A 115,343-nucleotide genomic window follows, 5' to 3' on the forward strand; every position below is an offset into this window, starting at 1 on the left:
CGCCGTTGGTCTTGTTCTGGAACTTCTCCGGGAACATCTCGCCGAAGTCGGCCAGCGTGTACTCGCGCAGCAGCCGCGATTGCAGCTCGGCGACGCCGTTGATGGCGAAGCTGCCCACGCTGGCAAGGTTGGCCATGCGCACCTGGCGGCCATCGTTTTCATCGATCAACGACATGCGCGCCACGCGAGCGTTGTCGCCGGGGAAGCGGGCGCGCACCTGCGCCAGGAAACGATGGTTGATCTCGTAGATGATCTCCAGGTGCCGCGGCAACAGATACTCGAACAGGCTCACCGGCCAGCGCTCCAGCGCCTCCGGCAGCAACGTGTGGCAAGTGTAGGCGAAGGTGCGCTGGGTGATGCTCCACGCCTGATCCCATCCCAGGCCCCCTTCGTCGACGAGGATGCGCATCAATTCGGGGATGGCGATCACCGGGTGCGTGTCGTTGAGCTGAATCGCCACCTTGTCTGGGAAAGCGTTCCAGTCCTGGTTGCGCAGCCGGAAGCGGCGGATGATGTCTCGCAGCGAACAGGCCACGAAGAAGTATTGCTGACGCAGGCGCAACTCGCGGCCCTGAGGCGTGCCGTCGTTTGGGTAGAGCACCTTGCTGATGTTCTCCGAGAAAATTTTCTGTTGCACCGCCTGCACGTAGTTGCCGGTGTCGAACATCTGGAAGTCGAACTCTTCAGCCGCGCGCGCCCGCCACAGCCGCAGAATATTGACCGTATTGGTGCCGTAGCCCGGGGCAAGCATGGTGCAAGGTTCGCCCAACACCTTCTGGCCGGGAACCCAGCGTGTGCGCAGTCGGCCGCTGCTGTCCGGCGCGTGTTCGGTGTAGCCGCCGAAGCCGACCTCGATCATGTCGTCGGAGTGAATGAACTCCCAGGGGTTGCCATGGAGCAGCCAGGCGTCGGGTTGCTCCACCTGCCAGCCGTCGACGAAGGTCTGGCGGAAAATGCCGAACTCGTACCGGATGCCATAGCCGACCGCCGGCAGATCGAGCGTCGCCAGCGAGTCCATGAAGCAGGCCGCCAGGCGGCCGAGGCCGCCGTTGCCGAGCCCCGGCTCCGGCTCCAGCTCTAGAAATTCCTCCAGGGTGACGCCAAAGCTCATCGCCACCTGCGCGGCCACGTCGGTTAAGCCGGTGTACGCAAGATTCTGGCCGAGCTGTTTGCCGAGCATGTACTCGGCGGAGAGATAGTAGGTGAACTTGGGATTGGCTTCGTAGTGCGCTTCGGTCGTTTTGCGCCAACGCTCTGTCAGGAGATCGCGGATGGCGAGCGAGAGCGCGCAATACAGGTCATGTTTGGTGGCGGATTGAATCGCTTTGCCCACCGAATTATACAGGCGCTGCATCACCGCCCGTCGCAACTCTTCAGCGCCGACCGGCGCTTGTAGAGCGGAAGGCGCCGCGGTTGTCGTTGTTTGAGACATGGTTCATCACTTTCATTTCAATAATTCCAGCTTGTCGCGTGACCGACAGGTATTTTTACCACGAATTCATAGAGACGCGAAGTCTGGCTTCCTTGTGATTTTGCATCAAGACGCGAAATCATCCCACAATCCCCGTAGCTACGGCTACGAGCCGCAGCACACAGCCCACCAAAGGCTGCGTGAACGCCTCTCACGACGCCAGAACAATGGGAATCCCGCCAGACTGCGAGTCAATAGTATATCATTTGTCCATTTGCCGGAATAATGCAATGATTGAATATGCCTTGTGACAGGTTTTGTCAAGAAAGGGGGACGCGTTGAACGGGGTGTTGCGCATCTTGCTAATTTTGGCCATCGCCTACGTTCTGTTCGTCTTGCTCGCCTATGGGATGCAACGCCGCCTGTTGTATTTTCCGTTGCAGACGCTTCCCTCCGATGCACAGCTGGAAAGAATAGGCTTGCGCTTCTGGCCGGCGGATGGCGGTGAACACCGAGGGTTCATCTCCGATGCGTTGGCGCCGGCGAGCAACGGCGTTGTGATCGTGTTTCATGGCAACGCCGGCGCGGCCTGGCAACGCAGCTATTACATCGAGGCGCTGGAGCCGTTGGGCTATCGCGTGCTCCTTGCCGAATATCCGGGGTACGGCGGCCGGGCGGGCGAGCCAAGCGAAGATGCGCTCGTCGCCGATGCGCGGGAGACGCTGCGTCGCGCCTACGAAGAGTTTGGCGGGCCGATTTACCTGTGGGGCGAGTCTCTGGGCGCCGCCGTTGTCGCAGCGGCGGCGGCCCAACCCTCGGCGCCGCTCGCCGGCCTGGTGCTGTTGACGCCCTGGGACAGCCTGACCGCGCTGGCGCAGCGCCTCTATCCCTTTCTGCCCGTGCGCTGGCTTCTGCTCGACCGCTACGACAGCCTGCGCAACCTCGAAGGCGCCTCTATCCCGATCGCGGTCGTGATTGCGGAGCGGGACGAGATCATTCCACGAGAGCATTCGGAGCGCCTCTATGCTTCGCTCACAGGCCCCAAACGCCGTTGGGTGCTTCCTGACGCCGGCCACAACAGCTGGCCAGTCGAGCCATGGCATAGCTGGTGGGGCGAGGTGATGGCCTTCGTCGGCGGCGCTCCGTGAGTGCGCAGGAGAGAATCGACGCCCGGAGAGGCGGCCAGATGAAATTTGAATTCTGACGCCTCGTAGGTGCAGTTCGTCGCCGCGCGTGCTCGAACCATTCAAAATCTTAGGGTCTGTCAAGAATGTGCGGCTGGGAGCCGCACCTACGATGATTGTTGGGTGGATTATTGGGTGGATTGCCGGGTGATTTTGTGAAAAAACGGCTCTACGTCATGCGCTGCAGAATCGAGGGCAAGTGGCGAAAATCGCGACAGACGGCGTGGGCGCGCGTGCAGTGGCTGCCGCGGTCGACGATGCCGGTGTACAGAATGGCGCGCATCCCCACCGAGAGCGGCCCGAGCACATCGTTCTGCTCGCGATCCCCGATATGCGCGATCATGGCAGGCGGCAATCCCAGCTCCAGCGCTGCGCGGCGAAAAATTTGCGCCGAAGGTTTGGAGACGCCCACTTCATCGGAGAAGAGAAAGAATCGGAAATAGTGCAACAGCCCTTGCTGGTAAAGCAAATGGCGGATGCCGCGGCCGTTGGTGTGAATCGTGTCCGAAACGATGCCGAGCGCATAGTGTCGAGAAAGCTCGGCGAGGACGGCGTGGATATGCGGCGCAAAATCGGGGGCGATGCGCACCTCCATCGTCTCGATCGCACGCGCCAGCTCGTTAACTTCGCGCACGAACGCGGCGTAACGCCCCGGCGCAGGCCGCAACCCTAGAAATTCATACGCATAGCTTAAACGGCGGTGGACGCCCGGCGTTCGCTGATGCTCGCGCCATTCCGTCTGGAAGCGGGCATTGGCCTGGCGATACGCCTCCTCCGCCTGCTTCCGCTCGATGTGCGGGTAGCGCCGCACGATGTGGTCGACGAAAAGTTGCATGCGTTCGGCGGACTTCGTGGGCAGCCCCAGCCGCGCTCGCTTGCGCTCGTCGGAATCATCGACCGCAATGGTGTCCCAGAAGTCAAAGGTCACGGCCTGAATCATGAAAACCGATCATACCACAGAAGAGGCGACGCAGGGCCGCCTGAGAACTCAGATCATCATTTTGATGGGTTGGCTTTGCGTTTCATGGCGGGCGACTCTGTAGTATAATGGTCAAGCGCTATACGGCGCCGATTCGTAGAGAATCGGTCCGAAAAGGAGCGTGAAGAAACGCATGCAGAGAGGCGGTCTCCTTCAGCGAACAGCGGCATGGCTTGCCGAGCGACGTCTTTGGCTCTTTTGGCTGTCCTTGGCGATTTTCGGGATCGGCGCCTGGCGGGTTGGGCCATGGCTCTGGTCGCTGTTGCAAGACGAAGCTGCGTTGGAGGCGTTCATTGCCCAACTTGGCCTATGGGGGCCGTTGGCGCTGATTGCGCTCAACGCGTTGCAGATCGTCGTGGCGCCCCTGCCCGGCTATGTGATGCAAGCCGCCGCCGGCTATCTGTTCGGCCCGCTTTGGGGAGGCGTGTTCGGCGTGCTGGGCGTGTTGATCGGTTCGATGGCCGCCATGGCGCTGGCGCGCCTCTTCGGTCGCCCTCTGGTCGAGCGGCTGGTGGGGGCGGAGCGCCTCAGCCGCTGGGAGCGCATGACCTTCAGCACGAGCACTGCAGTGTGGTTTGCAATTCTTTTGGCGCCGACCGGCGACCTGCCCTATTTTATGGCAGGGCTGTCGCAGGTCTCGTTCACGAAGATTTTTCTGTTGACGCTGGCAATTCGCGCACCCTCGACCATGGTGGTGGCGGCCGCCGGCGCGGGCGTCTGGTGGCTTTCAGGCTGGCAGCTGGCTGCGCTGCTCCTGGCGCTAGGCCTGCTGACCGTCCTCTTTTTGCGCCATCAGGAGCGGCTGCAGACGTTGATCGATCGACGGGTGCAGAGGCGATTCTCAGGGGAGGAGTCGTCATGAGTGAGATGCCGATGACGCTGGTGGAACGCATCGACGCCGACCTGAAGCGCGCCATGCGCGAGCGCAATGAACCGGCAAAACTTGCTTTGCGCAGCTTGAAGACCGCCCTGATGCAGGCGCGCACCAGCGGAGAGCAGGCGCATGATCTGAGCGAAGCAGAAGTGATCGAGGTCGTGCGCCGCGAGGCGAAGCGCCGCAAAGAGGCGGCTGAAGAGTTTGAGCGGCTCGGCGCACCGGATCGCGCCGCCGCCGAAATGCTGGAATATCAGGTGTTGCAACAATATCTACCGCAGCAGCTCACGGAGGCCGAAATCGAGGAGATTGCACGCGCCGTGATCGCCGAGCTGGGCGCTGACTCGCCTAAACAGATGGGACAGGTCATGCCGGCCGTGTTGGCGAAGACGGGCGCACGCGCAGATGGGAGAACGGTGAATCAGGTGGTGCGGCGCCTGCTTGCCCGCTAACTCTACACGCATGGACATTCAACGGTTCTGGGGGGCGGTTCGTCGCACATTGCGCAGCGACCGTCTCCACCAATGGATTCTTTCGCTGCTGATGTTGGCCTCTCTGGCCATCACGATGGTTGCGCTGCTGGCCTGGCAGCTCCCCTACGGCAGTCGCCTGTTGCTCCAGCCGGGCGAGATCGCACCGTTCACGGTCGTTGCGCCGCAGCCGATCACCTTCGAGAGCGAAGTTCTGACCGAACGCGCGCGCGAGCGCGCAGCGCAACAGGTTCCGGATCAATACGACTTCGAGGAAGCGTCGATTCGGCGACAGCGCATCGAGGCTGCCCGTCAGGCATTGGCGCAGGCGACCGCCATTCGTCGGCAAGAGGAGAAGACGCTGGCGCAAAAGACCAACGAGCTGCTGGCGATCGAGGAGTTGGGGCTGGACGCCGAGACGGCTGTGCAGATCCTGTCGCTTTCGGATGAGCAGTGGGCGCAGGTCGAGCATGAGGTGATCGCCGTGCTCGACCGCGTCATGCGCCTCGAAATCCGGGAATCGACGATCAACCAGGCGCGCAACAGTGTGCCCGCCCTCGTCAGTCGGAGCCTGGATGAAGACGCCAGCGACGTGGCGATTCAGCTGGTGAAAAATCTGATCCGTCCCAACAGCTTCTACAACGCCGAACGCACCGCCGCCTTGCGCGCCGAGGCGCGCGCCGGCGTTCCCCCACAAACCATCACGCTCGTCAGGGGCGAAACGGTCATCCGCAGCGGCGATCGCGCCACGCCCGAACAGGTCGAAAAACTCGCCGCCCTGAGCAAATTGCAGTCCGAATGGGATTTCTGGACGGTGACGCGCAACGCCGTCTTTGTCCTGCTGTGGCTCACCGTGACGCTCAGCGCGCTGGCGAAAGTGCGGCGTCCCCTGCTCCAGAATTTGCGCGAACAGGCCCTCCTGCTCGTCATCACCGTGATCTGGCTGCTGGCCGCAAAGGCGATGATCGTGAATCATCCGCTGTTGCCGTTCATCTACCCGCTGGCAGCCTACGCCATTCTGGTCTCGGTCTTCTGCAAAATGCGCGTGGCGCAGGTATTGATCACGATGTTCGCCTTGCTGTTGCTTTATATGCTGCCGACAAACGCGACCATGGTGATCTATCAGACCACCGGCGCCATGCTGGCCGTGTTGCTCGTGGGTCGCGCCGAACGGCTGAACTCCTTTATCTGGGCGGGCGTCGTCGTCGGCCTTTCCAATCTCGCCGTGCTGATCGCCATATCGGCGCCGTTTAGCACCTACAGTTCGACCATGCTCGTCGAACTCCTGCTTGCAACGGTCGTCAACGGCGCCCTGACCGCCGCCATCGCGCTCATCGGTTATTTTGTTTTGGGCAACCTTTTCGACATTGTGACGCCGCTGCAGTTGAACGAGCTGAGCCGTCCGACGCATCCTCTGCTGCGCCAGGTGTTGTTGAAAGCGTCCGGCACCTATCATCACACCATCCTTGTCAGCAACCTGGCCGAACGCGCCGCCGCCGCCATCGGCGCCGACGCCCTGCTCGTACGCGTCGGCGCCTACTATCACGACATCGGCAAGACCGTGCGGCCCTATTTCTTCGCCGAAAACATCATGGACGGCTCCTCGCCCCACGACAAGCTCGACCCCTTGACCAGCGCGCAGATCATCATCAGCCATGTCAAAGACGGCGTCGATCTCGCGCAGAAATACAAGCTGCCCGAACGCATTCAAGATTTCATCCGCGAACACCATGGCCGCTCCCTGGTGAAATATTTCTACCTGATGGCTCAGCAACAGAGCCAGGATGGCGCCACGGTCAACGAAGAGGATTTCCGCTACCCTGGCCCCAATCCGCGTTCGCGCGAGACCGCCATCGTGATGTTGGCGGACACCTGCGAAGCAGCGGTGCGGGCGATGCGGCCGTCCTCTCGAGAAGAGCTGGAACTGCTGGTCAATCGCCTCATCGACGAGCGGGTGGCCAGCGGCGAGTTGAACGATTCTGACCTCACGTTTCGAGACCTGCAGACCATCAAAGAAGTCTTTCTGCAGGTGCTCCAGGGCGTCCATCATCCTCGCATCAAATATCCGGAAAGCGCGTCCGTGCAACCACAGGAGCAGCCCGCTCGGGCTCCTGAGGGCAATGGAGCGGGCCGTAAGACGACGCAACGCGCAGGCTGGGAGGTGGAGGGCTTGGAGGAGCGTGCCCCGTCGTCGGATGTGCAACGGACGCCTGCCATGGAAGGATAAAATGGATACGCCGTCCCTTGGATACGACATTGCCGTCGAAATCGATGAAGCGCTCACCGATTCCATCGACGTGGCCGCAATTCGTGCTGCGGCGGAGGCGACGCTGCGCCGACTTAACGTCGAACGAGCCGGGCTGACCGTTGCGCTCACGACGGACGAGTATGTCCGCAGCCTGAACGCACAATATCGAGGCATCGACGAGCCGACCGACGTGCTCACTTTTGCTGCGCAGGAAAGCCTTCCTGGCGCGCCGTCGCTTGCGTTGCCTGCAGAGGCGCTGGAGGAAATGCAACACTATCTCGGCGACCTGGTGATTGCATACCCCTACAGTGCGCGCCAGGCCGCGCGCTACCAAAACAGCGTCACCGCCGAGCTGCAATTGCTGGTTGTTCACGGCGTGCTGCACCTGCTCGGCTACGATCACGACGATGAGACTTCTGAGCGCGCCATGGGGTCGCTGCAAGAGGAGATTCTGGCGCAGTTCGGTCATGCAGCGCTGGCGCGACGCATCTACGAATAACCGGACGGGGAAAGGGATTCAAGACGGATGATTATGCAATCTTCGCATTCGGCGCAAGGCGCCATCAACGGTCGCGATCGAGGCTTCTGGCCCGGCCGCTGGTTCAGCCTGAAGGCGGCCATCCACGGCGCGCTGCACACCATCCGCACGCAACCCAACGTGCGCATCAAGCTGGCGGCGCTCCTGGTGGTGACCGTGGCGGCTTTCTATTTTCAGGTTTCGGCGCTGGAGTGGGGGCTGCTGGGGCTGACCATTTTTCTGGTGCTGGCGCTGGAATGCATCAACACAGCGATCGAGACAGTCGTCGACCTGGTCTCGCCCCACTACCATCCGATGGCCGGACTCGCCAAAGACGTAGCCGCCGGCGGAATGGTCTTCATGGTGATCGGCAGTCTGTGCGTCGCAGCGGCGATCTTCGGCCCGCGTCTCTGGGCGCTCCTCGTCTGAATAAGAATTCGCGCAACCTTCGGGGGCGACCACGTTTTTAACCGGCGACGCCTCTGGCGCGCAGCGCCTCCAATGCGGCGATGGCGGACTCCAGACGAATGGACTGCACATAGTCGTAGACGGAGTCGATCAGCGCATTCATAGGCGCGCCTGCAGCATTCATCTGCGCCAGCTCGACCAACACCAGGATATACTCCTCTAACAGGCTGCGCTCGCCTGCGAAGCGCAGCGCCTTGCGCAGCCAACGATCGCGCACCTCAATTGCGCCGCGCAGATGCTCGATGCGCGCCAGACCCACCAGCGCCTGGACGTAGGTGTACGGATAGAAGTTGGACCGATCCGCCTGCGCGGCCATGAGCAGACGCTGCGCTGCCTCGATCTGGCCGCGCGCCAGCGCCACCAGGCCCAAACCGATCTCTGCGCTGTTGCGATAGACGCGAAAGAGGGCGGCGTCCACCGGCATCTCCACGATGCGGCGGAAGCGGCGCTCCGCCTCGTCGAGCCGACCGGCCTGCAGCGCCAGAAAACCGCTCGAGATGCGCGGCCACATGCTGCCTAGCTCGCCTGCAGCGCCCGCCACGGCGCGGTTGATGGCGATGCTCTCCTCATTGAGCGCCTGGCTCTGCTCGGCGTCGCCTAGGATGCGCGCGGTCAGCGCCAACTGATGATAGGCGGCGCTGGCGATCGACGGCTGATTGGTCTCGGTCGCCAGGTCAACCACGGTTTCAAGCACGCGCGTCGCCTCGCCCACCTGACCCTGAACCAGCAACACCCAGCCGTATTCAAAAAGCGGCACAACGGCGTGCACTGGCTCCAGGAAGAGCAGGAGGTCCTGCTCCGGATTCGGAATTGGAGGGGGCGCCGGCTGATAGCGCGTCCACTCTCCGTCGACCTCTTCCACGGGCGCGTAGATGCGGCTGCGCCGCTTCAGCAGGTCCAACAGGACGCGCGGGATCGGCGCATCGGTGTCGGCGCTCAGGATGGCGTCGAGAAACTCGTCCAGCACCTGATTGCTCTCCGCCTGCTGTCCGAGCAGGCCGAGCATCGTGGTCAGGCGGCTGTAGGTGGCCAGCATGAGCGTGCGATCCCCGTGTTTTCGCGCCCAATTTTGCAGCCGCCGATAGGTTTCCGTCACTCCCTCCGGATCGAACAGCCCTTCAAAGGCCATGCCTCGCCCCTGGAGCGCCTGTCGGGTGAGCTCCGGGGAGGCTTCGGGGAGAGATTCGAGCAGCTGCAGGCTGCGGTCGAACGCCTCCACCGCCTGACGAAAGCCGTATGTGTGCAAGAGCTTTTCGCCCGCCTTGATGCTGTAATGCGCCGCCTGCAGGCGATGGCTGCCGCCCGCGCAGCTGTAGTGAAAAGCGATCTCGCCCGGGTTCGTGGTCTCTTGACCGAGGTCCACCAGCGCCTCCGCCACGGCGAGATGAAGCCTGCGCCGTTGCAGCAGGCTCAAGCGGTCGTAGACGGTTTGGCGCACCAGATGATGAGCAAAATCGATGCGTTCGTCAGGCCGTTCGATCAGGAATTTGCGCTCCAGCAGCGTCTCCAGCCCACCCAGCGGATCGAAGGTTGCGGCGCTTTCCAACAGGTCCAGGCTGAAGTCGCGACCGATCACTGCGCACAGGTTGAGCACGGCGCGCGCCTCGGTGGGCAGCCGCTCGACGCGTTCCATGATCAGCTCCTGGATGCGCTGGCTGCGCAATTTGGGCGGAGCGGCGGGCGCATGCTCCTCGGTCAGCTCATCGAGCAGCGCGTGCAGCGCGTGATTCACGTCCCCCAGCGACAGGCGCTCGTCCAGGTCGTGGAGCGCTTCCGCCACAAACAGGGCGTTGCCTTGCGTCGTTTCGTAGAGCAGTTCGCCCAATCTGGCCGTCTGCGCCGCATCGACGCCTGGCGTTTGTCCGTCCGCTCTGCCCAGATGCAGCTGCACGAGCGTCTGTACATGCTGGCGGGTGAAACGAGGGACAGGCACCTGAGCATCGCGCTGCAGACGATGAACTGCGTGAACAAAGGCCGCCAGCGCCTCATTCTCCGTCAACTCTTCACTACGATAAGCCATCAATAAGAGCAACGGCAGATCGGAGATGCGTTGCACAAGGCGATTCAGCGTCGTGAGCGTATCCGCATCCGCCCATTGCAGGTCGTCAATAAAAAGCGCCATCGGCCGCAGGGTCGCCAGCGCGATCACGGTCGTCACGAGGCCGTCGATGAGGCGCTGGCGGTTTTCTTCGCCAACGGCCGGCGAGTCGATCACCGCAACGGGAAGATGAGAAAGTCGATCTTGCAGGCTGGGGATGATCTGCGCCAGCGCCGTCAACGCGCCGGCCGGAAGCGCCTGAATGTTTGCATCCGGCAGCGCATAGAAGTATCTGGCGAACGCATCGGCCAGGGGGCCAAAGGGAAGGTCGCGCTCGAGGAACTGACAGCCTGCGCTGATGACGGTCATCGAGCGGTTGGCCGCCTCGGCGAGCAACTGATGGGCCAGGCGCGTCTTGCCTGCGCCGGCTTCGCCGTAAAGCATCACCCACTCCCCGCGTCCGCTCAGCGCGCGCTCCAGTCGCTCCCGCAGGATCGTCATTTCGCGTTCGCGCCCGACGAAAGCCGAGGGAAAGCCGGCGTCGAAGGCGGTCAACAGGGTGCGGGGAGGCAGCTCGAGCGAGCGCTGTTCACTGACAGACGGAGGTAAAATCGCCTCCAACGGGGGGCGCATCACCAGCGGAGGGGTGACGAAGGGCCGCGTCTCGATTTCTCCCTTAAGAATTTGTTGGTGCAGGTGCTGGGTCAACGGGCTGGGATCTGCGCCCAGTTCTTCGCTCAGGATGGTGCGGCAACGTTCATAGGTGAGCAGGGCGCCTGCGCTGTCGCCCGACTCGGCCTGAAAGCGCATCAAGGCTTGATAGGCGTTTTCGCGCACTTCATCCCGCGCCAGAAGGCGGCGACAGAGGGAGATCGCCTCCGGGTAGCGCCCGGCCTCTGCATGCAGCTCCGCCGCCTGCAGCAAAGCGCCAAAATAGCGCTCGCGCAGCCGATCTCGCTCCACCTGTAGCCAGTCGGCGTATAGATCGGTGACGAGATAATCATCCTGGTAAAGGTCAATGGCGCGTTGCAGCAACTGGAGACGCAGCGCAGGATCGGCGCTGTGGTGTGCGCGGTTGAGCAGATGCTCGAACTCCTCGACGTCGAGCCAGATTTCCGGCGCCAAATGAAACGCATAGCCGGGCGTCTGCGTGACGATGTAGCGCGAAGGCGCGCGACTGGGGCGATCCGGCTCGAGCACATTGCGCAACGCATTGACCGCGCTGCGCAACGTCGTGGCGGCGGCGTTCGGCGCGCTGCTCGGCCACAGAATCTCGATAAGCACATCGGTGGAAACGGCGCGCGGGCGCTCTGTGATCAAAATTTTGAGCAGCTGTCGCGCCTGGCGCGTGTGCCAGTCGCCTTCCGTGACCGCAACGCCATCGCGCACGACCTGCAACGCGCCGAAGGTGTAGATGCGAATCCTGGGCTGAGGTGCGCCTGCCTGGCGTTCATCGATTGTTTTGATCTGACTCATGGACGAAGGTGGAAAATCCCCACGCACAGCAACCGATCGGTGTGTTATCGTTCCGATCGCCGCTTGACTACGCTTTTCAGAAATTGCATCTTCCATTGTACCTTACGTCGCGTTACGCAGGCAAGAAAGTCATGACGCAGTGCGTAATTGCGCTTCATCCTATCGCTCTTCCACCTCTTTGCCTGTTTCACAATTGCGCCGTCATTTTGTATTCATGGTACAATTTCGCGCCATGGCGAAACAGTATTACGGCGGACAAGCCGTCATCGAGGGCGTGATGATGCGGGGGCGCAAAAGCATGGCGGTCGCCGTGCGCGACCCGCATGGGCGGATTATGGTTCACAAAGAGCCGTTGACGGCGAAGATTTACACCAGCGCCTGGGGGCAATGGCCCTTTGTGCGCGGTCTCGCCATGCTGTGGGATGCGTTAGGATTGGGTATTCGCGCCCTGTTTTGGAGCGCCGAGGTCGCTGCGCGCGAAGAGAAGGACGCACAGGTGGAGTTCACCGGCCCGGTGGCCTGGACCACGATCGCCGTCAGCCTTTCGTTCGCTGTGGCGCTCTTTTTCCTGTTGCCCACCTTCGCCGCACGTCTGCTCGCCGTTTATGTGAACGACGATCCACTCGTCGACGCCCTGTTCGAGGGCGTCATTCGGCTGCTGCTGTTTATCGCCTATCTCTGGGTGATCGGGCGGTTCAACGACATTCGTCGGGTGTTCGGCTATCACGGCGCCGAGCACAAGACCATCAACGCCTATGAGGCGGGCGCGCCGTTGACTGTGGCCGAGGTGCAAAAGTTCAGCGTGCAGCACACGCGCTGCGGAACCAGTTTTCTGCTCTATGTGTTGGTGATCAGCATCCTGCTCTTCGCCCCGCTGACCTTTTCCGACGTGGAGCCGGGCTGGCTGGCGCTGCTGCTCCGTTTTGTCACGCGGCTGGCTTTGGTGCCGGTGGTCGCCTCGATCGCCTACGAGATCATTCGCTTTAGCGCTGCGCATGACCGCAACCCCTTCATGCGCATGTTGATCGCTCCGGGCCTCTGGCTACAAAAGATGACCACGCGCGAACCGGATGACGGCATGGTGGAATGCGCCATCGCCGCCTTGCAGCCCGTCCTGATCGCCGACGGCAAACTGCCCGTTCCAGGGGGCGAATCGACGCTTCCGGCGGAGCCTTCCACCAATCTGGAGTCCCCAGCTCCGGCCGATTAGCATCTTTTCAAGGAAGGGTGCGGGCGATGCGCAGAATGTCCTCGGCGTAGCGCCGGTGCAGCTCCGGCAGCGTCTGCCAGTCGCCTCCTTCGGCCAGAAAAGCGCTGAGCCTGTCGATGCCCCAGTGGTAAGCCACCAACATCCATTCTTTCTCCGGTCGGCCCTGGCGAGCAAGCTGCGTGCGCAGATAATCGAGATAGATGGCCGCCACCTGGACGTTGCTGTAGCTGTCGAAGGGATCGTTGACGCCGACGACCGGCGCCCATTCTCGCCACGTCGTCGGCAACACCTGCATCAGCCCCATGGCGCCGGCGCTGCTCAGCGCCAGCGAATCGAACCCGCTCTCAACATAGGCCTGCGCCGCCAGTATGCGCCAATCGAGGTCGTACTGCGCCGCAATGGTTTGAAACATCTGCGCGTAGGTCATCGGCCCGCCCGGCGGTGGAGCGCTGACGTCGGTGGAGGGCGCTGCAAGAGCGCGGACCGGCCCACCGCTGCCCGGCGCCGTCACCTGGTCGGGCAGGACGAGGGGGGCTGAAGAGTCCGGTTGCAAACGGGGAGCGTCGGCCGACTGCGCCGGAGCGGAAGATGAAGCGGCCGCAGAAGCGAGGGGCTGATTGAGCGCCACAACGATCACGGCGGGCGCCGGCTCCCCTGCAACGGCAGGCGGCGGAGTCGCTGCGTAGCGCATCAGCAGGACGCTCACGACGACGAGCAACAGCGCGCTGGCCGCCGCCACCGTCCCCAGCGCACCGATGGCGGCGAGCTGCCACAGTCCCAGGATGGGATGCACTTCAACGCTCCTGCGCACCTGCGCCAGCGTCTCTCCTTCGTCAGAGCATGCGCGCACGGTGAAAAGCAATTCTTGACTGTGCAAACCGATCCAGGGCAGGCGGTGAACTGTCAGGCGCAACGGCGCATGGAGGCGTCTTCCCGGCGGCAGAATAAACGTCTCGCCGCCGGGAAGGTGAAGCGAAGCGGCCGGCGTCGTCGTCCACCCTTCCAAATGCACGGTGAGCGGGCAGTTGCCCTGATTGCTCAGGCGCACGGAAACGTCGAGCGCGCGTCGCCACCACGCCGCCGGCCCGGGCATTCCTCTCACCTCGAGCGCCAACCGCTTGAACGGAAGCACGCGCAGCGTGAAGCCCAACCTGACCATGCGCAACGGCTCTTCCGGCGAGCGAACCACGACGGCCAGCGGGTGGTCGCCGGCTTCTGTGCCGACGTGGCGGGGCGGAGAGAGATTCAGCTCCAGGGTGATGCGCTCGCCCGGCTCCAGGGTGGCCTGCACATAGGGCTCCACCATCCAGCGCTCGTCGAGCCAGCCTTCCACGTACACGTGCGCAGAGAGCTTGCGACGGCTGTTGTTGAACACAGTCACCGGCAGCGCAACTACATCGCCGGGCTCCACCTCCCAGCGACGCGCGGGAAGCGTGACAATCAGAACCTCGTCGAGGCGGTCGGGGATTTCCCACGCATGCGGGGCGTTTTCCGACGAGACCGCATCCACGTCCGACAGATCATCGAACTCCTGCACCGGCGGCTCACCGCGCTCGAGGGATAGGGAATCGGGCGGCGCCACCGGCATGTTCAGCGTCTTTCGGCTGGTCGGGTGGGTCTCGTCGCCGGGAAAGGTTGCGTCGTCCGTTTGCATGCAAGGTAGTATGGAGGGTGCGATGGCGGCTGTCAAGTTCGGGAACTGCAGCTTTCCTTGCGCCGTTGAACAGAGCGAAACAGATCACGACAAGAACGTCAACACGATCACTGAACAAAGTATGGAGCTGGAGAATAATCAGGGATATGAAATTCGGCGTTCGAGTCTGGCTCTTGATGGCGGCGATTGTGCTGTTGATTGCGTTGACGTTTCCATTCGCCTGGCGCGCCTGGGTGGAACGCACTTACGCCGCTGCAATTTACACCTTGGAAGAAGCCCCCTCCGCGCGCGTGGCGCTTGTGCTGGGGGCGCGCGTCTACCCCGATGGTCGATTAAGCCCGATGCTGGCGGATCGCGTGGACACAGCCGTTGCTTTGTACAAGGCGGGAAAGGTTGAAAAGTTGTTGATGAGCGGCGACAATAGCCTGGAGGACTACAACGAGCCTGGCGCCATGATGGCGTACGCGATTCGGCAAGGGGTGCCGGCGGAGGACATCCAACCCGACTACGGAGGGCGGCGCACCTACGACTCCTGTTATCGCGCCCGCTATATCTTTCAAGTCGAAGAGGCGATCATCGTCACGCAAGAATTCCACCTGCCGCGCGCGCTCTTTCTGTGCAAGAGCCTTGGCATCGCCGCCACCGGCGTCGTCGCCGATCGTCGCCAGTACCATCCGCGCAGCATCGCATGGTCAGAGGCCCGCGAAACGCCCGCCACCTTTGCTGCGCTCCTGGACATCCTCCGTCGTTCACCGCCGCCCGTCCTGGGCGATCCGATCCCCATCCGGTAAAGTTCGCCTATTCAATCTCGATCGTTTGCTCCGAATGTCCCTTGCGCCAGTTGCCATTGGCGTCCCCCACCACCCAGGAGGTGGTGATGCGGATCGTCATACGGCTTTGGGAACGCACCGGCGCATCGGCGCGCACCTGAATCGGTGGAGCGGACGGTTTGGCGGGTCGGCTCAGAAGCGTCTGCAAAAGTCGCCAGCCGACGCTGGCGGCCAGACTGGCGGCGCCCACCAACAGGGGGGCTGCGGCTTTGCCAACCAGGGCAGGCAGCGTGCTTTGCGGCGCCGGCAACGCCGCCTCCATATCGTAGCCGCAGTGGCTGCAGTGACGCGCCTCCAGCGCAAAATGGTTGCCGCATTGCGGACAGATGCGTGAGACTTCGGTCATCTTGTTTCGCTCATTTCATTCAAACAGCGCCCAAACAGCGCTTCCGGCGCATTCCTGAGAGCTGTGGGCTGTCCTTCAGGTGGTTTCTTTGTAGACAGTCTATCATTACAGCTTGCCTGCGTCAACGCACTCAACACACTGCTTCTTCGCACCTGTGTCGTATGAGATGGTTTCGCAACCCTTCACAAAGACAACTCGATTTTTTCAGAACGATTTGCACGAAACTTCACCGTCGCATACAATACCTTGCCGTCCAAGTGTAATTCCAACCCGCCAAATCTGACCAAGTGTACGGAGGACGAACATGCAACCGAAAACGATCCCGCTCGCGGCGAAACGCACCTCGACCTGGATGGCGCTCTTTTTGATCGTAGCGCTTTTGTTGCAGGCGTGTGCGCCGGCTGCTCCTGGCGGCGTTGAGAGCGCTGCGCCGGAAGCCGCCCCAGCCGGTCCGGTCGTCAATGCGCTCGGCAAAGAGCTGCCGCCTGACGCCGCGCCCCTCGATCAGCAGGTGTTGATCTATCCCTACAGCGGCTGGCGCACTTTCACCACCATCGACTTTTTCCAGGCCGTCTATGAGCGCGCCGACGCCCTGACCGATCTGTTGTCAGATTCGCTCGTGCGTCTTGACAAAAATTTCCAGGTCAACCCCGGCGCAGCCACGGAGTGGTCGGTCGATGAAAGCGGGCTGGTCTGGACCTTCAAACTCGACCCCAACCTGATGTGGAACGACGGCACGCCGGTCACCGCCGACGATTACGTCGCCACCTTCCGCTACGGCGCCGACCCAACGCACGCCTGGGACTTCTCCTGGTACTATCAGGGCGTGATCAAGAACTGGACGCAAGCGGTCAACGGCGAAGTTCCGGTCGAAGAGATCGGCGTGCGCGCCGTAGATGCGCATACGCTGGAGTTCACCACCGAGATGCCGGCGCCCTATCTGCCCGCCATGCTGCTCTACTCCGCCCCGCTGCAGAAGAAAGCGCTTGAGACGCACGGTGGCCTGTACAATTCCAACCCGGCCACGTCGGTTTCGTCCGGCCCCTACAAGTTGGTCGAATGGACCAAGGATCAACGGTTGGTGTATGAGATCAACCCGGACTACAAAGGCACGAACATTCCGTACATTCAGCGCCTGGTCGTCGTTGCGATCGGCCAGCCCTCGCAGCTCCTCCCCGCCTATGAAGCCAACGAAATCGACTTCGTCTGGGGCAGCGGCACGCTTTCACCGGCCGACCTGGAGCTGATTGAAAACGACCCAGAGCTAAGCGCGCAATATCATCCGCACTACGGCGACTTCCGCACCTACTACTTTGCGTTCGACGTCTCCAAGCCGCCGTTCGACAATCTGCTGGTGCGCCAGGCCTTCGCCCATGTGCTCGACCGCGACACCATCCTTCCCAACATCGTCAAGCGGCAGGGCATCCCGGCTTACTCTTTCCTGATGCCCGGCTTCCCGGCCTCCAATTCTGAGGCGTTCAAGGACACCTACCCCTATGATGTGGAGAAAGCCAAACAACTGCTGGCCGAAGCCGGCTATCCGAACGGCGAAGGCTTCCCCAAGCTGGTGATGAAGCTGCGCGCCGAAGGGCCGACGCCGGTTGCGGTGGCGCAGGCCTACGCTGCGGCCCTCAAGGAACACTTGGGCGTCGAAGTGGAAGTCTCCAACATGGATTTCAAATCCTACATGGACGAACTGAACGCCAAGCCGACCCAGGTGCAGTTCACGCTGATCTCCTACGGCATGGACTATCTCGACCCGAGCAACATGCTGGGCGTCTTCCTCAGCGGCGGTCGCCATCCGTGGAGCAACGCCGAATATGATCGCCTGGTCAAGGAGGCCTCCAGCTTCACCGGCGACCCGGCGGAGCGCACCCGCATGTTCCAGGAGGCGGAGAAAATTCTGGTGGAAGACGCTGCGTTCGTCTTTGTCTATCACCAGACGCCGGGCGATCTGATCAAGCCCTTCATCAAAGGGCCGGCGCTGGAGCCGGACAACAACGGCGTCGCCGCCTGGCACTGGCCCGGCTTCTCCACCTTCAGCGACCTGCTGTCGGGCGTCTACATCACCAAGGATGTAGCCAACTATCGCCAGCCGCCGCAGTAAACCCGATCGTGGATTCGTTCCCTTCCCTCAGTGCGTCAATTGACGCGCTGAGGAAGGGGCGATGGGAGATGCTCCGATGGCTCGCTATCTGTTTGGCCGACTGGTGGGCGTGCTGGTCGTCTTCTTCATTGTCAGCGTCGTCATCTTTCTGCTGATGCACGCCATTCCCGGCGGCCCCTACAACGAGGACAAGGTGCCGCTTTCGGCGGAGGCCAAGGCCAACTACATGCGCAAATATGGCCTGGATCGCCCGCTGGTGGAGCAATATTTGCTCTACATGGGCAACGCGTTGCGCGGCGATTTCGGCGTTCCCTTTCAAAGCCCGACCGAAACGGTGTCGGGGTTGATCGCGCGCACATGGCCGGTCAGCGCTTCGATCGGCGGCCTAGCGTTGTTGGTGGCGCTGCCGCTCGGCCTGCTGCTGGGAACGCTGGCCGCCGCCCGCCAGAACACCTGGGTGGACTACCTGACCTCGGCGACGGCGACGTTGGGGATCACGGTGCCCAACTTCGTCATTGCGGTGTGGCTGGTCCTGCTCTTCGCCGTGCAACTGAAGTGGCTGCCGACCGGCGGCTGGGGTCAATGGCAGCATTATGTCATGCCGGTGGCGGCGCTGGCGCTGGCCCCCATGGCGCTGACCGCCCGCTACACGCGCACCAGCATCCTCGAAGTCTCGCGCTCCGATTACGTCCGCACCGCACGCGCCAAAGGACTCTCAGACCGGCAGATCATGGTGCGCCATGTGCTGCGCAACGCCATGATCCCCCTCTTGACCATCCTGGCGCCGCAAATTCCCAATTTGATCACCGGCACCATCTTTATCGAGAGCATCTTCCGCGTGCCGGGGCTGGGCAAATTCTTTGTCACGAGCATTCTGGCGCGCGACTACCCGATGATCATGGCGCTGATGCTGCTGGTGGCGGTCGTCTGGTCGCTGGTCTATCTGGTGACGGACATCCTCTACACCGTCGTCGATCCGCGCGTGCGTCTGGAGAAGAGCCGAACATGAGCACCTCAACGCTGGCCTCCGTGCAAAGTCGGCAGCTTCAGGATCTGCCCAAACAGCGCACCTTGCTGGGAGACGCCGCGCGGCGCTTCGCCCGCAACAAGCTGGCGCTCCTCGGCTTGGCGATGGTCTCCATACTCCTGCTGACGGCGATTTTCGCCGATTTCATCGCTCCCTATCCGTACGACGCCGCCAACCCGGCCAAGGCGTTGCAATTTCCCAGCCGGGAGCACTGGATGGGCACAGATGAGGTGGGGCGCGACGTCTACTCGCGCATCATCTACGGCACGCGCATCTCGCTGACGGTCGGCGTGGGCGTGATGGCGATGGCGCTGCTCATCGGCATTCCCCTGGGGCTGCTGGCGGGGCTGGCGGGAGGCGCCGTCGATTACTTCATCATGCGCCTGGTCGAAGTCTTTACGGCGGTGCCGGCGCTGATGCTGGCGCTGTTGCTGCTTTCGGTTTTTGGCGGCGGCCTGTTCAATGTGATCCTGGCCTTGGGCGTGGTGGCGTGGCTGGACGCCTGTCGCCTGTTGCGCGCACAATTGCTTTCCCTGCGCGAACGCGACTTTGTGTTGGCGGCGCGCATGCTGGGTGCGACGAGCACGCGCATCGCCGTTCGCCATCTGCTTCCCAACACCGTGGCGCCCTTGATCGTCGCCGCCACCATCGGCATCCCAACCGCGATCTTCGCCGAGGCGGGGCTTTCTTTCCTGGGGTTGGGCATCAACGATCCGATTCCGAGCTGGGGCAAGATGGTGGGCAATGCGCTTTCCTACATGCGCGTTTACTGGCATCTCGGCGTCTTCCCGACGCTGGCGATCGCCATCACGATGCTGGGATTCACATTCTTCGGAGATGGGCTGCGCGACGCCTTCGACGCCTCCATGAACCGATGATCCGGGACTTGAACGCTCAATGCCTTTGACGCTGCGCCTGCTCAACGGCGACTATATGCGCCGCTATGACGTTGAAAATCTCCTGCGGCAACTCTACGCCATGCAGTGCGTGGAGATCGTCGGCATGAGCAACATCGGCAAGTCGGCGCTGCTGCGGCTGCTTGCGCAGCCAGATGTGTGGCTCAAAGAGCTGGGAGAGGCGGCGCAGGAGTTTCTGCCCGTCTACATCGACTGCAACCGCATCCTCGACCTGACCGAACAGGGCTTCTCCGAGCTGGTGCTGCGCTGCTTGCAGGAGGCCAACCCCGGCTTCTCGATGTTGCCGGAGCTGGTCAACGCCTACGACACGTTGGTGGCGCCCCAGAGCGACTTTCAAATTCCACTCAGTTTCAGCCGCGGCCTCACCGCTGCGTTGGAGTCCACCACCAAGCGGCTGGTGTTGCTCTTCGACGAGTTCGACGATCCCTTCATCCACATCGAGGCGCGCGTATTTCTCAACCTGCGTGCGGTGCAAGATCGCCACAGTCGCCAGATCGTCTATGTCACCGCCACCGGTCGCCCGTTGCCCGTCCTCAACCCGGATCGTCGTCACGGCGAGTTCGCCGAGCTGTTCGGTCATCGCATTTGGTGGCTGGCGCCGCTCACCCGCTCCGACACGGAGCAGCAGATCCGCCGGTACATGACCGCCTACGAGGCGAATTTCACCAACGCCGACATCGACTTCATCTATCAGTGGAGCGGCGGTCACCCGCGCATGGTGGAAGGCGTCTGCCGTCTCTTGCATCAAGCCTTGGAGAGCGCCCACCCGCCGCCCACCGATCCGCTGGAGCGCTGGCGCTTTCATCGACGTCTGGCGGGCGCCTTGCTGGAGGATGACTACCTGAGGCGGGAGTGCACCAAAATTTGGGAAGAGTGCACGCCGGAGGAGAAAGCGGAGCTCGCCGCCTTGAACGTCACCGACCACACGCCCGACCCGGCAGTCATCGATCAATTGCTGCGTCGCCACCTGCTCAATCGGGTGGAGGGGCGTCTTCAAATGTTCAGCCGTCTGCTCGCCGACTATGTGCAACGACAGAGCCTGCCCCCGCGCCCAGAGGCGGCCACGCTGTGGGTGGACTCGGCCAGCGGCGAGGTTTTCGTCAACGGCGCACCCGTCGAAACGTTGACTGCGCTGGAATACAAATTGATCCAACTGCTCTTCCAAAATCAAAACAAAATCATCGACAAGTATCAGATCGTCACCCACGTCTGGGGGGAGAGCTACATCGACGAGGTCGACGACGCCCGCATCGAGAAGCTGGTGAGCCGGCTGCGCCAAAAGATCGAACCCGATCCGGCTTCTCCTCGCTTTTTGACCACCGTGCGCGGGCGCGGGTATCGCCTGGTCGTCGAGTAGGATTGTGCGCAAAATCACGAAAAAAATTTGTCGGCTGGTCATCCTTCCCGCTATACTTAAGCGCATTGACTGACAATTTATCTTATCGAAACAAAACAACTACGTCTTCTGACCATCTTGCTTGTCTGAGGAGAGAACATCCATGGCCGACGCGACCGAGATGACCATGAGTCAGGCTGAAGAGACTGCTCCCCCCAAAGCCGCCATTGTCTTCGGCGGCGAAAGTCGCAACATGGCGATCGGCTTCGCCATGCTCGCAGCAGGCATTGCAGCGTTTGTGGCAGACCTGACCCATACTTTTTTTGCCGAAGCGATCGCCTGGGTGTTCATCATTTGGGGCCTGCTCTTTCTGTACGGCGACCTGCTCCTGATGACGCGCAAGTTCATCGTCACCGAGGAGGGGCTGGAAATTTATATCCCCTTCCGCTTCTGGAGCCGTCGCAAAGTGTGGGCGTGGAAGAACATCTACCGCATGGACATCGTCATCGACCGCCGCGATACGCATCCGAAGCATTGCAAGATTCAGATTTACCATCAGTATCCGGGTGAGATTTCGATCGATCGCGAGGATCGCGACTTCGATCCGGAGCTGGTGGCGCTGATCATCGAGCGGGCAAAGCTCAAGCCCGACGGCGACGCCGCCAACATCGATCTGGATAATCTGCCCTTCGGCAGGTCGGCCGTCTACACCTGGAAGAAGTAAAGAACAAGGAAAAACAGAAGCTTATCGCCTCACCTTATACAATCGGCTTTGTTTTCCAAAAAACTCTAGATTTTTAACAAACTGGTTTCCTTGCAGGTGCGGCTCGCAGCCGCAGACCCTCGGTGGACTCAAAAGCTGTGGGGAAGGCCCTCCCCCTGACCCCCTCTCCCAAGGCTGGGAGAGGGGGTCAGGGGAACGCCGGCGGTGCGGCTTCCAGCCGCACGTGCTCAATGCACCGCAAGGTCTTGGGGAATTCAAAGAAGCGCAGCGGGTAGCTGCGCTTCTTCGTCGTCAGAATCTCCTGTGAAATTCCATCCAGCTTCCGGAAAGGTTGCCTTCTACGCAAGGGCGTCACCGAACTGCACACCATGCATTCCTGAAAACCAATTTTCCGCAAAGTTTGATGGCGGTTCATCCATCATATTCGCGAATAAAAGCCTCCGCCTTTTCCACAAGCAGTCGATTGCCGATGAAAAGCGGCGTGCGTTGGTGTAGTTTCTCCGGTTGAATATCCAGAATAGCGCGTCTGCCGTCCGAAGCGCACCCGCCTGCCTGCTCGATCAGGAACGCAAGCGGCGCCGCCTCATACAACAAGCGCAATTTACCGCCCGGTTTCTTGGGGTCCTTGCGGTCGGCCGGATAGTAAAAGACGCCGCCGGCGAGGAGATTGCGGTGAAAATCGGCCACCAGCGAGCCGATGTAACGCAGCGACAGCGCCTTCTTTTCTGCAGTGTCCTGTTGCAGCCACTCCGTATACGCCTGCACGCCACGCGACCAGTAGGGTTGATAGCCCTGGTTGGCGCTGTAATACTTCGGCTTCTCCGGCAGCCTGATATTGGGGTGAGAGAGCAAGAACTCGCCGATCGCAGGGTCGAGCGTGAAACCATGCACCCCCTGCCCGGTGGAATAGACCATCATGGTGCTGGCGCCATAGAGGATATAGCCCGCCGCCACCAGGTTGCGGCCTGGCTGGAGCACATCTTCCAGCGTTCCCCGGCCCTCCTGCGTCTTGCGGCGATACACGCCGAAGATGGTGCCGATGCTCACGTTGACGTCGATGTTGGACGAGCCGTCGAGCGGGTCAAAGACGAGCACGTACTGACCGGTCGGATAGCGCTCCGGAATCGGAATGATGTCTTCCACCTCCTCCGACGCCATCACCGCCAATCGGCCGGTGTGGTCGTTCAGCCGATATAGCGTGCGTTGTGCAAAGACATCCAGACGTTGCACCTCTTCGCCCTGCACGTTCTCCTCGCCGGCGCTGCCTAGAATTTCCGCCAGGCCCGCGCGCGTCGTTTTGCTGGCGATGATTTTCGCCGCCAACGCCAGGTCATAAAGTAGATTGGTGAGGACGCCGGTCGCCGTGGGGTGCGCGCGCTGTTGATCCAGGATGAAGCGTTCGATTGTCACCAATTTGCCCGAGTAGCTCTGTACATCAGTCATCGTTGACCTCCTGTGAAAGGCAATCTGCGCAGCAGCCGTCGCGTTGTGAGTATATCACGAGCAAAGTTGCGAAAAAGTTGCATCCGACTTTCTCCCTACATGGAGCGACCTCCCCGATTGGGCTTTCGTGGGCGTTTGACAGGTGCGCCGGCGAGCGTTATACTTACTTTGTTCGCTATATTGAAAAAATTTTATATCCATAAACTTTTTACTGTCGCCGATGGAGCACCAAGAACAACTGTCAGGCGTCAAATCAGCGCTGCGCGTGCTGGACATCTTTGAACTGCTGGCGCAACATCCGGATGGGTTGAGCCTGTCCGAAATTTCCGCCGCCCTGGGAATTCCCAAGAGCAGCGCACACGGACTATTGATGACGCTGATCCACCGGGGCTACCTGCGCCCGGGGCGACGCGAGCGCACCTATCGACTGGGCGTGCGCTTGTTTGAGCTGGGCGCCAGCTACATGGCGGGCGTCGACCTGGTGACCGAAGGTCAGGAAATTGTGCGCGAGACCTCGCGCGCCTGCGACGAGACGGTGCATCTCGCCGTGTTGGAGGGCGCCGAGGTGCTGTACATCGCCAAAGAGGAAGGCACCAACACGATCCGCATGGTCTCCGCTGTGGGCAGGCGCTTCCCGGCGCATGGAACCGGCGTCGGCAAGATGATGCTCTCCGCCTTACCCGCAGAAGAGCTGGACCGCCTGTATCCACCCGAGCAGCCGCTGGCGCCGATCACCCCCCGCACCATCACCGACCCGGCCGCCTTTCGCGCCGAGCTGGCCGAAATTCGACGACGCGGCTACGCCACCGACTTCGAGGAATCTACGCCCGGCCTCTGTTGCATCGCAGCGCCGATCTTCAACGCCGAAGGCAAGACCATCGCCGCCATGAGCGTCTCGGTGCCGACGGTGCGCTTCACGGCCGAGCGCCAGCTTGCGCTGCGCCAGCTCGTGCTGCAAAACGCCGAACGCCTTTCCCGGCTGCTCGGCTATCGACCCAAAGAACACCCGCAAGGAACGCCGCTATGAAAATCACCGACGTCGAAGCCATCTGGCTGCAACTCCCCGTCGTCGACGAGCGTTGCGACGGCACACAAGACACTTTGATCGTACGCGTCCACACCGACGCCGGCATCATCGGCGTCGGCGAAGTGGACTCCTCGCCGATGGTCGCCAAGGCCATCATCGAAGCGCCCCTTTCCCACGCCATCGCCCGCGGATTGCGTCAGTGCGTGCTCGGGCAAAACCCGCTCGACATCGCCGTACTGTGGGAGCGAATGTACCAGGGCACGATCTTCTTCGGTCGCGGGGGCGCGGCGCAACAGGCGATCAGCGGCGTCGATATGGCGCTGTGGGACATTCTAGGCAAGGTTCTGGGGCAGCCGGTCTATCAATTGCTGGGCGGAGCCTTCCACACCAAACTGCGCGCCTACGCCTCCAATCTCTTCGGCGAGACGCCGCAAGCCACCTATGAGCAGGCGCGGCGTCTGGTCGATCAGGGCTTCACAGCCGTCAAGTTCGGCTGGGGACCCCTGGGGCAGAACGAAGCGCTCGACCTCGAGCTGGTGCGCCAGGCGCGCGCCGGTCTGGGCGATGCAGTGGATCTGATGATCGACGCCGGCCTGGCCTACGACGCCAGCACAGCCATCCGCCGCGCCCATCAGTTCGCCGAATTCAACCCATTCTGGCTGGAGGAGCCGCTCCATCCGGATGACTTGGAAGGCTACGCACGGCTGACGCGGGCCTCGCCCATCCGCATCGCCGCCGGCGAGCAAGAGACGACGCTGCGCGGATTTGCGGCGCTGCTGGACGCCGGCCTGGATGTAATTCAGCCCGACGTGGCGCGGGTCGGGGGAATCAGCCGCGCCATCGAGATCGGTCGGCTCGCTGCGCAACGGCGTCGTCTCTGCGTCAACCACTCGTACAAGACCGGCGTGAGCATCGCGGCGTCGCTGCACTTCCTGGCGGCGCTGCCCAACGCCTCGCTGCTGGAATACTGCGTCGAGCAGTCGGCGCTGCGCCAGACGTTGACGCGGCAACGCTTCCCGGTGGTGGATGGCTACGTCGCCGTTCCCCAGGAGCCGGGGCTGGGCGTCGAGCTGGATGAAGAGGTCGTCGCCCGCTATCGCGTCGCCTGAAATCAGGGGATCCATCTCAAGCGTCTTAGGAGAAATGCATGCACATCGATGAACCGCCGCCCCCGACTATGGAAGCCCTGGTCTGGCTTGGGCCGCGCTGCATGGAGATACAGATGCTGCCGACGCCGACGCCCGCTCACGATGAAGTGCTGGTGGAGGTGACGGCCGCCGGCGTCTGCGGCTCGGAGCTTTCCGGCTATTTAGGGCAGAATAGCTTGCGCAAACCGCCGCTGGTGATGGGGCATGAGTTCGGCGGCCGCATTGTCCAGATTGGAGGCGGCGCGCTGGCGAACGGCGAGGCGCCTTATCCGGGCCAACGCGTGGTCGTCAATCCGCTGATCGGTTGCGGCGCGTGTCGCCTGTGTCGCAGCGGCCTGCTCAACCTCTGCCCCCACCGTCAGATTATCGGCGCCCATCGAGCGGGCGCTTTTGCACGCTACGTGTGCGCGCCGACCGCGCAGTGCTGGCCGCTGTCGGACGCCGTGAGCGACTGGGCCGCTGCATTGGTCGAGCCGCTGGCGTGTGCGCTGCGCGGGGTGCGCCACATTCAGTGGCAGGCGACGGAGGGGCCGCTGTTGATCCTGGGGGCAGGGCCGATCGGTCTTTTCTGCCTGGCCGTCGCCCATGCGGAGCAGCCGGAAGGCGCCATCCTGATCAGCGACAGGATCGAGCGCAGACTGCAGCAGGCGAAGCAGTGGGGCGCCGCCGCCACAGTCAACGGCGGCGACGAGGCGGAACGACAGCTGCGCAGCCTGCTGCCTGAGGGCGCAGGGGCTGTGATCGACGCCGTCGGCTCCGACGCCACGCGCAGGTTGGCGGTGCAGCTCGTGCGACCCGGCGGGCGCGTCCTCTTCATCGGCCTGCACGACGAAGCTTCTCCGCTGGCGGCCAATTATCTGGTTCGGCAAGAGATCCTCATTCGAGGAAGCTTCGCCTACACGCCCGCCGATTTCGCCGCCGCGCTTGGCTTGCTGGAAGCCGGCCTGATTGCGCCGGCGCCAACATGGCTCGAGGAGCGGCCGCTGCACGAGGGTGTGCACGTCTTTGCCGGCCTCATTGAAGGCGCCATCACCACGCCGAAGGTGATCCTGCGGCCATAGAATTCAACGAGACAATTCGCCCTCGATGGTCACCCGCGCGCTCATGCCCCAGCGCAGCCCGGACGGCTGCTCCGCCAGCTCCAGCCAGACGGTGTAGACCGTGTCGCCGCCGATGGTGGAAGGCTGCGGCGAAACGCGCGTCACCTGCGCAGGGACGGTGAGGTTGAGCGGCTCAATCAGCACGCTCGCCGCTTGCCCTACGCGCACAAAGGCGACGTCTCGCTCGCTGAGATCGTAGGTCTCCACCTGGAGGCGCTCCAGGTTGGCGAGGGTCAGCACCGGCGCGCCGGGCGCCACGAATTCGCCGACCGCAACGTCGACGGCGGTGACGACGCCAGTGAAGGGCGCGCGCAGCTCCAGGTTGGCGAGCTCCTGCTCCGCGCGGCGCACCAACGCCCGCGCTTCGGCCACTGCGCCAGCGAGCACCGCCACGCTCTCATCGCTGGCGCCCTGAAGCAGCGCATCGAGCTGCGCCTGCGCTGCGCGCACCTGCGCCTCGGCCTCGGCGATCTGCGCCTCGGTGGCGGGCGTCTTCAAGCGCTCCAGGGCGGCTTTGGCCTGTTCGATGCGCGCCCGCGCGGCAGCGACGGCGGCTGCGGAAGGCGGCGCAAAGAGCGCATCGTAGTGCGCCTGGGCCGCCTCCAGGTTGACGGTCGCTTCCTGGAGCTGGCGACTTTGAGGGAGGGCGCCCACGTCGTTGCGCCATTTCACCTCGTTGTAGGCGGCCTGCGCCTGTTGCACTGCAGCTCTGGCGAGGTTCAGCGCCGCCAGCGCGTTGATGCGCGTCGCCTCGTCGGGGCCTGCGAAGAGCGCCTGATAAGCTGCCTGGGCCGCCGCAAGCTCCGCCTCGGCGGCGGCGACCTGCGCGGCCTGCGCCGGCTGCGTGAGCTGAGCGAGCCGAGCCTGGGCGGCCTCGAGTTGCGCCTGCGCAGCCTCGATCGTCGCCGGCTCAGGGCCGTTCTCCACCTCGGCGAGCTGCGCCTGGGCGCGGAAGTAGGCTGCGCGCGCCTGCGCCAGCGCAATCTGCGCCTGGCTGTCGTCCAACCGCAGCAAAAGCGCCCCCTCGGGAACCAGCTCATCCACGCCGACCTTCACCTCGGCGACGCGTCCGGCGCTCGGGAACGCCAGTCTGGCGCGCTGTGCAGGCTGGATGCGCGCCGAAGCGATCACCGACCCGCCTTGAGTGCGCACCAACTCGATCGGCGGCAGCGGCGTCGCCGTAGGCGTTGGCGTCGGCGTGGGCTGTTGCGCGCAACCGACGCCAAACAGGAGCCATCCAAGCAAACTGAAGGCCCACAACACCGCCCTGAACTTCGGCGGACGCAGCATTCTGGCGTTCATAATGCGCTTACAGCTTTGATCTCCACGGCAGAGAAGAAATAGATCATGGGATGCAGAGATCTTCACTTGCGTCAACCTCTGTGTTCTCTAGGATGAAACAGGCCCCCTGCAGCAGCCTCCACTTGAGGGGGAGCGCTGTTCTCCGCCACGCGGCCGTCGACCAAATGGATCGTGCGTCGGGCGAATTTCATCACGCGCGGATCGTGGGTGGCGAAGATGAAGGCCGTGCCCGTCTGCTCGTTGAGCCGCTGCATGATCTCCATCGCCTGCTCGCCGTTGGCGGTGTCAAGGTTGGCGGTCGGCTCATCGGCCAGCACCACCAGCGGACGCTTGACCAACGCACGCGCGATCGCCACGCGCTGTTGTTGGCCGCCGCTCAGTTGATTGGGGCGGTGGTGAATGCGGTCGGACAGCCCTACAGCCTCCAGCATCTCCAGCGTGCGTTCGCGGCGCTCGCGCGCGCCGACGCCCGCCAACAGCAAGGGCAGCTCCACATTCTCATAGGCGTCCAGCACCGGGATCAGCGCAAAGAACTGAAAGATAAAACCGATGACGTTGCGACGCAGCTCCGCGCGCTGATCGGCGTTGAGGCGGGTCACGTCTCGACCGTCGAGCTTCACAACCCCGCGGTCGGGCTTATCCAGGCAGCCCATGATCTGAAGCAACGTCGTCTTTCCCGACCCGGAAGGGCCGACAACGGCGCTGAATTCCCCTGGCTCAAAGTCCAGCGAAACGCCATCCAGCGCGCGCGTCTCCACTTCGCCGATGCGATAGGTTTTGTAGATGTCTGACAGTTCGATGATTGGCATAAAGAGTCGACCTCTGCTTTTCAAAAAGATGCTTTCAAAAAGTGTTGGAGCCAATTGATTTACTCTGTGTGAAGCGCTCGCACCGGCTCCAGCCGCGCAGCGAACCAGGCCGGATAGAGCGAGGCCAGCAGGGCGATGAGAAACGTCCACACCGCCAGCCACGTGAAGAGATCCGGCGCAAAGCGCGCATAGATGACATTGCTCATCGGCAGGTTGCCGGCCGTCGTGGCCATCTCGCCCAGGACAAAACCGTTTTGCGTCAGGAAGAAGACGCCGAGCAGCCCCAGCGCGACGCCGACGACGACGCCGGCCAGCGCAATGAGCGCGGCCTCGTAGAGGACCATCTGCAGAATCTCGCGGCGCTTCATCCCCAACGCCGCCAGGATGCCGATCTCGCGCACGCGCTCAAAGACCGCCATCAAGAGGGTGTTGGCGATGATAACGGCGACAATCATGATCACAATGGCGTCCATCAGGATGTAGAAGCTGAAGGCGGCGTCCATCGACTGAATGATGAAGGCGTTCAGGTCGCGCCAGGTGAGCGCCTGGAGGCCGGGTTGCGCCAGCCCAGCCGCCACTTTGCCCGCATCCTCGCGGTGGTGCAGCTCGATCATGACCGTGCTGGCGCGGTTGCCCGTCAGCGCAAAGCTCTGCGCCCGCGCCAACGGCATGAAGAGCACGCTCTCGTCGTAGACCAGTACGCCGCTCGAGAAGAGGCCGCGGATGACGAACGGCGCCTCCACCGGCTCGCCGTTGGCGTTGATGGTGACGAGGTGAACCGTGTCGCCTACTTTCAGATTCAGGCTCTGCGCCAACCGCCCGCCCATCAGCACGCCGCTGCGGTCGTTGGCGTCGAGGAATGCGCCGGCGATGACCGAGGCGCGCAGCGGGTCATGCAACGGCGAGGCGACGTCGATGCCGTACACCTGCAGGCCGATCGATTCGTCGCCGGTGCTCAAGACGGCGTCCAGCCACAAGATCGGCGCGGCGGCGCGCACCTCCGGCAGCGCCATCGCCCGCGCCGCAACCTCTTCAGGGCGCTCGACCAGGTCCTTCCATTGGACGCTGTGCTTGCCCTCCGGATAGCTGGCGGCGCGCACCTGCACATGGCCGGTCTGCAGGCGGATGCTGTTCTGCAGGCCGTCCTCCATGACGCCGGCGATGTAACCGTTGAGCGTGATCAACAGCGCCAGGCCGAGCGCCACCGCCAACATCGTAAAAAAGGTGCGTCGGCGATTGCGCGTCAGGCCGCGATACGCGATCATCCACAATTTTGTCCAGGTCATCGTTGTTCTCTCACTTTCGTCTGGCTGGGAACAGCCCTTACAGGTGGCGCAGCGCTTCGGTCGGCTCCTTGCGCGCCGCCTGCCAGGCCGGATAGAGCGAGGCCAGCGCCGCAATCACGGCGACGATGATCCCGCGGCTGACGACGTCGAGCGTGCTCAGGCTTGGGATCAGATGGTCGCCCATCAACGCCGTCACTTCGCCCATGCCGGTCGCAAACGAAAAATCAATGCCGCCGGCCAGCCGGATCAATGTCACGACGCCCACGCCGGCCAGACAGCCCACCACGGCGCCTACGACGCCGATCAGGGTTCCTTCGACCAAAAAGAGCGCCATGATCTGGCGTCCCTTCATCCCCAATGCAGCCAGCACGCCCATCTCCCGCGTGCGCTCGAAGACCGCCATCAGCTGCAGGTTGAGGATGCCGATGCTGGCGATCATGATCACGATCACGCCGATGATGGTGACGAACACCTGCTTGGTGACCATCGTCTCGGTGATTTCGGGTCTGAGCGTCTTCCAGGAATCGACTTCGTAGCCCGGCAGCGCCGCCTGCAAGGCGTTGAGCACTGCATCCTCATGGGCGACGTCGGTCAGTGAGATCGTAACCTCGGTGGCCTGGTCGGGCAGGTTAAATAGCCGCTGCGCCTGCTCCAGGGTGATAAAGACGTTGCTTTTTTCCAAATCAGGCGCGCCGAGCGAGTAAATCCCGACGACGGTGACGGTGCGCTGTCGCATGGTCTCATGTTTGCTTTGGCCAAGCAGCGTCACGCGATCGCCGACGCGCACGCCGAGCTGGTCGGCCAGCGCTTTGCCGATGAAGACGGCGTCGCCCTCGCCGTCGAGCAAGAAGCGCCCTTCCACCACGTTGGCCGCCTGCACCGAGATCGGCGCCTCGACCGACGGCTGAATCGCCGTGATCATCACCGGCTGCGATTCGCTCCCTTTCGCTATGATGCCGCCGGTGTAGATGCGCTTGGCCGCCGCCACGACCGTCGGCTGCGCCAGCGCAACCTGGACCACCTGGTCCGGGTTCTCCAACGGGAGCAACGGCGCACGCTGAAGCTTCTCCCGATACCCAGGCGCATGGACTTTCACGGCGCCGCCGTAAATCTTGACGGCGTTGCCGAAGATGGCCTGGTCGGAGCCGTTGATCAATCCGGTGAGCAGCAACAGCAGAACCAGGCCCAGCACAATCGCCACCAACGCAATCGTCGTGCGTCGCCAATTGCGCCACATGTTGCGCCAGCCCAATTTGAGAATTTCCGTCATTCACTCCCCCTTTCTGCGCGTCGAACTTCTTTGCGCGTCGGTGCGATCACGTAAACCATGCTCGCAGTTGCTCCGTTGTCATCATCACGATCGAACAGGGCGGCGCGCCGAGGATGCGCTCCATGGCGCGCTCGTGGGCGCGCACCTGCCGTTCGAGGGTCGCCAGAGATGCTTCCAGATCCGTTTCAGCGGCCGGCGGGTTGAGCAACACATCCACCATGGCGTTCGCCAGGCTCTGGCCCAGCTCCAGCAGGATCGGGGCGCTTTCTTCAGGGTGCTCGACGTCATAGACGCCCTCCGCGACCCCCTGGCGCAAGATGTCCGCCAGCAGAGGTGCGATGCGCTCCACGCCGGCGCGTGCGATCTTCGTGCGCATCAGGGTGTTTTCGTCGCGATAAAGCACGCGCGTCAGCTCGAGCATGAAGGCTTTGTTGGCCAGTTTCCAGTTCTGCGTGCTATCAAAAAAACGGTGCAACTTGGTCTGGGCGTCGAGCGTCGGGTCATTCACCATCGGTTGCAGTGAAGCGACCGCCTGATCCGCCATGCGTTCGATCAAGGCGTCGAGCAAGTCGGCCTTGGAACGGAAGTAGTGGTAGAAAAGCCCTTTTGCCACCCCCATGGCCTGAATGATGTCCTGCACCGACGTCTGGTCGTAGCCTTTTTGATAAAAAAGACGCTGGGCGACGTCGAGAAATTCGGCGTACCGTTCATCGTATTCTTTGACCACGCGCGGCATGCAAATTCTTCTCCTTACTCATTGACTGACCGTCGGTCAGTAATATGATAAACCGATTCAAAGGGAGCGTCAACTGGTCAGATGACCAGGTTGACTGCCCGAAGACCGCGTTATCGCTCCCCCAAAGACACCAAGAAGTATGAAGAGTTGACGTTTTTTTCTCTCTTTTAAGTATCCTTTGTGTCTGGTGGTTGACCTCCTCTTTTCCACTCACTGGGTGAAGTTTGACATTGAGAAGCTTTCGATTATCATACTTACTGACCGGTCGGTAAGCATCGGCTGGCAGAAATATTTTTTAGCGGAGTTGACTATGCGCAACAAGGTGCTTTGGGTCTTATTCTTCGGCGTATTGATGGCTGCGCTCGACATCGCCATCGTCGGGCCGGCGTTGCCGGCGATCAAGACGGCGTTCGCCGTCGACGAGCGCTCGTTGGCGTGGGTTTTCAACGCCTATGTGCTGATGAACCTGGTAGGCACGCCGCTGATGGCGAAGCTTTCAGACCGCTATGGCCGGCGGCCGATCTATGTGCTCGACATCGGACTGTTCGCCGCAGGTTCGGCGCTTGTTATGCTTGCACCGAATTTTGCTCTTGTGATTCTCGGACGCGGCGTGCAGGGGTTGGGCGCCGGCGGCATCTTCCCGGTGGCCGCCGCCGTCATCGGCGACACATTTCCACCGGAGAAGCGCGGGGGAGCGCTGGGGCTGATCGGCGCAGTCTTCGGGCTGGCCTTCATCCTCGGCCCGATCGTCGGCGGCTTGCTCCTGCTGCTCAGCTGGCACTGGATTTTCGCCATCAATCTGCCGATCGCAGCTGCGTTGGGCGTTGCGGCCTGGCGCCTTCTTCCCTCTGCGCGACCGTCTGCGTCGTCGGCGTTCGATTGGGCGGGCATGAGCGTGCTGGCCGTGTTGCTGGCCTCCCTGGCCTTCGGGTTGAACCAAATCGACGCCGCTGCGCCGTTGCACAGTCTCCGCTCGCAACAGGTGTGGCCGTTTCTGCTTCTGGCGCTCGTCCTGCTGCCGATCTTTTTACAGGTGGAGCGACGAGCCGACGATCCGATCTTTCGCCCAGGGCTTCTCTCCACGCGCCAGCTGCGTCTGGCCTGTGCGCTTGCCTTTGGCGCCGGCCTGGGCGAGGTGGCGGTGCTCTTCCTGCCCTCGCTGGCGGTGACGGCGTTTGCGGTGAGCGAATCGCGCGCCAGCTTCATGTTGTTGCCCCTGGTCTTTGCGCTTTTTCTCGGCGCGCCGGTCGCCGGTCGACTTCTGGACCGGATCGGCTCACGCGCGGTGATCCTCGGCGGCTCCGCACTGTTGACGCTCGGCATGCTGTTGCTGTGGCTGCACGGCGCGTCGCTCTGGGTCTATTATGCGGCGGGAGTGCTCGTCGGTTTGGGGCTGGCCTCACTTTTGGGCGCGCCGATTCGCTATATTATGCTGAACGAAGCTGCCGCCACGGAGCGCGCAGCTGCGCAGGCGGCGGCGACGCTCTTCACCAGCGTGGGTCAGCTCGTCGGCGCAGCGCTGGTGGGCGCCGTGGTCGCCAGCATGGGCGGCGGCCTCCCTGGCTACAGAGCTGCGTACCTGACCATCGGCGTCGTTTCCCTGGCGTTGACGCTGCTTGCGTTTGGGCTGAAGCCGCGGACGGCCGAACTGGAGATGATGGTCAGGCAGTCGGTCGCCGCCTGATCAACCATTGAGTCGATTGCTCCAAAGAGACGGCCGCTCAGGGGATGTCCGGTGGCTGAGTGTATTTAGGGCGTGACAGTGATTGTTGATAGTCGATATCGGATTCTGAAAAGAAAGAAGGAGCTTTGCAAATGGGTTTTGTATTGGTGTTGCATAATTTGATGCGATGGGCGGTGATCGTTCTGTTGGTTTACGCCCTGGCGCGCATGGTGATGGGCGTCTTCCAGAAGCGCACCTTCACCGAACAGGATCGCAAGGCGCTGTCGTGGTTCGCCGTCTCGATGGACGTGCAGTTGCTGGTTGGGCTTGTGCTGTTCATCGGCAACAGCTGGTGGACTCAGTTCCAGAACATGGCCAACGCGATGCGTCAACCTGTGCTGCGCTTCTTTGTCATCGAACATTGGTTCCTGATGCTGATTGCGTTGATTCTGGCGCATCTGGCGGTGGTCTTTGTGCGGAAGGCGCAAAACGATGCAGCGAAGTTCCGGCGCGGCGCCATCTTCACTGCGTTGGCGGCGCTTGCCATCTACTTCGCCATCCCATGGCCGTGGAGCGGAGACTACGGACGACCGCTGCTGCGCCTGGCGGAAGCGATTTTGCTCTGGTTTGTATAAAAAAGGTCGACGATGCTGCGTTCTGCGTCGGGCGACAGCCGAGAGGCGATTTTGCAGGCCGCCCAACGTCTCTTTGTGGAGAAGGGCTATCCCGGCATCTCCATGCGCGAGATCGCCGATGCGGTGGGGATGACGAAGGCTGCGCTCTACTATCATTTCCGCGACAAGGAGCAGCTCTTCCTGGCGCTGTTGGACAGCGTCCTGGAGGAATTAAGCGCGCTGATCGAATTCAGCCGCCAAAACGATGGCTCCTGTCGTCGCCAACTGGAGACGTTCGTGCGCCAGGTGTTAGCGCTGCCCTCGGAGCGCAGGGCGAGCCTGCGTCTCGCCAGCCAGGAGCTCGGCAATCTAGACGCCTCTGCACGCAGCCATTTCATTGAAAAATATCACGCCCTCTTCATCGATCGCATCGCCGCCATCCTCGCCGAGGGCGTTGCTCGCGGCGAATTCAAGCCGATCGACCCACAGGTCGCCACCTGGGCCCTGCTGGGCATGATGTACCCCTATTTTCACGTTTCTCCCGTCGCCGGCCTGACGCCGACCGATGCAGTCGTTCAACAACTCTTGATGGTGTTTTTCGAGGGTTTGCAAAAAAATTCGTAACTCACCTTATGCCGTGCAGGCCCTCACCCCCTGCCCCCTCTCCCAATGCTGGGAGAGGGGGAGAAGGGCGCCGTCGATGCGGCTCCGTTTTTTTCGTAGGTGCGGCTCCCAGCCGCACGTCCTCGACAGACCCCGAGACACGGGATGAACCGGCGAAGCGCAGGAAGGCCCTCACCCCCTTCCCCCTCTCCCAAGGCTGGGAGAGGGGGAAGAAGGGCGCCGTCGATGCGGCTCCGTTTTTTTCGTAGGTGCGGCTCCCAGCCGCACGTCCTCGACAGACCCCGGAAATTTGGTTAACCGACGAAGCTGTGAAATTCCGTCCGCTTCCTGGAAGGTTGCGTTCTACGCGCAGGCGTCATCGAACTGCGTGACATGAGTTCGTAAGTCGAGCGCCGAGAGAGGAATTTCCGGCGGGGTTAAGCCGGTGAACGGGCTTAGCCCCCCTTTCTTTTCCCCTGGTCAAGTGACCAGTTTCTCGACTGCACCTTTGACTATCGGGAATCTCTCCAGGTGCATGACGCATCTTGAAACTTTCTGCTCTATAGTGTTTCTGCCCTATGTCCTTTTTTATTGACAAGGAGGATGCTGAAATGCTAGTGCGCGAACGAATGACATCGCCGGCGGTGACCATCAGCCCGGATACACCCTTTCAAGAGGCTTTGAAATTGATGCGCGACAAGAAGTTCAGGCGGCTGCCGGTCGTCGATGCGACGGGCAGAATTGTCGGCATCGTGTCGGAGCGCGATCTGCTGCACGCTGCGCCCTCTCCCGCCACTTCTCTGAGCGTGTGGGAAGTGAACTATCTGTTGTGGAAGTTGAAAATCAGCGACATCATGACCCGCAACGTGGTGACGATCCACCAGAACATGCCGATCGAAGACGCCGCCAGCCTGATGGTGTCGCGCAAGATCGGCGGTCTGCCGGTGGTGGACGACGAAGGCGCCATTGTGGGCGTTATCACCGAGACCGACATTTTCAAGGCCTTTGTCGAAATGATGGGCGGGGGCGAGCACGGCCTGCGGCTGACGGTCGAGGTGCCCTCCGGCCCCGGCACGCTGGCCAAACTCGCCTCCAAGATCTCGGAGCTCGGCGGCCTGATTCTAAGCGTCGTTTCCGTCGATCGGGAGAGCGACCGCAAGCGCGAGCTGATCTTCAAGATTACGGGCGTGGATAAAGAGGCCATCGTCCGCGCCATCGAAGCGCTCGGCGACCGCGTCGTCGATGCAAGAGAGGTGTAGAACATTCTTGTGCGGCTTCGCCGATGCGCAGGCGCCCTCAGGAGCCCCGTCTATGGGCCGGAAGGCGTCCAAAAAATTTCGGAAATTTCGATTTCGCTCTATGCGCTGTGTAGATATCGATTGAGAGGAAATTGACAAAATGCCAAGAGCACAGGTGACCATCGACGGCAATGAGGCGGCCGCCTACATTGCCTATAAGACCAACGAAGTTGCTGCAATTTATCCGATTACTCCTTCTTCCCCAATGGGGGAGCTGGCCGACGCCTGGAGCGCCGCCGGCATGCGCAATATCTGGGGCTCGGTGCCGGTTGTGGTCGAGCTACAGTCGGAAGGCGGCGCGGCGGGCGCCGTGCACGGCGCCCTGCAGACCGGCTCGCTGACGACCACCTTCACGGCCAGCCAGGGCCTGCTCTTGATGATCCCGAACATGTACAAGATCGCCGGCGAGCTGACCAGCACGGTCTTCCACATCGCTGCGCGCTCGCTGGCTGCGCAGGGCCTGTCGATTTTCGGGGATCACAGCGACGTGATGGCGGCGCGCAGCACCGGTTGGGCGCAGCTTTTCGCCAACTCCGTGCAGGAGGTGATGGACTTCGCCCTGATCGCGCAGGCCTCCACGCTCGAGGCGCGCGTGCCTTTCTTACACGTCTTCGACGGCTTCCGCACCTCGCACGAGGTGGCCAAAATCGAGCAGCTCGACGATGAGGACATCCGCGCCATGATCGACGACGAGCTGGTGCGAGCGCATCGCGCGCGGGCGCTCAACCCGGAAAAGCCGGTCATCCGCGGCACCGCCCAGAACCCAGACGTCTACTTCCAGGCGCGCGAGAGCGCCAATCCGTTCTACCTGGCCACCCCCGCCATTGTGCAGAAGCAGATGGACAAATTCGCCCGCCTGGTTGGACGTCAGTATCACCTCTTCGACTACGTCGGCGCGCCGGACGCCGAGCGCGTGATCGTGTTGATGGGCTCCGGCGCCGAAGCGGCGCACGAGACCGTGGAGTGGCTCACCGAGCGCGGAGAAAAGGTCGGCGTCGTCAAGGTGCGACTCTTCCGTCCCTTCTCGGCGGAGCATTTCGTCAAGGCGCTGCCGCCCACGGTGAAGGCGATCGCCGTGCTCGACCGCACCAAAGAACCGGGCGCGGCGGGCGAACCGCTCTACCAGGACGTGCTCACGGCGCTGGCCGAAGGCGCCATCGCCGGCTGGTCGCCCTTCGAGCGACTGCCCAGGGTGATCGGCGGCCGTTACGGACTTTCCTCGAAAGAGTTCACCCCGGCGATGATCAAGGCGATCTTCGACGAGCTGCGCAAAGATCGGCCCAAGAACCACTTCACGATCGGCATTATCGACGACGTCACCCACACCAGCCTGGACTACGACCCCACTTTCTCGATCGAGCCGAAGGATGTCGTGCGGGCGCTCTTCTGGGGGCTTGGCTCGGATGGAACGGTCGGCGCTAACAAGAACTCGATCAAGATCATCGGCGAAGAGACGGACAACTACGCGCAGGGATACTTCGTCTACGACTCGAAGAAGTCCGGCGCGCGCACCGTGTCCCATCTCCGCTTTGGCCCGCGACCGATCCGCAGCACCTATCTGATCCAGAAAGCCAATTTCATCGGCGTCCACCAGTTCGGCTTTCTGGAGCGCTATGACATTTTGAGCGCGGCCGAAGAAGGCGCAGTGCTGTTGATCAACGCCCCCTACCCCGTCGATGAGGTCTGGGACCACCTTCCGCGCGTGGTGCAACAGCAGATCATCGACCGCAAACTCAAGGTCTATGTGATCGACGCCTACTCCGTGGCTGCGCAACAGGGCATGGCCGGCCGCATCAACACGGTGATGCAGACCTGTTTCTTCGCCATCAGCGGCGTCCTTCCGCGCGAGGAGGCGATCGCCAAGATCAAGGAGACGATCCAAAAGACCTACGGCAAGCGCGGAGAGGCCGTGGTGCGACGCAATTTTGCGGCGGTCGACGCCACCCTCGCCAACCTCTTCGAGCTGAAGGTGCCGGACAAGGTGACCAGCACGATCGAGTTGCCGCCGCCGGTGCCGGAGGAAGCCCCCGCCTTTGTTCAGGAGGTGCTCGGCAAAATGATCAAGGGCGAGGGCGATCTCCTGCCGGTCAGCGCGCTGCCGGTCGACGGCACCTATCCGACCGGCACGACGAAGTGGGAGAAGCGCAACATCGCGCTGGAGGTGCCGGTTTGGGACCCGGACGTATGCATCCAATGCGGCAAGTGCGTCTACGTCTGTCCGCACGCCGTGATTCGCGCCAAGCTGGTGGAGCCGGAGCTGCTGGCCAATGCACCGGAAGGCTTCCTGTCGGCGCCCTCCAAGTGGCGCGAGTTCCCCGACCGTCGCTACACGTTGCAGGTTTCGGTGGAGGATTGCACGGGTTGCCAGCTCTGCGTGGAAGTTTGCCCGGCCAAGAACAAGCAGGCGGTCGGCCGCAAGGCGATCAACATGGAGCCGCAGCTCCCCTTGCGCGAAAAGGGCGCCCGCCACTGGGAGTTTTTCACAAAACTGCCGGAGACGCCGCACGTCGATACGCTCAAGTGGAACAATGTCAAGAACGTGCAGCTGTTGCAGCCGCTCTTCGAGTTCTCCGGCGCCTGCGCCGGCTGCGGCGAGACGCCCTATCTGAAGCTGATCAGCCAGCTTTATGGCGACCGCTCGATCATCGCCAACGCCACCGGCTGTTCGAGCATCTACGGCGGCAACCTGCCGACCACGCCCTGGTCGGTCAACCCTGAAGGCCGCGGCCCCGCCTGGTCGAACTCGCTCTTCGAGGACAACGCCGAATTCGGCCTGGGCATGCGCATCACGCTCGACAAACAGAACGAATACGCGCGTGAACTGGTGAACCGCCTGCGTTCGCTCATCGGCGACGAGCTGGCCGACGGGCTGCTCCACGCCGATCAGTCCGACGAGCGCGGCATCGCCGAGCAGCGCAAGCGCGTCGAGCGGTTGCAGCAGATTCTGGCGGGCGTCGACAGTCCGGATGCGCGCGATCTGGCGAGCCTGGCCGACAAGTTGGTGAAGAAGTCCGTCTGGATCGTCGGCGGCGACGGCTGGGCCTACGATATCGGCTTTGGCGGGCTCGATCACGTGCTGGCGAGCGGTCGCAACGTCAACGTGATTGTGCTGGACACCGAGGTTTACTCCAACACCGGCGGGCAATCCTCGAAGGCGACGCCGCTCGGCGCAGTGGCGAAATTCGCCGCCGGCGGCAAACGCACGCCGAAGAAGGACCTGGCCCGCATGATGATGGACTACGGCTATATCTACGTGGCGCGGGTGGCGATGGGCGCCAACGACGCGCAGACGCTGCGCGCCATCCAGGAAGCCGAGTCCTATGACGGCCCATCGTTGATCATCGCCTACAGCCACTGCATTGCGCACGGCATCAACATGGCGAAGGGCATGGAGCAGCAGCGGCTGGCCGTGGAGTCGGGCTACTGGCCGCTCTATCGCTATGACCCGCGGCTGCGCGCCGAAGGCAAGAACCCCTTCCAGCTCGACTCGAAGCCGCCGAAGATTCGCTTCCGCGACTACGCCATGAATGAGACGCGCTATCGCATGCTGATGCAGAGCGATCCGGAGGCGGCGGAGGCGCTGATGGCGCAGGCGGAAGAGTTGATTGCGCAACATTGGAAAGAGCTGGAGCGTCTGGCGGCTGAGCCGGTGGTGTAAGGATTCGCGGGAATGCAGCGCGTGGCGGGCGGCCGGCTCACGAACGTCGATGAAGACGGGTCGCCTGGAGGAAGGCGCTCCCCGCCGCGCCTCGTCATGCGCTGCATTTCATGTCGCTGCTGCATAACAGCAAGCGTGCGAAATTCAGCGTCCTGCGGGCGCATCGTTGATTCAAAATCTGGAAAGGCGAGTAACCCATGATCGACTTGACGACAACCTATCTGGGCATGAAGTTAAAACATCCGGTGGTGCCTGCCGCTTCACCGCTCTCGGAAAGCTTGGACAAGATCAAGCGGCTGGAGGATGCAGGCGCGTCCGCCGTTGTCATGTATTCGCTCTTCGAGGAGCAGATCGTCGGCGAAAGCCACCTGCTCGACCATTACCTCTCGTACGGCGCGGAGAGCTTCGCCGAGGCGCTGCACTATTTCCCCGAACTGGACAGCTATAACGTCGGCCCCGAGGGCTACCTCGATTTAATCCGACGCGCCAAGGAAAGCGTCGCCATCCCGATCATCGGCAGCCTCAACGGCGTTTCGACCGGCGGTTGGGTGGAGTATGCGCGCATGATCGAGCAGGCCGGCGCCGACGCGCTGGAGCTGAACATCTACTACATTCCCACCGACCCAGCCCTGACCGGCGCTGAAGTGGAGCAGATGTATCTGGATGTCGTGCGCGACGTCAAGGCGAACATCTCCATCCCACTCGCCGTCAAAGTGGGGCCGTTTTTCAGCTCCTTCGCCAACATGGCGATGCGGCTCGCCAAAGCCGGCGCCGATGGTTTGGTGATCTTCAACCGCTTCTATCAGCCAGATTTCGACCTGGAGCGGCTGGAAGTTGTGCCCAATCTCACGCTCTCGAACTCCTATGAGCTGCGCCTGCCCTTGCGCTGGGTCTCGATCCTGTACGGCAAGGTGCCGGTGGACTTTGCCATCACGCGCGGGGTGCACACCTACGAGGATGTGCTGAAAGGCGTCATGGCCGGGGCCAGCGTGACGATGATGGCCTCGGAGCTGTTGCGCAACGGCGTCCAGCGCATCGGCCTGATTGTGCAGGAGGTGGCGCGCTGGCTGGAGGAGCACGAATACCAGTCGCTGATGCAGGCGCGCGGCAGCATGAGCCAGCAGAATGTGGCGGAGCCGGCGGCGTTCGAGCGCGCAAACTACATGAAGGTGCTGCAATCCTGGAAATTCGACCCGACCGGCGTGCTGCTGCGATGAGAGGGAAGAGGCGTCCGAACGAGAAGACAAATCTGCGCTGCTCTTCTCTTCCCCGCCCTTCCATTGATCTGAAAGGAGGCGAACACCATGAAGCGCAAGATTCTGATCCCTCTCGATGGTTCCGACTTCAGTCTGCAGATCATACGCGTCGTGCTTGACTTTTTTGACCCGCGCGATGTGTCCCTGGTCTTGCTGCGCGTGGCGCAGCCGCCGAGCCTTCCCCTGGAAGCCTCTTCTGCGCGCACGCTCCTGACCGGCGGTTATCCGCTCTCCGGTTCATATGAGACCTATGCCAGCGCCGTAGAGCAAGAATACGAGGCCGCCGAAGAGGAGCTGAAGGCCGTGCGCGCACAACTCCTGGAAGCGCTTCAACCCGAAGCGGAGCGCCTGCGCTCCTTGGGATACGCTGTAAAGCTCGAGGTCCAGTTTGGCGACCCGGCGCAGCGCATCGTCCAGTACGCCAATGAGGAGAGAATCGGTCTGATCGCCATGGCCACGCACGGCCGTTCCGGCCTAAGTCGGCTCGTGATGGGAAGCGTGGCGGAGCGCGTGTTGCGCAGCTCCAGCGCGCCGGTGCTCCTGTTGCGGCCTGACCCCTCTACGCTCGTCAAGAGCGCCGCCGAGAAGCTGGCGATGGCGGTAGGCAAGAGCATGAAGTTGCGCATGGTCGCCGCAACGGACGGCACCGTGTTCGGCCAGCGCGCGGTGAAATTAGCAAGCGAGCTGCAACCGTTGCTGGTGGGCGATCTCACGGTGGTGGTGATCGCCTCGGAGCGCGAAGGCGCCGAACGCGCGCAGCAGGTGATGGTGGACACTGCGGCGCTTCTGACCACAGAGCCTAAACCGCAGCTCGTTCCGCTGGTGGGCTACCCGGACGAAGTATTGTTGAAATATCTGGAGACGCATCCGACCGACTTGCTGATCATCGGCGCCTTCGCCGACCGCGGCGCCGGCGGCCTCAGCGCAGTGGGCCCCACCGCCCATCGAATCGTGCAGGAGGCGCCGACCTCTGTGCTGCTGGTCAAAGGCCATCGCACTGCGATCCGGCGCGTCCTGGTCTGCGCGGCGGTCGAAGATGAGACCATCGTGATGGTGGGGGCGCAGTTTGCCCAGGCGATCGGCGCCGACTTAGACTTGCTGCACGTCATGCCGCCTTCGGCCGCTCCCTATCTGTCCGCCGAACCGGACCTGCCGATCGATGTGGAGACCGTGCTCTCTCAGGGCACGCGGCTCTCTTCGGTGCTGCACGAGTGGGAGCGCAGGCTTCAGGAGTACGGCTTTGACCGCTCTTCGATCATCCTGCAGGCGGGTTCAGTGCAGGAAGTGATCTTGCAACGGGCCCGCGAGAGGGATTATGATGTAGTTGTGGTGGGCAGCGAATCCAGCCCCGGCCACTTCCCCGGCAGCATCGCCAACGCCATCGTCCGCTACGCTGAACAGTCGGTGCTGCTGGTGCGCATTCGCGCAACTTGATGAGGGTTTATTCGTCGAACGCGATCCAGCGAGGAGGCTCCCCATGAAGAAGCGTCATCTCACCGAAGTCCAGGATTGGATGCGCGAAAATCCCGTCACGATCGCGCCGGACGCCACGCTCGCCGAGGCGCAGGAACTCATGACCGAGCATGAAGTGCGGCGCTTGCCGGTCGTTGAGAATGGGGAGCTTGTCGGGATCATCACCTACAGCGACATCCTGCGCCAGATTCCTCCCCTGCGCGAGGAAGAAGAAGCCGACCATGCGACCGTCCTCTTGAATCAGCGCACCGTGGGGGAAGTGATGACTTATTCGCCGATCACGATCAACCCGAGCGCAACGATCCAGGAGGCGGCCGAGCGCATGCTCGAATATCAGGTGAGCGGCCTGCCGGTGGTGCGCAACAACAAGGTGGTGGGCATCATCACCGAAAGCGACATCTTCCGGCTGGTGGTGGAGTCCTGGTCGGAGGAGTAGCCGTTCACTTCGCAAGAGAATTTGCCTTGCGCCGACGGAGCATGCTATCATCGTAAACAGAATCGACAACGGGGAGCTCGGTGTGCCGGGCTGAGAGGGCGGCCGTTTCGCCGCCGACCCGCTTCACCTGATCTGGGTAATGCCAGCGTAGGGAAAAGATAGCCGCAGCGCCATGAGCCTGTCTTCACTCGCTGGCCTTACCCGTTGGATGGTAAGGCCGTTTTTATTCCTCAGGAGGACCGTATGTTTGCTCAATGGCATGTCTGGAACTCACTTCTTCGGCGTCTCCACGGCGCGCGCCTCCGGCTTCATCGGCTTTACAGGGGCCCTCTCTTGGGTGCGCTGCTCGCAGCTGCGCTGCTGGCCGGGTGCCAGCCGCTGACCTCGCCAGCCCCCTCTGAGACGGCGACGCCCACCCCTCTGGTGCTCGCCTCGCACGACTCCTTCAACATCAGCGAAGAGGTCCTGGCGCGCTTTGAAAGAGAGCACAACGTCTCCGTGCAAGTGCTCACCCTGGGCGACACGGGCACGGCGCTGAACAAGGTCATTCTCAGCAAGGACGCGCCGCTCGCCGACCTCTTCTTCGGCGTGGACAACACCTTCCTCAGCCGCGCCCTGGCCGCCGACATCTTCGAGCCGTATGCATCGCCGCTGTTGGCGCAAATCCCCGACGATCTGGAGATGGACCCACAGCATCGGCTGTTGCCGGTGGACTACGGCTTCGTCAACCTCAACGCCGACCGCGAGTGGTTCGCTGCGAAGGGCATCCCGCTGCCGGAGCGACTCGAAGACCTGACCGACCCAACGTACAGAGGGCTGTTGGTCGTGCAGAATCCGGCCACATCGTCGCCCGGGCTGGCCTTTTTGCTCACCACGATCGACTATTTCGGCGAGGACGGCTACCTTGACTTCTGGCGCGGCCTGAAGGAAAATGACGTGCTGGTGACCGATGGATGGAGCGAGGCGTACTTCAGCCACTTCACCGTCGGCTCGGGCGGCGCCGGCGATCGTCCGCTGGTGGTGAGCTACTCGACCAGTCCGCCGGCCGACGTCGTCTACGCCACCGATGGACGCACCGAACCGGCGACCGTCAACGTCTTCCCGCCGGGCAGCGCCTTCCGCCAGGTGGAGTTCGTCGGCGTGCTCAAAGGCGCTGCGCAGCCGGAGCTGGCGCGTAAGTTCATCGACTTCATGCTCGACGTGGACTTCCAGTCCGACATCCCGCTGCAGATGTTCGTCTATCCGGCCAACCCGAACGCCACGCTGCCCGAACTCTTCGTGAAGTTCGCACAAGTTCCGCCTGATCCGGTGATTTTTGACCCGGCGGCGATCGAAGCCAATCGCGAGCGCTGGGTGCAGGCGTGGGTCGAGCTGATGACGCAGTGAAACGTGGTGCGTGATTCGTGGTGCGTGGTGCGTGATTCGTGGTGCGTGGTGCGTGATTCGTGGTGCGTGCTGCGTGGCGCATGACGGAACGCGCACCACGCAACAGACGTTGAAAGGCTTCCGTTGCGACGCATGATGCAGGCGGCGCTCTATGCGCTGCCGATTTTGTTTTTGACCATCTTCTACCTTTACCCGCTGTTGGCGATCCTGCGTGTGAGCTTCGGCGCGTCGTTGACCGAGGCAATGGAGCAGGCGAGCGCTGCACTGCGTGCGCCGGGCTTCTGGCGCGTGCTGTGGTTCACGACATGGCAGGCGACCGTCTCCACGCTGCTGACCGTGTTGGTGGGGCTGCCGCTGGCGGGCGTCTTTGCGCGTTTCGACTTTCCCGGCAGAGGGGTGATGGCTGCGCTGCTGACCGTTCCTTTCGTAATGCCGACCGTCGTGGTGGCGCCCGCCTTCCTCGCGCTGATCGGCCGCAACGGCCTGCTCAACGTCTGGCTGCAACGCCTGCTCCACCTGGACGCCCCGCCGATTCAACTCGAACAGACAATCTGGCTCATCCTACTCGTGCATGTCTTTTATAACGTCGCCATCGTGATTCGCACCGTGGGCGGATTTTGGAGCACGCTGCCGCCGACGTTGGCCGAAGCCGCCGCCGCCCTGGGCGCATCGCCGCGGCGACGCTTCTGGACGGTGACGGCTCCGCTGTTGGCGCCCAGCCTTGTAGCCGCCAGCTTGCTCGTCTTCCTTTTCTGCTTCACCAGCTTCGGCGTGATTCTGATCCTGGGCGGCCTGCGCTTTGCCACGCTGGAGGTGGAAATCTACCGGCAGGCGGTCAGCTATTTCAATCTGCCGATGGCGGCCTTTCTGAGCATCGTGCAGTTGTTTTTCACCTTCACCGTCATGGCGCTCTATACGCGCGTGCAGGCGCGCCTGAGCCGCACGTTGCGTCTGCGGCGACGCGCCTTCGCTCGCCGCCCGGCCTCCTGGCGCCAATGGGCGGTGGTCGGTCTGGCGCTGGCGGCCACGTTCATCGGCGTGCTGTCGCCGCTGGTCGCATTGGCGGTGCGCAGCTTCACCCTGGGCGATGGCGGGCCGACGCTCATCTACTATCAGGCGCTGGGAGAAAATCTGCGGCAGAGCGCCTTCTTCGCGCCGCCGATCACGGCCGTGCGCAATTCGCTCGTCTATGCGCTGGCGACGTTGGCGATCAGTCTGCCGCTGGGCGTGATCGCCAGCTACGCGTTGGTGCAGCCGCGCTCGCGCTGGGCCGCCATCCTCGATCCATTGCTCTTGTTGCCATTGGGCACTTCGGCGGTGACGCTGGGGTTCGGCTATATCGTGGCGATGGGGCCGCTGCGCGCGTCGCCGTGGCTGGCGCCGGTGGCGCATTCGCTAATTGCGCTGCCCTTTGTGGTGCGCACCTTTCTGCCGGCGTTGCGCGCGCTCGACCAACGTCTGCGCGAGGCGGCTTCCACCCTCGGCGCCGATCCCTTGCGGCGGTGGTGGACGATCGATGCGCCGCTCCTGCTGCGCGCCCTGCTGATCAGCGCCGCCTTCGCCTTCGCCATTAGCCTGGGCGAGTTCGGCGCCACGCTGTTGATCGCCCGCCCGGATCGCCCCACCATGCCGTTGGTGATCTACCGGGCGCTCAGCCAGCCGGGTCTCATGAACTATGGACAGGCGCTCGCCATGAGCACAATCTTGATGGTGAGCACGGCGCTTTCGATTCTGTTGATCGAACGCTTTCGTCTGCCGCAAGGAGAGGAGTTCTGATGCTCGAGGTGAGAACCATCCACAAGCGCTTTGCGCCCGACAAAGAAGTGCTGCAGGGCGTCTCGCTGACGGTCGAGCCGCAGGAAATTCTCTGCTTGCTGGGGCCGAGCGGCTGCGGCAAGAGCACTTTGTTGCGCATCATCGCCGGCCTGGAACGCGCCGATCAGGGGCGGGTGCTGCTGAATGGGAGCGACATCACAGAGACGCCGGCGCACAGGCGCAACGTCGGGTTGATGTTCCAGGATTATGCGCTTTTCCCTCATTTGAACGTGGCCGAAAACATCGCCTATGGGCTGCGGATGCACGGCGCGCCGGCGTCCGAACGCCGCCGGCGCGTGGAGGAAATGCTCGCTCTGGTCAATCTGGAGGGCTACGCCCACCGCAGCGTAGACGATCTCAGCGGCGGAGAACAGCAGCGCGTGGCGTTGGCGCGCACGCTGGCGCCTAACCCGACGTTGCTGTTGCTCGATGAGCCGGTCGCCAACCTGGATCGTTTGCTGCGCGAGGAGCTGCTCGAGGCGTTGCGCCGCATCCTCAAACGCCTGCACGTGACCACCATCTTTGTGACGCACGATCAGGAGGAAGCCTTTGCGCTGGCCGATCGCATCGCCGTGATGCGCGCAGGGCGACTGGAGCAGGTCGATGCGCCGGCCCCCCTCTATCGGCGGCCGGCCAACACCTTCGTCGCGGCTTTCCTGGGCTTCCGCAACTTGCTGCCCATCCTGGAATGGCGAGACGTCCATGCTGTCTGCACGCCGATCGGAACCTTCGAGCTGCCTGAACGAGACGCTGCGCACCCCGCGGTCGGCGCTCGCCTGCTGATTCCTCCGGATGCAGCCGTGCTGGATTCCGCACCGAGCAGTGCAGCCCATGTTCCTCTGGTTGGCCGGGTCGTCGCCGCCACCTTTCGCGGCAGCGTCTTTCGGCTGCAAGTGGCGCCGGAGGGAAGCAAGGAGGATAGCGTGCTCTATTTTGAATTCCGCACGCGCGGTCGCGAACGACTGCCTGTGCAAGGAGAGCCGGTGCGCCTGTGGCTCGATACGGCGCAAATGTGCGTGGTGAAGGAAGCGTAGGCGGGCGCTTCCTACTCGACGGGTTCGAGCAGCGTCAGCTCGCTGGTGTTGGCGGGCGTCCAGCCGCGCACGCCGGCCTCGGTCTCGACGTACCACCAGACAATGGTGTCTTCGCGGCCTTGCATCCACACCGGGCCGCCCAGAATCTTAGCCGTTGCGCCATCTTCGAGGAAGCCGACCGCCTCTCCGGCCTCAGGGCCTGGCTCGGAGCGCACGAAAGAGCGGAGGCCAGGGCGAATGCGCACGGTCATGCCGAAGGCCAGCCGGTTGTCGGCCATTTTGCTGGGGGGCAGCCCGTTGGTGTTGGGAGGGAAGAGCGGCGCCGTCGGCTCCGCCTCCCCAGAAAGAGCGGCGCCTGACAGCTCCGCAGCCGGCGACGCCGGATCGACAGCGCGGGCGGATAAATCTTCTGGCGGCCTGTCGGCGGTCGATGCGGGAGAGGCGAGGCTGTTGATCAAACCAAACACAATCAACAGTCCCAACACCGCAACATAGCCGATCACGAAAGGCAACAGTCGATAGCGACGCTCCGGCTTGTAAATCGGATCGGGATTGTCATGCGTGATTTGCTCTCTGTTCAACTCGACGCCTTCGAGCACCTCCAGCGTCGATGAAATTCCATCGCCTCCAATGTATCTGGTTTCGAGGATGCGCCTGGCCTCGTGGTAGATTTCAGCCTGCAGAGTTTCGGGAAGTTGATTGCGATGATAGTACCAAAGCTCTGCGCGCTGAACGCGCGTTTGCTCATCCAGCAGCAGCGTCAGAAGGGCGACTTTTTTCCCTGCGTCGTCGAAAATCTCATAGCAATGGGCGTCCAGAGGCGACTCCGTCACCTGAATCAGGGGCTGCAACGGTTCGTCGTAGGTGGATTCTTCGGAGGAGGCGTAGGTGCTCATGGACAATCTCGCTTAGTAAGCGCCCAACTCGATCAGCCTTTCATCGCTGATGCCGAAGTGGTGGGCAATTTCGTGCAGCACGGTTCGACGGATCTGCGCCCGAATCGCTTCTTCATCGGGCGGGCAGATTTCCAGAATCGGCCCGCGGAAGATCGTAATCTTATCCGGCGGCGCCAGATTATAGTGCGTGGTGCGTTTGGTGAGCGGCACGCCCTCATACAGCCCCAACAGCGTCTGTCCCGGCGGCAGCCCCACGCTCTCCAGATGGCGACGACTGGGCCATTCTTCGACGGTCACCACCAGGTTGTCCACCATTTGCCACAACGCTTCTGGAATCTCTTCGAGCGCTTCGGCGACAATTTCCTCGAAGCGGCGACGTGAAATATAAAAATTCGGCGGCGAAAGTTCAGACATGGGCGGTGTGCGTCACTTCTGCTCGCAAATGACCTTTTCGCCATCGAGGCGGCTGTCGGTGTGAATCGCGTAGGTTCTGGCGCCATCGCTCAGGAGGACCAGATACCCCGGCGTGATTACAGCAGCGTACACCATATCCGGCTGAGGACATCCCAGGCTGGCGTCCGGCCACTGCACGGCTTCGATGGATTCAAGATACAGCATTTCCGGCGCGATGTCCAAAGTTTGCGCCGCAAACTGAATGGCGGCGTTGACGAGCGCCTGTTCTTCCGACGGCAATGCAGCCATCGGGGAAGGCGTCATCGTCTCTGGGATGCGCTGCACAGGTTGACACGCAGCCAGCATGAGTGCAGTTGCGCCAACGAGCAAACCGGCCTTCCAACGATGAATTCCCATCAATTGGCTCCTTCCCGCCGTGCACTGCTGAGCTTTCGCCGATGAAACCAAGGCGGAGCCGGGCAATGCCTTCAAGCTCAGGCTGCAAGCGCCAGCAGCATCTGCTGCAAGATGATCAGGGCAAAAAACACAACGATAATCGAGACGTCGATCATGCCGCCTAGCGGTGGAATCAACCTGCGCACCGGCTCCAACACCGGTTCGGTGATCTGGTAGAGAAACTGCACGATCGGATTGTACGGGTCCAGATTGGGAATCCAGCTCATCAGCGCACGCGCCAGCAGCACCCAACTGTACAACTGAAGAACGGCGGCCAAAATCTCAAAAATTGCGTTCATGAGAGGTCCTTTTTCTCACTGAGTTCGCCAAGCTCCTGGCTTCGGCGATAGGCGGCGAAGATGGCGTCGTTAATGATGGCGCGAATGCTGGCTTTCTCCAGCTCGTACAGACCGGCTGCGGTCGTTCCGCCCGGGCTGGTGACCTGATTTTTCAGCTCCGCCGAGTGACGGCCGCTGGCGCGCATCAGCGCAACGGTGCCCTCGATGGTCTGCAGCACCATCTTCTCGGCGTCGCGCCGCGAAAAGCCCATGTGCACGCCGGCGTCGATCATCGCCTCGATGATCAGAAGCACAAAGCCCGGCCCGGAGCCGCTCAAGCCGGTGGCCATGTCGAGGTACCCCTCTTCGTCCACCTGAAGCTGTTCACCCATGGCGCCCAGGATGCGTTCGGTCTGGCGAAGCTGGCGCTCGGTCACATGCTCGGTGGCCGTCCACACGGTCATGCCTTTGCCGAGTTGGGCGGGTGTGTTGGGCATGGCGCGTACGATGCGGTCATGGAAAAGTTTGTGCTGCAAGGTGCGGATGCGCGCGCCGGCGATGATGCTCAGCAATAAGGCGTCGGGATGAATCTTGCTGTGCAAATCTTTGCCAACTTTGGGCAGCGACTGCGGCTTGATGCTCAGCACGACGATCTCCGCCCCGCGCACCGCCTCCGCATTGTCGGGCGTCACCTCGACGCCGTAGGTCTTGCGGATGTACTCGAGCCGCTCCAGCCAGGGATCGCTGGCGCGGATGCATTCGGGCGTGGTCAATCCCTGACTCAGCAGCCCTTTGATCATGGCCTCGCCCATTACGCCGCTGCCGATAAACGCAATTTTGGTTCCGTTGAGCATATCCATCACTCGCTTCTGGCTCCGAAGATCGCCGATCCAATGCGCACGATGGTGGCGCCTTCTTCGATCGCCACTTCAAAATCGTTGGTCATCCCCATCGAAAGCTCGCGCCAGTCGCCCTGCGGGAAACGAGCGGCAAGCTCATCGCGCAACATGCGCAACGCACGAAAGACCGGACGCGTTGCCTCCGGCTCCACCTCAAAAGGCGCCATCGTCATCAGCCCGTGGATGCGAATGCCGGGCAACGCCAGCAGATCGCCCGCCACGCTGCGCAATTCATCCGGCGTAAAGCCATGTTTGGTGGCTTCTCCGCTGACGTTGATTTCGAGCAGCACATCCATGACGCAACCGGCGGCGATGGCGTCGCGGCTGAGCCGCTGGGCGATCTTGACGCGATCGACTGAATGGATCAACACAAAGGGCCCAATGGCGTCGCGCGTCTTGCGGCTCTGAATGACGCCGATCATGTGCCAGCGGATGGCGTCGAGTCCTCTGGCGCGCGCCGCCTCGACCTTCGGCCACAGCTCCTCGAGGCGATTCTCGCCGAAGTCGAGCTGGCCCGCCGCCATCGCCGCTTCGATGTCTTCCAGCGGGTGCTGTTTGCTCACCGCCACCAGCCGCACGTCGGAAGGGTTTCGTCCGCTGCGCAGTGCAGCAGCCGCCATGCGTCGGCGCACGGACTCCAGGTTGGCGGCGATCGCTTCAGTCCTCGTCAGGTCGGGCATCATGACATGAAATTTTACCAGTGAACCGCGCGCCCGACAAAGCAGGGAAGGTGTAGTTAGGGAAAGCAACGGCCAGCGTGCTGCGTGGTCCACCGCCTCCTCTGGAAGTTCTGCGTTGTGACGGCGAAGCGCTCCGGCGCGTCTTCTTAGCAAGTTCTCTGCGCGGCGACGAAGGGCAGGAAGCTCTGCGCGTCGACCGGCTCAGCCGGCGCCACAGCCTCAACCTCCGGAGCGGGAACAAACACGTCGATCGGTTCGCTCCAGACGCCGGGGTAGCGCTGATTGGGCCATGCGCCGGATGAGCCGACGGGCTGCTCGGCGCGCGGCAGGACGCGGAAGCGGTAGAGGCTGCCCGGACAGGCGGCGTGAAAGACCGTCTCGCCGGCCTCCACGTCGCCGACGACGTCGCGCCAGCGGCCGTTGGCGTCATGCCAGTATTGAATGTCAAAGAGCAGGCGGTGCGCGCTGTTCGGGATCAGCGGAATGTCCGGTCCGAGGTCGCCGCCCCAGCTCAGGGTGACAGCTACACTGCCGGTCACCGGCGTCGTGGCCGTGAGCGTCGCCGTCGGCGCCTGCACCAGGCTGAGGGCGTCGATGAAGCCGTGGTTGCCGTGCCATTGAAAGGGGCTGTGGATGCGCGCGAAGACGGTGATCGTCGGCGCCTGCGCCGTGACGCCCAGACGGAGATTCTGCCAGCCGACGCGCGTGACGCCGTCCGGTTCGACAAAATTACGGCGATTTTCCACCCACTGCACACTCTCGGCGTTCATATCGACGCCGCCTGTCGGGTCAACGCCGAGCATCTTCGCCATGTAATAGCCGTCGGGGCAGTCGTTGCGCGGTTTGGTGTTGCTGCCGCCGCAGAGCGTGAGCATCCAGCCGCTCAGGCTATAGGCTGTGCCGCTGACCACGTTGACCTGCTGATAGAGCGCAACGTCGAACGGTTTGCCCGGCGCCGACGACCATTCCAGGTCACGCGCTTTGATCACCACGCTGTCGATGCCTGCGATGCGCTCGACGTGCGCCGAACCTTCGCAACTTTTTGCATAATGGATGCGCGCGCTGTCGACGATCGGCGTTTCGCCGTTGTAGGTCACTTCCCAGCCGTTGGGGATGCGGTTGGGCGCGTCCACCAGCTCATCGTTGGGAATCTCGCCGTCGCGATACCCTGCTTCGTTGCACTCGAAGCCGGACGCAAAGAGGCGCTCCGCAGTTGCGGGCGGAACCGTCCCAATCGCCTGCGGCTCCGCCTGTGCGAGCGCTGCGCCACCGCAGAGCAACAAGGCGCAGGCGAACCACAAGGGCGGCATCAGGCGCACAATATTCAACGCCATCGATTCACCTCCGCAAGACCATTTCAGGGGCGACGACCGATCAGCCCGGTGCTTTCCATCGTCATCACCAGTTCGCCCTGTTGGTTGCTGACCTCGGTGCGCATGCGCACCGCGCCGCGATCGGGCTTGCTCTGCGAGGGGCGCGTCTCCAGCACGACGATGCGGGCGGAGAGGGTGTCGCCCGGACGCACAGGGCGCAGCCAGCGAATCTGCTCGACGCCGGGCGAACCCAGGCTGGCGGCGCGACAGAGAAAGCCATCGACGAGCAGGCGCATGGTCAGGCTGCAAGTGTGCCACCCGCTGGCGATCAACCCGCCGAAGATCGAGCGTTCTGCAGCCGTTTTGTCGATGTGAAACGGCTGGGGGTCATATTCGCGGGCGAAGGCGATGATCTCGCTCTCGCTTACGGTGCGGCTGCCCAGTTCCAGCACTGCGCCCGGCTGAATGTCCTCAAAATAATAAACAATTTCTGACACGGAAATTCCTCTTCCTGTGGTGAGTCGATCTACGCAATCGTGATCGGCAATCGTGATCGTTATCGACGCCGTCGGACATGGCTCTTCTCCTGCACAGTCACGCCCTGTCGATGAGCGCCAGACAGCGATCGACCTCCTCGATCGTGTTGTAATGCACAAGCCCGATGCGCACCAATCCGCCGCTTTCCTCCACGCCGAGCCGCTCGCTGATGGAGACCGCATAGAAGTTGCCGTTCCATACAAAGATGTTCTCCTCGGCGAGCTTGAGCGCCAGCGCTTCCGGCGTCAATCCCTCTTTGCGAATCGACACCGTCGCCAGGCGTTTGTCCCAGTCCATGCGGTCGGTGACGCCGTAGATGCGCACGCGCGGGATGGTCTTGAGACCTGTGAGCAGACGATCCATCAACTGGTATTCGTAGGCGCCGATCACCTCCCAGGCCGCCGCCAATTTTTCACGGCGCGAGGCGCTGGCCGACGCGCGCCCGTAGGTTGCGCCGAGGCTGGCGATATAATCGATGGCTGCGGCTGCGCCGACCATGCCTTCATGGTTCTTGGTGCCGGTCTCCCACTTGCCGGGCAGCGCATCGCCGGCGGGGCGCACGCGGTAGGCGCGCAGTCGCTCCAGATGTTCGCGCTTGCCGAAGAGCAATCCGATGTGCGGTCCGAAAAATTTGTATGCACTGCACGCCAAAAAATCGCAGTCGAGCGCTTTGACGTCGATCAGGCTGTGCGGCGCGTATTGCACGGCGTCGATGTAGGTGTAGGCGCCCACCTCCTTCGCCCAGCGGATGATCGTCTGCACATCGTTGATTGTGCCGACGGCGTTGCTGGCGTAGCCGACCGCCACCAGCCGGGTGCGCTCGTTGATTAACGAACGAAAATGCTCCATGTCCAGCGTGCAGGTCTCCAGGTCGACGTCCGCCCAGCGCACCTGTGCGCCGGTGTCCTCCGCCATCATCACCCACGGCCAGACGTTGGCGTCGTGGTCGAGGCGCGTCACGATGATCTCATCCTCGGGGCCGAACTCGGCGGCCAGCGAACGGCTCAACATGAAGGTCAGCGTGGTCATGTTGGCCCCGAAGATGACCTCCTCCGGCGCTGCGCCGAGCAGGTCGGCGGCGGCCTGACGTGCGTAGTCGAGGGTTTCATCGCTCAGCCGGCTGGTGGCGAAGACGCCATGCGTGTTGGCGTTGCGCCGCGTCAGATAGTCGGTCATGGCATGAATCACCGACTCGTGCACCTGCGTGCCGCCGGGGTTGTCGAAGAAAATGGCAGGCTTGCCGTTGTAGCGTTCGCTCAGCGCCGGAAATTGCGGGCGGACGAAGCGTGCGTCGAACATGCGTTTGCTCCACTTACGAAATCAGGTTGATGGTTTCTTGATCCAGCGAATCCAGAGGAATGATTCTGGCGCGCGCCGGCTTCTCGACGGGAGGCGCGGCGTCGAAGTCGCTGTAGCGGAAGTCTGCGTCGAGGGTGAAGATCGGCCGGGCGCCCTGCAGCTCGGCAGGAAGCTCTTCCCCGGCGAGGGCCAGGAACGTCAACAGGCCGCTGAAGTCGAGTCGAACCGAAAAGCTTTGTCGATGCAGATAGGGCGCATCCACGCCGATTGCCTGAATCATCTCGAACTGGGAGGAGCGCGCCAGCACATTGGCGATCATCTGAAAGCCCAGGATCGTTAGCCCGATTTCCTGGTCATTCATCGGTTCACCGGTGAGCTCCCCTACGCGATCCACCAGAACGCGCAGGAGTCGGCTGAAGTCTGGGCGGGCGGCAAGGCGGGCGAAGTCAAGCGAGGTGCGAAAGACGGCGACTTGCTCTCCGTTGCGCTCCTCGTCATCCAGTCGCTGCACGGTGATGTAAGGCTCAAGCAGTTGACGGATCGTTTCGTCGTTCATCAGTTGCGCCGACCACATTCCCATCTGGAGAGATTCAGCCGTGCCGGACGTAGACCGCAGCAGATCGCTGCGTATCTGACTCACCAGGTCGAAGCCGATCCAGCCGTTCATGCGCTCCCTCTCCAGCTGGGCGCGCAGCTCGGGAGAGCTTTCGGCCAGTTTCTCCATATTGATGTACATGTAGCCGTCGAGCAGACGCATTTCGAGCCCGATCTGCTCCGACGGCGCCACGCCCTCTTCCTGCTCCACAGCGTCAATCAAAAGCCGAGGCAGCGCCATTTGCAACTGAATGTCCATGGCGGCCGTCTCATAGAACTGCACGAGCAGATCACCCAGTTGTTCGTATTGGTCCGACAATTCCTCATCACTGTCCTTGCCCATCTCTGGCGCAAGTCGGCGCATCCGTTCATACACTTCCGGATCGAGATGCATCGTCGTATCGATCTGCATCTCGAAGGCGAGGTCTTCCTCGGCGATGGTCGGAATGCCTGTTACATCCGCTTCTAGGGCCATCGACAGGCGCAGCGAAGAGACGTTGCGCATCATCTCCTGGGAGTCGATCAGCAACTGACAGTCGGCTTCGGATAATTCGCCGCAGAAAGGTGGAGGGAGCGGCTCCCAGTCCTGCTGTGCAACGCCTCCCCCAGGCCACCATAACAACACGCTCATCAATAAGGCCGCCAGAAATTGCATCGTCGCCTCCTTTCTTGGATACAGCTACAGGTTTCCAGGTCAATCTATGAATCTAAGACGCACTTCATGCTGTGGATGGGCTCTCACCCCCTGCCCCCTCTCCCAAGGATGGGAGAGGGGGAAAGAGCGCTGCAGCCGCAGGAAGGCCCTCACCCCCTGCCCCCCTCTCCCAAGGATGGGAGAGTGATTAAGATAAAGGTCGACCTGGACGCGAAAAAAAGCCCTCACCCCCTGCCCCCTCTCCCAAGGATGGGAGAGGGGGCAAGAGCGCCGTAGCCGCAGGAAGGCCCTCACCCCCTGCCCCCTCTCCCAAGGATGGGAGAGGGGGAAAGAGCGCCGTAGCCGCAGGAAGGCCCTCACCCCCTGCCCCCCTCTCCCAAGGATGGGAGAGGGGGAAAGAGCGCCGTAGACCCTCGGCAAACCGTCAAAAACATTTGTGAAATTCCATGAAATCTCCCAAAAGATTGAATATCGAACCTAAAGATCAGTAAAATTTCGGCAGATCGGGTTCGATCAGCCAAAAAGCGCCTCTTTCCAACAGCGACTGGAGTTCACGGTCGAGCATCAGGGCGCTCATCTCCGTAAGCTGAGGAGAGCGCCGCCCCCCTGCCAGCCGTTGCGCCGCTTCCAGGGGGGCGGGCGGCAGCCATCGCCGCGGGGCCGTGACAGGAATCAACGCCACGCGCCGGGCGTCGGCCAGCCCGGCCTCCGCCGCTGCGATCTCGACGGCGCGTTGGAAATCGCCCACGGCGTCGATTAAGCCATGCGTCAGCGCCTGCGCGCCTGTCCAGACGCGACCGCCTGCCAGCGACTCGATGCGCTCAGGGTCGAGTTTGCGCCCTTCGACCACGCGCGCTTTGAATTGCGCGTAGATGTGATTCAACATCTGCTCGATGCGCTCCATCAATTCGCCCTGCCAGCGCGTGACGTCGCTGTAGATGTCGGCGTGGGCGCCGCGCTTGACTTCGTCTCGCCGCGCGCCGATTTTGGCGAAAGCGTCCTTGAGGTTGACCTTGGCGAAGATGACGCCGATGCTGCCGGTGAGGGTGGCGCGTTGCGCAACAATTTTCCGCCCTGGCGCAGAAATGTAGTAGCCGCCGCTCGCCGCAACGTCGCCCATGTAGACGATGACCGGCTTTTCGGCGTCGAGCAGCGTCAGCTCGCGCCAGATCAGGTCGCTGGCGAGCGCGGAGCCGCCCGGAGAATCGACGCATACGATGACGGCGTCGAGCGCTTTGTTCTGGCGCGCCGCGCGAATGATCTGCTGCGCCGTGGCGCTGCCGATCGTCTCCTCGCCGAAAATGGGCAGTGGGATAGGGAAGGAGCGACTTTCGCCCGGCAAGATCGAGCCGTTGAGCGTGATGACGCCGATGACGCCCTCTGCAGGGGGGCGCACCCTGCGATAGAGCAAGGCGTGGACGCGGCGATAGGCTTTCAGGCGCGCCGGTTTCGTCTTGTCTCCCAACAGCGTGGGCAGCTCATCTTCATAGGCGAGCGCGTCGACCAGGCCCGCCTCCAGCGCCTCTTGCGCCGTGAGCGGCGCACGGTCGATCAGCGCGCGCACCTGTTCAGGGGCCAGTTTCCGTCCACGAGCGATCTGCTCAACGAGGTCGCTGTAAAGGCTGTCGAGCAACCATTCGTACTGCGTGCGCGCCTCCTCCGTCAGTCCGTCGAAAATGAAGGGGTCGGCGGCCGTCTTCCACGGCGCCACGCGCACGACCTCCATCTCCACGCCCAACTGCGCCAGCGTCCGCCGCAGGAAGAGAGGCGCCGCGCGCAGGCCGAGGACGCTCCAGTCGGACAGCGGCGCCAGAATCAGTTGATCGGCGGCGCTGGCGGCCATAAGGACGGCGGTCGTTCCCTGCTCGACGAAGGCCACGATGCGCTGCGCCTGGCGTCGGCCATTGCGCTCCAGCGACCAGCGGCGAAAGCGCTCGAAGAGGGCGGCGAGGCTTTGCGCCTGCGCCAGGCTGATGGAGGCGTCCTTGAAAAGGAGCAACACCCCGCGCACGTCGGGGTCGTCGGTGATGCGATCGAACGCCCGCTGCAGGCTTTCGATCGTCTGCGGCGGACGGTAGCCGGGCAGGAAATCAAAAAACCAGGGCCTTTCCGGATCTCTTTCCTGCAGGTCGCCTCGCAGCGTAATCACCACATAGTCGGGTAGACTCCCTTTGCGCAGCCTGCGCCAGGCGTTGACGACGCCGCAGAAAAGACGCCCCCAGACGCGGTGGGCGCCCCGCCAGAAGCGGATCGCCGGAGATGGGCGGCCTTTTTTTGTCCGACGCTGCGTTTGGCCGTAAGCCGGTCGATGCATGTTCTCGGTGCGCGCTTCGTCTGTCATCATGGGATCATTCTCTACGCAACTGAGCGCTTTGGCAAAGCGTGTGTTCATTGATACACTCCCTGTAACGAGGGCGAAGCTCCGCCAATGGGGGCGGGTTTCCAGGCCGACCGCGCCAGGAAAAACGGAAACAAGCAATCCAAAGCACAGACTACCAACGGAGGTGGCGATCATGTTGATCGGAGTGCCCAAAGAGATCAAAGACAACGAAGGTCGCGTCGGATTGACCCCCGGCGCCGTGCGCGCCTTGACGCGACGAGGCCATCGCGTGCTCGTCGAGAGCGGCGCCGGCCTGGGAAGCTCGATTCCGGATGAGGAGTATCTCGCCGCCGGCGGCGAACTGGTCGCCGACCCGGCGGACGCCTGGTCGGCGCAGATGGTGGTCAAGGTGAAAGAACCGATCGAGACGGAATATCGCTATCTGCGTTCTGAGTTGATGCTCTTCACCTATTTACATCTGGCTGCGGATCGGCGTCTGACGCACGCCCTGCTGGAGAAGAAAGTGACGGCCATCGCCTACGAGACCGTGCAAACGCCCGATGGCAAGCTGCCCTTGCTGCAGCCGATGAGCGAGGTGGCGGGGCGCATGGCGGCGCAGGTCGGCGCCTTTTTCCTGGAGAAGCCCCAGGGTGGGCGCGGCATCCTGATGGGCGGCGTGCCCGGGGTGGCGCCCGCCAACGTCGCGGTGTTGGGCGGCGGCACGGTCGGCAGCAACGCCGTCAAGATCGCCGTGGGGATGGGCGCGCACGTCACCGTGCTGGACATCAACCATGATCGCCTGACCTATCTCGACGACATCCACGGCGGCCGGCTGCGCACGCGCACGAGCAACGAGTACAACATCGAGGAGGTGGTGCTTAACGCCGACCTCGTCATCGGCGCAGTGCTGATCCCGGGCGGACGCGCGCCGCATCTGGTGACGCGCAGCATGGTTTCTCGCATGCGCGAGGGCGCCGTCATCGTCGACGTCGCCGTCGATCAGGGCGGCTGCATCGAGACGACGCGGCCGACGACGCACAGCAACCCCACCTACGTCGTCGACGGCGTCGTGCACTACTGCGTCGCCAACATGCCGGGCGCCGTGCCGCGCACGAGCACCTTTGCGCTCAACAACCAGACCCTGCCGTATGTGCTGCAGCTCGCCGATGAGGGTCTCGACGCCGTGCGCAAGAATCGAGCGCTCATGCTGGGGTTGAACACCTATCAGGGCCATGTGACCTGTGAGGGCGTCGCCGAAGCCTTTGACCTGGAATACGTGGAGCCAGAGTATTTGTTGTCGTAGTAAACCTGGGGGCGCGTAGAATTTTCACCAGGTCTTAAGACCCGAATTCCACTATCGACTCGCTTTGTGTCTTCGGGTCTTTGTGGTGGAAGCTTTTGTAGTGCAAGCTTAATTGAGCATTCATTGAGAATTCTATGGCGAAGACAAACACCGAACCGTTAAGCGGCATGCGCGACTTCCTGCCGCTGGATGTGCTGCGACGCGATTATGTGATCGACGTGGTCAAGCGCGTCTATCAGCGCTACGGCTTTGAGCCGCTGGAGACGCCGACGATGGAGCGGCTGAGCACGCTGCTTGGTAAATATGGCGAAGAGGGCGACCAGCTCATCTTTCGCGTGCTTAAGCGTGGGGAAAAGCTGGCGCGCGCCCTGGCCGACTCGCCGACGGAGAACAGCATCAGCGACGCCGGCCTGCGCTACGACCTGACCGTGCCCCTGGCGCGCGTCGTCGCCGAATATCGCAGCAAACTGCCCCGCTACTTCAAGCGCTATCAGATTCAGCCGGTCTATCGCGCCGACCGTCCGGCGAAGGGGCGCTATCGCGAGTTCTACCAGTGCGACGTCGACATCGTCGGAACGACCAGCCCCACCGCAGAGGCGGAGGTGCTCGCCGCCGGCGCCGAGGTGTTGCAGGAGTTGGGTTTCCGCGGCGCAGAGAGTTTTCACATCCGGCTGAACCATCGCATGATCTTGCGCGGGCTAATGGAGATCGCCGGCGTGCCCCCCGCGTTGGAAAGCAGTGCGCTGGTCGCCATCGACAAGCTCGACAAGATCGGCATGGAAGGCGTGCGCGAGGAGCTGGATGAACGCAGCGTGCCTGCGCAGGCTGCCCAAAAGTTGCTGGAGACGATGGCGAGCGCGCCGGCCGGCGTGGACGAGGTCCTCGACTGGCTGCAGACGCTGTTGCAGCCCTCTGACGTGGGCAGTCGCGGCGTCTCCGAACTGAAGGCAGTCGTCGCCCTTTGCAAAGTTGGACCGGCCGCCGAACATCTGCGCGTCGACCCCTACCTGGCACGCGGCCTGAGCTATTACACCGGCCCCATCTTCGAGATCGAATTTCCCGGTCTGAGCGGCTCCGGCGGGGGCGGCGGACGCTACGATGACCTGATCGGCATGTTCTGCGGGCAGAGCATCCCGGCGTGCGGCTTCAGCCTCGGCCTGGAGCGCATCATCCTGATCATGGAGGAGCGGGGCATGTTCCCGGCCCGCCTCAGCACGCAGCCGCAGGCGCTCGTCACCCTCTTCGACGAAAGCACCGTCGCCGCCAGCCTTGCACTGGCGCATCGGCTGCGCAAGGCGGGCCTGCGCGTCGACCTCTACCCAGAAAACGACCGCTACGGCAAGCAATTCAAGTACGCCGAGGAGCGCGGCATCCGCTACGCCGTGTTGCTCAGCCCGCGCGAGCTTGAGGCCGGCGTTGTGGCGATCAAAGATTTGATTTCAGGCGAACAGGTGGAGATTCCAGAGGCCGAAACTGCGGAGTGGCTGCGCACTCGCGTTGAATCATCCGACCCGCGCCGATGAATGCATCCCGGCGTCCCCGACTGCCAGCTGGGGTCGGGGACGCGCATTTCATGCATAAACCCCTTCGCGCCGCCAGATTTCCAGCATGAACTCATACGACTTCAACGGCATGCCGGTGTAAATGCAGTTGCTCGTCGAAAAGATGTAGCCGCCCCCCGGCATGCCGTTGCGCAGCGCATAGCGCACAGATTCGGCGATCTCCTCCGGCGCGCCGGTGTCGAGCAAGGCGCAGTTCACGTTGCCGATTAAACAGACCTGATCGCCGTAGCGCCGCTTGACTTCGGCGATGTCGACGCCTGCCTGGGGGTCGAGCGAATGCAGCGCATGCGGTTTGGTGGCCACAAGCTGGTCGATGATCGGCATGATGTTGCCGTCGGTGTGTTTAATCACGTAAAAACCCATGTCCCGATACGCCGCCGTCAACTGCGCCAGATAGGGCGTGATGAACTCGGCGAAGTGGCGAGGGCTGAGGAAGGGTCCGCTGTTGAAGCAGTAGTCGGCGCACAGGGCGAAGCCGTCCAGCCCGCCATGGCGTGCGTACACCTCGGCCCGACGAATGGCGGCGTCGACTTTCTGTTGCGCTTCTCGCTTCAGCCCTTCGGGATCGTCGGCCAGACGTTCGGCGAAGGCGAACATCTCTTTGCCATCCGGGATGCTGAAGGTGGCGTCGCCGTGACGCATCAAAAAATAGCGGTCGCCCGTCTTTTCACGGAGGATGTCGATCAGCCGGATCGTCTCCTCGACGGTGTCGGGGTTCGGATGGATGAAAATGGCGCTGTGCTCGAAGCGCTCGGCGGTGGCGATGTAGATGTCCGCCATATCGAGACGATGGAGCTCGCGCTCTTTCTCCTCCATCTGCCCCCACTGGCTGTAGTTGCGATGGGAGGGGTGCACCTTGCCGAACGCTTCCATGGTCAAAAAGAAGACGAGCTCGAAGTGCGGCACGCGGCCGGTGAGCGGCCTGCGCTCGAGCGCGGCGATGAATCGTTCACGCGGTTGCATCCTGTCACCCTCGTTTCTCCGGCTTGCCCGTGGGCTTGAGGTTGGCGAGCCCTTTGCCCCACACGCGTTTCGCCTCCTCAATGTAGAAAAGATAGTTCTCGAACGGCACGTCGGGCGGCACGCGATGGTCGGGCGTGGGAATGTAGCCGCCCTCCTCCACCAGCGGCGCCAGGCGTTCGATCTCGCAAGTGATGGCCTCCTTGGACGCCATCAGAATGTGTTTGTCGAAGCCGCCCATCAGCCGCATCGCCTTGCCATAGCGCCGTCGAAACTCGAACGGATCGGCTTTCCACTTGCCGACCTCGATCGGAAACATGGTGTTGACGCCCGCCTCCAGCCAGAGCGGCGCAAGCAGCTCGATGTTGCCGTCGCAGTCCACGAAGACGATGTCCACGCCGTATTTATTCAAGGTGGCGGTGATGCGCTTGTAATGCGGCGCGAGAATTTGCTTGAACAGCTTGGGCGACATCAACGGGCCGCCGCTGTAGGCCATGTCCTCCCACATGCTGGCGGCTTCGGGGCGCACGCCGGCGCCAAGCACAAACTCCAACACGGCGACAACGACGTCGGCCAGCGTCTCGACGATCTCCTCGAAGAGGGGGCGATCGTCGTACATGATCTCAGAGATGCGTTCGAGGCCAAACCAGTTGCGCGCCACGCCGTAAAGCGAACCCGCCTCGATGAAGAGCGGATAGTCGCGGTCGGGGCGCGTCCATTCGGCGAGCTGCATCTCCCAGGCCGGACCTGCGGGCAGGCGCAGTGGGTCATCGGCGCGCAGGCGCGGCTTGTAAAAAGCGTTCCAACTGTCGCGATCTACAAGCGTGTGGCGCAGATGACGAGGGATCGAACCGAGAAATTTGCCGCGCTGCACGATGACGCCGTCGGCCTGCTGGACGATTTCGGTCTCCCCCTCGTCGACCAGTTTCAGCGTCGGAAAAGGGGGCCACAGCCCCACAATGCAGCCGCACATGCGCCACTGCGGGTCCATGCCGAAGAAAAGGTCGGGATCCACGCCGGCAGGATACCCCTGATCCTGCCAGATGGTCAGCGTCTCCTCCCAAAAACCAAAGTCCATGATCGGGCAGCGGTCGCGCGGCTGATAGTGCATCACGGCTGTAAAACGTTCGCGAGGATTCATGCGCTGTTCCCCAGAATTGATTCAACGCAAAGCCACAAGAGCAAAAAAGCACGGAAATGCTCCGTGAGCCTGGCACCTGGCGTGCTTCGTTGGGCGTTATCGGCGCCGCTAGGCGGGGCGCCTTCGGTAAGGTCAGTCACGCCGCGACGCCTACGAAGCGACGCGCCAACGTGACCGCGCCGGCGGCGTTGTCGCTGTACCCGTCCGCTCCGATCTCCTCGGCGAAGTCCTGCGTCACCGGCGCGCCGCCCACCATCACTTTCACGCGCTGACGCAGTCCCTCCTGCACCAGGCGGTCGATCATGCGCTTCATCGACGGCATGGTCGTGGTGAGCAGCGCCGAGAGCGCCACGATCTGCGGCTGATGCACCTGCACGGCTTCGACGAGCTTGTCCGGGCTGACATCGACGCCGACGTCGACGATCTGAAAGCCGCCGCCTTCGAGCATGGTGGCCACCAGATTCTTGCCGATGTCATGCAAGTCGCCCTGCACCGTGGCGATCACAACGCGGCCGGCCGGCTCGACCGCCCTGCCCAGCAGCAGCGGTCGAATCACTTCCATCGCCGCCTTCATGGCGCGCGCCGAGATGAGCAGCTCCGGCACAAAGCATTCATTCGCCTCGAAGCGGGCGCCGACCTCATCCATCGCCGGAATCATGTATTCAGTGAGCATCGTCTGTGGATCGACGCCCGCCGCCACCGCCGCCTGGGCGACGGCAGCCGCCCTTTTGGCGTCCCCATCCACAATCGCAGTAAAAAGCAGCTCCAGGTTCGGTTGAGACATCGTTGCTCTTCCCTTTCTGTTTCTGTGCAAAATGGCGTGCGCGCACCGGGTGCAAACATGAGTATAGAAGACGTCGCCATCGATTTCACCGGTCTTCTGGGGAGTTTTTGCGGGCAAACTGAGACGAATCGAAAGCGCTGCGAAAAAGAATCTTCGCAGTTGCATAGAATACGCAAAAGACATATACTTGATAGCGCTTCATCCGAGTGCCCCGGCCATTGGCCTTTCAAAATAACAGTGTGGACGCCGGCGGACGGCGTCTCTTGGCGATGATCGGTCATCCGGTCGTCGTTTGCAGGCAAAATGAATCATCAATAGAGGAGGGAATTCAGCGATGGCGAATTATCAGGCTGCCTACGAGATCCTGGCGGAGCAGCTCACCCAGGCAGGCGTCGACGTCGAAGCGGTCAAAGCGGCGCTCAAGCGCCAGCACATCGAGACGCCCAGTTGGGGCTACGCCAACAGCGGCACGCGCTTCAAGGCGTTCGCCTGGCCCGGCGCTGCGACGACGACGCAGCAGAAGCTCGACGACGCGGCCATGGTGCACAAAATGACCGGCATCGCCCCTACGGTCGCCGTGCACATCCCTTGGGACAAACCCGCCGACGGCGACTACGACGCTATGCGTCAGTACGCCGAAGCCCAAGGCATTCGCATCGGCGCCGTCAACCCCAACGTCTTCCAGGACGACGAATACAAGCTCGGCTCGCTGGGCAACCCGGACCCGGCCGTGCGCGAGCGCGCGCTCGACCACATCCTGGAGTGCTGCGAGATCATGCGCAAGCTCAACAGCAACATTCTCAGCCTGTGGTTCGCCGACGGCACCAACTACGCCGGACAGGATTCGCTGCGCGAGCGCAAGCGTCGTTTCGAGCAGGGGCTGGAGGCGGTCAAGCCGCATCTGCCCGCCGGCGGGCGCATGTTGATCGAATACAAATTTTTCGAGCCGGCCTTCTACAGCACCGACATCCCAGACTGGGGCACCGCCTACGCCTGGGCGCTCAAGCTGGGCGACGCCGCCCAGGTGCTGGTTGACCTGGGCCATCACGCCCAAGGCGTCAACATCGAGCAGATCGTCGCCTTCTTGCTGGATGAAGGCAAGCTGGGCGGCTTCCACTTCAACAACCGCAAATACGCGGACGACGACCTGATCGTGGGCAGCGTCAATCCGTATGAGCTGTTCCTAATTTACAACGAGCTGGTCGCCGCCGAGATGAGCGACGACCCGGCCCTGAGCGCCTCGGCGCGCAACGTCGCCTACATGATCGACCAGTGTCACAACATCGAGGGCAAGATGGCGCCGATGATCCAGTCGGTGCTCAACTGTCAAGAGGCGTATGCGAAGGCGCTGATCGTGCCGCGCAAACAGCTGGCCGAGCTTCAGGCTGCAGGCGAGGTCTTGCTGGCGCACAAGCTGCTCACCGACGCCTTCCGCACCGACGTGCGTCCGCTGCTGGCGGTCGTGCGCGAGGAGATGGGCGTTCCCGTAGATCCCATCGCCGCCTACAAAGCGTCCGGCTATGAAGAAAAGATCCGCCGCGAGCGCGGCGTTGCAACAACCAGCGGAGGATTCCAGTAGACGACGGAAGCGGCGGGCGTTGCAGCGACGTCCGCCGCACACGCGATACGAAACACACAACCATGTCCGAGCTATCGACGACGTCTCGTCCCATCCTCGAAATGCGTCACATCTCCAAGCGCTTTGACGCCACGCAGGCGCTGGACGACGTGTCGCTTACACTCTATCCGGGCGAGGTGCATGCGCTGATCGGCGAGAACGGCGCCGGCAAATCGACGCTGATCAAGATCATGACCGGCGTGCACCAGCCGGACAGCGGCGTCATCCTGCTCGACGGCGCGCCGGTGCGCATCCACAACTCGCAGGAGGCGCAGACGCTGGGCATCGCCGCCATCTACCAGGAGCCGATGGTCTTTCCTGACCTGAACGTCGCAGAAAACATCTTCATCAGCCATCGCAACCGGGGGGCGTTCGTCAATTGGGGAAAGCTCCATCGCGACGCCGAGGCGATCCTGGCGCAGCTCGACGTGCGGCTGGACGTGCGCATGCCTGCGCGCGGGTTGACATTGGCGGCGCAGCAGGCGGTCGAGATCGCCAGGGCCATCTCGCTCAACGTGCGCGTGCTCATCATGGATGAGCCGACCGCCTCGCTCTCGGCGCATGAGGTCAACCAACTGTTTCGCATCATCGAGTCGCTGCGCAGCAAAGGGGTGGCGATTCTCTTCATCGGCCATCGCATGGAGGAGGTCTTCCGCGTTGCGGATCGCATCACCGTGTTGCGCGATGGGCGGGTGATCTCCTCCCGGCTGCGCGCTGCGCCGGAGGAACTCGACGCCCAGCGCGAGCTGATGATCCGCGAGATGGTCGGCCGCGAAGTGAGCGAGTTCTTCGCCAAGAGCGCCGTTCCACGCGGCAAATTGCTGATGTCTGTGCGCAATCTCGGCAAAGAAGGCGTCTTCAGCGGCGTCACGTTCGATATTTATGAAGGGGAAGTGCTGGGCTTCGCAGGATTGATCGGGGCCAGACGCACCGACGTCGGGCTGGCGCTCTTCGGCATCGAACCCGCCGACCAGGGAGAAATTCTCTTCGAGGGTCGACCGGTGCAGATCAAAAGCCCGGACCATGCCTTGAAGCTAGGCATCGCCTACGTCACCGAAGACCGGCGCGGCTTGGGGTTGACGTTGCCGATGTCGATCGCCAGCAACATCACGCTGCCCTCGCTGCGTCGTTATCTCAGCGCGCTGGGTCTGGTGCGTCGCAAGGAGGAGCAGCGCACCGCCGAAAGCTATCGCGAGCGACTGATGATTCGCACCCCTTCGGTGAACCTGGAGGTCGCCAAGCTGTCCGGCGGCAACCAACAGAAGGTGATGCTCAGCAAATGGCTCAACACACAGCCGCGTCTGCTGATTCTGGACGAACCGACGCGCGGCATCGACGTGCGCGCCAAGGCCGAGGTGCACCACATCATCAGCGACCTGGCTGCGCAAGGGTTGGGCATCATTTTGATCTCATCCGACCTGCCGGAGGTGCTCGCCATGAGCGACCGCGTGTTGGTGATGCGCGAGGGACGGCAAATGGGCGTCTTCTCGCGTGATGAAGCGACGCAGGAACGCGTCATCATGGCGGCGATGGGCCAGGAGCTCTCATCGAACGGTCAGGTGCAGTCGTCCCTGACAACACAGGCGGTGGAGCTATGAACGAACTGCGTCGTCGCTTTCAGCCGGAGCAGATCCGCGAGCTGGTGTTGATCGGCCTGATCCTCGCGCTTGCACTCTTCTTCAGCACACAGATCGAGAATTATCTGCATCCGCGCACCTTCACGCGCATCTCGACGAGCGTGGCCGTGGTGGCGATCGTGGCGGTGGGACAGACGCTGGTCATTCTGACGCGCAACATCGACCTCTCCGTCGGCTCGATCGTGGGCTTCACAGCCTATGCGACCGGCACAATGCTGGCGGCCAACAACGATCTGCCGCCGCTGGCGGTGGTGTTGATGGCTGTAGGCATGGGCGCGGCGATGGGAGCGCTCAACGGCGTGCTGGTGGCCTATGGCCGCGTGCCGGCGATCATCGTGACGCTGGGCACCCTGGCCATCTACCGAACGTTGCTGGTGGAATTCTCCGGCGCCAAGAGCGTGCTGACGAGCGAGCTGCCGCGCTGGCTGGTCAATCTGCCGCCGCTCAACGCCTTCAGCATCGGCGCCGTCGAGATTCGTTTGCTTTTCCTGATTGCACTGATTGTAGTGATTGCGTTTCAGATTCTCGTCACATATATGACCTGGGGGCGGCGGCTTTACGCCATCGGCTCGAATCCCGAGGCGGCGCGCGTGGCCGGCTTTCCGGCGCAACGCATGGTCTTCACAGCCTTTTTGCTGAGCGGCGCCCTGGCAGGGCTGGCCGGCTTCGTCTTTCTGGCGCGCTTTGGCAACATCACGGTGGTGGCCGGACAGGGGATCGAGCTCAAGTCGGTGGCGGCGGCGGTGGTCGGCGGCGTGAACATCAACGGCGGCATCGGGTCGCCTTTCGGCGCCTTTTTGGGCGCGCTGCTCATCGACATTATCGACAACAGCCTGATCCGCTGGCTGGCCATCAGCGAATTCTGGCGCAACGCGCTGCTCGGTCTGATGATCTTGCTGGCGGTGGCGACCGACACCGTCGTCATGAATCGGCTGCGCAAGGCGTGGGTGCGCCATGAGCTGCAGACCTCCTCCGCCAGCCTCAGCGTGGAACAAGGAGGAGCGCGGCATGCGACATAGGGCTGCATTTTTGCAGCGGTGGGAAGGGCTGCTGCTGGTGCTGTTGGCCGTGACGGTGGTCTACAATGCCTTGAACGCGCCCGGCTACATGACGCTGGGCAACTGGATCAATCTTTTCCAGTTGTCGATCGAAAAGATCATCGTGGCGCTCATCATGACCTTCATCATCATCAACGCTGAGATCGATCTCTCGGTGGCCTCGGTGATGGGCTTCAGCGCATGCACGGCCGGCTTTCTCTATGCCAACGGCACGCCGATGGAGTGGGCGGTGGCAGTGGCGCTGCTGGCCGGCGTGGCGGCGGGTCTGTTCAACAGCTTCTGGATCGGCGTAGTCGGCTTGCCGTCGTTGGTGGTGACGCTGTCGGGGCTGATCGGCTATCGCGGCCTGGCCTATGTCCTGGTTGAAGATCGCTCGATCGGCGGCTTCCCCCAGTGGTTCAATCGGCTGGGGCAGCAACCGTTGATCGGCCCGTTCCCGCTGGCGCTGATCATCTTCTTTGTGCTTTTGGTCTTTGCGATTATCATTCTTCAATACTCCGGATTTGGTCGCTATGTCTATGTGATCGGCAACAACAAAGAGGTGGCGCGCTATTCGGGCGTGCACGTGCGGCGCACCAAGATGATCCTGTTCGTGACGTCGTCGACAATCGCTGCGCTGGCCGGCATCCTGTACGCCGCGCGCCTCGGCGCGGTGCGCGGAGACATGGCGACGGGTTTCGAGCTCGACATCATCACCATGGTGTTGCTGGGCGGGGTCAGCATCTACGGCGGCTCCGGCACCATGTGGGGCGTCCTGCTTTCGGTGCTGATCATCCTGAATCTGCGCAACGGCATGGGGTTGGCGAATCTGTCCGGCCATGTGCAGACCGGCGTGATCGGCGCCTTGTTGATTCTGTCCGTGCTGGCACCCAACGTGGCCGGCCAGGTCCGAAGCTTCTGGAATCGGCGTCGTGCGCAACGCATGGAAACAGGCAACGCCTGAGCCTCGTCGGCGCTGCTCCGCCCTTCATGCGTTTTCGTTGATCGAGTCATTCAACAACCCTAAGGAGAAAAGAGCTATGCGAAAGACGACAACTCTGCTCATGAGTCTGCTGATCATCCTCAGCATGCTCGTCGCCGCCTGCGGACCGGCGGCGACGCCGACGCCCACCCCTGTTCCGCCGACGCCCACGCCTACGCCGCAGCCCACGGAGGCGCCGACGGAAGCCGCTCCCGCCGAAGCGCCTGCTGAGGAGCCTACACCTACGGAAGCGCCTGCCGAAGAAGCGGCGCCCGCCGCAGAGGTGGTCAAGGCGACGCCCGGCCAGGCGGTCAAGATGATCCTGATGCCGAAATTCCTGGGCATCCTCGTCTTCGACCAGGCGAACCAGGGCGCGCAAGAAGCGCACGCCGAGCTGGGCAACCCAGAGCCGCTGCAATTCCTCGGCCCGACGCCGGAGAACAGCGTCGCCGGTCAGATCGAGATTCTGACCAACGCCGTCACCCAGGGCATCCAGGCCATCATGATCTCCAACAACGCAGGCGATCAGATTGCGCCGGCCGCCAAAGCGGCCCGCGAGGCGGGCATGACCGTCGTCACCTGGGACTCGCCGATCCCCTCGGCGGAGGGTGAGCAGGTCTTCGTAGCGCAGGTCGACTTCGATGAGACGGGCAAGGTGATGGCCGACATGGCGCGCAATATCCTGGGCGAGGACGGCGGCAAGTTCGCCGTGCTTTCCGCTTCGCCAGACGCCGCCAACCAGAACGCCTGGATCGCCGCGCTGCAGCGCGTGTTGGAGCAGCCGGAATACGCCAACCTGGAGCTGGTCGACATCGTCTACGGCAATGACCAGTCCGAGGATTCCTACAACCAGGCGCTGGCGCTGGTCGACAAGTATCCCGACCTGGAGCTGATCATGGCGCCCACCACCGTGGGCATCGCCGCCGCCGCCAAGGCCATGCAGGATGAAGGCCTGTGCGACACGGTCAAGGTCTCCGGGCTGGGCTTGCCGGCGGAAATGCTGGAGTTCACGCTCAACGGCTGCGCGCCGCAATTTGCGCTGTGGAGCTTCAAAGACCTCGGCTATCTCACCTATTACGTGACGTACCTGCTGGCGACCGGCGCGTTGCAGGGCGTCGAGGGCGAAACCTTCGAGGCGGGACGCATGGGCGTCTATACGATCGAGAAAGACCCGACGCGCGCAGCAGGCCTACGCGTGCTCATGGGGCCGTTCACCATCTATGACGCCAGCAACGTCGAAGAGGCGGCGAAGTAGTTTTTCGTTTCGCAACTAGAGAATGTACGTGCAGGGCGGGCGTGGAGCTCGCCCTGCACTTGTTTGCCAACCCTGTCCCTCTGTTGCACGCCGCTCGCCCGTCTACACCGCCCTGCGGGCAAGGCGACGCGCGACGACGAGAAGCGTCACCGTGAGCACGGTGATGACCAGCACCATGCGGTTGGCCTCGTCCTGGCGATTAGCCTGCACCAGATCGTAGATGTACAGCGCCATTGTCTGCGTGCGGCCGGGGATGTTGCCCGCCACCATGAGCGTGACGCCGAAATCCCCCAGCGCCCGCGCAAAGGTCAGCGCCGTCCCGGCCACGATGTTGCGCCAGGCCAACGGCAGCGTCACGCGCCAGAAGATGGCGAATTCCGAGCGTCCCAGCGTGCGCGCCACGCCCTCCAGGCGGGGATCGACGCCCTCAAAGCCGGCGCAGGCGCTTTCCACCATCAGAGGAAAGGCGGCGACTGCAGCGGCGATCACTGCCCCGCGCCAGGTGAAGACCAACGGAAAACCGATCGAGGCCAGCCATTGCCCCAATGGGCTTTGCGCGCCGAGCAGCACCAACAGGTAATAGCCCAGCACGGTCGGGGGCAGCACCAGCGGCAATACGGCGATGGCGCTTACGGCCTCGCGGCCGGGGAAACGCTTGCGCGCCAGCAGCCAGCCCAACGGCACGCCGGTGATCAACACCAGCAGCGTGGCGGTCACCGTCACTTGCAGTGAAAGGCGCAACGGCGCCCAGTTGGCTTCCACAGTTTTCGCGTCTCCGATGACGGTTTATTCGAGCGTTTCGCCCGGCATGACAAATCCATACCTTCTCATGATGACGCGGCCTTCCTCGCTGTTGACAAAGGCAGCGAACGCGCGTGCGGCCTCCGGTTGGGAGGAGGATTTCACGACGGCCAGCGCTTGAAGCAGCGGGGTGTGCAGGTCAGCGTCGATCAACGTCCATCGGATCTCTGGAACGTTTGCAATCGAGAGCGCAACGATGCCGGCCTGCGCATCGCCGGTCTGAATAAATTGGAGCGTCTGGCGGATGTTTTCACCGTAGACGAGTTTCGGCTCCACGCTTTCCCAGAGACCGGTCGCAAGCAGCGCTTCTTTCGCCGCCAACCCATACGGAGCGTGCTCTGGATTGGCGATGGCGATGCGCTGAATCAGAGGGTTCTCCAAGTCTTGCAGCTGGGCGATCTCGATCTCAACGTCGCGGTTCACAGCCAGCACAATGCGGCCCTCGGCATACAGGGCGACGGTCTCAGGCAGAACCAGCCCTTTATCGCGCAACCGCTCGACGAAGGCGATGTTGGCCGAGGCGAAAAGATCGAAGGGCGCGCCGTTTTCGATCTGCTGCGCAAGGTGACCGGACGAGCCAAAGACGAGCGTCACAGGCTGGCCGGTGCGTTGCTCAAAAAGTTCGGCGATTTCAGTGAAGGCAAATTGAAGGTCGGCGGCCGCAGCTACAATTATGGGGGGCGGATTCTCTATGCCCGAGGCAGCGCTGCGCTCTGTGCACCCAGTCGCCGTCCAGAGACTCATAACCACCCATATGAGGGTGAAAATCGGATGAGTTCGACTTCCGCTTCTCCGAGACATGATTCAATTTTCCACTCACGCGTCTGGATTGGTCGATAGACGATGGACTGCCCTCGCAGCGAACCATTCTTTGCGTTCGATCCATAGCAAGATCTGCGCAATCAGGGCGAGCGCCGGCAGCTCGATCAACGGGCCGATCACCAACGCCAGCGCCACCAGCGGCTCTTCGGGAAAGGCCACCAGAGCGATCGCCAGGGCGATGGGCGAATTCCTGGCGAGCGTCGTAAAGCTGAGCGAGGCGAAGTCTGCATACCTGCTGTTCAGCAATTTGCCCACTGCAATGGCCAGGGCCAGATTGCCGCCCCAAAACAGCGCCAGAGGCGGAAGGAGATAGAGCAACATGCGCGGATTTTGCAGGATTGCGTTCCCTTCGGAGGCGAACATAGCGGCGATCGCCAGCGCGAGCAACAAGAGCTGCACCAGCTGCAGATTGGGCAACAATTTCTGCGAAAACCATGATTCACTGCCCCGACGCACGAGAATTCCTCTCAGTGCAATAGCGGTCGCAAAAGGCGCCAGTAAGACGACGATGATGCTTTCGAGCAAAGCGCTCCACTGCACCGGGATGACGGCGCCGGCCAGCAGCAAAATGTACACGGGCAGCAGGATCAGCTGCAGAATCAAATTGATCGGCAACAGCGCGGTGCTCAAAGGCAGATTGCCTCTGGCGATCCCTGTAAACACGAGGTACCAATCCGTGCAGGGCGTCACCATCAACATCAGAAAACCGATCCAGAGCGCGGGCTGCTCACCGAGGAAAAGCCAGCCCAGCGCCCAGGCGAAGAGCGGCGTCCACACAAAATTGATAAGCAGGCTGGCGATTGCGATTTCTCGATGTCGAAAGACGTCTTTGAATCCTCGGAGCGGGATCTGCAGAAAGACGAACGTCAACATCAAGATCAGCGCCGGTAGAATGATGTGACCAGCCCGCTGGGCCACGCCGGATACGTTGCTCAGCATCAGCCCGGCCAGGACGGCGGCGAGGATAAGAGGAGATTGTGCTTTTTCCAGATGAGTCATCCGATGGATCGATTCCCCTTGCTTTAAACACCGACCGAAAAGCTTAAAGGATGGTGAAATTGTCATCCAAAACCCATCCACATCCAACAATTATGTTATAATTTTCTAGCGTTTGAAAGTCTTCTCCTCAGGCGAGAGAGGATAGGCTGTTCCGAAAGAGATGAAAACGATGCATCGAATCAAACATGCTCTGCTCTTTCTCCTCGTTGGGGCGCTGGCGTTTCTAGCCGTGTTGTCCCCCGGAAACGCAGAGCTGGCGATAGCGCAGACGGACGCCGCATCTTCCTCAACGGACGTCCGCATGACGCAGAACAGCGCGACGGCGAACAGCGTGACGCCGAACGAAGTCAACGAGGTCGCCAAAGAGCTTTGGTGCCCCCTCTGCAACGGCGTGCGCCTGGACGCCTGTGAGCTCAAAGCCTGCGAGCAAATGCGCGACATGATCGCCGAACAATTGGCCGAAGGGTGGGATAAGGAGCAGATCAAAAATTATTTCATCGAGCAATACGGCCCGCAGGTGTTGGGCGCGCCGCCGTTGGAGGGGTTCAACTGGCTGGCCTGGATTTTGCCCTTTGTCGCCCTGGCCGGCGGCGGCGTGTTCCTGTGGCGCACCGTGCGTCGCATGGTGACGTCCCGGCCGCAAGAGGCGGCCATCGCAATGGATGGGGCCTCGCCCTCTGTGGCCGATGAGTACAGCCGCCGACTGGAGGAGGAGTTGAAACGTTATGGCTGAAGGGATGACGGAGCGCACGGTCGGCGCCGAGGTGCAACACGCGCATCGTCGGTCGGTGCGCATCTGGCAGGCGGTGTTTACGCTTGTGCTGGTGGGCTTCATTGCTTTGCTCGCCGCGCGTTTGATCCAGACCAACCAATCGGAGCATCGCGCCAGCGGCCAGGCGCCTCCCTTCACCTTCACCACCTTCGACGGCGAGACCATTTCGCTCGAAGATTTGCGCGGCAGGGGCGTCGTGCTCAATTTTTGGGCGAGCTGGTGCGCGCCGTGTCGAGACGAAGCGCCGCTGCTGGAGGCGATGTGGCGTCGTGAGAAGGACAACGGCATCGTCTTCATCGGGTTGGATTATCTCGACCAGGAGCCGGCGGCGCGGGCGTATCTGGCGGAATTCAACATCACCTATCCCAATGGGCCTGACCTCCAGAGTGCAGCCGCGCGACGCTACGGCATCAAGGGCGTGCCCGAAACGTTTTTCATCGATCCGGACGGCGTGATCCAGGAGGTGGTGGTCGGCCCAATCGTCAGTCAGGCGCAGATGGAGGCGCTGCTGGACAAAATTCGTCCCCGCGGTCCTTCGCAGTAATCTGGCAGCCGACAGCCTGGTAGCAAGCTTGAGGAAAAGTTCCAATGATCTTCGATATCGGTCATCTCATTTTGCTGACAGCGATGGCGCTCGCCGCCTTTGGCATTGTCACCGGCTATTTGGGCGGCCGGTGGCGCAACACGCGTCTCATTCAAAGTAGTTTCAACGTCGTGTACGTCGTGGCTGCGCTGGTCTTTGCAGCCACCGTGATCCTCTGGTACGGTCTGCTCACCGACGCCTTTCAGCTCAGTTATGTCTGGAATCACTCGGAGCGCGCCCTGTCCCCCTTCTATAAATTTTCGGCGCTGTGGGGCGGCCAGGCGGGCAGCCTGCTTTTCTGGTGCATGATTCTCTCCGCCTACGGTGCAGTAGTCGCCTACGTCAATCGAGATCGCCACCGGGCGTTGATGCCCTACGTCAACGCCACGTTGTTGACGACGTCGTTGTTCTTTTTGGTGTTGCTGGTCTTTGCGGCGGATCCCTTCAAACGCGTCGGCTTTGTCCCTCCCGATGGGCAGGGCTTGAATCCGCTTCTGCAGAACTTCTGGATGATTCTGCATCCGGTCATGCTCTATCTGGGCTACGTCGGCATGGCCGTGCCCTTCGCTTTCGCCGTCGCTGCGCTGCTCAGCAAGCGTCTCGACAACGAATGGGTGCGCACCGTGCGCCGCTGGACGTTGATCCCGTGGATGTTTCTTTCCGCCGGCATCCTCATGGGCAGCCAGTGGGCGTATATGGAGCTGGGTTGGGGAGGCTATTGGGCATGGGACCCGGTGGAAAACGCCAGCTTTCTGCCCTGGTTGACGGGCACCGCCTTCCTGCACAGCATCATCATCCAGGAACAACGCGGCATCCTGAAGGTCTGGAACATCGTGCTGATCTGGTTGACCTATTTCCTGGTCATCCTCGGCACCTTCACCACGCGCAGCGGCATCATCGAAAGCGTGCACAGTTTTGCGCGCAGCGACGTAGGGCCCTATTTTCTGGTCTATCTGGTGCTGATCCTGCTTGGCTTCCTCTGGCTGCTCTTCGACCGCCTGCCCTTGCTGCGAGGCGAGCATTCGATCGACTCCTTCACCAGCCGCGAGGCGGCGTTTCTCGCCAACAACTGGCTCTTCGCCGGCATCGCCTTCGCCACGCTGTGGGGCACCTTTTTCCCGATGTTCAGCGAGCTGCTGACCGGACAACGCATCAGCGTGGCGGCGCCGTTCTTCAATCAGGTCAATGGGCCGCTCTTCCTGCTGCTGTTGTTGTTGATGGGCGTAGCCCCGCTGTTGGGCTGGCGACACACCAGCCTGAGCGCCTTTCGCAAACAGTTCACCTTTCCCATTCTGGCCGGCGTCGCCGTCGGATTGTTGGTTTTCCTCTTCGCGCGCAGCTTCTACCCAATCATCGGACTGGCGATCTGCGCTTTTGTGGTGGCGACGATCGTGCAAGAGTATGTGCGCGGGGTGATCGCACGTCGCGCGACAACGGGCGAAAATGCGCTGGCCGCCGTCGCAGGGCTGTGGCGCCGCAACGGTCGCCGCTATGGCGGCTACATCGTCCATCTCGGCATCGTCATGATCGGCGTCGCCGTGATCGGCAACGAGTTTTATCAGCAATCGCTGAGCGTCACGCTGGCGCGGGGCGAGAGCGCCCAGATCGGGCGTTACGAGCTGGTCTATGACGGCATGATCAGCGAGCGCAAATCGAACCGCATCGAGTATCACGCCCTGTTGAACGCCTACAACCTGGACAGTGGACGCCGCGTCGGTGTGATCACGCCACAGCGCAACATCTACGACAAGACGCCCGACATGCCGACGAGCGAAGTGGGCCTCCATGTGACGCCCTTTGAGGACGTCTATGTGGTCCTGAACGGCTGGGAGAGCGGCGGCGCCTCCGCCACTTTCACCATTTATATTAACCCCCTGACGCTGTGGATGTGGATCGGCGGCGTTGTTCTGGTGCTGGGCACGTTGATCGCAGCCTGGCCTCACCCGACGCAGCGGCGCAGCGAAGTCGTCCGTTCGCTCGCCTATGCGACCGGCGACGATTGAGCGAGGGAGCGTCAGCCATGGTGTGGACGATTGAGCTGTTGGTCGCCCTCTTGATTTCCGGCCTGGCGATCTTGGCTGTGGCTTGGCCGTTGCTGAAGAAAGGGCCGACGCCGGCGTGGATCGAAGACGATCAACTGTTGGAACTGCTGCATCGCAAAGAGCAGGTGCTGCTGGCCATCAAGGATCTGGAATTCGACTATCGCGTCGGCAAGTTAAGCGAGGAGGACTATCGCAGCTACGACCAGCAGCTTCGTCGCCAGGCGATTGCTCTCCTTGCGCAGATCGAAAAGGTCGCCCCTGAAAGCGCGCAACTGGACGCGTCCCTGGAGCGCGAGATTTTGCAGCGCCGTAAAGTGAGGGACGGCATAGGAGCTGCAGCGGATGGAAGCGAAGAAGAAATCGCACCCCCTTCCAAAACCTCGACCTCTGCCGAGGACAAGCAGCAACGTCCGCATCTTTACTGCACCCAGTGCGGCCATCCGCTGGACCCGCATCACCGGTTCTGCGCCATGTGTGGGGCGCCCGTGGAAAGCGCCCCTGCAGTGAAGAGCGCGGTCGATGTCCCCTGATTGCTTCGAGCGGGTGATCATCGTTTTGCATCGCCCTGAAAATCCCGTCAACATCGGAGCGGCGGTGCGCGCCATGAAAAACATGGGCTTCACCCGCTTGCGACTTGTGCAGCCTACGCCGTACACCGCAGCCGATCTGTTGCGCATCGCCCACCACGCGGAAGACGTGATCGAACGCATTGAACATTTCGACGCTCTCGACGCCGCCCTGGCGGACGCGCACTTCGTCGTGGGCACGGCGGCGACGCGTCATCCCGAGCATCGCACCACCGACGACGTGCGCGCGCTGGCGCCGGAGCTGCTCCGGCAAGCGACGACGGGCAACGTTGCGCTGCTTTTCGGTCCAGAGGCCGACGGGCTGGATCGCGCTGCACTGGATCGTTGTCACATCATCGCCAGCCTCCCGACGAATCCGGCGTATCCGGCGCTGAATCTGGCGCAGTCCGTACTGTTGTTTCTCTACGAGCTGCGCATGGCGGCCGGCTGCGGCGCAGAGGCTTCCCCCTTTGAACCGCGTGCGACGCAGGCGGAGCTGGAGCGGCTCTTTCTGTTGAGCGAAGAGGCGCTGCGCGCCATCGATTTTTTCAAGTACAACCCCGCCGCCGTGATGCGCACGCTGCGGCAGATCGCCTATCGCGCGGCGCTGCGCCCCGACGAGGTTGCGCTTCTGCTGGCGATTGCCCGCCAGATTCTACGCACAGCGTCTCGTTGAGGCGCAGGCTTCTCCCCGCAAGGCTGACAGTCTGAACTGGGCCTCTCGATTGCGCAGATGGGGTCAAAATAGAGGCGTCATGCGGTGCCGAACTGCCGATCGCCGGCGTCGCCCAGGCCTGGCCAGATGTAGCCCGGCGGGAAGCTGTCGCCGGCGCCGGTCAGTCGTTCATCGACGGCGGCGACATGAACGGCTACATCTGGATGCACGGCGTGCAGCGCCTGAATGCCTTCGGGGGCCGCCAGCAGCCCGATAAATTTGATGCGCGAGACGCCCCATTGTTTGAGCACGTCTACGGCGGCGATCGCCGAGCCGCCTGTAGCCAGCATCGGATCGAGGATCATGCAAAGGTCAACGGTCGGCGAAACCGGGAGCTTGTTGTAGTAGGCGACGGGACGAAGCGTGCGCTCGTCTCGATAGAAGCCCAAATGCCACACCTCCGCCTGCGGCAGAAGTTTCCAGGCGCCCTCCACCATGCCCAAGCCGGCGCGTAAAATCGGCACAAAGCCGATTTTCTCCGCCATGACGCTGCCCTGAGTAGAGGTCAACGGCGTTTCGATCGGCTCGACGCGCACCGCAAGGTCCTGAGAGGCTTCGTAGACGAGCATCATCGCCAACTCACCGATCACCTCGCGAAACTTTTTAGGTTCGGTCTCCCTGCGACGCAGCAGGGTGAGCTTGTGTTGAGCGAGCGGATGCGACGAGACGAAAACGTTCTCCCACACAAGCGGCCTCTCACCATTCGATCTCGCGCTGCATGCGATTACGTCGGTTAAGACGCTCGACCTCGCGCTGGCATTCGACGCAGAGGGTGGCGTCCGGCTTGATCTCTAAACGCTCCGGCTCGATCGGTTTTCCGCAGCGCGTGCAGATGCCGTATTCGCCTTTTTCGATCAATTTAAGCGCCGTCTCGATGTCCTTCAAGCGGCGTTCAAGCACGGCGATGAGCGCAGCGTTTTTCTCTCGCTCGAACACCTCTGCGTCTCCCTCATCCGGCTCGATGTCCACTTCAGACTGCATCAGGTCGCGCAGGTTCTTGAGCTCCGCAGTCACCTGCTCCATATCGTTGAGCAGTCTTGCGCGTTCTTTCTCGATAAACTCCGCATTGGTCATCTTCATGTTTTGTTGAACTCCGTTTCAATTGACACAATCGTCCCTTCCATCTCCGGCTGCAGCCTCTCGTCAGGACGGTCGACGTCACGAGGGCTGCACCTTGACGACAGCAAGGGTCATCACTGGGCAGCAAAACGGTTAAATGGTTATATCAGGTTCCTTGCGAAAGGTCAAGGTGCAGATGTCCTGTGTGAGTAGGGAAACGCGTCCCGGAAACGGTTTGGGGATTCAGTCGGCGAAGATTCAGAAGCAGGGCCTCGCAGGTCACAAAGTCGATTGCAGCGTCCACTGCTCGAGCGGCAGCGCAACGCCGGCGCCCTCTTCGCAGAGCCGATAATAGCCGCCGTAGGCGCAATGGCGACAGAGCGTAACGTCGCCGATCACCACTTCGCGTTCATTGATGATCTCCTCGCCACAGGAATCACACATGGCGCGATGGCCGGCGCGGCTGAGAATCGCCTCCACCGGCGTGGTCAAAATCACCGGCCGCCACACGAAAAGATCGGCCAACGCCATGCGCTGATAGCCCAGCAACATCGCCTCCCATCGATTGCGCGCTTCAGGGGCAAAGGCGGCGGCGCGTTCGCGCGCAGTTGGGCTGGGCGCGATGCGAATCGCCTGACCGCTCTTTGTATCAACAAAAGTTGCAGCAACTTTGCCGTAATCCTCCACGCGCAGAGTGCGACGTCCAACCCAGCAGTTGGTGGCCACCGAGACGCCGGTGCTGAAACAGCCGTCTGTTTCGACGATGGTGAGCAGCCGCTTGTCGCTTTGCGGCAGCTCAAGTTGGAGCAGCTCGGCGGCGAGTCGTCCCATCTGCACGCCGAGCACCTGGCGCGGGCACAGATGTCGGTGCAGGGCCGCAGATGCGGCGAGGAGTTCATCAAGCGTTTTCATCGGCGATTGTCCATAACAATCTTTTCGATTTCGGCGATTTTCACAGAGTTTGCAGGAGGTTTTCTGCAGACCCTCGAACGGACGCCGGGCTATTTCCTTCCATTTTACCGACTTCGATCGTTTTCGAGCAAATAGGCTCTGATCGTCTCGAATCGCAAGCGTCTGACCCGTTGTAGCGAGGCGCCATTTCTATCATTTCTGCACAATTCTGCACAATTCAGCGGAACTTTTAGAACATCTACGACGTACATCGGGTAGAACAAATTTCGGTGGCGGCAATCAGAGCGGAAACAGAAAATTTATCATTACGTCAGGAGGTTTTGTGAGGATGCCATGAAGACGAAAGCCTTCGGAATGACGCATGGGATCGCGTTGCTATTCGTGCTTGCCTTGCTGATTGGAATGGCGCCGGCCGCTGCGCTCGCCCAGCAAGCCACCCCAGGTGCGATTTTTCTGGGCGACGGCTGGCAGGCCAGCTATTGGAACAACATCACGTTGAGCGGTCCGCCGGCGCTGACGCGCGTCGACGGCGATATTAATTTCAACTGGGGACTGGGGTCGCCGGCCCCGGAGATTAACGCCGACAACTTTTCAGCGCGGTGGACGCGCACGCTGTTGGTGACGCAGCCGGGCGCCTATCGCTTCACGCTTAACAGCGACGACGGCTCGCGCCTCTTCATCAACGATCAGCTCGTGATCAACGCCTGGTACGACCATGGCCCGGCGCGCACCTTCTCGGCGACGCGGCAACTCAACGCCGGCGCGCACGAGGTGCGCATCGAATATTACGAACGCCGCGGGGCAGCGGTGATTCGCTTTGGCTGGTCGCAGGTGGGCGCCACAGCGCCTGCGCCGGCGCCGCCTCCTCCGGCAGTGGGCGCGCCGACCACACAACCGGTGGGCGTAGGGCCGTGGCGCGGAGAATACTTCAACAACCGCGACCTGCTCGGCGCCCCCGTTTTGGTGCGGGAAGACCCGAGGATCGATTTCAACTGGGGCTTCGGCTCCCCGGCGCCCGGGGTCATCGGCGCAGACAATTTCTCCGTGCGCTGGACGAATACGATCAACTTTGCGCCGGGCGTGTACCGCTTCCGCGCCACGGTGGATGACGGCGTGCGCGTCTTCGTCAACGAGCGACTCGTCATCGACAGCTGGCGCGTGCAGGCCGCCACGACCGTAGAGTCGGCGGATGTTGCGCTGAGTGGCCCGGCGTCTGTCCGCGTCGAATACTTTGAGGACGCCGGCGAGGCGCGCATTGCGTTGACCTGGTTCCAGGTCGGCGCCGCTCCGCCTGCACCCGCGCCGCCGCCCACCGGCGACGTCTGGACGGCGGAGTATTTCAACAATCCCGACCTGGCCGGCGCGCCGACGCTCGTGCGCGGCGAGGCGGGGCCGATCGACTACAACTGGGGCTCCGGTTCGCCTGCGCCGGGGGTGATCAACAATGACTACTTCTCGGCGCGCTGGAACCGAGCCGTAAACTTTGCGCCAGGCACCTATCGCTTCCGCGTGTTGGTCGACGACGGCGCCCGCCTGTTCGTCAACAACCAGCTCATCATCGACCAATGGCGCCAGCAATCCGCCACCGAATACAGCGCAGAAATTGCGCTGCCGGGCGGCGCAATTCCGGTGCGGCTGGAATACTTCGAACATACGGGCGTGGCGCAGATTCGCCTGACGTGGGAGCAGATCGGCGGGCCGCCAGCTCCGCCGGCTCCACCGGCGATCGGCGGCATCGGCGGCATCGAGTTGCCGAGACCCACCTGGAGCCGCGTGCGCATCGATCGGCCCTTCACCGGAGAATATTTCGCCAATCGCGACCTGAGCGGCAGCCCGGTGCTGGTGCGTCAGGACAACGATATCAACTTCAACTGGCGGGACGGTTCGCCCGATCCCCTCGTGCCGGCGGACGACTTCTCGGTGCGCTGGACGAACACGCTGCGGCTGGATGCGGGGCGATACCGCTTCATCACCGAAACCGACGACGGCGTGCGGCTGTACATCAACGACCAGCTCGTGATCGATCGCTGGCGCACGCAGCCTCGCACGCGCTATACCTACGAGACGACGCTCGGCGCCGGCGAGCACCGCATCCGCATGGAGTACTTTGAGGCGACCGGCCAGGCGTTTGCGCGGCTGCGCATCGAGGTGCAACGACAGCCGATGGGCATCGTGGGCAACATCATCACCTGCGTGCCGCCGCAGCCGCAGAACTACGCCTGGATCAAGCTCTATCGGCTCGACGGCAACAATCAATGGCAGTCGCTGGGGCCGGGCATCGGCTCGATCAATCCGACCGGCTACTTGAAGATTGATGGTTTGCCGGTGGACATCTTCCGCTTCGGCGGCGCAGGGGAGCCGTATAAAGTCGAGCAGTGGGTGGACGGTCGCGTGGTGCAGTCAACCGGCGACTACCAACGGGGCGAGCCGGAGTTCCGCGTGCGCCCCTTCGCCGACAACTACACGCCATGGGGCTGCCCGCCATAACCGGCGACGCCGCACCTTTCCTTCTCGCGATCCAACCTTTCATCAGAACGGGTCATGGGAGCGCCTCTTCCCATGACCCGTTCGCCAGCAGCGTTCATCCCAGGAACAGGCCGGCGAGGCGGCGGTTTTAGGGGAGAAAATGACTTGCTTTCCCCTTGATTTCTAGTGTATAGTGAGATCAGACGAGACTTCCATCGAAATCGTCACCGGACTAGATCGTCGCCGGGTTTTTCACTGCGACAAAGCCGCTATCTGTTGGATTCAACGTCGAACGAATTGATGCGCATGTTCTGATTCGACGAGCCTCTTTGCTGCGCCCACCTTTTCCACTTGCCATGTTCACCGTTCATTTTCGATTTTACGGCAGTCTCAACGACTTTCTGCCTGAGGCGTTGCGCCATCGCATGATCGAGCAGCGGTTGACCGAACGCGCCGCCGTCAAGCATCCGATCGAGGCGTTGGGCGCGCCCCACCCCGAAGTGGAGGCGATTCTGGTCAATCGGCGACCGGTGGATTTCAGCTACCGTCTCCGCGAGGGCGACTGCGTGGAGGTCTATCCGCTGGAAGCCATCCATGCGCTCCACGATCGCGTGCCCCTACGGCCGCCTGTTCCTCAACCGGCTCGTTTCATCGTCGACGCCCACCTGGGGCAGCTGGCCGCCTACCTGCGTATGTTCGGGTTTGACACGCTCTATCGCAACGACTTCAACGACTGTGAACTGGCGCAAATTTCGGCGCAGGAGCATCGGATTCTGCTCACGCGGGATCGCGGCCTGCTGAAGCGCCGCATCGTCGTCTTCGGCTACTGCGTGCGCGATGTGGAGCCGAGACAGCAGCTGATCTCGGTGTTGCGACGCTATCGCCTAAGCTCCAGCGTGCGTCCCTGGCAGCGCTGCACCCATTGCAACGGCCTTCTGCATCCGGTCGACAAACGCGCGGTGCTCGACCGGCTGGAACCTAAGACGAAGCTCTATTACGAGGAGTTTCAACAGTGCGAGGCGTGCGGTCAGGTCTACTGGCAAGGCTCTCACTTTGAACGCATGGCCAGCTTCGTGGAAACGGTGATGCAGCAGCTGTAGGGAGGCGCTTGACGCTATGAGCATGCGAACAATGTGCAGGCGAACCGTTGGGATGTTCGGCGCAGTGGGTCTGGCGCTGGCGCTATGCGCCTGCATTCTCCAGAGCGTTCGCGCCATGCAGCCTGGACAGGGTGATGCACTCCTCTTCGACGACGGACTTGATCCCGCCTTTCAGAGCTGGTCATTTGACGCCGCAGTGGACTTCGCTGCGTCGTCTCCGACCTATGGCGGCAGCGCTCGTGCAATTGCAGTGACCTATCAACCCGGCAACTGGGGAGCGCTGTGGCTGGTGCGACCCGGCGGCGATATCGACCTGTCCGGCTACGCGGCCCTCCGCTTCGCCGTTCACGGCGGCGCAACCGGCGGTCAGGCAATCCGCGTGCAGGCCGGATCCGGCGTCAACTATCCGGCCGCCAACGAGGTCTTGCTGAACCATTACCTGCCCGGCGGGCCGGTCGCCAACGAGTGGCGCGTCGTCACGATCCCTCTCTCCGATTTGAATCTGGCGGGCGGCTCGCTGGGGTCAATCGCATTGCAAAGCTCGGTCGACAGTGGACAGCTGACCTTCTATCTCGACGATCTGCGCCTGGTGGCGGGTCAAACGCCCTCCCCACCAGCCTCTGGGGTCTCCGCTACGATCCGCATTCAGGCCGCTGGAATCATCACGCCGGTCGATGGTCGTATGCTGGGGTCGAACCTGCCCGCCTGGCTGGGGCGCGGTCGATTCGAGGACGAAGTTTTTCGCCGCCGCACGGTTGCCGCGGGCGTCAAGCTGCTGCGCATGCCGGGCGGCAGTTGGAGCAACGCCTACGGCTGGCTGAGCTGCGAGATGGGCGCAGATCAGCCCGGTGCAGAGCCTTGTTACTGGCCCTGGGCTGCGCGTCCCACCGATTTCATCAACTTTTTGCGCGCCACCGGCGCCGAGGGATTGTGGGTGGTCAACCCCAACGGTACCTCCAAAGAGGCCGCTGCATTGGTCGCTTTCTTCAACGGCGCCATCGACGATGAGCGAGAGATCGGCGTCGACCTCCGCGGCACGGACTGGTATACGGTGGGCCACTGGGCGCAACTGCGCGCAGCGCACGGCAACCCAGACCCGGTTGGCGTCAAGCTATGGGAATTCGGCAACGAGGTCTATGGAGGGAAACCCTCCGCGGGCGGCTCCCTCTGCCAGAGTTGGGGATGGGAAGACGTCTGGACGTGCGATGGAACGGAATATGTGCTCGGCAAAGGAGCGGGGGCGACGCGACGAGAGGGCTACCTGGAATTCCGCGCGGCGATGCGCGCCGTCGATCCGACCATTCTGGTCGGCGCCGTCGGCTACGAGGCGCCCGGCGATCCTTCCAATCCTGACTGGTGGAACTACAACAACTGGGGCCTCAAAGTGATCTCGACGGCGGGCGCCTCGCTCGACTTTTATTCGATTCATCCCTATCCCTACTTCCAGCCGCCCGCCAACAACGCCGCCGGTCACGCCGAAATTCTGGCCAAGCCGCAGAGCCAATGGCGGACGATTCGGGCGGACCTGGACGCCGCTTTCGACGTCTTTGCAGACGGGCGACGCGCACCGATCGCTGTGACCGAATATAACCTGGTCTCGGTGCAAGACCAGGACAACGCCCAGTTGATGACGCGCGCGGTCAACGCTCTGTTCCTGGCCGACTCCATCGGGCAGGCGATTCAGCAGGGCTACACCCTGTTCAACCAGTGGGATCTCGCCAACGGCCGCGCCGGCAACGGCACCGAATATGGCCTGATGCACGAGGACAACGGCTTTTATCGAGCGCCGCAATATTATGCGTTCCCGCTGTGGGCGCGCTTTGGCGAGGCGATGTTGCCCGTGACGACGACGCTCGACGCCGCCTCCGAGCTCAGCGTCTACGCCGGCCGCATCGACGCCACAACCCTGTCAGCGCTCGCCATCAACAAAACGTCAGGTTGGATCACGGCCACCATTGCGGTGGAAGCGGGAAGCATTGAGGGCGGCCTCCTGTATGAAGTGCGGGCGGCCTCACCGGCGGCGCAAAGCGTCACCTACAACGGCGTCAGCGCCCCCTCCGACGCTCTGCTCGAGCCGCCGCAGTCGATCGACGCCGTAAACGGTGAACTCACCGTTGCGCTTGCGCCGTGGTCGATAACGCTCGTTCAACTGAAACTTCAGGAGAGTGCGCCGCCCGCCCCCACCCCGACTCCGACGCCTGGAGCGACGCAGCGCGTCTATTTGCCGACGGTGCGCCGCTGACAGGGCTTGTTGCATCAGCGGATGGGGCGACGCGTCCGCATGAACTCGCGCAAGTTGTCCCAGAGGATGTAGAGGGCCAGCGCCAGCACCGTCACGCCCACGATCCACCAGAAGAATTCATAGACCAGCACAAGCGCCGCGGCGATCGCAAGGGCGGTGGCGAAGCGGCTCACCGCGCGCGTGAAGGCGCCGCGCACGCCGGCCTCGATGAAGGTGAAGAGCGCCAGGATGGAAACAAGCCAGACGGGCAGAAAGCGCGGGTTGAAATAGAAGAGCACCACAAACGCCACCAGCAGCACGGTGACGCTGATGGCGGCCCAAAGCTCGGCGAAGCCGCTGGCCCGCGGCTGGTCTAACGCAGCGGGGGCATGGGCGCGGCGAAGGTGCGCCCGCAGCGGTTGCGCGCCGCCTGCAAGCAGTTGGTCTTCATGGCGGTCGAGATTTTCCAGCAAGGCGCCGGCTGCGGTGATTTCAGCCTGGAGCCTGGCGATCTCATCAGAAAGCGCCTTGATTTCTTGGAGCGTTTGTTGATGGAGCGCCCGCAGGTGAGGCTGATTGCGGATCGACGTCGCCTGGACATCGAGGCCGCGCAGCAACGCCGTCTTTTCCTCCACCTGAGTGCGCAACAACGTGCGACGGTCGACGATCTCCTGGCGCTGGCGGCGCACGATGGCAAGTCGCTCGCTGAGCGGCGGCACTTTATCCAGCCCCGCCCAACCGACCGGATCGTACCAGGCGCGGCGCACCGTGCCGTCACGGTTGAACATCGGCCCGGCCGGCGCGTCTTCCCCTGCAAAGGGGTCTTGAGTGTAAAGCCCCCATAAGCCTCGGTAGTTGCGCACCCAACCGACCGACTCGTCGATGCGCACCGGCTCATCCCAGGGCGCGTCCTGTCCCGGGCCGATCGCAAAGCCATCTCCGCGCGCATAGTCGACGAAGGGAATGGCGAGCACCGGTTCTTCGGGCGCGCCGGGAACGCCGTCGGCGCCCGGCTCGCGCATCAGTCGTTTCCACACCCGCTGCACCCGACGCAAAGAGCGCGTCACCGGCGCCAGTACATTCAGCTCGATTTTGGTCAGATACTCGCCGGGGCTGAAGTAGGCGGCGTGCGAGCCGGCGCCTGCGTAGATCACCGGATGATCGCCCACCTTCTGCACCTCCGGGTCCTGCCAGTGGCGGCGCAGGTCGTCGCCGGCGTAGTCGTGCGAAGCGTAGGCGATCCATTCCGGGCAGAGCCCCTGATCGGCGTTGCGGGCCAGGTAGATGCAAATCATTTCCCAGTCGGCTTCGTGATCGTTGGCGCCGGAAAAGCGCGTCCGCCAATTGTTATACAGATAGAAAAACCAGTATTGCAGCACGACCCAGCCGCGCTCTTCATACACGCGACCGTGATAGACGTGGCGCGGATCTTGCAGGAGCAGCGCGCGATAGCCGAGCGAGGCCGCCGCCGCTGCGTCGCCGGGCACGCGACCGCGCGCCAGCAACGCCACGCGGAAGAGCGCGTCCACCACGCGCGAGGTGTAGCCGACGCGCGCCAGCCGACCTTTGCCGACGCGGAATTCCTCCAGCGCGTGGTCCACCTCGCGGCGCTGGCGCAAGGCCTGCACCGCCATCTCCGCCGCGCTCAGAGGTTCGGTGAATTTCAGAAAACGAACAGCGCCATATTCGTCTTCGTAAGGCTCAGCCAGCGCTTCAGGGGTCAACGCACCCGCCGGGATCAGCTCCTGGGGAGGTTCGCCCGGCCGCTTGATCCAGAGGCTGCACATGCGAATGTACGCCTCCGCATCCATCGGAAAGAATTCCTCCCCGCGCGTAAAGCGGATGATCGGTTCATAACGGCGAAGCAGGGCGAGCTGTTGCGTTTCGTCCATCATGCAAATTTACGATTTGCGCGCAGGCTCGGCGTTCTGACCGAGCAACAGTTTTCCCTCCGGCGAGTTCATGAACACAATCGCCAGGATGGCGATGAGCATATGGAAATAAAGCCAGGGGCGATCCGTCAGAAGTTGCTCGCGGTCGGAGAGATAGACCTGCAGCCCCACCAGCAAGATCAGCGACTCGGCGATCATCGCCAGATGCCAGCCGACGCGCGGCCACAGCGCACAAACGAGTGCGCACAATAAGAGCATCACGCCGAAAGGAACCAGGACGAGCGCGCGCGTGATCTGCTGGAGCACCCTTTCGGGCGGTTCGTCGAGCGCCTCCACCAGCTCCCAATCGACGGAGGTGAAGAGATAGACAGCCACTCCCCAGAAGATTGCAGTCTGAAGCAGAAGAAGCGTAAGCGTAATCGCCAGCGACCAGCGATGCTGATGGCTGCTGCGCCGGATAAAACCAGGCAGAGGAATGTTCTGAGGAGCCGGTGCGTCGTTCATGGCCGAGAAAAGAAATAAAAATCTGCGCCCAGGTTTGCAGATCAAAGGGCGGAAGCGTGCTCGGTTGCAGACCGGCTATTGCTTCGTTCGGATTTCAACGAAGGTTGTCTGGCCTTCGCGCACGAAAAACTCGGCGCGCACCGCCTCGCCGTTGACGTTGCCCAACAAGACATAGTAGCCGGCCGGCACGTCGCCCAAAGCGCCGTTTTCCCCCCAGGTCGGGTTGGGGCCGATGTTCTCATTGTCGAGATAGGTCTCGATCACGCGTCCCCATACGGCGCGGCCATCTTCAAAGCGGGCGAGCGTCAGCCGTGCGCCGGGCCAGGAGCGACCGTCCGCCGTGATCAAACGCACGGCCACAACGCCCTCTCCAGGCGCCGGCCGCACCCACAGATAGGGATTGACGCTGTGTTGATAGGTGTTTTCGCCGACGCGCACCTCCAGATGCAGGTGCGGGCCGATGGCGATGCCGGTCATGCCGACTTCTCCCACAATGTCAGGCGGCTCGACATGTTGACCGACTTCCACCGTGACGCGACTCAGATGGCCGTACAGGACGAAGACATCCAATTCACCGCCCGCCACCGGCAGCCTGCGGTCAAGACGAATGACGACGGTGTTGCCGTAGAAATTTGGATAAGGCCCCATCGGAACCGGATCGTCGAGACCGGCGAAAACAACTGTGCCGGCCACGCCTGCCTGCACCGGCGTGCCCCAGCGGTTGGCGATGTCGATGCCGTGGTGAGGACGATACTGCCCTCCTGCAGTGGAGCCGAACTGATAGGAAGGGGCCGCCACCCGATTGTACTCCGTGTTGAGAAAGGGAGATTCGATCCAGAAATGGTCATTTTCCTCCGGAGGCCCAGGCTGAAAGGTGGACCAGTAGCGCGTGGGCGGCCCCTTGACCAGCGGAGGGATCAGCGGCGTGGGCGTCGGCGTCGGCGGCTCTGGCGTGACGCTCGGCTCCATGGCCTTCTGCTCGTCCTCGGGCGTCAGCACTGTGCCGTCAAGCAGCACAACCTGCACCTGCGGCGCCGGCGCGTCGCTCACCTCCTGCACGACCGGCGGAATTCTTACGTCAGAGAGGTCAATTCGGGGCTGTGAAGCCTGAAAAGAACGCATAGGGCCGACCGGCAAAAGCCCCATCAGGCCGATGCGACGTTCGCCGTTGGCGCCGGAATCCGGCGCGCGTTCGACGACAACCCCTGCGACGGTCAACGCCCGGCTGCGGTCAGGCGTCGGCGTGACGATGACGATTTGCGTCAACTCGCTGACGTCAGCCACCGCCAACGGCGTGGCGGCGGACGTCGGCGTAAAGGTTGGGCGCAGAGGTGGAGGCGCCTCACCCTCCTTCATCTCGAGGCTCGTCTCCGCTGCAAGTCCACCATTGCCCGCGCCGCCATATGACCACAGCAGCCCGACGCCGCCGAGGACAACGACGAGCGCAACGACGATGCGAACTGCACCGGGCGAGAGGCGAGATTTAGGCCTGACGACAGGCGGCGCTATCACGCGCGCTGCCCCGCGTTCGTGTGTTACAATGGGGCGAGGGGATTGAGCCGTTTGGCTTGACGGAGCGAATGAATCGACGTCAGGCTCGCCAGAGGAGCCGGAGGATTGAGCGAACACGAGCGAGACGAGAGATTGTCTGAACCTGACAATCCAGCGATTGAAACGCAAAGTGAGATCCTTCATCGCATTCATTTCGATATCTTCACCCTTTTCCCGTCGATGTTCGTCGGTCCGTTTGGCGAAAGCATCATCAAACGAGCCATCGAGCGGGGGTTGATATCGATTTGCCTCCACAACATCCGAGATTACACCACCGACCGCCACCACATCTGCGACGATACGCCTTACGGCGGCGGCGGCGGCATGATCATGAAGCCGGAGCCTGTGGTGCGCGCCGTCGAGACCGTTCTCGCACGTCCGGCCGGCTGGTCGCTTCCGCCTGAAGACGCCTACGTCAACCTGCCGGAGTGGAATCCGGAGGCGCCGGCGCCCTTGCCGCCGGACACGCCGATCATCTTGCTCACCCCGCAAGGACGGCTGCTCAATCAATCGCTTGTCGTCGAGCTAGCGCGCTATCGTCGACTGGCGCTCATCTGCGGCCGCTATGAGGGCGTCGATGAGCGCGTGCGCCAGATTGTCACCGACGAGATCAGCATCGGCGATTACGTCATCAGCGGCGGCGAGCTGGCGGCCATGGTCATCGTCGACGCCGTCACCCGCCTGACGCCCGGCGCACTCGGCTACGAGCTAGGCGCACATCAAGACAGCCATTCGCCCGGCCTCGGCGGCTTGCTGGAAGGCCCGCAATACACACGACCGCACACCTTCCGAGGCGAGAGCGTGCCATCGGTGCTGCTCAGCGGCCACCATGCCAACATCGAGCGCTGGCGACGAGAACAGGCGCTATTGCGCACGTTGCAGCGTCGCCCCGATCTCCTGGCAAAGGCGCCGCTGAGCGATGCGGATCTCGCCTTCCTGCGGCTGCATGGGTGGACGCCCTCGCCGCAGCGCGCTTCCCATCGCGAGCAAAGCAACAGCACCATTATAGAATGACGCATCTGTGCGCCCAAATCTTTTGCGCGGGCGCAAGAAAGATGTTGAATTTTTCAGGGCGTCGGTTTGGAGTGAGCAAGGGAATATGGTATATTGTGCAAGTTGCACTTGAGAATGGCTTCTGCAGGTGGAGGCGCTTGGAGTCAGCCCCGCCCGCATTCGTAAACGGACGAAGGATCGGAATTATGACGAACGCATTGATGGCCTCGCTTCAGCCGGAATTGAATCCCGATTTTCCAGACATCGCACCGGGCGACACGGTGCGCGTTCACCAAAGGATCGTAGAAGGTCGCAACGAACGCATCCAGGTGTTCCAGGGCGTAGTGATCGCCATGCGCGGCGGCAAGACGGCAGGCGCCACCTATACGGTGCGTCGCACAGGCGCCCACGGCGTCGGCGTCGAGCGCACCTTCCCGCTCTACAGCCAGACGGTGGAAAAGGTTGAAGTGCTGCGCAAGGCGCGCGTGCGGCGGGCGCAGCTTTATTACCTGCGCAATCGGCAGGGCAAGTCTGCTCGCCTGCGCGAAAAGCGCTTTGTCAAAGCCTGAGCGCCGAAACGATCGGCAAAACGTCAACGCGACAAAGCGTTCTTCTGAGGATCCTTCTCGAATTCATCGACCTCTGACTTGAGCCATCTTCCAGGGGGCTCGCAGCCTTCTGGAAGATGGCGGTGAACATTCCGCATTGACCTGAAACGAATTTGCGCTGAAATCATACATGGCTCTGCTTTCCGCTTTCAGAAGCTTTGAAGCATCCTGAAAGATCGTGTAAGACGACATGAGCGGCGTCAGCGAGCACAAACGCAATACACCGGACCTACAGGTTGAACAATCGCTTTGGGCGCGCGGTTTCCGGTGGGTGGCCGGCGTGGATGAAGCAGGTCGCGGCGCTTTGGCCGGCCCCGTCGTAGCCGCCGCCGTGCTGGTTACGCCTGAATGCGGCGCTTCCCCGCTGTGGTCGTCCGTGCGCGACAGCAAGCTGCTCTCGCCTGCACAGCGCATTCAACTTGCCGACGAAATTCGACGGGCTGCTGCGGCGTGGGCAATCGGAGAAGTGGACGCCGCCACGATCGACGCTATCGGCATTGCAGCCGCCACGCGCAGGGCGATGCAAGAGGCGATTGCAGCGCTTTCGCCCGCCGCAGATTATTTATTGCTCGACTGGGTGCGTCTTCCCCACATTGGTCTGCCTCAGCAGGCGGAGCCCAGGGCCGACCGCACGATGGCCTCGGTGGCGGCCGCCTCGATCCTGGCGAAAGTTCACCGCGATCGATTGATGCAGGAGTATGACCGGCGCTATCCAGAGTATCGGTTCGCCGTGCACAAGGGCTACGGCGTAGCTGCCCATTGCGCCGCCATCGAACGCTTTGGGCCATGCCCGATCCACCGTCGCACCTTTGCGCCGATCGCGCGGCGCGCCACGCTCTTCGACGCCGATGACGACGCATGACCCGCGCCGCCGACTCGGCCGCGTCGGCGAAGAGATGGCGACGCGCACATTGCAAGAGGCCGGCCTCACCATCCTCGAGCGCAACTGGCGTTGTCGGGCGGGCGAAGTGGATATTATTGCTCAGGAGCGCGCGCCCGACCTGGTGCACGGTGGAGAGATTCATGAATGGTTGGTGTTCGTGGAGGTGCGCACGCGTCGCGGCTTCGCCTACGGGGCGGCTTTGGAGTCAATCACGCCGCGCAAAGCGGCCAAGATGCGAGAGGTGGCGTATCATTACGTCCAGGAACGAGGGTGGAGCGGCCCTTGGCGCATCGATGTCGTCGGGGTGCAGATGGATGGGTCGGGGCGGCTCCTGAGCATCGAACACATTCGTCATGCCGTCCACGATGAGTGACCAAACCCGTCCTGAGGAACGCGCAGCGGTGGACGCCTCTGCGCCGATGGCAATGGATCGACCTCCGCTGATCGTTATTCTTGGCCCCACCGGCGTCGGCAAGACGGAACTGAGCCTGGAGCTGGGGCGCGCCTGCCAGGGCGAAGTGGTGAGCGCCGACAGCCGACAGATCTACCGTGGCATGGACATCGGCACCGCCAAGGCGACGCCGGACGAACGCGCCCTCATTCCCCATCACCTGATCGACATCCGCAACCCGGATGAGGTGTTGACCGTCGCCGAGTATCAAAAGCTGGCGTACGCCGCCATCGACGCCATCCATCGCCGCCGGCGCACGCCGTTGCTGGTGGGCGGCACAGCGCTGTACATCCGCGCCGTGGTGGAGGGGCTGCGCATTCCGGAGGCGCCGCCAGACCCTGCCTTGCGCGCTCGATTGGAGGAGCGACTTGCACAGGAGGGGGTGGCGTCGCTGTTCCAGGAGCTGGCGGCGCTCGATCCGGCGACGGCCGCCCGCATCGACGCGCGCAATCCGCGCCGCGTGCTGCGCGCCCTGGAAATTTTTCTGCTCACAGGGCGCTCTAAGGTGGAGTTGGAAGGCGCCGAGCCGCCGCCCTATCGCATTTTGATGGTCGGATTGACGCGGCCGCGCGCCTCCCTCCACGCGCGCATCGACCGTCGCGTCGACGCCATGCTGGCCGGCGGCTTGATCGAAGAGACGCAGCGCTTGCTTGAGCGCGGCTACGACCCTGCACTCCCTGCTATGACCAGTCTGGGCTATCGAGAGTGCATCGACTATCTCGCCGGCCGCTGTGATCTGGCCACGACCGCACAGCGCATCAAAATCGAAACGCATCGCTACGTGCGTCATCAAATGACCTGGTTTCGCAAACTGCGCAGCATCCACTGGTTTGACCTCGATCAAGTCGCCCAACAGGATATCCTTGCCTTTGTCCTCGCCTGGTTGCAAGGCTGAAGGATGCCGCATTGCGTCATTACGTTTTGTCCTTGTATTGCAAAGTAAAGTAAGCGAAGGTATAATAAAATGATGCGTTGAGCGTGCATGTTCGATCTACGCGTTGCGCGATGGTAGGGTGGATGTGGTTGAGAGGAGAAAAGATCTTGCTTCCCAGCGCTTCGGTCGAAACCAGTGCGACGACGCGTCGCAAGCGATCTCAAAACAGGAAAAAATCGACGCCTACGGGCAAGCCGACGCCGGCGGCGGGCGAGCCGGAGAATGGCGCCGTCGATCAGGGCGACCAGAGTGTGCAGGCTCGCGTCGATGTGACCGACGTCCTGCTTTCGACGGGAACCGACGATGGCAAACTTGGAGAAGTCGCCTTCAGTCCTGCAGTCGTAAATGGGAGTACACCCTCCGGCGCAATTTCAGCGCCGGAAACAGCCCAGCCGTTGCTGTGGCAGACGATCGAGCGGCTGAAGCCGCTGCCGACTGCGGACGGTCAGGATTTCATCGACTTTGATCCGGCGAAAATTTCGCCCGAAGAACGCCGCGCCATCGAATCGCTCTGGCAACACCTGCCCGAGAGCTTCAAGCCGGAAAGCCGCGAGCTGATTCTGCGCGCCTATGTCCTGGCCAGCTACGCCCACCGCGACATGCGCCGTGACAGCGGGGAGCCGTACATCACGCATCCTATTGCGGTCACCGAGATTTTGACCGAGCTGCGCATGGACCCGGAGGCGTTGGCTGCGGGCCTGCTCCACGACGTGGCCGAGGACACGGAGTTCGACATCGACTATCTGCGCACGCACTTCGGGCAGACGATCGCCAGGCTGGTGGATGGGGTCACCAAGCTGAAAAAGATCCAGGCGAAAAAGAGCGCCTCGGAGGCGCCGGCGAGCAACCAAAAGGCGGAGTCGCTGCGCAAAATGATGATGGCCAGCATCGAAGATTTGCGCGTGCTGATCATCAAACTGGCCGATCGCCTGCATAACATGCGCACCCTGGGCGGTCAGAAGGAGCACAAGCGACGACGCATCGCCCGCGAGACGCTGGACTACTACGCGCCCATCGCCAATCGCCTGGGCATCTGGCGGATTAAGTCGGAGCTGGAGGACCTCAGCTTCCGCTATCTCAATCCCACCAGCTACAAAGAGATCAAAAACGCCATCCAGCAAAAGGAAAGCGACCGCCAGAAACTGATCATCCGCATCAAGACGGAGCTGGAGCGAGCGCTGGCCGAAGCCGGTCTGCACGCCCAGGTCTACGGACGGCCGAAGCATATCTATTCCATCTATCGGAAGATGGAGCGCAAGGGCGTGGGCTTCGACCAGATCTACGATGTCCACGGCTTTCGCGTGATTGTGGACACCGTCGCCGAGTGCTACGCCGCCCTTGGCGTCATTCACACCATGTGGCATCCGATCCCGGGTGAATTCGACGACTACATCGCCAACCCGAAGAACAACATGTATCAGAGCCTGCACACCGCCGTACGCATCAAGAAGGATGGCCGACCGGTGGAAATTCAGATCCGCACCAAAGAGATGCACGAAAAGGCGGAGTTGGGAGTGGCGGCGCACTGGCAATACAAAGAGCAGTCGCATCACAGCAAAGATGTGCAGGACAAAATCAACTACTTGCGCAAGCTGATGTCGGAGCCGCTCGCCAGCAGCGACTCTGAAGAGTTCGTCGATGGCATGAAAACCGACGTCTTCAGCGATCGTGTGCTGGTGTTCACCCCCAACGCCGACATTGTGGAGCTGCCGGCGGGCTCGACGCCCATCGACTTCGCCTATTACATTCACACAGAGCTTGGCCATCGTTGCCGCGGCGCCAACGTCAACGGCAAGCTCGTGCCGCTGAATTACAAGCTGCGCAACGGCGACCAGGTCTCCATCATCACTGCCTCGCGCGGGGGGCCGAGCCGCGACTGGCTCAACCCTGACCTGGAGTTCGTCGCCACCCAGCGCGCCCGCGGCAAAATCCGCGCCTGGCTGCGCAAACAGAACCGCGAGGAGAACATCCTGCGCGGGCGTCAGGCGCTGGACAAGGAGCTGCGCCGGCTTTCGGTGGACATGCCCTACGAGGCGGTGGCGAAGCTCTTCCGCTATGAAAACATCGACGACTTTCTGGCGGCCATCGGCTACGGGGACATCAACTCACAGCAAATCGCCGCCAGAATCCTCGAGCATGAGCGTCGCGAGCAAGAGCGACTGGGCGAAAGCGATCATTTCTCCGTCCACACCGGCCCCAAGACTGCGGACGCCGACCGCAACATCGACGGGTTGCGCGTGCAGGGCGTCGAGGGGTTGCTGACGCATCTGGGCAGGTGCTGCAACCCGGTGCCAGGCGACCCTATCGTCGGCTATGTCACCAAAGGCCGCGGCGTCACGATTCACAGGCAGCGATGCCCGAACATCAACCGTCTGATCGGCGTGGACAAGGGGCGAATTATCGAGGTTTCCTGGTCCGGGCAGCCGGAGCCGAAGACATACCCGGTGAAAATTCACATCAGCGCCTACGATCGCTCCGGGCTGGTGCGCGATGTCGCCGCGCTCGTGGCGGATGAGCATGTCAACATGCGCAACATCGAGGCCGTGACCGGTCAGAAAGACAATTTGGCCGTGATCACAGCCACCCTGGAGATCAAAGATGTGGCGCAGCTGACGCGCATCATGACCAAAATTGAACAGTTGCCCAACATCAAAGAGGTGTACCGAAAAGTGAGCTGATCGCCCGGCGCCGGCGGTTAGTCAATCGTCCACGCAAAAGCGATAGCCCTTGCCGCGCACGGTGATCAGGCGCTTGGGGCTGGATGGATCGCTTTCAATATATTCGCGCAGCCAGCGCACGTGCACATCCAGGGTGCGCGTGTCGCCGAGAAAGTTGGTCTGCCAGATTTCTTGCATGATTTCGCTGCGCGAAACCACTTCGTTGCGCCGCGCCATGAGCAGGTTCAACAACGCGCATTGTTTGGGCGTCATGTGATGTTGTCCGCGTGGGGTCATGACAATGCGATTCTGCAGGTCAAGCGTCACCTCGCCCGCCTGCACCAACGCCCCGTTCTTTGCCCGGATCCACACTTCTTTTAACGCCCGCTGCAGCGCCTCCGGCCGCATCGGATAGGGAATCGCCTTTTCAAAGGTCACGGGCGCCTCTTCCAGTGAGGCATTGGCGACCGCAATCAAGCGCGTGGTGGGCCAGCGGTGGAGCAGCTGAGTGCAGAAAGTCATTCGCTGCGCCCTTTCGTCCAATTCCACCACGGCGATCGTCGGGGGCGACTGGCGACCGGCCTGCAGCGCCTTCTTCTGACTGGAGACAAGCGTCCACACCAAAAAGGGCGCGCCCGACTGCGCCAGACCGACCCGCACCTGATCGAGCGCGTTTTGCAGATCTCTTTGTTCAGACAAGGCCAATCGTCCACGCGCCAGATAAAGCGCGTGCACGCTTTCATTCATCGCCATCAAGATTCTATTTCCGTTGCACTCTGCGCTGTTGCGAGACGCAGACGCCACCGGCGGAGAAGCGCTGCATCTCAGGACATCTATTAATGCATCGACGCGTGACCAGGCGCTTGCGGCAATCGGTTTGTTCAAGACCAATGCCTTCTCGCGAGCGCATCTTTCTCAGAGGGCGCTGCATAATAACGCATCGTTCCTGACTCCGGGTTCCGGATGGAAGCCACGGCGGGAGCCGCCGATCAGTATAGCGCAGATCGGGGCGGCCCGCAATGTCCGTTGGCGCCTTTTGCAAACAGGGATGCGCTTGCGCTACATGGCTTCCAACTCGTCGATCATGCCGGCGATGACGTCGAACCCTCCTTGCCAGAAGTCAGGATCGGCGATGTCGACGCCAGCTTCGCGGAGCATCTGCTCTGGCCGCGCTGCGCCGCCGTAGGCGAGGAGCTTGAGATACCCCGGCTTGAACGCGTCGCCCTCCTGCTGATAGCGCCGATAAAGCGCCAGCACCAGGAGCTGCCCAAAGCTGTAGGCGTAACAGTAGAAAGGCGTATGGTAAATGTGGGGAATGCTCACCCACTCGTGCTGGAACTCCGGCGCAATCTCCAGGCTGTCGCCGAACTGATGGCGCAGGTTCTCCATGTACAGCTCGTTCAGACGGTCCTGGGAGGCGTTCTCCAGAATCGCCTGGTGCGCCGCCTTCTCGAAGAGCACGAAGAAAGTCTGTCGCATCACCGTCGCGTACATGTCGTCCACTGCCGACGCCAGCAGGTCGCGGCGCACCAATGGATCGCGCTCCTCGGCCAGCAGACGATCGGTCAGCAACATCTCTGCAAAGACCGACGCCGTCTCCGCCAGAGGCAACGAGGGATGGTGGGTCAGGATCGAATGCTTGGCGGCCAACATGCTGTGAAGGGCGTGACCCAGCTCGTGCGCCAGCGTGGCCACGTCGCGCACCTTGCCGGTGTAGTTCAAGAGCACGTACGGCGTCACGTCGGGCCGCACCGTGGCGCAGAAGGCGCCCCCGCGCTTGCCCTTGCGCACCTCGCTGTCGATGTGCTTCTGATCGAAGACGCGCTGCACCAGCGCCGCTACGTCAGGATCGAAACGCCGGAAGGTGTCGAGCACCAGATCGACGGCATCGCCGTATTCGATGGTGCGGTCGGAAGCGGTGAGCGGCGCATAGATGTCGTAGCGGCGCAGCTTTTCCATGCCCAGCCACTTCGCCTTCAGTTTAAAATAGCGCTGGAAAACCGGCGCATTGCGGGCGACGACCTCCAACAGCGTCTCCACCGCGGCGTCCGGCACGTCGTTGGCGACGTTGCGCACCGCAATCGGAGAGGCGTAGCCGCGCAGTTGCACCTGCTCGTTCCACCAATCGCGCACGCGGTTGTTGTAGATCTGCGCCAGGACTTTCGACTCGTCCCCGTACACCCGGTACAGTTCCTGATAAGCCGCGGCGCGCATCTGTGCGTCGGGCGAGTAGACGTAGCTCATCAGCGCGTCGCGCGTCAGCTTGCGCTCCTCGCCGTCGACCGTGAGCGTGAATTCCAGACGGTTGGTCAACATGGAGTAGACGGTCATCAACCCGGTGATGCCGTTGGCGTCCTTCAGGTTGATGATCTGCTCGGACTTCTCGTCGAGGGTGTAGGGGCGGGTGCGCCGCAGGTCTTGGAGGAAGAAGGCGTAGTCTGGCTCGACGGCGGCGTCGGGCGTCAGGTGTGCAGCGCGCGCGTCGTCCAGCCCTTTCCACCAGAGCTCAAAGAAGAGCAGGCGATTCTGAATGTCGGTGAGCGCCTGCTGCATGCGATTCTGCAAGGTGATGGCGGGGGTCGATTGCGTGTCCGCAGAGAACCAGAGCATGGCGTAGTAGGCCAGCGTCCACGCCTTGCGCAGGATCGACTCATAGCGTCGCAGCGCCTCTGTGACGTCGTCGGCGGTCAGGCTTTCGGCCTGTAGAAGGTCGCGCAGCTTCTCAAACGCGCGCACCTCCTCTTCGACCTCCGCCATCCGCGCCGAGATTTCCTGTTCCGACGGCTCCGCCAACAGCTCGGATAAATCCCAGGCGGAGAGCGCGTACTTGTTTTTCGTGATCGTCATGGCTTATTTCTGCTCGTTCAACAGTTTGCGCAACACCATATGCAGGATGCCGCCGTGCTTGTAGTAGTTGACTTCCACCGGCGTGTCGATGCGGCTGATGACCGTGAATTCTTTGACCTCGCCGTTCTGCGCCGTGGCGCGCACGGTGTACTCCTGACCTGGATGCATGTCGTCGTTCAGGTCGGGGATGTCATACACTTCAAAGCCGGTCAAGCCCAGGCTTTTGGCGCTTTCGCCGGGCTTGAATTGCAGCGGCAGCACGCCCATGCCGACCAGGTTGCTGCGATGGATGCGCTCGAAGCTCTCTGCGATCACGGCGCGCACGCCTTGCAGCAACACGCCTTTCGCCGCCCAATCGCGGCTGGAGCCGGTGCCGTACTCCTTGCCCGCCAACACCAACAGCGGCGTGCCGTCCTGCATGTAGCGTTCGGCGGCGTCCCAGATCGCCATTTTTTCCATGGTGGGAATGTAATAGGTGTAACCGCCCTCTTCGCCGTTGAGCATCTGATTTTTGATGCGAATGTTGGCGAAGGTGCCGCGCATCATCACCTCGTGGTTGCCGCGACGCGAGCCGTAGCTGTTCCACTCCTCGCGCGGGACGCCCAGCGCCTCCAGATAGCGACCGGCGGGGCTGTTGCGCGCGATCGAGCCGGCGGGGCTGATGTGGTCGGTCGTCGTGCTGTCGGGCATGACCGCCAGCACGCGCGCGCCGAGGATAGGCTTGACCGGCGGCGGCTCCGGCGTGATGTTTTGGAAGAAGGGCGGTTCTTTAATGTAGGTGCTCTTCGGGTCCCAGGGGAAGAGCTCGCCGGTCGGCGCCTCGATGGCGTTGAACTGCTCGTTGCCGTCGAAGACGTTGGCGTACTGCTCGCGGAACATCTCCGGCCGCAACGCGCGGCGGATGGTGCGCTGAATCTCTTCCTGGCTAGGCCAGATGTCGCGCAGATAGATCGGCTTGCCGTTTGGATCGTAGCCCAGCGGTTCGGTCTCCATGTCGATGTTGATAGTGCCAGCGATGGCGTAGGCGACCACCAACGGCGGCGAGGCGAGGAAGTTGGCGCGCACGTCTGGGCTGATGCGGCCTTCAAAGTTGCGGTTGCCGGAAAGCACCGCAGCTGCGATCAGGTCGCCTTCGCGGATGGCCTTGCTGATCGGTTCGGGCAGCGGACCGCTGTTGCCGATGCAGGTGGTGCAGCCGTAGCCGACGGTGTGGAAGTAGAGCGCCTCCAGATAAGGCGTCAACCCTGCCTCGTCTAGATAGCGGGTCACCACCTTGGAGCCGGGCGCCATGCTCGCCTTCACCCAGGGCTTGACGTCCAGCCCCAACTCGACCGCCTTTTTGGCGAGCAGGCCGGCCCCCACCATCACGCTGGGATTGCTCGTATTGGTGCAGGAGGTGATGGCGGCAATCACGACGTCGCCGTGCTTCAGCTCGAACTTGCGGCCGGCGTAGGTCACCTCGACGCGCGCGTCCACCTTGTCGGGCGAGAGGCCGTAGCCGCGCGGGCCGACCGGCGCAGTCAGCGCGGCGTTCCACATCTTTTTGGTCTCGCTCAGGTCGACGCGATCTTGCGGTCGCTTGGGTCCGGCCAATGAAGGTCGCACCGTGCTCATGTCCAGCTCGAGCGTGTCGGAGAATTCCGGCTCCGGCGCGTCCGCCGTGTGGAAAAGGCCCTGCTCCTTGCAATAGCGTTCGACCAGCTCCACCAGCTCCTCGTCGCGGCCGGTGCCGATCAGGTAGCGAAGCGTCTCTTCATCGACCGGGAAGAAGCCGGTGGTGGCGCCGTATTCGGGCGCCATGTTGGCGATGGTGGCGCGATCGGGCAGGCTCAATTTGCTGACGCCCGGCCCGTAAAATTCGACGAACTTACCGACCACGCCCTTCTTGCGGAGCATCTCGGTCACGCGCAGCACCAGGTCGGTGGCGGTGGCGCCTTCCGGCAGCTCGCCGGTCAGCTTGAAGCCGACCACCTCGGGCAGCAACATGTAGATCGGCTGGTTGAGCATCACCGCCTCGGCCTCGATGCCGCCGACGCCCCAACCCAGCACACCCAGGCCGTTGATCATCGTCGTATGGCTGTCGGTGCCCACCAGCGAATCGGGGAAGGCGACAGTTTCGCCGTTGGTGCGCAGCTGCACGACTCTGGCCAGATATTCCAGGTTGACCTGATGGACGATGCCGGTGGCGGGCGGCACGACGCGGAAGTTGTCAAAGGCCTGCTGCCCCCACTTCAAAAACTGATAGCGCTCGCGGTTGCGTTCAAATTCCTTTTCGGCGTTGTACTGCAGGGCGAGCACAGTGCCGAACTGATCGACCTGCACCGAGTGGTCGATCACCAGGTCGACCGGAACCAGAGGGTTCACCTTTTTCGGGTCGCCGCCCAAGCGCGCCATGGCGCTGCGCAGCGCCGCCAGGTCCACCACGCTCGGCACGCCGGTGAAGTCTTGCAAAATCACGCGCGCCGGCTTGAAGGGAATCTCCACCTTGCCGGCGGTCTCCGGCCCCCAGTTGGCGAGCGTTTCGATGGCCTCTCTCGTCACTTCAAAGCCGTCGGCCTGGCGCAAGGCGGCTTCCAGCAAGATGCGAATCGAAAACGGCAGACGACTGATATTGAAGCCATGTTTTTCAAGGGCGGAGAGGCGATAGAGGACCGCCTTGCCGCTGCCGGTGTCGAAAGTATCTTTCACGCCAAAATAGTCTTGTGTAGCCATGAGGAGATCCTTTCTATGCATTCAGGCCAGGTGAAACGGCGAAGGCGCCTGGCGTTTCCGCTGCGTTGCTTTCAGGTGACGCCGTCTCCCCATGTGCCATCGCCCAATGAATTTCCTGATTAGCACAGAATCATACCAGCACACCCCGCCGAAAGCGAACTATTGGAGGCGAAAAGATGCAATATAAATTATGTTACGTGGTTGAACCCGCAATCGATGGAGCGGATCGAGCCAATAGAGCGCTCAGCAGGCGGGCCCTCACCCCCCGCCCCCCTCTCCCAACGCTGGGAGAGGGGGGAAGAGAGCGCCGTCGGTGAAGCTCGTAGGTGCGGCTCCCAGCCGCACGTCCTCGACAGACCCGAGAATTTGGCTAACCGACGAAGCGCTGCCATGCGGCCCTCACCCCCTGCCCCCTCTCCCAATGCTGGGAGAGGGGGCAGAGAGCGCCGTAGCTGCGGCTCGCAGCCGCAGATCCTCGGCAGGCCGAGGAAGGCCCTCACCCCCTGCCCCCTCTCCCAATGCTGGGAGAGGGGGAAATGGGAACCGCACGTTCTGGGTGGATCCGGCAGGGAGCGCCCGACCAAAGATGCAGATTCTCCCAGGCCATGCTATACTCTGGCCTGTATGGACTACCTTCAGCGTTATGCAGGCAAAAAGACGCTCATCACCGGCGGCTTGGGTTTTATCGGCTCCAACCTGGCGCGGCGGCTGGTGGACCTGGGCGCACAGGTGACGGTCGTCGATTCGCTGATTCCCGACTACGGCGGCAATCTCTTCAACATCGCCGGCTACGAGGATCGCCTGCGCGTCAACATCGCCGATGTGCGCGATCCCTACTCCATGCGCGCGTTGGTGAAAGGACAGGACATCCTTTTCAATCTGGCCGGCCAGGTCAGCCACATGGATTCGATGCTCGATCCGTTCACCGATCTGGAGATCAACGCCCGCAGCCAATTGTCCATCCTCGAAGCCTGTCGCCTTGAAAATCCTGAGGTTCGCATCGTCTACGCCGGCACGCGGCAACAGTACGGCAGGCCGCGCTACCTCCCCCTGGACGAGGAGCACATCCAGGCGCCGACCGACGTCAACGGCGTCAACAAGATGGCGGGCGAGTGGTTTCACATGGTCTATCACACCGCCTATGGATTGCGCACGACTTCCCTGCGCTTGACCAACACCTACGGTCCTCGTCAACTGATCCGACACAACCGCCAGGGCTTCATCGGCTGGTTCGTGCGCCTGGCAGTGGAAGGCAAGACCATCCAGATCTACGGCGACGGCCAGCAGCTGCGCGACCTCACCTACGTCGACGACGTGGTGGACGCTTTTCTGCGCGTCGGCGTCAGCGACGTCGCCTGCGGGCAGGTCTTCAACCTGGGCGGACAGACGCCCGTTTCGCTGCTGGCGCTGGCGCAGCTGCTCGTGCGACTCGCCGGTCGCGGCCGCGTCGAGCTGGTCCCCTGGCCCGAAGAGCGCAAAAAGATCGACATCGGCGACGTCTACTCCAGCTATGCGCGCATCCAGATGACGTTGGGCTGGTCGCCAACGACCCCGCTCGAGGAAGGGTTGCGGCGCATGATCGAGTATTACACCGAGCATTGGGAGCACTATGTGTAGGCGGGTGTATATTGCGTGTTGCGTGGCGCGTGGATTGTAATGAATCGTAAAGCGCCGTTAGGCGGCGCCCGATACGGAACACGCAACACGAATAACGGTTTGGCTCATGAAGATACCTTTTAACGACCTGCGCGCGCTTTATCTTGCGCACCAAAAGGAGATCGACGAGGCGGTGCAGCGCGTGCTCGCCGGCGGCTGGTACATCCTGGGGCGCGAGGTGCAGGCCTTCGAGGCGGAATTCGCCGCCTATTGCAGCGCAGCAGGGTGCGTGGGCGTCAACTCCGGCACCGATGCGCTCCATCTTGCATTGCGCGCCTGCGGCGTCGGCCCCGGCGATGAGGTGGTCACGGTGGCGCATACGGCCGTGGCGACGGTGGCCGCCATCCGCATGGCCGGCGCCACGCCGGTGCTGGTCGACATCGATCCGCAGACCTACACGATGTCGCCGACTGCGCTGGCCGAGGCGATCACGCCCGCCACGCGCGCGGTGATCCCGGTGCATCTGTACGGCCACCCTGCCGATATGGACGCCATTTGCGCGGTCGCCAAAGAATGTTTCATCATCGAAGATTGCGCCCAGGCGCACGGCGCGCATTACAAGGGTAGGCCGGTGGGCAGCTTCGGCGATCTGGCCTGCTACTCTTTTTACCCGACCAAAAACCTGGGGGCGTTGGGCGATGGCGGCGCCGTCACGGGGAATGACCTGGAGCTGCTGGAGAAGGTCCGTTTATTGCGCGAGTATGGATGGACCCCACACGCTCGCTATATCTCCCAAATGGAAGGCGTCAACAGCCGCCTCGACGAGCTGCAGGCGGCCATCCTGCGCGTGCGGCTGCGCCATTTGGACGAGGACAACGAGAGACGGCGTCGACTTGCAGCGCTCTACAACGATCTGCTGCCTGACGCGCTCCAAAAACCGGTGGAGCGCCCCGATTGCCGCCATGTCTACCACCTCTACGTGGTGCAGCATCCCGAGCGGGAGCGACTGCGCAGCCGCCTCGCCGACCAGGGCGTCGGCGCAGCCATCCATTACCCTGCGCCGGTGCACTTGCAACCCGCCTATCAAAACGGCGCGGTGTGCGCCCACGCCCTGCCTGTCACCGAGCGCGCCGCGCGCGAGGTGCTTTCGCTGCCGATGCACCCGATGCTGAGCGAAATGCAGGTTCGCCAGGTGGTCGAGGCGGTGTGCGCCGCGCTTGATTGAAGCCCGATGAGCGACGTGTCTTCGCCGCAGGCTGCGGCGCGCCCCTGGCGACGCCTCCACCTTCCAACCGATCCATATCTGTGGGCGCTGATGGCGCTGGCCCTTCTCTACACCGTCGTTTTCACGCAGCTGGCCTGGGAGATGCACGCCGGCATGCGCACCCACCGTTCGGACCTGGGCCAGATCGACCAGGCGATCTGGAACAGCAGCCGCGGGCGTCTGCTGGCGCAGACCGACAACGGCTTCGAGGCCACCCGCCTCACCGATCACGTCGAGCCGATCCTGGCGTTGATCAGTCCGATCTACTGGTTTTGGAACGATGTGCGGGCGATTTTGCTGTTGCAGGCTGCAGCGGCGGCGAGCGGCGCGCTGCCGCTCTACCTGCTTGCCTTGCGCAGGTGCGAAGCGGCCTTATCCCCGCGCGAGCGCCTTCAGGTGTGGCGGCTGGAGCCGCTGCAACAGAAGGCAAGGCCGCTGGCCTTTGCGTTGGGCGTCGCCTATCTGTTGGCGCCTCAGCTTCAGTCTGCGCTGCTGACCGAGTTTCACGCCGCACCCCTGGCTGCACCGCTCGTGCTTTGGGCGTTTTGGGCGGTGGACGCGCAGCGCTGGAGGCAATTTGTGGTCGCCGCGCTGCTCGTGGCCGGCGTGAAAGAAGAGATGGCGCTGCTCGCCGCCGGGCTGGGCGCATGGGCGATGTGGCGCGCATGGTGGGAAGGCAAGGCGCACAAGCAATGGGTCCCGGGCGCGTTCGTTCTGGGCGTGAGCCTCGTTTGGTTTTTCATCGCCACCTTTGTCATCGTGCCTATGCACGCCGTGCTCATCTACGACGCCGCAGAAAGCATCTATTTTCAGCGCTACGGCGCTCTGGGCTCTTCGCCGCTCGATATCCTGAAAAGCCTGGTGACGCGCCCCGATCTCGTGCTTCAGATCGCCGGCGAACCGCCGCGCACAGCCTATCTGGTGGGGCTGCTGGTCATCTTCGCCTGGCTGCCGCTTTTGGGCGTGGAAATCATCCTGCTATCCGCGCCGCTGCTGCTCGCCAATTTGCTCAGCGCCTATCCTGCGCAATACTACGGCGAGTTCCACTACAGCGCGCCGCTGGCGGCCTACATGGGCGCCGCTGCGGCGTATGGGCTGGGTCGACTGTGGCGCTGGACGACGCAGCGACTCGATCGCAACTCGCCCGCCTTTCAGCATCTGCCCGCGCGCGGGGCGGGAACCATGGCGCTCGTGGCTCTGGTGCAGAACGCGCGCACGGCGCTGACGCCGATCGCTGCGTTCCTCCTCGTCGCCTGGGTGCTGGCCTGGTCGGTGGGCAACTATCTGCACTATGGCCGCGGCCCGCTGGGCGGCCGCTATGACCCGACGCCGGTCACGGCGCACCATCGCCTACTGGAGCGTTTCGTGGCGCAGATTCCCGCCGACGCCCGCGTGACCGCCACCGCCGGCGTCCACCCGCATGTGAGCCATCGCCGCTACGTCTACCAGTTTCCGCTCGGCCTCGATGCGCCTACGCCGCCGACGGAGCGGGCGCAATGGGCGCTGCTCGACGTGACCACCAACACCGACATGGCGCCGGGCGATCTGAAAGCGCGCGTCGACGCCATGCTGGCCGGTGAGTGGGGCGTGGTGGACGCCGCCGACGGATTTCTTCTGCTCGCCGAGGGGGTGGAGAAGAAAGAGATTCCCGAAGACTTCTACACCTTCACGCTCGTCGGTCATGAAGAGGCGCCGGAGACGCCGCTCCGGCTGCTTTCCATCGCCGTCGAAGACTGGCCGCGCTGGCGGCAGACAAAGGTGATCTTCGAGTGGGTGGTCGGCGCAGGCTACGACCCGACGCTGACGACGCCAACAGCTCTTCTCAAGACGCCGCAGCAGGACGTAATCGCCACGCTGGAGAGCGCTGCGCCGCCTGCGCTGGTCTGGCGACCGCCTTCGCAGTGGCGCCCGGGCGATCGCGTGCGCGTGGCGACGCTGGGGCTGTTCCTGCCGCGCACGACGCTCGTCGAAGCGTCCGGCGCCGACCGCCGGCCTGCCGCCATCTTCCGTCGCCTGGAGAAGGGTCAGCTGGTTCGCCTGCCCGACGATCTCTCCACTGCGGCCGATTTGGGCGCGGCGCTAGCTGCAGCCGACGTCGGGGCGCTGCGCTCTGCAGAAGCGCAATTCCGTTTACCCAGTGGCGACTCGATGGCGCTGCGCGCCTGGGTGCCCGAGCGCAGCCTGCACCCAGGCGGCGACCTCGACCTCTGGATGCGCTGGGAAGCGCCCGCATGGCCCGAGCAACTTTCCGCCTTTGTACATCTGCGGCGCAATGGGGAAATAGTGACGCAGGCCGACGGCGCGCCGATCTTCTGGCCTGCTGCGGACGGCTTCATCAACGACTGGCGGCAGATGACAATTCCCGCCGATCTGCCGCCCGAGGGCGAATGGTCGCTGGCAGTGGGGGTGTATGACCTGCGCAGCGGCGTGCGTCTTCCGGTGGAAAACGGCGAGGACGCGTTGATCATCGGCCCTCTGCGGATGACGACGCCGCCTCCGCCCGACCAAACGTGCGCCCTGATTCCACAGAGCTGCGCTGCACAATAGGCGGAGGTTGCAAGTGCGCCCAACGCCGTGAAAAGAGAAACAGCGCTCGATCAAAGCCGCGACCGGTTGAAAGAGAACGCGCCGCAGATGCGGTCAAGGACTGGCCAAAGAACCGGTCAGCGTTATACTATCTATCACCAGAAACAGCACCCAAAGGAGTCTCTGAACCAGAAGCGCGCTATGCAGACAGAAAGTTCACTTTCCAGGACGCAACTGCGCCAGGACGCCAATCGCTGGCTGCGCACTTACGGCACCTTCATCGGCTTTCTGGCGATGATCGTCATCTTCTCGCTGTTGCGGCCAGGCGTCTTTCTTAGCCCGAACAACCTGCGCAACATCACCGAGCAGGTCGCCATCCTCGCCATCGTCGCCACGACGATGACGGTGGTGATGGTGGTCGGCGACTTCGACCTTTCCGTCGGCGCGCTGGCAAGCCTCAGCGGCGTCGTCGTAGCCGATCTGCTCATCCAAGGCGTAGGCCTGTGGCCGGCCGTGCTGGTCGCGCTGGCCGTGGGCGCAGCGGCCGGGCTGCTCAACGGGCTATTGGTCGCCTATTTCGGCCTCTCCGCCTTTGTGGCCACGCTGGCGACGATGACGGCTTTTCGCGGCCTTTCGCTCTTTTACACCAACGGCTCGACGCTCTTTTCAGGCATCCCGGAGAGTTTCAGGCTTTTCGGCCAGAGCTTCACCGGCCCGATCCCCAACTCGGTGTTGATCATGCTGGGCGTGCTGGCGGCGACTTGGTTCGTGCTGGAGCAGACGACCTTCGGGCGACGCCTCTACGCCGTCGGCGGCAACGCCCAGGCCTCCTATCTGGCCGGCCTGAACGTGCGCGCATTGCGTCTCTCCGCCTTCGTGATCTCCGGCCTGGGCGCAGCGCTGGCCGGCGTCGTGCTGACCAGCCGGCTCTTTTCTGCGCATCCGACCGCCGGAGAGCCGCTGATGCTCAACTCGATTGCGGCCGTCTTTCTCGGCATGACGATGTTTCGCGAGGGCGAGCCGCACGTCCCCGGCACCTTCGTCGGCGTGTTGTTGCTGGGCGTGATGAGCAACGGACTGAACATCCTGCAGGTCAACTCCTACATTCAGCTCGTCCTGACCGGCGCAATCATCCTGCTGGCGGTGCTGCTGTCGGGGCTGGCGAGGAGGGAGTAGGGAGGAGGAGAGCGGGGGAGGAGGAGAGCGGGGGAGGAGGAGAGCGGGGGAGGAGGAGAGCGGGAGAGGAGGAGAGCGGGAGAGGAGGAGAGCGGGAGAGGAGGAGAGCGGGAGGGTTTCTGCGCTTATGTGCTGGATTTATCATCCATTTCATTTCTCACACCAGAAGGAGTTTACATCATGAAGCACCGATTGATTCACGCTTTGTTGCTGGTCGCCCTTGTGTTGAGCCTGGCCGCATGCACGGCGGTGGCGCCCACCGCCCCTGCCGGCGAGGCAGGCGGAGCAGGTCAGACCAAGACTGTCGCCGTGGTGACGCCCTACATGGCCAACGCCACCACCAAGTACGCCATCGAGCAGTTCGAAAAGTATGGCAAAGCCAAGGGGTGGAACGTCACCGTCACCGACACCAACGCCGACTTTAACCTGCTGGTCAGCCGCATCGAAGACGCCGTCACGCAGAAGGTGGACGCCATCGTGCTCGGCATGGGCGACCCTGCGCAGATGACCAAGGGGCTGGAGGCGGCGCAGGCGGCCGGCATCCCGGTCTTCGGGCTGGACGCAGGCAACGGCCCCGGCGTGGTGCTCAACATCACCTCCGACAATGGACAGCTAGGCCGAGAGACGGCGCGCTATCTGGCCGAGGCGATCGGCGGCAAAGGCAATGTGGTGATGTTCACGCATGACCCACATCCTGGCGTGCGCGCACGCGCCGAAGCCGCCGCCGCTGAATTCGCCAACTATCCGGAGATCACGGTGATCGAAAAGAAGCACATCGAGGTGCCCGGACCGGTCGACTTTGCGCGCAGCGTCACCCAAGACCTGCTGACCGCCTATCCCAACGACGGCGACATCGCCGGCATTTGGGCCGGTTGGGACGAGCCGGCGCTGGGCGCCACGCAGGCCATCGAGGCGGCCGAACGCAGCGGCATCGTGGTCGTCGGCATCGACGGCACCGACTTCGCCCGCGCCGAGATCGCCAAGGGCGGCCCCTTCATCGCCTCCATCGCCCAGGACTTCGACGGCATGGCGAAACAGCTGGCGGACATTATCGAAGCCTACTTCAACGGTGAAAAGCCCGCCAGCGACAGTGTGCAGATTCCGGGCGTGATGGTGACGAGGGAGTAATGGACGCCATCCTCGCCATTGACGTCGGCACAACCGGCGCCAAGGCGGCGCTGGTCGGTCGCGACGGCGCCATCCTGGTCAGCGCCTTCGCCTCCTATCCGACGCATACGGCCGCAGGCGGCGTAGTCGAACAAAACCCGCAGGATTGGTGGGCGGCGGTCTGCGCAGCGCTGGGCGAACTGTGGCGCAACGCAGGCAAGGATGTGCAGGTCGCCGCCGTCATCCTGAGCGGTCAGATGCAGGACTTGATCCCGCTCGGCGATGACGACGCGCTCGGCCCGGCGCTGCTTTACGCAGACAGCCGCGGCCAGGAGGAGGCCGCCGCCATCGAGCACCTTGTCGGCGTAGAGACTTTGACCGCAGTCACGGGCAACGCCCAGGGCGCTGCCAGCGTGCTCGCCAAATGGCGCTGGCTGGCGACGCACGAACCCCAACGGCTGGCGAAGACGCGCACGATCTTGCTCGGCAGCCATGACTACATCGCCTGGCGCCTGTGTGGAGTCGCCTCCGCCGACCCAACGACTGCAGCCACCACCGGCCTGCTCGACTGGCGCACGCGCAACTGGGCGCTTGGCTTGCTGGAGCAGATCGGGCTGGATGCAGGGCTGCTGCCGGCCTTGCATCCGTCCGGCGCGCGGATCGGCGTGGTGAGCGCCGCCGCGGCGCAGATGACCGGTCTCCCTGCAGGAACGCCGGTGCTCCAGGGCGTCGGCGATCTCGGCGCAACGACGGTGGGCGTCGGCGCGGCTGCGCCCGGCGTCATCTACGCCTACCTCGGCACCAGCGGCTGGATCGCCGTCAGCCGCAGCGACGCCATTCCCATGCCCGAACGCGGCGTCTTCACCATCTGCCATCCGCAGCCGGGCCTCTGGATTCAGGTGGCGCCGGTGTTGACCGCCGGCGGCAACCTGGAGTGGCTGCGCCGCGCGCTGGCGTCGCCTGTGGGCGAGCCGCTCGACTACGCCCATCTCGATCGATTGGCTGCGCAGGCGTCTCCCGGCAGCGGCGGCGTGCTCTATCTGCCCTACCTCAACGGCGAGCGTTCGCCTTTCAGCGACCCGAATGCACGCGCCGGCTTCCTGGGCGTCTCCGCCGCGACGACGCAGGCGGACCTGGTGCGCGCGGTCATGGAAGGGACGGCGTTCGCCTATCGCTCGCTGCGCGAGGCGTTGGGCGTGGTCGAGCGCGGCGCGTTGGTGCTGGCGGGCGGTGGCGGGAAGTCGCCCGTGTGGGCGCAGATTCTGGCCGATGCACTGGCGCAGCCGGTGCAGATTGCAGCCGCGCCGGGCGATGCGCCGGCGCGCGGGGCGGCGATCGCGGCGGGGCGGGCGCTCGGCTGGTATGAGACTCTTACGCCGGGCGAGGGGTTCTTCCCTGTGCAGACGGTCTATACACCCATCGCAGCGAATGTGCGCAGGTGCGATCGGCTTTATCCGGTCTTCGCCGGCCTCTATCCGGCGCTGCGTGAATCGTTTGCGGCGCTGGCGCAGGCGCTCAACCAAGGAACCTGAACGGGCCGGTCTGGCCGCTTCTTTCCATCCAACCGTGAGCTTTCCCGGGCGGGAAAGCTCACAGTGTTTGATACATCCGCTTAGTTCGTCACCGTGACCTGGATGTCGACCACCGCTTCATAATTGTCGCTGACGCCCACGATCGGGACGAGATAGACGCCGGGGGATGTGTTGGCCGAGGAAATTGTGACGCTCACGGAGACTCCGTTTGCCGTTGGCATGACATGGGTTTTACTGAAGTTAACAGCCAGACCATCGCCTTCTCTGCACCGGATTGTCTGCTGAGTAGGCGGCTGAGATGCCTGTCCACTTCTGCTGATCAACGGCAAAAACACATTGACGGCATTGGCGGCGTTGGCAAATCGAATTGGGGTGATTGAAACGCTCTGCACGCTGGGCGCCGCAGAGCAGCAGATGGGCGATGCGGCTGCTGCTCTGCTTCATTATCAAGAGGCGCTGCATCTGAGTCGCACGTCCAATGCCCAATTTTACGAGGGAGCGATTTTACTGGAAATCGGCAACGCCTGGGCTGTTTTAGAACAGCCGGAGGCGGCGCTCGCTGCCTATCGTCAGGCGCTAGACCTGACGTGCGCCGATGGACGCCTCCACCCGAGCATTGCAGTGAAAAGCGAGATGGCAGCCGTTTATCTGGCACAGAGTCGGCTCGCCGAGGCGCTTGCTTTGATTGAAGAAACGCTGCCTTCGCTGAATGCGTCGATCGTGCAGAAATTGCGAGATCCGCTGCAGGTCTATTGGATCTGTCGCCAGGCGCTTCAGGCGAACCGCGCCGCCGACGCCGACTCGCTACTGGCTGAAGCACACGCTTACCTGCAAGCCGAGGCGAACAGCCTTCACGACGAAGCCTTGCGAACGTCCTTTTTAGAACGCGTCTTCGTCAACCGGATGATCCAGAATGCGTATCGATCGGGCTTTTGAGGCCGCCAGCCCATCCCTCGCTTTCCAGCGTCGCCTTCCGTCTTTCATCGCCTACCCCTTCAACCCCGTCGTGCTGATGCCTTCGACCAGGAAGCGCTGGAACAGGATAAAGATCACGAAGACCGGCACCAGCGACAGGCTGGACATGGCGAAGATGGCGCCCCAGTCCGTCGTGCCCGAAGGGTCGGCGAAGGCGCGCAGCGCCAGCGAGACGGTGTAAAGCCTGGGGGCATTCAGATAGATGAGCGGCGACAGAAAATCCTCCCACGTCCAATAAAACGAGAAGATCGCCGCTGTGATCAGGGCCGGCGTGATCTGTGGCAAAATGATGCGGAAAAAGACGCCGCCTTTGCCGCAGCCGTCCATCTCCGCCGCCTCGTCCAGGTCGCGCGGGATGCCGCGGATGAATTGCATGATCATAAAAATGAAGAACGCCTGCCCGCCAAAGCGCGGCAAGAGCAGCGGATAAAAGGTGTTGATCCACCCCAACTGGCTGAAGACAATGTACTGAGGAATGATCTGCACCTGCACCGGCAGCATCAACGTCGAGAGCATACAGGCGAACCAGAAACGACGGCCGGTGAAATTGATCCGCGCAAAACCATACGCAACGACGGCGGAGGCCGCCACCGCCAACAAGGTACCGACGCCGGCGTAGAAAAACGAGTTGAGATAGAAGGTGGTGAACGTAATGCCCCCGAAGCCCCTCCAGCCGTTGATGTAATTTTCCAGCGTGAACTGCTGGGGAATCAACGAAGAGACGTTCGTCCAAATCTCGGCGCGCCCCTTGAACGAGCTGGCGAAGAGCCACAGGATCGGATAAAGCATCACATATCCCAAGCCGGCCACAACCCCATGATATATCACTGTGCGGAAGGTTTTATGCTGGAGGACCGAGCGCGGTGCGCGCACAGCAGCTCGCCCAGAAGCCGTCGAGACCGTTTCCATCTAACTCAATCCTCCTGTGAACTGTAGAAAACCCAGTACGACGAAGAACGAAAGACCAACACCGTCAATACGGCGATGATAATCAACAACACCCACGCCATCGCCGACGCGTATCCCATCTGAAGGCTGACGAAGGCGCGTTGATAGATGTACAGCGCATAGAAAAGCGTCGTGTCCAGCGGCGCGCCGCCCGTGATGACAAACGCCTGCGTGAAGACCATAAAGCCGCTGATCAGTTGCATCACCAGGTTGAAAAAGATGATCGGCGTCAGCAGAGGCAGCGTGATGCGCCAGAATTGCTGCCAGCCGTTGGCGCCGTCAATGGAGGCCGCCTCATAGAACTCCCGCGGAATCTGCTTCAGTCCGGCCAGAAAGATCAGCATGGGCGAGCCGAACTGCCACACCGCCAGCAAAATCAGCGTCCAGATTGCGGTGTTCGGGTTGCCCAACCAGGCCACGTCCGTGCCGAAAACGGCGTTGATCAGACCATTGCGTCCGAAGATCTCCCGCCACATCACCGCGACGGCGACGCTGCCGCCGACGATCGAAGGCGCATAATAAGCGGCGCGATAGCCGGCGACCATCCGCCGATTGGTGTTCAACAGCATGGCCACGGCTAGCGCGAAGATCAGGCGCAACGGAATGGCTGTGAATGCATAAAAGAAAGTCGCCTGCAGCGATTTGATATAGCGCGGGTCGCGCGTAAACATGCGTTCAAAATTCTCGAGCCCCACCCATCGCCATGTCGGGCTCAACACGTCGTAGTTCGTGAAGGCCAGCACGAGCGAAGCGATGATCGGTATAAACGTGAAGGCAAAAAAAGCGATCAACCAGGGCGAGATAAAGAGATAGCCCATCCAGTTGTCATGACGCCAACGCTTTTTGTGAGGTTTGACCGATTGTCGGCGTTGGTCGTTGGCATGCTGAGAGGATGAAGAGACGGAGAGCGCTTCGCTCATGTTCACTCCTTTCACCATGGTCACCGGCAACGATCGTCAGGCGACCGAAAGGGTGAAACAGCTATCCTTCCGGTCGCCTGAAACGAGGGAGAGTCAGCGAGCGGCCGCCGCTAACACGATGTTCGCTTCTTCGCGCAGGATGCGCACGGCGTCTTCGGCGCTTTGTTGGCCGAACATGAACGGATCGATCACCAGCGGCCAGTAGACGTTGTTGATCAAATCCGCGTGACCCGGGGCGTCCGGCGGAGGGATCGGGCTAACGCTCGACTCGATGGAGGCGATGTAATCAAACATCATCTTCTGCGGCGCGTCGAGCAGTGGCTCCAGCGCCGCGCGCACTTCCGAGGAGACCGGCACGCCGCGTTCGGCCATCAACACTTTGTTGGCGTCCACGTTGTTCGTGAAGAAGTCGATGAACATCGCCGCTTCCTTGGGATGGCGCGCCTGCGAAGTGATCGAGAAGAACATGCTCGGCTTCAGGTAATTGGCCGAAGCGCCCCCCGCCGGCCGCGGCATCGGCAGCAGAATAAAGTTGCGCCCTTCGCCCGCCGCGCTGGTCAGAGCCACAATCTGGTTGCTCCACACATAGGTCATGGCCGACTGACCCGTGACGATGAGGTCGGTCTCCACGCTGCCGCCGGCGGCGATCTCCTGCTCGCGGCTCTGCGTGACGCCTGCATCCTGCAGCCGTTTCACCATCTTCAGGTAATCAATGAAAGGCTGGTCATCTTCGTAGCCGAGGCCGGTGCCATCTTCATTGTACACCCATTGCCCCAAGCTGAGGTAAATGTTTTTCCAGAGCTGTTCGTTGGTCAGGTTGCCGGTGAAGCCGTAGATGCCCAGCTTTTCGTGCAGCTCCGTCGCAACGCGCTCGAATTCATCGAACGTCCAATCCGGATTGGGCGTTTCCAGGCCTGCCTCGGCCAGCTTGTCCGCATCGATCACGATGGTCATCGAATTCGTGCCCAGATTCACGCCGTACAATTTGCCGCCGAGACGTCCACCCGCCAGCGAGCTTTCGGAGACATTGGCAAAATTCAGCGTGCCGTCGGCGACGAAATCATCCAACGGCGCCAGCAGGCCACGCGACACCCACTCCTCCAAACGCGCGTAGTCCTGTTGCATGATGTCGGCCAGATTGCCTCCGGCCGCCTGCGTGCTCATCAGCGTCCAGTAGTCGCCCCACCCGGCGAACTCGTAGACAATATCAATGTTGGGATGCAGTTGTTCAAATTGCTCGATCACGGCGATCGTGCGGTCGTGGCGATTTTGCGAGCCCCACCAGGCTATGCGCAACTCGATCTTGCCATCACCGCCGGCGGCTGGCTGGCTGGCCGCTTCAGGCGCGGCGGCGGGCGCCGCAGGCGCGCATGCAGCGAACACAAGTGCAATTGTCGTCAGGACAGCCAGAAGAAGCCAGAATTTGTGTCGCATGTTCGATCTCTCCTGTCAAAAATTGGTTCAAAGACTCGCGAAACGATGTTCAAACGCTGGAAAGGCATCCTCTAAATCATCTGTTCAATGCGCACACCCTCCTCACCGATTTTGCAATTGAACGGAAACACCGACCGACAGATGGGCAACTTGCTTTGCCCCCATGCGCAACAGGTCTTTTCCTGCGGACGCCGTCATCAAGTTGGAAAATTCGGGAAAATTCGATCTAGCCAAAATCAAACTTTTCGTATATCATATAGGATATACGATATTCAAGGAATGTCAAGCCAGAAATTTTTTGAAATGCAGCGGAAGCAATGGCGCCGTAAATATTCGAGAGTCAAAAGAGATTTGATCTCAGAGCACACCGCCTCACCCGTTCGCAATCGGTTTGCATCAACTTAGCATTGCGACAAAAATCGAACATGAAGTGGACGCAGCGCCAACAAGGCAGCGCCTCATACGGAAAGGCAGCGTAGGAAGAGGGGACACGATTCACCTATGGCTACATCGATGACGCGCCCTACATTTCGTAGTAAACCCAAAGTCGTTTATGACATGCTGCGCGAGGCGATCATCCGCGGCGAATATAAACCCGGCGATCGCTTGGTGATCGACGAGGTCGCCGCTCAACTGGGCGTCAGCCCCATCCCTGTACGCGAAGCCGTGCGCCAACTGGAAGCCGATGGGCTGATCGTCTTTGAACCTTACACCGGCGCGACGGTCACTCAGCTCAGCCCTAAGCTCATCTTTGAAATTTTCGCCCTTCTGGAGGCGCTCGAGGTGATCTGCGGGCGTCGCGCCTGTTCATGCATGACGGAGGCTGAGCTGACGGAGCTGAACGCTGTGGTTCAGGCGATGGACGCCGCAATCGACAACCCAGAAACCTGGTCGCAACTCAATCGGCAATTTCATCTGATGATTTGCCGCTTTGCACAGGTCCAATTGATCGAGCGTATGCTCGAAATGGTGCTCGACCATTGGGAGCGGCTGCGACTGCACT

At 62.4% G+C, this 115,343-nt stretch carries 97 protein-coding genes and 1 riboswitch (2 of these 98 cut by a window edge); of the genes, 56 read left to right on the forward strand and 41 right to left on the reverse strand.

What is annotated here, in order from left to right:
• On the reverse strand, positions 1 to 1,432 hold the 5' portion of the coding sequence (locus tag Q0367_RS11045) for a glycogen/starch/alpha-glucan phosphorylase (protein ID WP_298982254.1). It extends 1,046 nt beyond the left edge of the window; only the first 1,432 of its 2,478 coding nucleotides appear in the window; it begins with the start codon at positions 1,430 to 1,432; its stop codon lies beyond the left edge, outside the window.
• Between the two features lie 326 nt (positions 1,433 to 1,758).
• Between Q0367_RS11045 and Q0367_RS11050 the strand changes: the two genes are divergently transcribed.
• Positions 1,759 to 2,559 carry an alpha/beta hydrolase gene (locus Q0367_RS11050; RefSeq protein ID WP_298982382.1) on the forward strand — a complete coding sequence of 267 codons (801 nt, stop codon included), beginning with the start codon at positions 1,759 to 1,761 and terminating at the stop codon, positions 2,557 to 2,559.
• 205 nt (positions 2,560 to 2,764) lie between these two features.
• On the opposite strand, the gene Q0367_RS11055 is transcribed toward Q0367_RS11050, so the two are convergent.
• Positions 2,765 to 3,535 carry an HAD family hydrolase gene (locus Q0367_RS11055; RefSeq protein ID WP_297635470.1) on the reverse strand — a complete coding sequence of 257 codons (771 nt, stop codon included), beginning with the start codon at positions 3,533 to 3,535 and terminating at the stop codon, positions 2,765 to 2,767.
• A gap of 172 nt (positions 3,536 to 3,707) precedes the next feature.
• Between Q0367_RS11055 and Q0367_RS11060 the strand changes: the two genes are divergently transcribed.
• Genes Q0367_RS11060 through Q0367_RS11080 form a run of 5 tightly spaced genes read left to right on the forward strand, consistent with a single transcriptional unit; the run spans position 3,708 to position 8,112 of the window.
• On the forward strand, positions 3,708 to 4,436 hold the full coding sequence (locus Q0367_RS11060) for a TVP38/TMEM64 family protein (protein ID WP_298982256.1): 729 nt from the start codon (positions 3,708 to 3,710) through the stop codon (positions 4,434 to 4,436).
• Entirely contained in the window at positions 4,433 to 4,900 is a 468-nt protein-coding gene (locus Q0367_RS11065; protein WP_297635476.1) for a GatB/YqeY domain-containing protein, read from the forward strand. The genes Q0367_RS11060 and Q0367_RS11065 overlap by 4 nt, the downstream gene beginning before the upstream one ends.
• A 10-nt stretch (positions 4,901 to 4,910) precedes the next feature.
• Complete coding sequence (locus tag Q0367_RS11070) at positions 4,911 to 7,145, forward strand: HD family phosphohydrolase (protein WP_298982260.1); 2,235 nt, start codon at positions 4,911 to 4,913, stop codon at positions 7,143 to 7,145.
• Between the two features lies 1 nt (position 7,146).
• Positions 7,147 to 7,665, forward strand: a complete 519-nt coding sequence (gene ybeY / locus Q0367_RS11075; RefSeq protein ID WP_297635483.1) for an rRNA maturation RNase YbeY — start codon at positions 7,147 to 7,149, stop codon at positions 7,663 to 7,665.
• A gap of 33 nt (positions 7,666 to 7,698) precedes the next feature.
• Complete coding sequence (locus tag Q0367_RS11080) at positions 7,699 to 8,112, forward strand: diacylglycerol kinase family protein (protein ID WP_298982262.1); 414 nt, start codon at positions 7,699 to 7,701, stop codon at positions 8,110 to 8,112.
• A gap of 37 nt (positions 8,113 to 8,149) precedes the next feature.
• On the opposite strand, the gene Q0367_RS11085 is transcribed toward Q0367_RS11080, so the two are convergent.
• Entirely contained in the window at positions 8,150 to 11,665 is a 3,516-nt protein-coding gene (locus Q0367_RS11085; RefSeq protein WP_298982265.1) for a BREX system ATP-binding domain-containing protein, read from the reverse strand.
• 232 nt (positions 11,666 to 11,897) lie between these two features.
• Between Q0367_RS11085 and Q0367_RS11090 the strand changes: the two genes are divergently transcribed.
• Complete coding sequence (locus Q0367_RS11090) at positions 11,898 to 12,875, forward strand: DUF1385 domain-containing protein (RefSeq protein ID WP_298982267.1); 978 nt, start codon at positions 11,898 to 11,900, stop codon at positions 12,873 to 12,875.
• Positions 12,876 to 12,882: 7 nt separating this feature from the next.
• Here the strand turns inward: Q0367_RS11090 and Q0367_RS11095 are convergent, their stop codons facing one another.
• Positions 12,883 to 14,529, reverse strand: a complete 1,647-nt coding sequence (locus Q0367_RS11095; protein WP_298982269.1) for a transglycosylase SLT domain-containing protein — start codon at positions 14,527 to 14,529, stop codon at positions 12,883 to 12,885.
• 146 nt (positions 14,530 to 14,675) lie between these two features.
• On the opposite strand from Q0367_RS11095, the gene Q0367_RS11100 reads away from it, so the two are divergent.
• A complete protein-coding gene (locus Q0367_RS11100) occupies positions 14,676 to 15,320 on the forward strand; it encodes a vancomycin high temperature exclusion protein (protein WP_298982271.1) in 645 nt (214 codons plus the stop codon).
• A 7-nt stretch (positions 15,321 to 15,327) separates the two neighbouring features.
• Here the strand turns inward: Q0367_RS11100 and Q0367_RS11105 are convergent, their stop codons facing one another.
• The gene (locus tag Q0367_RS11105) at positions 15,328 to 15,705 is read right to left on the reverse strand and encodes a zinc ribbon domain-containing protein (protein WP_297635499.1); all 378 of its coding nucleotides are present in this window, start codon (positions 15,703 to 15,705) and stop codon (positions 15,328 to 15,330) included.
• Between the two features lie 304 nt (positions 15,706 to 16,009).
• Here Q0367_RS11105 and Q0367_RS11110 point away from each other — a divergent pair, with 304 nt between their 5' ends.
• The 5 genes from Q0367_RS11110 (at position 16,010) to Q0367_RS11130 (ending at position 21,816) form a co-directional block, all read left to right on the forward strand.
• Positions 16,010 to 17,812, forward strand: a complete 1,803-nt coding sequence (locus Q0367_RS11110; protein WP_298982272.1) for a peptide ABC transporter substrate-binding protein — start codon at positions 16,010 to 16,012, stop codon at positions 17,810 to 17,812.
• A 76-nt stretch (positions 17,813 to 17,888) separates the two neighbouring features.
• Positions 17,889 to 18,821, forward strand: a complete 933-nt coding sequence (locus Q0367_RS11115; protein ID WP_297635504.1) for an ABC transporter permease — start codon at positions 17,889 to 17,891, stop codon at positions 18,819 to 18,821.
• The gene (locus Q0367_RS11120; RefSeq protein ID WP_298982275.1) at positions 18,818 to 19,717 is read left to right on the forward strand and encodes an ABC transporter permease; all 900 of its coding nucleotides are present in this window, start codon (positions 18,818 to 18,820) and stop codon (positions 19,715 to 19,717) included. The genes Q0367_RS11115 and Q0367_RS11120 overlap by 4 nt, the downstream gene beginning before the upstream one ends.
• Positions 19,718 to 19,736: 19 nt before the next feature.
• The gene (locus Q0367_RS11125; RefSeq protein ID WP_297635510.1) at positions 19,737 to 21,113 is read left to right on the forward strand and encodes a winged helix-turn-helix domain-containing protein; all 1,377 of its coding nucleotides are present in this window, start codon (positions 19,737 to 19,739) and stop codon (positions 21,111 to 21,113) included.
• A 142-nt stretch (positions 21,114 to 21,255) separates the two neighbouring features.
• Positions 21,256 to 21,816 (forward strand): hypothetical protein, encoded by a 561-nt coding sequence (locus tag Q0367_RS11130; RefSeq protein ID WP_297635513.1) that lies wholly within the window; start codon positions 21,256 to 21,258, stop codon positions 21,814 to 21,816.
• Positions 21,817 to 22,003: 187 nt separating this feature from the next.
• On the opposite strand, the gene Q0367_RS11135 is transcribed toward Q0367_RS11130, so the two are convergent.
• Complete coding sequence (locus Q0367_RS11135) at positions 22,004 to 22,231, reverse strand: hypothetical protein (RefSeq protein WP_297635516.1); 228 nt, start codon at positions 22,229 to 22,231, stop codon at positions 22,004 to 22,006.
• Entirely contained in the window at positions 22,228 to 23,259 is a 1,032-nt protein-coding gene (gene fbp, locus Q0367_RS11140) for a class 1 fructose-bisphosphatase (protein WP_297635519.1), read from the reverse strand. Before fbp ends, Q0367_RS11135 begins: the two co-directional genes overlap by 4 nt.
• 220 nt (positions 23,260 to 23,479) lie before the next feature.
• On the opposite strand from fbp, the gene Q0367_RS11145 reads away from it, so the two are divergent.
• From Q0367_RS11145 to Q0367_RS11155, 3 genes are read left to right on the forward strand one after another with little or no spacing between them, the layout of a single operon-like run.
• Positions 23,480 to 24,286, forward strand: a complete 807-nt coding sequence (locus Q0367_RS11145) for an IclR family transcriptional regulator (RefSeq protein WP_297635522.1) — start codon at positions 23,480 to 23,482, stop codon at positions 24,284 to 24,286.
• The gene (locus Q0367_RS11150; RefSeq protein WP_297635525.1) at positions 24,283 to 25,395 is read left to right on the forward strand and encodes a mandelate racemase/muconate lactonizing enzyme family protein; all 1,113 of its coding nucleotides are present in this window, start codon (positions 24,283 to 24,285) and stop codon (positions 25,393 to 25,395) included. Before Q0367_RS11145 ends, Q0367_RS11150 begins: the two co-directional genes overlap by 4 nt.
• Before the next feature lie 38 nt (positions 25,396 to 25,433).
• Complete coding sequence (locus Q0367_RS11155; protein WP_297635529.1) at positions 25,434 to 26,495, forward strand: zinc-binding dehydrogenase; 1,062 nt, start codon at positions 25,434 to 25,436, stop codon at positions 26,493 to 26,495.
• A 3-nt stretch (positions 26,496 to 26,498) separates the two neighbouring features.
• On the opposite strand, the gene Q0367_RS11160 is transcribed toward Q0367_RS11155, so the two are convergent.
• The 5 genes from Q0367_RS11160 to Q0367_RS11180 form a co-directional block, all read right to left on the reverse strand.
• Entirely contained in the window at positions 26,499 to 27,836 is a 1,338-nt protein-coding gene (locus tag Q0367_RS11160) for an HlyD family secretion protein (protein WP_297635532.1), read from the reverse strand.
• Positions 27,837 to 27,907: 71 nt separating this feature from the next.
• The gene (locus tag Q0367_RS11165) at positions 27,908 to 28,645 is read right to left on the reverse strand and encodes an ABC transporter ATP-binding protein (RefSeq protein WP_297635535.1); all 738 of its coding nucleotides are present in this window, start codon (positions 28,643 to 28,645) and stop codon (positions 27,908 to 27,910) included.
• A gap of 59 nt (positions 28,646 to 28,704) precedes the next feature.
• Positions 28,705 to 29,931: an ABC transporter permease gene (locus Q0367_RS11170; protein ID WP_297635538.1), complete on the reverse strand. Its 1,227-nt coding sequence runs from the start codon at positions 29,929 to 29,931 to the stop codon at positions 28,705 to 28,707.
• A gap of 37 nt (positions 29,932 to 29,968) precedes the next feature.
• Positions 29,969 to 31,201: an ABC transporter permease gene (locus Q0367_RS11175; protein ID WP_297635541.1), complete on the reverse strand. Its 1,233-nt coding sequence runs from the start codon at positions 31,199 to 31,201 to the stop codon at positions 29,969 to 29,971.
• Positions 31,202 to 31,247: 46 nt separating this feature from the next.
• Positions 31,248 to 31,937, reverse strand: coding sequence for a TetR/AcrR family transcriptional regulator (locus Q0367_RS11180; RefSeq protein WP_297635544.1), 690 nt, complete (start codon positions 31,935 to 31,937; stop codon positions 31,248 to 31,250).
• A gap of 310 nt (positions 31,938 to 32,247) precedes the next feature.
• On the opposite strand from Q0367_RS11180, the gene Q0367_RS11185 reads away from it, so the two are divergent.
• From Q0367_RS11185 to Q0367_RS11235, 11 genes are all read left to right on the forward strand, one after another.
• The gene (locus Q0367_RS11185) at positions 32,248 to 33,621 is read left to right on the forward strand and encodes an MFS transporter (protein ID WP_298982277.1); all 1,374 of its coding nucleotides are present in this window, start codon (positions 32,248 to 32,250) and stop codon (positions 33,619 to 33,621) included.
• A 131-nt stretch (positions 33,622 to 33,752) separates the two neighbouring features.
• Positions 33,753 to 34,235 (forward strand): hypothetical protein, encoded by a 483-nt coding sequence (locus Q0367_RS11190; RefSeq protein ID WP_297635550.1) that lies wholly within the window; start codon positions 33,753 to 33,755, stop codon positions 34,233 to 34,235.
• A gap of 12 nt (positions 34,236 to 34,247) precedes the next feature.
• On the forward strand, positions 34,248 to 34,838 hold the full coding sequence (locus tag Q0367_RS11195; RefSeq protein WP_298982279.1) for a TetR/AcrR family transcriptional regulator: 591 nt from the start codon (positions 34,248 to 34,250) through the stop codon (positions 34,836 to 34,838).
• Positions 34,839 to 35,428: 590 nt separating this feature from the next.
• On the forward strand, positions 35,429 to 36,076 hold the full coding sequence (locus Q0367_RS11200) for a CBS and ACT domain-containing protein (RefSeq protein ID WP_298982281.1): 648 nt from the start codon (positions 35,429 to 35,431) through the stop codon (positions 36,074 to 36,076).
• A 139-nt stretch (positions 36,077 to 36,215) separates the two neighbouring features.
• Positions 36,216 to 39,773 (forward strand): pyruvate:ferredoxin (flavodoxin) oxidoreductase, encoded by a 3,558-nt coding sequence (gene nifJ, locus Q0367_RS11205; RefSeq protein WP_298982283.1) that lies wholly within the window; start codon positions 36,216 to 36,218, stop codon positions 39,771 to 39,773.
• Between the two features lie 197 nt (positions 39,774 to 39,970).
• Positions 39,971 to 40,990, forward strand: coding sequence for a dihydroorotate dehydrogenase-like protein (locus Q0367_RS11210; protein WP_298982286.1), 1,020 nt, complete (start codon positions 39,971 to 39,973; stop codon positions 40,988 to 40,990).
• Positions 40,991 to 41,077: 87 nt separating this feature from the next.
• Positions 41,078 to 42,463: a universal stress protein gene (locus tag Q0367_RS11215; RefSeq protein WP_298982288.1), complete on the forward strand. Its 1,386-nt coding sequence runs from the start codon at positions 41,078 to 41,080 to the stop codon at positions 42,461 to 42,463.
• Positions 42,464 to 42,506: 43 nt separating this feature from the next.
• A complete protein-coding gene (locus tag Q0367_RS11220; RefSeq protein WP_297635570.1) occupies positions 42,507 to 42,938 on the forward strand; it encodes a CBS domain-containing protein in 432 nt (143 codons plus the stop codon).
• 59 nt (positions 42,939 to 42,997) lie between these two features.
• Positions 42,998 to 43,110: riboswitch (TPP riboswitch) on the forward strand.
• A 161-nt stretch (positions 43,111 to 43,271) separates the two neighbouring features.
• Positions 43,272 to 44,324, forward strand: a complete 1,053-nt coding sequence (locus Q0367_RS11225) for a thiamine ABC transporter substrate binding subunit (protein WP_298982290.1) — start codon at positions 43,272 to 43,274, stop codon at positions 44,322 to 44,324.
• A 132-nt stretch (positions 44,325 to 44,456) separates the two neighbouring features.
• The gene (locus Q0367_RS11230) at positions 44,457 to 46,100 is read left to right on the forward strand and encodes an iron ABC transporter permease (RefSeq protein WP_298982384.1); all 1,644 of its coding nucleotides are present in this window, start codon (positions 44,457 to 44,459) and stop codon (positions 46,098 to 46,100) included.
• Positions 46,100 to 47,173: an ABC transporter ATP-binding protein gene (locus Q0367_RS11235; RefSeq protein WP_298982292.1), complete on the forward strand. Its 1,074-nt coding sequence runs from the start codon at positions 46,100 to 46,102 to the stop codon at positions 47,171 to 47,173. The genes Q0367_RS11230 and Q0367_RS11235 overlap by 1 nt, the downstream gene beginning before the upstream one ends.
• 11 nt (positions 47,174 to 47,184) lie before the next feature.
• Here Q0367_RS11235 and Q0367_RS11240 read toward each other — a convergent pair whose 3' ends face one another.
• The 11 genes from Q0367_RS11240 to sppA form a co-directional block, all read right to left on the reverse strand.
• Complete coding sequence (locus tag Q0367_RS11240; protein ID WP_298982294.1) at positions 47,185 to 48,069, reverse strand: SH3 domain-containing protein; 885 nt, start codon at positions 48,067 to 48,069, stop codon at positions 47,185 to 47,187.
• A 12-nt stretch (positions 48,070 to 48,081) separates the two neighbouring features.
• Positions 48,082 to 48,483 (reverse strand): metallopeptidase family protein, encoded by a 402-nt coding sequence (locus tag Q0367_RS11245; protein WP_297635591.1) that lies wholly within the window; start codon positions 48,481 to 48,483, stop codon positions 48,082 to 48,084.
• Positions 48,484 to 48,495: 12 nt separating this feature from the next.
• Positions 48,496 to 48,879, reverse strand: coding sequence for a hypothetical protein (locus tag Q0367_RS11250; protein WP_298982296.1), 384 nt, complete (start codon positions 48,877 to 48,879; stop codon positions 48,496 to 48,498).
• Positions 48,880 to 48,956: 77 nt separating this feature from the next.
• Positions 48,957 to 49,217, reverse strand: coding sequence for a YggT family protein (locus Q0367_RS11255; RefSeq protein WP_297635596.1), 261 nt, complete (start codon positions 49,215 to 49,217; stop codon positions 48,957 to 48,959).
• On the reverse strand, positions 49,214 to 50,056 hold the full coding sequence (proC, locus tag Q0367_RS11260) for a pyrroline-5-carboxylate reductase (protein WP_297635600.1): 843 nt from the start codon (positions 50,054 to 50,056) through the stop codon (positions 49,214 to 49,216). The genes Q0367_RS11255 and proC overlap by 4 nt, the downstream gene beginning before the upstream one ends.
• Positions 50,056 to 50,868, reverse strand: a complete 813-nt coding sequence (locus tag Q0367_RS11265; RefSeq protein WP_298982299.1) for a YggS family pyridoxal phosphate-dependent enzyme — start codon at positions 50,866 to 50,868, stop codon at positions 50,056 to 50,058. The genes proC and Q0367_RS11265 overlap by 1 nt, the downstream gene beginning before the upstream one ends.
• A 53-nt stretch (positions 50,869 to 50,921) precedes the next feature.
• Positions 50,922 to 52,109 carry a hypothetical protein gene (locus tag Q0367_RS11270; RefSeq protein ID WP_298982301.1) on the reverse strand — a complete coding sequence of 396 codons (1,188 nt, stop codon included), beginning with the start codon at positions 52,107 to 52,109 and terminating at the stop codon, positions 50,922 to 50,924.
• A gap of 23 nt (positions 52,110 to 52,132) precedes the next feature.
• Positions 52,133 to 52,585, reverse strand: a complete 453-nt coding sequence (locus Q0367_RS11275; RefSeq protein ID WP_297635610.1) for a MaoC family dehydratase — start codon at positions 52,583 to 52,585, stop codon at positions 52,133 to 52,135.
• Between the two features lie 97 nt (positions 52,586 to 52,682).
• Entirely contained in the window at positions 52,683 to 53,924 is a 1,242-nt protein-coding gene (locus Q0367_RS11280; protein ID WP_298982303.1) for a cysteine desulfurase-like protein, read from the reverse strand.
• Between the two features lie 13 nt (positions 53,925 to 53,937).
• The gene (locus tag Q0367_RS11285; protein WP_298982305.1) at positions 53,938 to 55,173 is read right to left on the reverse strand and encodes a hypothetical protein; all 1,236 of its coding nucleotides are present in this window, start codon (positions 55,171 to 55,173) and stop codon (positions 53,938 to 53,940) included.
• Positions 55,174 to 55,657: 484 nt separating this feature from the next.
• On the reverse strand, positions 55,658 to 57,517 hold the full coding sequence (gene sppA, locus Q0367_RS11290) for a signal peptide peptidase SppA (RefSeq protein WP_298982306.1): 1,860 nt from the start codon (positions 57,515 to 57,517) through the stop codon (positions 55,658 to 55,660).
• A gap of 169 nt (positions 57,518 to 57,686) precedes the next feature.
• On the opposite strand from sppA, the gene ald reads away from it, so the two are divergent.
• Positions 57,687 to 58,796, forward strand: coding sequence for an alanine dehydrogenase (gene ald / locus Q0367_RS11295; RefSeq protein ID WP_297635624.1), 1,110 nt, complete (start codon positions 57,687 to 57,689; stop codon positions 58,794 to 58,796).
• A 134-nt stretch (positions 58,797 to 58,930) separates the two neighbouring features.
• Positions 58,931 to 60,319 (forward strand): histidine--tRNA ligase, encoded by a 1,389-nt coding sequence (hisS, locus tag Q0367_RS11300; RefSeq protein ID WP_297635627.1) that lies wholly within the window; start codon positions 58,931 to 58,933, stop codon positions 60,317 to 60,319.
• A 48-nt stretch (positions 60,320 to 60,367) separates the two neighbouring features.
• On the opposite strand, the gene Q0367_RS11305 is transcribed toward hisS, so the two are convergent.
• The 3 genes from Q0367_RS11305 to Q0367_RS11315 form a co-directional block, all read right to left on the reverse strand.
• Complete coding sequence (locus Q0367_RS11305; RefSeq protein WP_297641187.1) at positions 60,368 to 61,321, reverse strand: uroporphyrinogen decarboxylase family protein; 954 nt, start codon at positions 61,319 to 61,321, stop codon at positions 60,368 to 60,370.
• A gap of 4 nt (positions 61,322 to 61,325) precedes the next feature.
• Positions 61,326 to 62,459 (reverse strand): uroporphyrinogen decarboxylase family protein, encoded by a 1,134-nt coding sequence (locus tag Q0367_RS11310; RefSeq protein ID WP_297641189.1) that lies wholly within the window; start codon positions 62,457 to 62,459, stop codon positions 61,326 to 61,328.
• A gap of 136 nt (positions 62,460 to 62,595) precedes the next feature.
• Positions 62,596 to 63,243: a corrinoid protein gene (locus Q0367_RS11315; RefSeq protein WP_297641191.1), complete on the reverse strand. Its 648-nt coding sequence runs from the start codon at positions 63,241 to 63,243 to the stop codon at positions 62,596 to 62,598.
• 334 nt (positions 63,244 to 63,577) lie between these two features.
• On the opposite strand from Q0367_RS11315, the gene rhaI reads away from it, so the two are divergent.
• The 5 genes from rhaI to Q0367_RS11340 all read left to right on the forward strand — a co-directional run bounded on the left by rhaI (position 63,578) and on the right by Q0367_RS11340 (position 69,772).
• Positions 63,578 to 64,822 (forward strand): L-rhamnose isomerase, encoded by a 1,245-nt coding sequence (rhaI, locus tag Q0367_RS11320; RefSeq protein WP_297635633.1) that lies wholly within the window; start codon positions 63,578 to 63,580, stop codon positions 64,820 to 64,822.
• A 62-nt stretch (positions 64,823 to 64,884) separates the two neighbouring features.
• The gene (locus Q0367_RS11325; protein WP_297635635.1) at positions 64,885 to 66,459 is read left to right on the forward strand and encodes a sugar ABC transporter ATP-binding protein; all 1,575 of its coding nucleotides are present in this window, start codon (positions 64,885 to 64,887) and stop codon (positions 66,457 to 66,459) included.
• Positions 66,456 to 67,517, forward strand: coding sequence for an ABC transporter permease (locus tag Q0367_RS11330; RefSeq protein ID WP_297635637.1), 1,062 nt, complete (start codon positions 66,456 to 66,458; stop codon positions 67,515 to 67,517). The genes Q0367_RS11325 and Q0367_RS11330 overlap by 4 nt, the downstream gene beginning before the upstream one ends.
• On the forward strand, positions 67,507 to 68,499 hold the full coding sequence (locus tag Q0367_RS11335) for an ABC transporter permease (RefSeq protein ID WP_298982311.1): 993 nt from the start codon (positions 67,507 to 67,509) through the stop codon (positions 68,497 to 68,499). Before Q0367_RS11330 ends, Q0367_RS11335 begins: the two co-directional genes overlap by 11 nt.
• 76 nt (positions 68,500 to 68,575) lie before the next feature.
• The gene (locus Q0367_RS11340; protein ID WP_298982313.1) at positions 68,576 to 69,772 is read left to right on the forward strand and encodes a substrate-binding domain-containing protein; all 1,197 of its coding nucleotides are present in this window, start codon (positions 68,576 to 68,578) and stop codon (positions 69,770 to 69,772) included.
• A gap of 102 nt (positions 69,773 to 69,874) precedes the next feature.
• Here the strand turns inward: Q0367_RS11340 and modB are convergent, their stop codons facing one another.
• From modB to Q0367_RS11355, 3 genes are all read right to left on the reverse strand, one after another.
• Positions 69,875 to 70,534: a molybdate ABC transporter permease subunit gene (gene modB, locus Q0367_RS11345; protein WP_297635647.1), complete on the reverse strand. Its 660-nt coding sequence runs from the start codon at positions 70,532 to 70,534 to the stop codon at positions 69,875 to 69,877.
• A 24-nt stretch (positions 70,535 to 70,558) separates the two neighbouring features.
• Positions 70,559 to 71,317 carry a molybdate ABC transporter substrate-binding protein gene (gene modA / locus Q0367_RS11350; protein ID WP_298982315.1) on the reverse strand — a complete coding sequence of 253 codons (759 nt, stop codon included), beginning with the start codon at positions 71,315 to 71,317 and terminating at the stop codon, positions 70,559 to 70,561.
• Between the two features lie 72 nt (positions 71,318 to 71,389).
• Positions 71,390 to 72,394 (reverse strand): arsenic resistance protein, encoded by a 1,005-nt coding sequence (locus Q0367_RS11355; protein ID WP_298982317.1) that lies wholly within the window; start codon positions 72,392 to 72,394, stop codon positions 71,390 to 71,392.
• Between the two features lie 169 nt (positions 72,395 to 72,563).
• On the opposite strand from Q0367_RS11355, the gene Q0367_RS11360 reads away from it, so the two are divergent.
• Genes Q0367_RS11360 through Q0367_RS11380 form a run of 5 tightly spaced genes read left to right on the forward strand, consistent with a single transcriptional unit; the run spans position 72,564 to position 77,033 of the window.
• On the forward strand, positions 72,564 to 73,127 hold the full coding sequence (locus tag Q0367_RS11360) for a cytochrome c-type biogenesis protein CcmH (RefSeq protein ID WP_297635655.1): 564 nt from the start codon (positions 72,564 to 72,566) through the stop codon (positions 73,125 to 73,127).
• Complete coding sequence (locus Q0367_RS11365; protein WP_297635658.1) at positions 73,120 to 73,710, forward strand: TlpA disulfide reductase family protein; 591 nt, start codon at positions 73,120 to 73,122, stop codon at positions 73,708 to 73,710. Before Q0367_RS11360 ends, Q0367_RS11365 begins: the two co-directional genes overlap by 8 nt.
• A 44-nt stretch (positions 73,711 to 73,754) precedes the next feature.
• On the forward strand, positions 73,755 to 75,752 hold the full coding sequence (locus Q0367_RS11370) for a heme lyase CcmF/NrfE family subunit (RefSeq protein ID WP_297635661.1): 1,998 nt from the start codon (positions 73,755 to 73,757) through the stop codon (positions 75,750 to 75,752).
• A 17-nt stretch (positions 75,753 to 75,769) separates the two neighbouring features.
• Positions 75,770 to 76,321: a zinc ribbon domain-containing protein gene (locus Q0367_RS11375; RefSeq protein WP_298982321.1), complete on the forward strand. Its 552-nt coding sequence runs from the start codon at positions 75,770 to 75,772 to the stop codon at positions 76,319 to 76,321.
• Positions 76,311 to 77,033, forward strand: a complete 723-nt coding sequence (locus Q0367_RS11380; RefSeq protein WP_298982323.1) for an RNA methyltransferase — start codon at positions 76,311 to 76,313, stop codon at positions 77,031 to 77,033. The genes Q0367_RS11375 and Q0367_RS11380 overlap by 11 nt, the downstream gene beginning before the upstream one ends.
• A 77-nt stretch (positions 77,034 to 77,110) precedes the next feature.
• Here Q0367_RS11380 and upp read toward each other — a convergent pair whose 3' ends face one another.
• From upp to Q0367_RS11395, 3 genes are all read right to left on the reverse strand, one after another.
• Positions 77,111 to 77,758: a uracil phosphoribosyltransferase gene (upp, locus tag Q0367_RS11385; RefSeq protein ID WP_297635671.1), complete on the reverse strand. Its 648-nt coding sequence runs from the start codon at positions 77,756 to 77,758 to the stop codon at positions 77,111 to 77,113.
• Between the two features lie 10 nt (positions 77,759 to 77,768).
• Positions 77,769 to 78,152 carry a TraR/DksA C4-type zinc finger protein gene (locus Q0367_RS11390; protein ID WP_297635674.1) on the reverse strand — a complete coding sequence of 128 codons (384 nt, stop codon included), beginning with the start codon at positions 78,150 to 78,152 and terminating at the stop codon, positions 77,769 to 77,771.
• Positions 78,153 to 78,410: 258 nt separating this feature from the next.
• Entirely contained in the window at positions 78,411 to 79,043 is a 633-nt protein-coding gene (locus tag Q0367_RS11395; protein ID WP_297635677.1) for an FmdE family protein, read from the reverse strand.
• 333 nt (positions 79,044 to 79,376) lie between these two features.
• Between Q0367_RS11395 and Q0367_RS11400 the strand changes: the two genes are divergently transcribed.
• The 3 genes from Q0367_RS11400 to Q0367_RS11410 all read left to right on the forward strand — a co-directional run bounded on the left by Q0367_RS11400 (position 79,377) and on the right by Q0367_RS11410 (position 84,851).
• Positions 79,377 to 81,530: a PA14 domain-containing protein gene (locus Q0367_RS11400; RefSeq protein ID WP_298982326.1), complete on the forward strand. Its 2,154-nt coding sequence runs from the start codon at positions 79,377 to 79,379 to the stop codon at positions 81,528 to 81,530.
• A 308-nt stretch (positions 81,531 to 81,838) separates the two neighbouring features.
• Entirely contained in the window at positions 81,839 to 82,609 is a 771-nt protein-coding gene (locus Q0367_RS11405; protein WP_297635680.1) for a Mut7-C RNAse domain-containing protein, read from the forward strand.
• Between the two features lie 16 nt (positions 82,610 to 82,625).
• The gene (locus tag Q0367_RS11410; RefSeq protein ID WP_298982329.1) at positions 82,626 to 84,851 is read left to right on the forward strand and encodes a hypothetical protein; all 2,226 of its coding nucleotides are present in this window, start codon (positions 82,626 to 82,628) and stop codon (positions 84,849 to 84,851) included.
• A gap of 14 nt (positions 84,852 to 84,865) precedes the next feature.
• Here Q0367_RS11410 and Q0367_RS11415 read toward each other — a convergent pair whose 3' ends face one another.
• The 3 genes from Q0367_RS11415 to Q0367_RS11425 form a co-directional block, all read right to left on the reverse strand.
• Positions 84,866 to 86,725 (reverse strand): hypothetical protein, encoded by a 1,860-nt coding sequence (locus Q0367_RS11415; protein ID WP_297641196.1) that lies wholly within the window; start codon positions 86,723 to 86,725, stop codon positions 84,866 to 84,868.
• Positions 86,726 to 86,731: 6 nt separating this feature from the next.
• A complete protein-coding gene (locus tag Q0367_RS11420) occupies positions 86,732 to 87,226 on the reverse strand; it encodes a hypothetical protein (protein WP_297641198.1) in 495 nt (164 codons plus the stop codon).
• Positions 87,227 to 87,301: 75 nt separating this feature from the next.
• Positions 87,302 to 88,738, reverse strand: a complete 1,437-nt coding sequence (locus Q0367_RS11425) for a M23 family metallopeptidase (protein WP_297635692.1) — start codon at positions 88,736 to 88,738, stop codon at positions 87,302 to 87,304.
• Between the two features lie 186 nt (positions 88,739 to 88,924).
• On the opposite strand from Q0367_RS11425, the gene trmD reads away from it, so the two are divergent.
• The 6 genes from trmD to Q0367_RS11455 all read left to right on the forward strand — a co-directional run bounded on the left by trmD (position 88,925) and on the right by Q0367_RS11455 (position 95,324).
• Entirely contained in the window at positions 88,925 to 89,791 is an 867-nt protein-coding gene (gene trmD, locus Q0367_RS11430; protein WP_363325858.1) for a tRNA (guanosine(37)-N1)-methyltransferase TrmD, read from the forward strand.
• Positions 89,792 to 89,976: 185 nt separating this feature from the next.
• Positions 89,977 to 90,339, forward strand: a complete 363-nt coding sequence (gene rplS, locus Q0367_RS11435; RefSeq protein WP_297635698.1) for a 50S ribosomal protein L19 — start codon at positions 89,977 to 89,979, stop codon at positions 90,337 to 90,339.
• A gap of 229 nt (positions 90,340 to 90,568) precedes the next feature.
• Positions 90,569 to 91,240: a ribonuclease HII gene (locus Q0367_RS11440; RefSeq protein WP_297635701.1), complete on the forward strand. Its 672-nt coding sequence runs from the start codon at positions 90,569 to 90,571 to the stop codon at positions 91,238 to 91,240.
• Positions 91,227 to 91,634, forward strand: coding sequence for a YraN family protein (locus Q0367_RS11445; RefSeq protein WP_297635705.1), 408 nt, complete (start codon positions 91,227 to 91,229; stop codon positions 91,632 to 91,634). The genes Q0367_RS11440 and Q0367_RS11445 overlap by 14 nt, the downstream gene beginning before the upstream one ends.
• 52 nt (positions 91,635 to 91,686) lie before the next feature.
• Positions 91,687 to 92,607 (forward strand): tRNA (adenosine(37)-N6)-dimethylallyltransferase MiaA, encoded by a 921-nt coding sequence (gene miaA / locus Q0367_RS11450; RefSeq protein WP_363325859.1) that lies wholly within the window; start codon positions 91,687 to 91,689, stop codon positions 92,605 to 92,607.
• 146 nt (positions 92,608 to 92,753) lie between these two features.
• On the forward strand, positions 92,754 to 95,324 hold the full coding sequence (locus Q0367_RS11455; protein ID WP_297635711.1) for a bifunctional (p)ppGpp synthetase/guanosine-3',5'-bis(diphosphate) 3'-pyrophosphohydrolase: 2,571 nt from the start codon (positions 92,754 to 92,756) through the stop codon (positions 95,322 to 95,324).
• 21 nt (positions 95,325 to 95,345) lie between these two features.
• Here the strand turns inward: Q0367_RS11455 and Q0367_RS11460 are convergent, their stop codons facing one another.
• The 3 genes from Q0367_RS11460 to acnA form a co-directional block, all read right to left on the reverse strand.
• The gene (locus Q0367_RS11460; protein ID WP_297635714.1) at positions 95,346 to 96,056 is read right to left on the reverse strand and encodes a winged helix-turn-helix domain-containing protein; all 711 of its coding nucleotides are present in this window, start codon (positions 96,054 to 96,056) and stop codon (positions 95,346 to 95,348) included.
• Positions 96,057 to 96,362: 306 nt separating this feature from the next.
• Entirely contained in the window at positions 96,363 to 98,150 is a 1,788-nt protein-coding gene (locus Q0367_RS11465) for a M3 family oligoendopeptidase (protein WP_297635717.1), read from the reverse strand.
• A gap of 3 nt (positions 98,151 to 98,153) precedes the next feature.
• Positions 98,154 to 100,862 (reverse strand): aconitate hydratase AcnA, encoded by a 2,709-nt coding sequence (acnA, locus tag Q0367_RS11470; RefSeq protein ID WP_297635720.1) that lies wholly within the window; start codon positions 100,860 to 100,862, stop codon positions 98,154 to 98,156.
• Positions 100,863 to 101,486: 624 nt separating this feature from the next.
• On the opposite strand from acnA, the gene Q0367_RS11475 reads away from it, so the two are divergent.
• The 7 genes from Q0367_RS11475 (at position 101,487) to Q0367_RS11505 (ending at position 110,999) form a co-directional block, all read left to right on the forward strand.
• The gene (locus Q0367_RS11475; protein ID WP_297635723.1) at positions 101,487 to 102,479 is read left to right on the forward strand and encodes an NAD-dependent epimerase/dehydratase family protein; all 993 of its coding nucleotides are present in this window, start codon (positions 101,487 to 101,489) and stop codon (positions 102,477 to 102,479) included.
• A gap of 106 nt (positions 102,480 to 102,585) precedes the next feature.
• Positions 102,586 to 103,683: a DegT/DnrJ/EryC1/StrS aminotransferase family protein gene (locus Q0367_RS11480; protein WP_298982338.1), complete on the forward strand. Its 1,098-nt coding sequence runs from the start codon at positions 102,586 to 102,588 to the stop codon at positions 103,681 to 103,683.
• A gap of 6 nt (positions 103,684 to 103,689) precedes the next feature.
• Positions 103,690 to 106,269, forward strand: coding sequence for a DUF2079 domain-containing protein (locus Q0367_RS11485; RefSeq protein ID WP_297635729.1), 2,580 nt, complete (start codon positions 103,690 to 103,692; stop codon positions 106,267 to 106,269).
• A gap of 180 nt (positions 106,270 to 106,449) precedes the next feature.
• On the forward strand, positions 106,450 to 107,424 hold the full coding sequence (locus tag Q0367_RS11490) for an ABC transporter permease (protein WP_297635743.1): 975 nt from the start codon (positions 106,450 to 106,452) through the stop codon (positions 107,422 to 107,424).
• Between the two features lie 180 nt (positions 107,425 to 107,604).
• The gene (locus Q0367_RS11495; RefSeq protein ID WP_297635751.1) at positions 107,605 to 108,552 is read left to right on the forward strand and encodes a substrate-binding domain-containing protein; all 948 of its coding nucleotides are present in this window, start codon (positions 107,605 to 107,607) and stop codon (positions 108,550 to 108,552) included.
• Positions 108,552 to 110,063, forward strand: a complete 1,512-nt coding sequence (locus tag Q0367_RS11500) for an FGGY-family carbohydrate kinase (protein ID WP_297635765.1) — start codon at positions 108,552 to 108,554, stop codon at positions 110,061 to 110,063. The genes Q0367_RS11495 and Q0367_RS11500 overlap by 1 nt, the downstream gene beginning before the upstream one ends.
• Positions 110,064 to 110,417: 354 nt before the next feature.
• Positions 110,418 to 110,999 (forward strand): tetratricopeptide repeat protein, encoded by a 582-nt coding sequence (locus Q0367_RS11505; RefSeq protein WP_298982341.1) that lies wholly within the window; start codon positions 110,418 to 110,420, stop codon positions 110,997 to 110,999.
• Between the two features lie 51 nt (positions 111,000 to 111,050).
• Here Q0367_RS11505 and Q0367_RS11510 read toward each other — a convergent pair whose 3' ends face one another.
• From Q0367_RS11510 to Q0367_RS11520, 3 genes are all read right to left on the reverse strand, one after another.
• The gene (locus Q0367_RS11510) at positions 111,051 to 111,947 is read right to left on the reverse strand and encodes a carbohydrate ABC transporter permease (protein ID WP_297635771.1); all 897 of its coding nucleotides are present in this window, start codon (positions 111,945 to 111,947) and stop codon (positions 111,051 to 111,053) included.
• Positions 111,948 to 111,952: 5 nt separating this feature from the next.
• Positions 111,953 to 112,804 carry a sugar ABC transporter permease gene (locus Q0367_RS11515; RefSeq protein ID WP_363325860.1) on the reverse strand — a complete coding sequence of 284 codons (852 nt, stop codon included), beginning with the start codon at positions 112,802 to 112,804 and terminating at the stop codon, positions 111,953 to 111,955.
• A gap of 195 nt (positions 112,805 to 112,999) precedes the next feature.
• Entirely contained in the window at positions 113,000 to 114,340 is a 1,341-nt protein-coding gene (locus Q0367_RS11520) for an ABC transporter substrate-binding protein (RefSeq protein WP_297635776.1), read from the reverse strand.
• 501 nt (positions 114,341 to 114,841) lie between these two features.
• Here Q0367_RS11520 and Q0367_RS11525 point away from each other — a divergent pair.
• Positions 114,842 to 115,343, forward strand: partial view of a GntR family transcriptional regulator gene (locus Q0367_RS11525; protein ID WP_298982344.1) — the 5' portion only. 197 nt of this gene lie beyond the right edge of the window; 502 of the gene's 699 nt are visible here — the first part of the coding sequence; it begins with the start codon at positions 114,842 to 114,844; its stop codon lies beyond the right edge, outside the window.

It is taken from the genome of uncultured Caldilinea sp. (assembly GCF_937128415.1).
Classification (GTDB): Bacteria; Chloroflexota; Anaerolineae; order Caldilineales; family Caldilineaceae; genus Caldilinea.

Bases quoted from the DNA above. Each gene is read 5' to 3' on its own strand.
- Q0367_RS11180 (WP_297635544.1), bottom strand. From the start codon at position 31,937: ATGCCGCGCGTGGTCAAAGAATACGATGAACGGTACGCCGAATTTCTC.
- Q0367_RS11330 (WP_297635637.1), top strand. From the start codon at position 66,456: ATGAACGAACTGCGTCGTCGCTTTCAGCCGGAGCAGATCCGCGAGCTG.
- modA (WP_298982315.1), bottom strand. From the start codon at position 71,317: ATGAGTCTCTGGACGGCGACTGGGTGCACAGAGCGCAGCGCTGCCTCG.
- Q0367_RS11190 (WP_297635550.1), top strand. From the start codon at position 33,753: ATGGGTTTTGTATTGGTGTTGCATAATTTGATGCGATGGGCGGTGATC.
- miaA (WP_363325859.1), top strand. From the start codon at position 91,687: ATGGATCGACCTCCGCTGATCGTTATTCTTGGCCCCACCGGCGTCGGC.
- Q0367_RS11195 (WP_298982279.1), top strand. From the start codon at position 34,248: ATGCTGCGTTCTGCGTCGGGCGACAGCCGAGAGGCGATTTTGCAGGCC.
- Q0367_RS11340 (WP_298982313.1), top strand. From the start codon at position 68,576: ATGCGAAAGACGACAACTCTGCTCATGAGTCTGCTGATCATCCTCAGC.
- Q0367_RS11065 (WP_297635476.1), top strand. From the start codon at position 4,433: ATGAGTGAGATGCCGATGACGCTGGTGGAACGCATCGACGCCGACCTG.
- Q0367_RS11355 (WP_298982317.1), bottom strand. From the start codon at position 72,394: ATGACTCATCTGGAAAAAGCACAATCTCCTCTTATCCTCGCCGCCGTC.
- Q0367_RS11130 (WP_297635513.1), top strand. From the start codon at position 21,256: ATGGCCGACGCGACCGAGATGACCATGAGTCAGGCTGAAGAGACTGCT.
- Q0367_RS11145 (WP_297635522.1), top strand. From the start codon at position 23,480: ATGGAGCACCAAGAACAACTGTCAGGCGTCAAATCAGCGCTGCGCGTG.
- Q0367_RS11200 (WP_298982281.1), top strand. From the start codon at position 35,429: ATGCTAGTGCGCGAACGAATGACATCGCCGGCGGTGACCATCAGCCCG.
- Q0367_RS11490 (WP_297635743.1), top strand. From the start codon at position 106,450: ATGCAGACAGAAAGTTCACTTTCCAGGACGCAACTGCGCCAGGACGCC.
- Q0367_RS11465 (WP_297635717.1), bottom strand. From the start codon at position 98,150: ATGACGATCACGAAAAACAAGTACGCGCTCTCCGCCTGGGATTTATCC.
- Q0367_RS11475 (WP_297635723.1), top strand. From the start codon at position 101,487: ATGGACTACCTTCAGCGTTATGCAGGCAAAAAGACGCTCATCACCGGC.
- Q0367_RS11335 (WP_298982311.1), top strand. From the start codon at position 67,507: ATGCGACATAGGGCTGCATTTTTGCAGCGGTGGGAAGGGCTGCTGCTG.
- Q0367_RS11235 (WP_298982292.1), top strand. From the start codon at position 46,100: ATGCTCGAGGTGAGAACCATCCACAAGCGCTTTGCGCCCGACAAAGAA.
- Q0367_RS11520 (WP_297635776.1), bottom strand. From the start codon at position 114,340: ATGCGACACAAATTCTGGCTTCTTCTGGCTGTCCTGACGACAATTGCA.
- Q0367_RS11250 (WP_298982296.1), bottom strand. From the start codon at position 48,879: ATGGGAATTCATCGTTGGAAGGCCGGTTTGCTCGTTGGCGCAACTGCA.
- Q0367_RS11215 (WP_298982288.1), top strand. From the start codon at position 41,078: ATGAAGCGCAAGATTCTGATCCCTCTCGATGGTTCCGACTTCAGTCTG.
- Q0367_RS11120 (WP_298982275.1), top strand. From the start codon at position 18,818: ATGAGCACCTCAACGCTGGCCTCCGTGCAAAGTCGGCAGCTTCAGGAT.
- Q0367_RS11055 (WP_297635470.1), bottom strand. From the start codon at position 3,535: ATGATTCAGGCCGTGACCTTTGACTTCTGGGACACCATTGCGGTCGAT.
- Q0367_RS11415 (WP_297641196.1), bottom strand. From the start codon at position 86,725: ATGATGGACGAAACGCAACAGCTCGCCCTGCTTCGCCGTTATGAACCG.
- Q0367_RS11305 (WP_297641187.1), bottom strand. From the start codon at position 61,321: ATGCAACCGCGTGAACGATTCATCGCCGCGCTCGAGCGCAGGCCGCTC.
- Q0367_RS11245 (WP_297635591.1), bottom strand. From the start codon at position 48,483: ATGTCTGAACTTTCGCCGCCGAATTTTTATATTTCACGTCGCCGCTTC.
- nifJ (WP_298982283.1), top strand. From the start codon at position 36,216: ATGCCAAGAGCACAGGTGACCATCGACGGCAATGAGGCGGCCGCCTAC.
- Q0367_RS11100 (WP_298982271.1), top strand. From the start codon at position 14,676: ATGAAATTCGGCGTTCGAGTCTGGCTCTTGATGGCGGCGATTGTGCTG.
- rplS (WP_297635698.1), top strand. From the start codon at position 89,977: ATGACGAACGCATTGATGGCCTCGCTTCAGCCGGAATTGAATCCCGAT.
- Q0367_RS11270 (WP_298982301.1), bottom strand. From the start codon at position 52,109: ATGGCGTTGAATATTGTGCGCCTGATGCCGCCCTTGTGGTTCGCCTGC.
- Q0367_RS11070 (WP_298982260.1), top strand. From the start codon at position 4,911: ATGGACATTCAACGGTTCTGGGGGGCGGTTCGTCGCACATTGCGCAGC.
- Q0367_RS11115 (WP_297635504.1), top strand. From the start codon at position 17,889: ATGGCTCGCTATCTGTTTGGCCGACTGGTGGGCGTGCTGGTCGTCTTC.
- Q0367_RS11090 (WP_298982267.1), top strand. From the start codon at position 11,898: ATGGCGAAACAGTATTACGGCGGACAAGCCGTCATCGAGGGCGTGATG.
- Q0367_RS11365 (WP_297635658.1), top strand. From the start codon at position 73,120: ATGGCTGAAGGGATGACGGAGCGCACGGTCGGCGCCGAGGTGCAACAC.
- Q0367_RS11495 (WP_297635751.1), top strand. From the start codon at position 107,605: ATGAAGCACCGATTGATTCACGCTTTGTTGCTGGTCGCCCTTGTGTTG.
- proC (WP_297635600.1), bottom strand. From the start codon at position 50,056: ATGGATATGCTCAACGGAACCAAAATTGCGTTTATCGGCAGCGGCGTA.
- hisS (WP_297635627.1), top strand. From the start codon at position 58,931: ATGGCGAAGACAAACACCGAACCGTTAAGCGGCATGCGCGACTTCCTG.
- Q0367_RS11170 (WP_297635538.1), bottom strand. From the start codon at position 29,931: ATGACCTGGACAAAATTGTGGATGATCGCGTATCGCGGCCTGACGCGC.
- Q0367_RS11370 (WP_297635661.1), top strand. From the start codon at position 73,755: ATGATCTTCGATATCGGTCATCTCATTTTGCTGACAGCGATGGCGCTC.
- Q0367_RS11510 (WP_297635771.1), bottom strand. From the start codon at position 111,947: ATGGAAACGGTCTCGACGGCTTCTGGGCGAGCTGCTGTGCGCGCACCG.
- Q0367_RS11360 (WP_297635655.1), top strand. From the start codon at position 72,564: ATGCATCGAATCAAACATGCTCTGCTCTTTCTCCTCGTTGGGGCGCTG.
- Q0367_RS11500 (WP_297635765.1), top strand. From the start codon at position 108,552: ATGGACGCCATCCTCGCCATTGACGTCGGCACAACCGGCGCCAAGGCG.
- Q0367_RS11395 (WP_297635677.1), bottom strand. From the start codon at position 79,043: ATGAAAACGCTTGATGAACTCCTCGCCGCATCTGCGGCCCTGCACCGA.
- Q0367_RS11080 (WP_298982262.1), top strand. From the start codon at position 7,699: ATGCAATCTTCGCATTCGGCGCAAGGCGCCATCAACGGTCGCGATCGA.
- Q0367_RS11460 (WP_297635714.1), bottom strand. From the start codon at position 96,056: ATGGCGATGAATGAAAGCGTGCACGCGCTTTATCTGGCGCGTGGACGA.
- Q0367_RS11240 (WP_298982294.1), bottom strand. From the start codon at position 48,069: ATGAGCACCTACGCCTCCTCCGAAGAATCCACCTACGACGAACCGTTG.
- Q0367_RS11515 (WP_363325860.1), bottom strand. From the start codon at position 112,804: ATGGGCTATCTCTTTATCTCGCCCTGGTTGATCGCTTTTTTTGCCTTC.
- Q0367_RS11325 (WP_297635635.1), top strand. From the start codon at position 64,885: ATGTCCGAGCTATCGACGACGTCTCGTCCCATCCTCGAAATGCGTCAC.
- rhaI (WP_297635633.1), top strand. From the start codon at position 63,578: ATGGCGAATTATCAGGCTGCCTACGAGATCCTGGCGGAGCAGCTCACC.
- Q0367_RS11210 (WP_298982286.1), top strand. From the start codon at position 39,971: ATGATCGACTTGACGACAACCTATCTGGGCATGAAGTTAAAACATCCG.
- fbp (WP_297635519.1), bottom strand. From the start codon at position 23,259: ATGACTGATGTACAGAGCTACTCGGGCAAATTGGTGACAATCGAACGC.
- ybeY (WP_297635483.1), top strand. From the start codon at position 7,147: ATGGATACGCCGTCCCTTGGATACGACATTGCCGTCGAAATCGATGAA.
- Q0367_RS11135 (WP_297635516.1), bottom strand. From the start codon at position 22,231: ATGAACCGCCATCAAACTTTGCGGAAAATTGGTTTTCAGGAATGCATG.
- Q0367_RS11220 (WP_297635570.1), top strand. From the start codon at position 42,507: ATGAAGAAGCGTCATCTCACCGAAGTCCAGGATTGGATGCGCGAAAAT.
- Q0367_RS11230 (WP_298982384.1), top strand. From the start codon at position 44,457: ATGATGCAGGCGGCGCTCTATGCGCTGCCGATTTTGTTTTTGACCATC.
- Q0367_RS11410 (WP_298982329.1), top strand. From the start codon at position 82,626: ATGAGCATGCGAACAATGTGCAGGCGAACCGTTGGGATGTTCGGCGCA.
- Q0367_RS11315 (WP_297641191.1), bottom strand. From the start codon at position 63,243: ATGTCTCAACCGAACCTGGAGCTGCTTTTTACTGCGATTGTGGATGGG.
- Q0367_RS11060 (WP_298982256.1), top strand. From the start codon at position 3,708: ATGCAGAGAGGCGGTCTCCTTCAGCGAACAGCGGCATGGCTTGCCGAG.
- Q0367_RS11440 (WP_297635701.1), top strand. From the start codon at position 90,569: ATGAGCGGCGTCAGCGAGCACAAACGCAATACACCGGACCTACAGGTT.
- Q0367_RS11480 (WP_298982338.1), top strand. From the start codon at position 102,586: ATGAAGATACCTTTTAACGACCTGCGCGCGCTTTATCTTGCGCACCAA.
- Q0367_RS11255 (WP_297635596.1), bottom strand. From the start codon at position 49,217: ATGAACGCAATTTTTGAGATTTTGGCCGCCGTTCTTCAGTTGTACAGT.
- Q0367_RS11390 (WP_297635674.1), bottom strand. From the start codon at position 78,152: ATGAAGATGACCAATGCGGAGTTTATCGAGAAAGAACGCGCAAGACTG.
- Q0367_RS11400 (WP_298982326.1), top strand. From the start codon at position 79,377: ATGAAGACGAAAGCCTTCGGAATGACGCATGGGATCGCGTTGCTATTC.
- Q0367_RS11105 (WP_297635499.1), bottom strand. From the start codon at position 15,705: ATGACCGAAGTCTCACGCATCTGTCCGCAATGCGGCAACCATTTTGCG.
- Q0367_RS11380 (WP_298982323.1), top strand. From the start codon at position 76,311: ATGTCCCCTGATTGCTTCGAGCGGGTGATCATCGTTTTGCATCGCCCT.
- Q0367_RS11155 (WP_297635529.1), top strand. From the start codon at position 25,434: ATGCACATCGATGAACCGCCGCCCCCGACTATGGAAGCCCTGGTCTGG.
- Q0367_RS11375 (WP_298982321.1), top strand. From the start codon at position 75,770: ATGGTGTGGACGATTGAGCTGTTGGTCGCCCTCTTGATTTCCGGCCTG.
- Q0367_RS11125 (WP_297635510.1), top strand. From the start codon at position 19,737: ATGCCTTTGACGCTGCGCCTGCTCAACGGCGACTATATGCGCCGCTAT.
- Q0367_RS11310 (WP_297641189.1), bottom strand. From the start codon at position 62,459: ATGAATCCTCGCGAACGTTTTACAGCCGTGATGCACTATCAGCCGCGC.
- Q0367_RS11110 (WP_298982272.1), top strand. From the start codon at position 16,010: ATGCAACCGAAAACGATCCCGCTCGCGGCGAAACGCACCTCGACCTGG.
- Q0367_RS11485 (WP_297635729.1), top strand. From the start codon at position 103,690: ATGAGCGACGTGTCTTCGCCGCAGGCTGCGGCGCGCCCCTGGCGACGC.
- Q0367_RS11185 (WP_298982277.1), top strand. From the start codon at position 32,248: ATGCGCAACAAGGTGCTTTGGGTCTTATTCTTCGGCGTATTGATGGCT.
- Q0367_RS11160 (WP_297635532.1), bottom strand. From the start codon at position 27,836: ATGAACGCCAGAATGCTGCGTCCGCCGAAGTTCAGGGCGGTGTTGTGG.
- Q0367_RS11165 (WP_297635535.1), bottom strand. From the start codon at position 28,645: ATGCCAATCATCGAACTGTCAGACATCTACAAAACCTATCGCATCGGC.
- acnA (WP_297635720.1), bottom strand. From the start codon at position 100,862: ATGGCTACACAAGACTATTTTGGCGTGAAAGATACTTTCGACACCGGC.
- Q0367_RS11445 (WP_297635705.1), top strand. From the start codon at position 91,227: ATGACGACGCATGACCCGCGCCGCCGACTCGGCCGCGTCGGCGAAGAG.
- Q0367_RS11420 (WP_297641198.1), bottom strand. From the start codon at position 87,226: ATGAACGACGCACCGGCTCCTCAGAACATTCCTCTGCCTGGTTTTATC.
- Q0367_RS11085 (WP_298982265.1), bottom strand. From the start codon at position 11,665: ATGAGTCAGATCAAAACAATCGATGAACGCCAGGCAGGCGCACCTCAG.
- Q0367_RS11280 (WP_298982303.1), bottom strand. From the start codon at position 53,924: ATGTTCGACGCACGCTTCGTCCGCCCGCAATTTCCGGCGCTGAGCGAA.
- Q0367_RS11175 (WP_297635541.1), bottom strand. From the start codon at position 31,201: ATGACGGAAATTCTCAAATTGGGCTGGCGCAACATGTGGCGCAATTGG.
- ald (WP_297635624.1), top strand. From the start codon at position 57,687: ATGTTGATCGGAGTGCCCAAAGAGATCAAAGACAACGAAGGTCGCGTC.
- Q0367_RS11150 (WP_297635525.1), top strand. From the start codon at position 24,283: ATGAAAATCACCGACGTCGAAGCCATCTGGCTGCAACTCCCCGTCGTC.
- Q0367_RS11095 (WP_298982269.1), bottom strand. From the start codon at position 14,529: ATGCAAACGGACGACGCAACCTTTCCCGGCGACGAGACCCACCCGACC.
- Q0367_RS11285 (WP_298982305.1), bottom strand. From the start codon at position 55,173: ATGCAATTTCTGGCGGCCTTATTGATGAGCGTGTTGTTATGGTGGCCT.
- sppA (WP_298982306.1), bottom strand. From the start codon at position 57,517: ATGATGACAGACGAAGCGCGCACCGAGAACATGCATCGACCGGCTTAC.